Origin of the sequence: Butyrivibrio sp. WCD3002 (assembly GCF_000424265.1) — a bacterium.
In the GTDB taxonomy this organism is placed as follows: Bacteria; Bacillota; Clostridia; order Lachnospirales; family Lachnospiraceae; genus Butyrivibrio.
Genome location: NZ_AUJO01000003.1, coordinates 57672 through 173014 on the forward strand (window position 1 = coordinate 57672; position 115343 = coordinate 173014).

Below are 115343 nucleotides of genomic sequence, written 5' to 3' on the forward strand. Positions count from 1 at the left end.
GAAGCTCTCATCGGAGGAGGTTGCGATATAATATGCTTTTCCTCTGCCGAATTTATTGCTGGTGACAACAGGCATTCCGTGGTAGAAATCCTCCAGATATCCGTAGTCATCCTTCATCTTTGCGGTCTCAAGATGTAACAGATCGCACAGGATTCTTGCGGGATAACGCTGTCCGTGATAGCTGAAGCTGTTGCACTTATCAGGTCCAAAGGAATCAGTCTCCTCTACCCATATACCAAGAATATCACGAAGCTTTCCGGGATATCCGCCTGTTATAACAAGATCATTTTCCTGAACATAACCGCTGAAAAATCCGGTAACAAAGGTTCCGCCATTTTCCACAAAGTTTTTGATCCTCTCGTCAAGATCACCCTTAACCATATAAAGAACAGGTGCGATAACCACTTTATATTTGCTCAGATCTGTGTCCTGACCGATGATGTCCACGTTGACGTTCATATTTCTTAAGGACTCGTAGTAATCAGCGATCAACTCCCTGTAAGCAAGGTCTTTGCTTGGACCTGCGGAATACTCAACAGCCCACCAGTTATCCCAGTCAAACATGATAGCCACGTCCGAATGAGTCCTCATGCCGATGGTGGCATTGCCGATATCACGAAGCTCTTTTCCGAGAGCTGTTATTTCCCTGAACACTCTGGTGTTCCCGGTTCCAACGTGATCTATTACCGCGCCGTGATATTTCTCGCAAGCACCGATGCTTCTTCTCATCTGGAAAAAGAGAACGCTGTCAGCTCCGTGGGCCATAGCCTGATAGCTCCAAAGTCTCATGACACCGGGCCTCTTAAGGGCATTGTAGGGCTGCCAGTTTGTCACACTGGGAGTCTGCTCCATAAGTGCAAAGGGTGCTCCGTCTCCGCAGCCTCTCATAAGATCATGGCTCATGGCTATTCTTGCAGGTGAATCAGAAGGTCCCGGATAATTATCCCAGGATACAAAATCCATCTCCTTCGCCCACTTCTGATAATCAAGGGGCTTAAAGAATGCCATAAGATTAGTGGTCACATTGGCATCGGGAATGATTTCCTTGATGGCATCTCTCTCAAGCTTGTAGCAATCAAGGATAGCATCCGACATGAATCTCTTGTAGTCGATGGAGATTCCCTGGAAATCCGTGTGTGCTCTTCCCATGAACTCAAACTCCTCGGAGAGCTCATTAGGCGCAACAATCTCATCAAAATCATAGAAGGTATGTCCCCAGAAGGAGGTATTCCACGCCTTGTTCACATCATAGATAGTCTTATATCTGTCGGAAACCCAGTTTCTGAACGCATTCTCACAGTTCTCGCAGTAACACTCACCGCCAAACTCATTTGAGATATGCCACGCTATTATATTTCTCTGGTGCTTGTAATGCTCAGCAAGCTTCATTGCCAGCCTCTGCGCATACTTTTTATAGGTGGGACTTGAAGGGCACGAATTGTGGCGACCGCCGAATTTACGCTTTCTGCCCTTATAATCGACTCTAAGAATATCAGGATGTCTCTTGGCCATCCATGCGGGATGGGCTCCTGTAGACGTAGCCATGATAATATTCATCTCATTTTCAGTGACCAGCTTAACTATCTTATCCAGCCTGTCAAAGTTGTACTCATCCTCTGAAGGCTGCAATGCTGCCCATGAAAAAACGTTCAGCGTAACGGTATCAATCCCGGCCTGCCTGAACAGCTTCATGTCCTCTTCCCAAACATCCTCCGGCCACTGCTCCGGATTGTAGTCACCTCCATAAGGAATCTTCTTTAATTTTTCGTTCCAGCTCATGCCCCCTCCTTGTTTTTTGGTATAGCCTATTTTGTTATATTTTATCACAGCTGCATGGTATTGAGAGGGCATTAAATCCTTAATTTTCAATAAAAACCATTTATTTTGCAGGATTTAACTATTCAGACCTTTGTAGTGAGGAAGCCTTGTCAGTGCAAAGAAGGTTATTACAGTTCCTTTTCATAGCAAAGAAAATCCTGATCGTACATGAAGCATTCCCCCACCACGTTAAAGCCAAAGTGGGAATAGCACGAAATGGCTTTCTTGTTTTCCTTATTTACAAGAAAATGGATGCTTCTGTATCCGCGTTCCTTCAAAGTCTTCATGCCATGTGCTATAAGCTGTCTGCCGATACCCTTGCTCTGAAGTGATGGCGAAACCGCAACTCTCGCAAGCTCCCCACCGGGGAATATACTTTTATCCCAGCAATCAAGACTGTCCACTGCATCATCCTCTTCAAGAGATATTGCAGCTACGACCTTGTCGTTTTCTTTTACTACGAATAAAGCATCTCGGGACAGGTCGAAATCAATGGTCTCATCTGATGGATAATCCTCATCCCAAAAACAAAACTCCCTGCCCTTCTGCTCATTATATAAATCCATTACCTGTTTTCTGTCATTCTCAGTAGCTAATACTATTTCCAAAACTTTTCCCCATTTCAAATTTTTTCTTTTGTCAAAGGTGTATCTAATCAACAAACTTAAATTATCGTGCTCGCTATCATCACTTTTAGACCTTCCTAAATTCACATATGCTTCAATTATAGCCTATGCTTCGCAGTATTTCATAGAAGTTTCCCCAAAAACTACAAAAAAGGACAATCGATACATCGTCGATTGTCCTTTCTTATTCTAATTCTTATTTACCCTTCTTCATTTTGAAGGATGCCTTCTTGGCGCCTTTACTCTTGAACCTAGATACAACCTTGTTGTATTGGCTCTTTTTATTGATGGTGATTGTTATCTTGCACTTTGAGTCGATGCCGCTAAATGCATTTTTGCCGATGGTCTTCAGTGATTTTGCATTTACGTTTATCTTGTTCAGCTTCTTACAGCCCTTAAATGCGTTCTTTCCGATAGTCTTGACATTCGCTCCGATTGTTACGCTCTTAAGATTTTTCATGCTCTTGCAAGCACCGTCAGCGATTGATGTAACCTTGTAGGTTGAATCGCCGATTACTACTGTGTCAGCAATTTTCACTGAAGTAGCTTTCTTACTCTTAGGTGCAACAAACTCTACCGTGTCAGTTCCTGTTACCTTGTACTTGTTGCTCTTGCTGTCTGTAACTGAATCACCAACGTTAAGAGTATCAACAAATGCAAAAGTACTGAAGTTAGTTACTGTGAAAGAAATTGTTCCATCGCTATTAATTCTTGGATGGATCAGATCAAATCCGTCATCTGAGTGATGGAAATGAAGTATGTACATCATAGTAGGATTCATCCCTAAAGGTACAGGCATTGTGATAACTACAGGTACAGCCAGTTTACCATCAGCAGATACCCTTCCGGCATTTGAAATATTCAAATCGAGCTGAACAATGTTCTTGTACAGATTTGTGTTAATGGCCTTCTTGGAACTTTCATTTGTGTTTGAAATATTGAAGGACACATTCTCATTGGCATTGGCATTAAGACCTGCGCCGATGATCGATACTTTGCTGCTGTCTATACCCTTCACTGTGACATTGTTGGAAACAGTAACCTTTGCCTTCGATTTATAGGCATTCTCCATATCAGTAAGTTCATTTCTTGCATCGGAATTTGACTGCAAATTCAAAGCAAGAGCGTCCTTATCAACTGATTTTACAAAGCTGTCAAGAGCAGACTGAGCCTGTGTCGCAGTCTGCGCATTCTTAATATTATTTGTGGCAGATTTAGCATCAGAATTGCCTGCGCCGGGGAATTTTGATCCGGCCCAATATTCAGAAGGCTGGGAGTTTACTCCGTGTGCATATAATTCTATATTCGGGCTGTAGGCAGACACCACAAATCTATACTTTACATCAGCAGAGGTATCACCAATATGATTGGAAAAATCTACAGAACTGCTATTGCCACCGTCCACATACAGTCCAACTGAACCTTTCGGAGAAGATGCACCCGGTTCCAGTACTTGAAGCCAAACCATGTAGGCTGCTGCATTGTCTACTGGATTCCAAAGTGCAACTCCCGGCTTTGTGGTACTCCAACGAGGATTGGTCGGCGTTTCTATACTAATTAAAGGCTTGTTGTAAGTGTATTCTCCGCTTGTACTAATTTTTCCACTTTCAAATTCACTGTCATTATCGTTAACAGCTGCTTTTACTTTAAATGTATAGGTACCGGATTGTTTAAAATCATTAGCTGTATTGATAATAAAGCCATTACCTTTTTTCTTTATGATTGGAGTCTCATACTTCAACTCTCCCAAATTCCATCTGCCACATTGTTCGCCATTGCGATATAACTTGAGAAAATAGTATGCTTCTCCGGTGCCTTTCTCAAAATACGCCCACCCTTTGTTGACGTCATCCCACCTGAGATTCTGAGGATATGATGCATCCTGTCCTCCATCATTTAAAGTCACAGGCATGAGTCTTTTTGCCTCAGGTTTTACGACCTTCGCAGAACCATTCGCATCATACTCATAAACCAGATTATCTGCTGCTTCTACCTGCGGCGCAGGACTAACCCACGTGGTTGTAGCCGCTATGACAAACGCAGCTACTACCCCAAACACTTTTTTCACCTTCATTATTAACCTCCTTGCAATAATTTTCTCTGCGTAAAAACGTTCTTCATTGCCCACTAAAGCAACAATTATGCCAACATTTTAGCACTTGCGATATGTCTTACTTTTACATCAGCATACGCATTTGCTCCCAAGACAGCCATCAAAGTTCATGCAGCGGGAAGCATAACCAATCCTACTCCCATGCAGCCAACTACTGACTATTCGGGAAATTGGAATGAACTCAGAATGGGTCAGCACGATTGCTACAAGGTGACTCTTCCTTCAGATGGAAAATTCACTGTAACTCTTTTGGCACAGAACTCAACAGACATCGTATGCCGCATCAGAAAATCTCACTTTTTATAACTGATCTTTGCTTTTTTATTTGCTCGCTTTAAAGCCTTCTCTAGCTGCTTTGCAATCTTTGTGCCCTTTTTAGCCTTCTTAACTGTCATCTTGGAAAGCTTATTTGCGCCTTTGAAAGCATCTTTATGAACCTTAGTAAGGTTCCTTGCATCTACAGTAAGCTGCGCAACCTTTTTACCGGTAACTGCCTTTTTAGCAATCTCCGTCACGGGATATTCTTTACCTTCAACCTTAACTGTTGCGGGTATTGTAAGCTTCTTCTTGTTTTCTGCAGAAATAATTCGAACAGAAGAACCGTCAGCACTGGCCTGAACAGTTATACCACCTGAAATCTTCGCCTTTGCATTCGGTTTAAGACCTGTTTCTTCTGCCTGCTGTATGTTTACTTTTTCGGAAGCTGCCTGATCACCGTTTCCGGCATTTCCAGACTGAGAGCCATTGCCACTATTACCGGACTGAGAGCCACTCTCCGAACTACCTGACTGAGAACCTCCTTCAGTTTTCTCCGGAAGATCTCCTTCCACTCTGATAGCAGTACCCTTGCCAAGCTCTTTTATTTTACACGACTGATCATTTATGTCACACCAGGAATAGCCTTTGGGTGTCCAAAGTCTAATCAGAGCATCAGATTTATTTATTATCTTTTCAAGATTTTCAGTTCCGTAATTCAATGAAACACTTTTTATGTTTGGGCCTATAATAAGAGTATTTATAATTTCTGAATAGCCCCAATCAAGCTGATAAAACTTAAAATCATCGCCTCCTGTTACAGTCATGCTGCAATCAGCATTGATAACATAAGTACATTCGTCTATTTTTCCAATAAAAGGAGTCGTCTGCTCTACATACCATTTTGTATTGGCAAAAGATTGCTTTTTAGCTTTGTCAGTAAGACTACTAAAAAGTTTATCAGACATCTCAATATTACTTAAAGAGTAGCAATTTCTAAAGCAATTATTACCAAAATACTCAACACTGGCAGGGATAACTATTTCCTGAAGGCTTTGGCAGCCGAAAAATGCATTATCACTGATTTCATAAAGTTCCAGAGGCATCTCCACATCTTTAAGACTTATACAACCACCGAACGTATCATCTTTAATTTTTGAAATTTTCCTGGGAAGTCTGACTTTTTCAAGACTGGTGCATCCATGAAAAATACCACTCGGAACATCGCTTAATGAATATGGTAATATTGCGCTCTTAAGGCTTGTACAACCAGAAAAAGCATAATGCCAAAGAATATTTAAGGAGTCAGGAAAGTTTATTTTTTCAAGACTGGTGCATCCCAAAAATGCAGATATTCCAATATATTTAACAGTCTCCGGTAACTCAACTTCTTTAAGGCTACTACACCTTATAAAGGCACTATGCCCTATTCCCTCAAGGGTGCTTGGCAATTCAACCTCTTCCAAGGCAGTATAATCAGAAAAGCCCTCTATATCTGTAATGCCTTCCCCAATCACAATTTTCTTAATCTGGCTTTTATGAACATTATATTGCCTCTTTTCCTCTACCTTGCCAGTCCCATTTATAACAAGTGTTCCGTCATCATAAAGACTCCAGGTGATATTGTCTTCTGTCAATCCGCAAACAAACTCTGCAGCCTGCACATCCTTTTTTCCAAAGGTCAGTGCAAGCACCATCAAAAATAATGAAAGCCAAACAAATCTCTTCTTATTCATTGTGTAACCCCTTCCTAAAACCTCTTCTATTTCACACCGATGCATCTATTCTCTGTTTAAATCTGAACTGATGCACCAAATACAATTATAATTCATTTTACAACTCATTACTTAAAAATTTAATCGAAGTTAATTTTTCACTTTACATAATCTAACGTATTCTACAGCGATATATTTCACAATTTCATCACATTACTTTAGTCTGCTTTTTATCGATTTCTATAATCATTCCGGCATCATTTTTTCCAATATTATATATTTAAAAAATCTCTGCCATAAAACCTTTACTTAAAATCAATACAAATAGGATAGCCATTTTCACTTTGAACAAGGCAGGCATCGATGCCATAGATAGCATGAAGACATTCTGTAGTAATAACGTCAGCGGGTCTTCCCTGGCAGATTACGCTGCCCTTTTTAAGGCCTATTATGTTGTCCGCAAACTTACAGGCCAGATTCAGCTCATGCAAGACCATGACAATGGTAGTGCCCTTCTCCTCATTAAGCTTTCTAAGGAGTGTGAGGATTTCAAGCTGATATGCCATGTCCAGATATGTGGTTGGCTCATCAAGTAAGATTATATCTGTATCCTGCGCTAAGGTCATGGCGATCCAGGCTCTCTGGCGCTGACCTCCCGACAGGGTGCTGACTCCTCTGTTCTTGTAGTCAGTAAGTTCTGTTTTTTCGATGGCATCTTCAATAATGGAATTGTCTTCCTTGGACATTCCGCACATTGCAGACTGATAAGGATATCTTCCAAAGCCCACCAGCTCTTTTACAGTGATTGAGTCGGGACATTTGGGAGTCTGCGGAAGGATTGCCATTGTCTTTGCCAGATCCTTGTCCTTGTATTTTTTGATACCTTTATTGTTGATGTAGATTTCTCCATCAATCGGCTTAATCATTCTGCCCATGGATTTAAGAAGAGTGGATTTTCCGCATCCATTTGCGCCAATGATGATAGATATCTTCCCCTTGGGGATATCAAGATTCATATCGTTAATAATGAGATTGTTGTCATAACCAACATCCAGATTTTTTACGGATATTGCAATATTGTCTGTCATATATTACACCACTAACTTTCTTTATTTTTCCAAACCAGATACAGGAAATATGGAACACCGATTACTGATACCGTAATTCCGGCAGGCAGTTCTATTGGCGAGAACAAGTTTCTTGAAATGGCATCTGCAAAAATGAGAATTACCACTGCTATCATGGCTGATGCAGGAATAAATGCTTTGTGCCTGTTTCCTAAAAGCTTCTTTGCTATATGCGGAGCAACCAGCCCTAAGAAACCAATGTTTCCTGCAAACGCTGTAGCTGTTCCTGCCATTACTACTGATAAAATCAGAAGCCCTACTCTGGCCTTATCTACATTTAATCCAAGACCTGTACCAACTTCATCATTAAACTGCATCACATCCAGCTTTTTATTATTGTAGATTGCAATGATGAAAGTAATTACTATAATCGGAACAATAACCTTTACATAGGACCAGCCTGAGCCCCACAAAGAACCTGTGGTCCAGGTAAGGATTTTGTTGTATTCATTGTTTCCAAATCTAAATGTTCTAAAGCTGATAAAGGCGTTGATTCCGGCATTTACACCGATACCTGTAAGAAGCATCCTGGTGTTGGAAAAGCCTCCAAAGCATGACAACACATAGATAAAAACTGCTGAAATCACCGCACCTGTTATAGCAAACAGCGGAAGCATGTAAATGGAAAATTCTCCAAGCTCTGTGTAATAAGCTGCTGTCTGGTGCTCTACAAAAAGCACTGCTGCAAGTGCGGCGCCGGAATTGATTCCCATTACACCCGGGTCCGCCAGATCATTTTTAGTGATGGTCTGAAGGATTGCTCCCGATGTAGCAAGGCCCACAGCCACAAATATCGCCATGATGGTACGGGGCAATCTTATTGTCATTATGGCAATTCTTGCCATGTTTTCACCTTTGCCTAAAAACACAGCAAAGATTTCCGATACATTTATCCGATAACTGCCCCAGTACATGGATAGCAGAAACGCTTTAAGACACAACAGAGCCAGAATTATAAATGTCAGTTTCTTTTTCATCCTTTGCTCCTTCCTGCCATGTATAAGAAAAATGGCACGCCCAGCAAGGATGTAAATATTCCTACAGGTATTTCGTAGGGGTCGTAAAGAGTGCGAGCCAGGATATCGGAAAATACCACAAGCACTGAGCCAAGCAAAAAGCTGTAAGGGATGATCTTGCGATAATCTTCACCGATTGTAAGTCTTACTATCTGAGGAACAATAAGACCTACAAATCCAATAGTGCGCCCCACTGCAACTGTCATGGCGCAAAGAGGGATCATCAACAGTAATGTGGAAAATCTGACCTTTTTAGGATTAGCTCCAAGTCCTGTAGCAACATCATCTCCAAGGCTAACTATATTTATTTTGGGTGAAAAAAATATAGCGATCACAAGGGCAATGATGCCTACCACCATTGCAAGTACAGCTTCACTCCAGCCTGCATTTCTGAATCCTCCGCCTACCCAAAAACCAATCATCTGAGACTGATTTGATAAAAGGCCAATGATATTTGTAATGGAGATCAAAAATGTACTAAGAGCAGTTCCGGCTAAAAGTAATCTTGATACTGACATATTTGATGGATTATAAAGTGCAAAAATAATTACCACAAGACCTGTGACAAGTGCTCCTGCCAGGGATGCTCCAAGAGTTCCAAAGAGGGTGGCAGACTTTCCTAAGGCATAAAAAACAGCCACCACCAATGTAGCCCCCTGACTGATTCCAAGGAGGGATGGTTCTGCGATTGGATTTCTGGTAACACCCTGCATCAGGGCTCCGGAGAGTCCAAGGCTGCCTCCAACCATCACTGCTGCAATTGCTCTTGGCAAACGTACATCTCTTATTAACATATCTTCAAGGGAGCCTGAATATCTAAATAGCGCATTTACAATATCATCTATTCCTATATCCATGCTTCCTTTTAAAACAGCAATTAGCACCCCGACTACAAGAGCCGGGATGCCTGCTGATAGAATTACTATTTCTCCAGTAATTTTTTTCATTCTAAATTCCCTAACATATCAGAAATTTCATCAAGCAACAATTCTCTTCCAATGCAGCTATATCCCTGATTGAAGTATGGTGATGAAGGAAGGTCTACGACTTTTCCGTTTACAACCGGATCAAGGCTGTTATAGATAGCATTTGAATCCATGTCTGCCTTATCATCGTCTGTTGCGATAGCAAAGATTACATCTGCTTCGATTGATGCTAATCCTTCGTAGGTGACTACCGGAAGGCTGATGTCATCCTGCTCCGGAAGACCTGCCGGTCTTGCAAGTCCCAGATCCTCATAAAGAACTGAACCGAAGCCTGCACCTGTAAATACGAAGAACTGACCACCACTTGCAAGGAATGAAAGATATGATGTGTCATCGCCAAACTTTTCCTTGATCTGATTTCCTACTTCTGTAGCCTTTGCTTCATAGTTTGACAGCCATGCATCTGCAGCATCTGTCTTACCAAAGATTTCTGCAATTGTGTAAATATCGTCCTTCCAGTTAAGAGCCTCAAGCTGAATCATTACTGTAGGTGCGATCGCTGAAAGCTGATCATAAAGCTTTTCCTGAACTGTTGAAATAATGATCAGGTCAGGGTTAAGATTCATAACATTTTCGATATCCATTGTATCCTGCATGCTATATCCTAAAATCTCAGCACCGGAAAGCTCCTCTTCCAGGTACGCCGGGAACTTTGTGTAGTCGTAAGCATCACTGTTTGCTGTACCAACAACCTTATATCCAAGGATAGAAAGAATATCACTGTTTCCGCTTAAATCTACAATACGCTGCGGATTTGCAGGGATTTCCACCTCACCTCTTACATCTGTAACTGTAACAGTCTCAGCAGAGGCTGCTCTCTTATTGGGCTGTCCACATGCAGTAAGTGTAAGTGCCATAGCAGCTGTAAGCACAAGGCTAATTAACTTATTGATTTTCATATCTAATCTCCTGTAATGTCTATATTTTGTCTATTAAATTGAATAAGTTGCAACTTGCTTTGTTAGCCATATCTAACAAACATTTTCATATTATATATGCCAGCTTCGTTTTGTGCAACTATTTTTTATACAATTTTCAATTGTGTGATCAGATGGTTACATAGTATCCCGCATGCAAAATCCTCGCGCGCGAGCGGTAATATAAACATCCAAAATATTCACGTAAAACTCAGCCGGGATCAGGGCAACCCCTGTATCATCCCCGACAACAACAAGGCGATCCCCTGCTTTCACTTTTTATCTTTTAGACTTACCCGCTTTCTCTGTATTAACTATGATGATTCCAGCAACTACTAATAACAAAGAGATAAGCCCGGTTATGGAAAATGCTTCCCTGTTTTCTCCAAGGAAAATAGCCGAGAGAAGGACTCCCATCACCGGATTCATGAATCCCAGTATGGATATCCTGCTGACAGGGTTGTGCTTTAACAAAATCCCCCACAGAGTATAGGCTCCTGCGGAAATAAAGCCCATATAAATAAGATTCAACACGCAGGAAATGCTTCCAAAAATAAGATGTCCGCCCATGGTAAAACCGATTATGAAAAGAACAGAACCCCCAAGCATGAACTGATATCCGCTGAGCACAACAGGATTCTCTTTTCTTGAATAAATCTTGATGCAGCAGGATGAAAGGGCATAGAAAATCGCAGCAAGGAGCATTGCACCTTCACCGGATAAAGAAACCGACTCCGCTCCATTAAAAGCACTTAGTCCTCCAAGTATCAGGAATATCCCCGCAAACCCCGTGATACATCCCGCAAATTTTCTAAGTGTGAACTTTTCAAAATGAAAAAGATACGCAGCAAGGAGTATCGCAAAAAAGTTCCCAGCAGCGTTGATGATAGAGCCCCGGACACCTGTGATATGTGCCAGCGCCATGAAAAAGAAAAAGTACTGTCCCACTGTCTGAAAAAATGACAGCACAGCAATGCTTCCAAAGGAGTCCTGCCCTGGCAAAAGAAATCTCTTTGCAAGAAGCGATCCAAAGCCTATTGTCATTACACCTGCAAGAAAAAATCTGGCCCCCGCCAGCATAATCCTGGATGCGGTATCATCAGGGCTTATTCCAAAAAGCTGATATGCGATTTTGATAGCAGGCGTCGCACTCCCCCACAAAACGCAGCAAAAAAGTGCCGTCAAAAATGTTATGGGGAACCACGCCCACATGGATTTTTTCTCTTTTTTCATACCTTCCTATCTACCTCCGGATGGATTCAGAATTTCTTTTTAGAAAGTGTTTTGGCGCATATGGAATCCATCAAATATACAATCGCTATCACAGCCATAACAAGCCCTGCATATCCTATAAGATACCCCGGATTCCCCATGACTGATTCAAGAAAAGATAAGGGACTGTTTGCCACGGGATAATTTACAAAGAAAAAATTGCAGCCCGAAAGCTTATCAAAAACATATATGAAAGGTGTTACGCAGCATAGAAACAGCAACGGCCAGTGCATCCTTTTTATGGAAGGAATAACATATCCATTTAATCTTAGCGCCAAAGGATACACGATAAGCATTCCATGCCACGCGTAGCTGTACAGGTTCATGAAATTCAAAGCCGGATAATAGATCGTCCAGTCAGGAAAAATCAGCGCAGCCACAGAGCTTGGAAAAATCAAAATAAATGAAAGCTCCCCAAAGAAATCCTTTGCCCTCTGCCCCGGAAGATACTCCCTGAGAAGAAATATGAAAATCCCGATGCTGCAAATATGAAGCGGAAGATACCACAAGCTAAATCTGTGAACAGAAACAAGAAATAAATCCTTAAACAGTTCCATACCCAGCATCAGGACAGGAATCCCCTTAAGTACTCTTCGCTGCCTGTCAGACTTCATGCGGCATATGAAAAAGATAAGTGCTCCCGCAACAAGCAGAGTGACAGCTGCGCTTATTATATGTACCGTTCCAAACAGAGGATATCCCATCCCTGCAGGGATGTCATCCTGCTGCTTCCAAAAATATTCCAAGAAGATATGACCTCCTAAAATGTCTTAATTTCAAGTTTTCACAATTTCGTCATATTACTTTAAAGTTCAATTAAGGTTGGGGAATTATTATGAATACATCGAGAGGCACACAAAACCTCTTGGCAACCCCTTCTACGATCCGCTAGCGGACGTAGAAAAACATCCTCCCCCAGGATGAAAACCCCTCATGACACTTTTCTTCATAACACTGGCCGGTAGTCTGGTGATAGGACTACCGGTCCTCCTCATTAATCAGACTTTGTTATCTAAGTTCAGAAAAATAACTCCATATCATCTTCTTTTTCATCAACGGATTTTTTCTTTATAAAATGAACAATTATCGCACCAATGCAAATGAAAACAGCAAGGCCTATGGCATATACAATAGCAATGAAAGCACCTACAATCGGAGTTTCGAAATCGCTGCTGACGGTGTAATAATAACAGGTCGTGTTTATGATGACTCCGATTACCGATGATGCAAAAAGGATCAGTCCTGACAACAGGTAGTCTTTCATGCTCTCAGAAAGGAGAATATCCAAGAACAAAAATCCCAATACAATCACAGGCCTGACAGGATTTATGCCAATCCCAAGCACACAGTCCCACAGGTAAAATAATCCAAGAGGTATGAGGTTAATTAGCATGTAGATTTTTTTCATTGGTCAGAACCTTCTTCCAAATATTACACTTCCTTGTCGCTTATCTCTCCTCATAGAGCTTTAAGGAACCCGGCTGATTTTCCTATGAAGCCCATCTGATCCTTTGCATCAAAATGTTCTATGGCAAAGTATCCGTCATAGCCGGACTCTACCAGCCTTGTAACCACTTCCTTTATAGGTATTCTTCCATCACCAACGGGTATGGCTTCATCTGATCTGTCCTTACAGTGAACGTGCTTTATCCTTGGGAAAAACTTGTCGAATGCGAAAAGCACATCTTCATCGTGCATGATAAAGTTACCGCAGTCGAAGGTAAATCCAATGCCGGGACACCTATCGAGGAACCATGCAGCTCCGTTTATTCCTGACATCGGCGATGAGAAGTCGTCAAAGTCTTCGAAAAGGACTGTAATTCCCATATCCTTGCCCATGGCCACAGCCCTGTTCATACCTTCCGCCATGCGCTTTACTTCATCATGTGAATCAAAGAAGGAATAAAGCTTCGCCTCATCCTTCATATATTCTTTTAGTTTGTCTACGTCTCCGCCTTCCAAAAAGCCGGGAACGATCATGATATTTGGCGCTGAAAGCTCTTTTGCCATATCAAGATGAGCCTTTATTTTCTCTGTCTCATCTGTTTTTCCCATATCATAAAATTCAAAAATACAGCTGACAGAAAGCCCTGCATTTTTTATCCTGCCGGCTGCTTTTTCATCCTTCTGCAGGTGACTTAGTCTTATTTCGAGCGCATCTATACCGCATTCCTTCACATATTTAAGAATGCTGTCTATATCTTTTCCCGTCTGCTCCTGGGCCTCAACTATATGATCATAGAATACCGAAAGCTTCATCCTTTTATCTCCTCATTTTGCGGCAGTGACCTTACTATTCCATCCGGATTGCAATATCGAACTGCATTGACGATTATCCTTTGTATCTCAGGAATATAGTATGTTGGGCAAGTCTCATGCCCCGGCTGAAAATAAAAGATTTTTCCTTTTCCTCTGGTAAAAGTAGATCCGCTCCTGAATACATATCCATTTGAAAACCATCCTGTGAAGACAACCTCATCAGGCTTTGGAATATCAAAGGGCTCACCATACATCTCTTCTATAGGGATATCTATGCATTCCGGGATCTCCTTTGCTATAGGATGCGCAGGCGCCGTGCACCGGAGCTTTTCAGATTCATCATGTTTCCATTTAAGCGTCATGGTAGTGCCCATAAGGAGCCGCAGCATTTTAGAATAATGCGCAGAATGGAGAGCTATAAGTCCCATTCCGGATAAAACATGACGTTTAATCCTCTGTGCAACCTCATCTGAAAACTCATCCTGCAGGGCGTGACTCCAATAGATGAGTACATCTGTATTATCAAGCACTTCCTCTGTCAGTCCGTGCTCCTCATCAAAAAATGTCGCTGTCCTTACTTCAAAATCATCTTCCTTCGATAAGAAAGCTTTGATGCAGCCGTGTATTCCATCCGGATATACCTTCTTAACTACATCCAGCTCCTGTTCATGCTTATACTCATTCCATACCGTGATGCGTATCATTTATGTCTCCCTTAGTTCAATCCCTGATAACTTCCAATATCCGAAATGACATCTTTCGCATGCCTACTTTCACTTTCCTTACTCTTTAACAGGCTCAAGGTATTCAATCTTTTTCCCATGTTCTCTTGCGTACTCAATCTCAGATCTGGTGCTGTCTCCAATGTAACCGCCTACATTGATTACAAAAATACCGTCTGCCATATCAATCTTGCGCTTATGCATGTCATCCAGCATCTCCTTGGTCTTGGTAAGGGTGCCTTCGTCCATATTCTCCCAAACTTCCTGATCCCCTGAATGACCAAAGAGACCTACACTGATGACAATATTGCCCTCAAGAGTAAGTCTCTTCTGCGCTTCCATAAATTCGTCCTTAAAACGTGTGCTGCCGCATAATGTAATAACCGGATATTTGCCTGTCATCTTGTATGTCTCCTGCTGATAAAAAATATTCGTAATTACATCATATCACTACATAGCCTGCACGGTTAAGATTATTTAAAAATCATATTCAATTATCAAAAATCGGCTTACGCCTATTCTCCGTTTTTCATATTAAATAAATTTTTAGGCACCACCAGTTTCCATGTACTGTTGTAACTCCCGCCTTTAGACAAAGCAGTAAAATATCGTTTGCTCTTTCCAGCTTTGTTTCTACAAGTATCAAAAAAAGTCTCTGACAAACCATGCTTATCTACGGATGTTTCCAATAAGAAGCCAGTTTTCTGATAGAGAAATTGATTGTCATATCCTTTCAAATACATGAGTAGCCTTTTTTCTTGAAGTCGTCCTAGCGACTCAATATTAGAAATAACTTCCTCTGCTCCAGATATCTTGTCCATATCCTTTATGCAGTCAAGAGCTGTCCGTTCCCTGTCAGTAACGATGACACCGCCCGAAAATTCCTGCATTTGCACACCTTGCGAAATGTTAGGTTTCACATGATGATACCGATATCCTTCAAATTCAAAATCATTAAATGCTGTTTGCGAAGATATATATACATCGTAGATAACCTGATCTGTTATTCCGTAATACTCCATTGCTGAGTGATGTGAAATATATGCCCCTTCGTTAATTGCACAGCCTATTTGGAAACGATCAGCTATGATTGCACCATTTTCGCCACTGACGCATGTATATAGATCGTTCCGTATCTTTTTGACCATACCGGCATTTAATAGTCTTCGTATTGCTGAACGAGCACTGGTTATATTGTCATAATATTTATTTACATCATCCATCCTGAAAACAGGCTTATTTAATAATTTAAAATATAGATTCATGTTTATTTTCTCTTTATTATGAGTTGCATGTAACTTATTTTGATTAAATTTTAAACTCAACTATTGAGTTTTTCAACAAAAAAATTACCAAATCGCTTAATATAATGCGATTTGGTAATTTTCATATCCCAATCAACCAAAGCTCAATCTAATTTAAAAATCCTCAAAATCATCCGGATCAAGTCCTGCATCTTCCAGGGCATCCCAGCGCTCCTCAGGATCCATTAACTCCAGCTCATCTCTATCAAGTCCCACCATATCAAGCTCATCCTCAAGCTCATCTTCTTCATCTATATCAGTGTCCAGGTCATCAGAGAAAAGAGTGTCGTTAATAAATGCCCATTCTCCGCCATCAATGTGGCCGTCGCGGTTAAGGTCAAAGGGTGTGTTTCCAAAAATGTCGTCAAATGGTCCGTTCATGGGATTCTCCTTTCGTCCAGTCTCCCTTTATAATCCATGTTCCTTGCAATACTCATCAATTCGTTTATTACGAGCATCTAGGAACTCGAATTCTTTGTCTAAATAATTAAAATAATCATCAACTGTTTTTGGCAATCCATCTTCTGAAAAATCGCCTTGTCCATCCCAAATGTTTACCTTTGAATAATCATCTGTCACACAGTCCTGAAGAAAGAAAAAATCCACATATCCTCTGAAATCTACAAACAAATCAAAGAACGCTTTATCACTCATAAATATTGGCATAAGCGGATTGTCTTCACCATTGTAGTACTTTCTAATACATTCTAGCGTCAAGTCCCACCTATCAGCAATTAGCTTATTAGTTCCCCTGTTCTGATTGATACTGTTTTGGTGCTTTGGGAATATAACCATCCCCCCAATCGTATATGACTTCCTGATCAGATCCTCATAGTAAGCTTTATAATCACCAACCCTATTCATTACCTGCTCAATGATATGCCTGTATCGCTTATATCTGAAGCCTACGATTATAGAATCGCTACCAAATCTAAAACCACTCCACGTGAAGTATTCACTCCCAAAGCCTTTTTCAAGCATCATCCATTGACCATTAGGAAGTTCCTTACTCCATAACTGCTTATGATATTCTTGCAATGTTGGACTGGAACTATCCGGATCACAGTTACCAGCTCCTAATCCATCGTTGTTTTCCCAAAAATCCTTCCAATAATCGAAAGAATCTGTTGTAAAATCAAAAGTAATATCTATCATTGCAGTACCTCAATAAATCATCTTTTGTTCTCCTTCTCCTTTTCGTCGGTAGTCCAACTTAGCTTATATCATCTTTTTCCTCTACTACTGGAATATAAACTTTCTTCAACGGGATCATTCTCTGATATTTTTCATTCAATTTTTCATAGTACATTAAAATAAGATCTACCAGCTCAGTTCCGTTTATTCCGCGAATGATCGGCGTATTATCAAGGTACGCCTGTGCGTTCTTCGTATAATTGGAAAGAGTCACAAACAATCCATAATCGCCTTCTCGCATAGCACCTTTCAAGGATTGAATTGTAGCTTCTTTAATATCTCCATCAACACTCTTTACCTGCACAAGAATTCTTGGTGGCAATTCATCTTTATAAGCAATAATATCTATGCCACTGTCACCACCCTGTTTTGATACTTTGGTTCGATAACCCATGGCCTGTAAAAGATTTGCAACGAATCCCTCCAAACTATACCCTTTAAGCTGTCTGCTTAGTTCTTTTAGAATGAAATCCTTAGTGTTTTCTTGTATTTCTTCCGCCGTCGCAGCAACAGTATCGTCCTCTACTGGAACAGCTTCAGCCTTTTTCTTAAAATCACTATTTAATGCTGACAAGAATTCCTCAGCATAGTTTTTAATTTGAAATATCGTCAAAGCTGACCCTGCTTCGTATAGCGCCCCTTGTGAAAACATCTGCCTTGAAATATGCTTTAGCCATTTCACTTTTCGACGATTGAGATATTTAAATCCAGAATCCTTGGCTCCGATTTCATAATAGTAGTTTCCCTCAACAATACCTATATTAATCATTCGGTCAATTTTTGAAGGAAACACAATATAATCACCCACCTGTACTTCCTGCAGAAAGCGAAAAACCTGCCCGGTATTGGTTGCTATAGATTGTTTAGAAGAATCAGGATAGCACTCACCGATCTTCTTCCGGATATCCTCTCTGTCCTTCAACGGAGATAAATCACCCATTTCTTCCCAACCTATTGCAATAAGATTACCGTTAAGAAAAAGCATATCGTCTTTTGTGTGTATTCCCCATACACGGTTTTCTTTGTTCTCCATTTTAATCCTCATAATGTAAATCAATACTAATTAATCTAATGTTTGTAACCCATCTACTATTAAATTCATTAGTTTATTTTGCTTTGAAGCCTTCATTTTCCTGGAAATTCTAACAAGACATGTCCCTACGATAGCATCCTTTTCTCCACCGCCTATCTTTTTCTGCATTTCATGTATATATTTACATCTGTCCTCTGCATCCCTAACATTTGAATATATTTCTATGCTTCCCCCACCAGCGGTACCAGCATCTATTGGACTCATTCTATTTCCATCCCAATCTTCTAATGCTCTAGTCCCCTCTAGATATTTAGAAGAGAAGAATATATCCGCACTATATCCTCCTGGTTTATTAAGACTTTCATTACTATCATTTTCCTCTGTAACAGCTTCAATTTCTAGTATGTTATCAATGGATGCCAACATTTCAACAACATCTGCTTCTGATGGTGAGGCGGGTCCATCATATACATCATAATAAGCTTCAGCATCATCATATGATAAAGAGTTATCATCCTCAACCTCTGTAGAAAAGCTTTGTTTTACGCTGTTGTATCTGCTATTTACTCTTTTATAAAATTCTATTTGTTCAGGCAAATAGAATACCATCATACAAACCACAACCACGCCTAACAAGAATAACGTTCCTATAATGATAAATCCTGTATATTGACTAAGTTCATCCTGCCTTTTGGCATCATGCTCGGCTTCAATCTCTATTGCTCTTGAAATACCTTCTGCCAGTGTGCCAAACATACCTTTCTTTATATTCGTAACATTGTGTTGCACAGTATTTGCCATATCTATATGCACGTTTCCACCATTCACGCTCATATTATTTACGTTATTGATATTACCTTCATTGAGAGAAATATTTGCATTCTGAATATTGATATCAACATTTTTAATTGCTTTCTCAACTATGAATGGTGTTTTGCAGTACTCACATACTGCCGCATCTTTGGATGAATCAACATTAATTATTGCTCCACAGTTAGGGCATTTTCCTGCTACCAGATTCATATACATCTCCTTCCAATCACGTTAAAAATGCTAGATAGTAATCAATCAAAACATTCAACAAAGGCAACACATATATTGACATTCTAGATACCATTTAACAAACATTCACAATTTGAATATTTATAACTTGATATCTTCATTCACAAATTCTCTTTTGCATAAAGAAAACACTAAAATCACGCAAGCATTTCAGAGTTTTTCTTAATCTCTTCAACGACATCCATTATCTCTTGCGCGGTTCCCATATCATCCTTAAAAAGCGATACTATGCTGCCATAAGATCGGAACGGTTCGCCCATAAGGACTGACCTATCCTCGATGTTTCCGTTCACCACAATATAGTCAATGATTAGATTTACAAATCTGATCTGATTAACATTAAGATGTTCATCTGATAAAAACTTGCTGAACGCTTCGTTAACTGCTGCTCTGTCGACACCGACTATTTTACGTACAAGTCTTCCAATAGGAGTATCACCGTACTCTTTTTTGTAATCCTCTCTTGAGCCAAGATCATTCCAGAGAATTTTCTCAAGTTCCTTCATATCGGCTTCATTGAGCTTTTTGTTATTGCGAAGCTTATATACAGAAATATTGTCTTCATGTTCCTTAAGATAGAACTCTACTTTTTTCCTATAATTCTTAAGGTCGTTGCTTGTGTAAATCGGTCCACCCGATTCTAATTCTGTAATTGTGTCTTCAACGTCAGTGTAAATAGGCTTCTTGCTAATCTTATCTAAATACTGCAATAACCCACGCATTGCATCACGAACATGTTCCAATTCGATTATGGTAGCATTATCCCAGAATTCCTGAGTCTGAATTTTCTCAATCGTTTCTTTCTGCGCTGCAACCTGTGGAATAGAATACTTTGTTGATAGCATTTCAGCAGCACCTACAACAATATCTATAGGTGTCTGAACATTTTTACTTTGGAGCATGCCAAGGTCTATACTATATATCAAGTAATCAAATCTTCTCGCCAGTTCATTATCTTTCTTAGGTCTGACAAGCGGAGAAATATGTTCCTTTATGTCTGATATTTCTACAGTTTCAAGGTCATTCCATTTCAGAAGATTCCTATATGCTTCGACATACTTGTAATGACGCTTAACTATAAAACTATTATCATTCAAGTCTTCAACCTCTTTATGGCAATCCTCAACAAGCACTTTTCTGTAATTGATATACTTCTCATCACTTGTATAAGCTGCTGCCTGAAGTTCGCGACAGATCATTGCCTTAGTGTTATATATTTTTTCTGTAAGGCTTGCCTGAATTCCATTCTCGGTTCCATTTTTATTAACTCTAAAAAACTCAAAGTTATTACAAAAATCAAATATAAGGAACTTCTCCTTATCTATGCCTTCACCAAGAAGATCAGCGCACAATCTTGTTCCACGGCCAATCATCTGCCAGAACTTTGAATAACTTCTGACTTTCTTGAAAAAAACAAGATTAAGAATTTCAGGAATATCAATTCCTGTATCCAACATATCTACAGAAACAGCTATCTGTGGCATTTTTTCCTTGGTACTAAAATCATCAATTAGAGAATCAACATAATTTATGCTGTAATCAATCTGCTTTATGAAATTTCCACCATATTCTGGAAAGATATGTTCAAATCTTTTTACTATTTCAGCTGCATGCAAGGAGTTCTTAGCAAAAATGATAGTTTTGCCAAGCTTATCGCCGCCCTCTATTTTGAGTCCTTTTTCCATAAGTTCTTTAAGAACCTTATCTATGGTATCTTTGTTAAAAACCCAGGTGTTTATCTCTTCACTTGATATATCATACTTAAATGTTTCATCTGTTGAGAAAGACTCCTCATACGCTTCCTTTTCTTCATCAGATAAATCGTCATAATGAATTCCTGTCTCCATTATTTTTGATTTATATTCAAGCGTAGAATAATTTACAAGATAGCCTTCCTCGACTGCTTTATCCAATTCATATGCAAATGTCGGAACGCCTCTTTCAAGATCAAAAATCCCATAGGTATTCTTATCGATTTCATTTTTAGGAGTAGCAGTCATTCCAAGAAGCATTGCATCAAAGTATTCGAATATCTCCTGATACTTCTTATAAATTGATCTGTGCACCTCATCGCATATAATCAGATCAAAATGACCGGGACCAAACAAACGCTCACCGAATTTGTTTTTCTTCTCATCGATAGCGTTCATCATAGTAGGATATGTTGAAAAGATCATGCGGCAGCTCTCTGGATCATCCTTGCTATCAAGAAGATTGCAGCAAGATAAATCCGGAAGCAGATTGGTATAATTGTTTTTCGCCTGCTTTACAAGAGCTGTTCTGTCTGCAAGGAACAAAATATTTTTTACATAATTGTGCCTGCGCAATACATCAACAATACTGATACTAACTCTTGTCTTACCTGAGCCGGTTGCCTGAACTATCAGCATTTTTCTATGTTTTTTCATAATAGCTTCGCAAACGGCTGTAACCGCCTCTTTCTGATAGGGGCGGTTTGTTATCTCATCGCTTATGTCAATCTTATCCAGCGGAATTCGCTGCTTTCTTCTATCAATTTCAAGCTGGAGTTCTTCCTGAGTCAGGAATCCCGATACTTCTCTTTTGGGATAATTCATGTAATCATTTACATAGAAAAACTCAAAGCCATTCGTGGTAAAAATAAGTGGCCTTTGATTATATTTATTTTGCAGACAATCTGCATACAGTTTTGCCTGCTGACTCCCAACTATCGGATCAACAGAAGCCTTTTTCGCCTCAACTACCGCAAGGGGCAGACTATCCTTGCCCCACAGAACATAATCAACATAGCCCGTGCCTGTAGCATTTGGCATACCTTCAACAGGAACCTCTATAGTACAGTTCCTGTCAATGACCCATCCTGCTTCTTTCAGTGCAACATCGATATAGTGTTTTCTTGTCAGAGCTTCACTGAGCTTATCAGGAACAAAGCTTCTGCTCTTTCTGTTTTTCTTCCTCTCATCCGACATTTGCTTGCGGAGTTCTTCATTCTCTTTCAGAATATCCGCTAGCTTCTGATCCTTACTGCTTAGCTCATCATAAAGAGCCTTCAGTTCACCGGGATTAACTCTTTTCTCTTCTCCGGTTGGAAGTATGGATTCATCGAATGTCTTCTCCTCGTAATCTGAAGAATATGAATAATCAACCCAATCGCAGAATTCAAAAAGATCTCTAAGCGCAATTATAGCTTCATCACGCCTAATCTTACTGTTGGTATGAACAGCCACATTGCCCAGATGTATCGTATATTTAAGCATCGGAAACAGACTGGGTTCAATGATATTTCTGAAAGTATCCTCGTGTATAAGACTGGAAATATTATCTTGATAAGGCAGCCGCAAATCAGAATCAAATGAGTACACAAATCGCACCGCCAGCTCCAATGCTCTCCTTGTCAGGATTGCACAGGTTGCCGGTGAAATAGCTATACTTCTCTCTGCTTCAACAGCCTGAGTAGCAAAATCAGAATACTTCTTTTTGTTTAAAAGGTAATCAAAATTGGTTTCCAATTACTGCTCTCCTTCCTACAATTTTTTTGGGGTCTTGTTTATACTTAAAAATCTCACATACGATTTCTTACGCTACAACTTTTGATTTGTTGATAATCAGACAAGTATTTACGAATCCTCTCTGTGGTAACCTTTCTTACTGGATCCTCTATTTCCGATAACAACTTTTCAATTGTTACACCATAGTATTGTATGGTTCTATCTGAACATCCCTCTATTTTCTTAGCATCCAGGAACATATTAAGATATTCTTCATTGGTGATGTCTTTCTTCTCAAGAGTCCCTTCTGAAAAAGCCTCGAGCATAACCTCTTGCAATTTTTTCATCTGTAGCACGGATAAATAATCTGCCATTTCATTAAGAACAGTAACTATTTTCTCTTCCATACTGGTACTTTCCCCCATTGTACCAGCGTCCTTCAGCCATAGTTTTTATTCTTTCATTTTATCTTCAAGTTCAAGAAACCTATCAAAATCACTTTGAAACAATCTATCCTGAACTATTCTGTATTTTTCATATTCTGTCTCTGCATGCAGCTTAGCTTCTTCTGCGCTGATTTTTCCCGGACCCGTCAATATCTCATTTCCATTAAACTCCAAGAACCCATCCAAACGTTTTGCCCAGTCCTCCATGCTCATAGGAATATGTCTTTGAGCCTGAAGTTCTGCATAATCCAAGTATAATGTGACAATTCGTTCAAGATAATTCATCTCTTCCTCAGATAAATAGTTTTTAGCAATTGTCACATCCGCTTTTAGAATTTTTCCATCTGGAGCATTTTCCCATGTAGTTAAACCCATATGCTCTTTATTGGCATCAGCTCGTTCAACTATCAGCTCTGCTGCAGTATGCCTATGCACAGCATAATGCATTTTGTTTTGCACAGTCTTAAAAAATTTCTGCGTTGTTTTTGCATCTTTGTCATAGTCAAAGGCCGTGGCATATATATCAGTGACTTTCTGATAAAACCTTCTTTCAGAAAGTCTGATCTCACGGATCTGCTGTAGTTGTCTTTCAAAAAAATCTTCAGTAAACTTATGGCCTTTTTTGAGACGTTCCGGATCCATGGTCCAGCCTTGAATTGTGTAATCCTTTACTATCTGACCAGCCCATTTACGGAAACGAACAGCCCTGTCATTATTTACCTTAAATCCAACTGAAATAATCAGTTGAAGGCAGTAATGCATGACATTCCTTTGTACTTGTCTGCTTCCTTCTGTTTGAACTATCCGAAAATTTCGGATAGTTGACTCCTTAGTCAATTCTCCATCATCATATATTTTCTGAATATGATCATTTATTGTCCTTACATCCACTTCATACAGCGAAGCCATCATTTTTTGCGTAAGCCATATATTTTCATCTTCATAACGCATCTCAAAACTTTCTGACGAATCTCCAGTTGACGCTATATATGTAAGATATTCTGCGGCAGATGATGATATCTGTAGTTCTTTCTTTTTTGCCATTTATCCAAAATACTCCTGCATTAAACTATCAAATAGCTTCTGTGTCTCATCCAGTGACTTCTGTACTGCAACTTTTGATTTGTCGACTTGTTCAGCAAACATAGAAAACTCTTCCTGTAAATGGATATCCACTACCGGAAGCGGTAATTCACTTATAAATCCTTTTGATGCCATAGCAAATCCACCATCTCCTATATTCAAGAACTTCTGATATAGTCCTTGGGTATAGTAGAATATAAACTCTGGTAAATATCCGTTTTCTCTAATCTTTCTTATGCCTAATACGTTCTGATTTGTTGTTGTCTCAAACTTAAGCAACGCGGTTTTTCCTATAGTCGCTCCTACCAGTGCTACTAAAACAGTATCAACAGGGAACATACGCGCAGAAGAGTGCGCCATTCCCTCTTCAGTAATATAGTTGCCATCGTTTTCATAAATATATGCATTTTGACACATATTTGAACCTATCCAAGAAATAGTTCCACCATTCCAGTATTCAGGTTTCGCCTTTGATGGAGTTCCTCCTGCATTTAGTTCAAATAACTCGCCATATTTTCTGAGTTCAAAGCCCTTATTATTTATCATAGGATCACCAAAGAGCTCGACAAATCGGGCTTTGATGAGGTTGTCAAATTCCTCTAGTTCACTCTTCCGTAGCTTTATGATTTCACTAAGCTTTTCAAGGTTAACAACAGCCTTTTCCTGATCTGCTACATCAGGAACATTTATTTCAATATTGCCAACTATGCCTTTTGATATTTCCTTGAAAGTAGCGCCTCTTCCCAAAGAATTTAAAAAAGCTGTATTCCCTTTCAAGAACCAGTAAAGATACTTATTATTTATCTTGTCGGAACAAATAAGGTTCTTAAATCCTTGATTGCAATACATTTCGCAACCCGCAATTGCTACTTTTCCAATAGGGGCTCTGGACGACAAAATTACTGTCCCCGCCGGAAAAGGAGTAAGGCCAGTTTTTTTTACGCCTAATTCAGTCAATTTTCTAGCAGTATCATCAATAATGTATGAATCATCTGTAAGCTCTGCTGGAGTAATCCATTTAATATCTCCATCCCAATACTCTTCAACGCTTGTTTTGGGCGTGCTTCCAGATACAATTTCACAAATATCTCCAAGTTTATATTTCATCTATCATCCCTACAAATCTCAATTTATTTTATATCCAATAACTTCTTAAGTTCAGCAAATTCAGTCTGAATTTCAGCTTCGATTGCTTCTATCTTGCCCATTATTACATCAGTTGGTTCATACTCGACTTTTTCATAAACCACTTCTTTATATTTGTTAATGGACAGATCATAATCGTTGTCTACGATATCTTTTACCGGTACAAAGAAACTCTGCTCGGTTCTCTTTCTGCCATTCTCAGCATCAAGGTTGTTGAATCTGCTTATGATGTCCGGAATATCATTTTCCGAAATCTCCTGGCGCTTATCATCGAGACTATAACCGTCTGCCTTCATGTCATAGAACCAAACTTTATCTGTTCCACCACTTCCTGTTTTTGTGAAAATCAGAATAGCAGTAGACACGCCGGCATAAGGCTTGAACACTCCACTGGGCATAGAAATAACTGCATCCAGCTTGTTGTTATCGATTATCTCTTTTCTGATCTGCTTATGTGCATTACTTGACCCAAAGAGCACTCCGTCGGGAACGATAACTGCTGCGCGGCCACCTTTTTTCAAAATTCTAAGGAATAATGCCAGGAATAGAAGCTCTGTCTTCTTGGTCTTAGTAACTTTCAGCAAATCAGCTGACACTGCTTCATAATCAAGGCTTCCCTTAAAAGGCGGATTGGCAAGTACAAGTGAATATGTCTCTACATCCGTATTCTGCTCGGATAAGCTGTCTCTATAGGAAATATTCGGGTTATCAACTCCGTGAAGAAGCATATTCATGGCACCGATACGAAGCATAGTTCTGTCCATATCATTTCCATAGAACATGTCGTTGTTGAAGTGCTTTCTCTTTTTCTCATCCAGGAACATATCTGCATGATTTTCACGAAGATATGTCTGAGCCTCAATAAGGAATCCGGCAGATCCCATAGCAGGGTCAATGATAATATCATCAGGCTGAGGCTTTACAAGATTTACCATCATCTTAATGATATGTCTCGGAGTTCTGAACTGTCCGTTAGTACCTGCAGTTGCAACTTTTGAAAGAAGGTACTCGTAAAGATCTCCCTTGGTATCATCATCACCAAGCTCTAATCCATCTATACCATCAACAATCTTAGTCAGCATAGATGCTGTGGGTATCTTGAAGATGGCATCGCCCATATATTTTGAATAAGCAGAATCGCCATCCTGATGAAGATTCTTGATAAAGGGGAATACTCCGTTCATGACAACGTCGTACATCTCTTCTGCAGAACCAAGATTCTTGAACTTACTCCATCTGTATTTTTGACAATCTCCCGGAAACATTGGCTCATAAGGAACGCCAAGGAAATTTGATTCCTGCTCCTTTGTAGTCTCAACGTCATCTAACTGTTTTATAAAGAGTAAATATGTAAACTGTTCTATGACATCAAGGGGATTGGTTATTCCACCTGTCCAGAAAGTCTCCCATATTTTGTCAATTTTGTTTTTTAATTCTCCGGTAATCATGCATTCCTCCGCATAAATATATTTATTTAAATTCTATTCTACATTTGGTGTAGTTTCAATAAAGGTGGCATTAAATATTAATCCCAGCACAAAAATCTATACTCCTTAATTTTTCCGCCGCACTCGGGACAAATGATTTTTTCCTGTCTTAGTTCTTTTATAAATTCATCAATAATTTCAGCCTTGCTTCCGCATTTAGAACAGTGATGGTCATATTTCTCGTATAAGACACATCTTTTAATTTCTATGATCGACTTAACCCTATCTTCCGGCAGACTCGTGAATTTGGGATCTCCTCGATTAATCCCATCCATTAATGTTTGTCTTTTTTGTTCAATTTCGTGGTCTGGTATCATGAGGTTCAAATCATACACCGGTTCAAGATTCCCACACTTAGTGCACCGAGAAACTACACGCTCGCAGGAGATTGATCCGTCCGGATGCTCCTCGAAGAATTTTCTTCCCTGCTCGCCGTAGTGGCCTTTCTTCATGTTTTCTATTTCATCTTTTATTAACTGGGGATAGATCATTCCTGATCCAAGTGATGCATTTAATGTATATCCGCATTTTTCACATTTACAAATATATCCTCTGCCCATATTTATCCCTCCATCTGATACTCACATGATACATCCCGATGTGTACCATAAGTGGGCTGTATCCACGAACATGCGTGCACAAAAAATAACCGCCCATTGTCCTGCCAGACTGAGCGGTTATTTCATAATCGACTTATAAAACAGGGCTAACCGTCTATCGGCAGCACCTTTTGTTACTAATACTTTTTCTACATAACTCTATATCGTCAAACTTAAATTCATCTACATCGTTTCCAGTCATAGTGCCTTTTTCACCATAACAACTTCTGCATTCCGGCATTCAATTTCAAAGCCATTTTTCAGAAAGAGCTTATATGAAGGATTATCAGCAGCGATGTCGTCGTGTAATATCGAAATGTCATTTTATTTTACTGCCTGACATAGAAGCTTTATGCCCTCGGATCCGTACCCTCGATTTCTGTATTTTGCTAGGATGATCACATCACAAATATATATATCTCTTGGCTCATCATAGTGGTAGGCAATCTCGCCGACATATTCTTTTTCTTCATTTTGCAGATAACGATAAAAATCTATCTTTTCCGGGCTTTCTTACCCATGCATCATACCAGGAATTCCACTTGTCTTTTGGAAATGTAATGGTTCCACCCCACTTGGCGTTATAAGACATGGTTTCTTCATCAGCCATAAAGCTTTCTCTAGAAGACATTTCTTCTAATTCAGGTTTTATGAGTTCTAGCATATTGTCTCATCTCCAATATCCATATATAACTTTGTCCACTACAAAACCTCACATTCAACAATGTTATAATCAAGAAATTCCGGGATGGCTTTTTTCAGAGCCTTTTTATGTAAATCTTTTCCCAATAATTTTCCGGAAAGCTCAATATCTGCGGGATATAGTAGCTTCTCCAATTTATATTTCCTGATCTCATTATATTCTTCACATATAGGAAGATTATTTCGTCTACTCAAATAATCCAGCATGGCCAGAAGATAAAAAGCTTCCGTTTTCATAGCAAGTTTCCAATAATAGTCGATTTTCCTACTTTCCAAAAGCTCAATCACATAGTTCAATTCACCCATCCTCTTGACCAAATGGCACTGTTCTCCTCTGAACAGCTCAAACGTGCGATTCTTATCGCAAAGAGTAATCAGTTCATCAATTGTAAGTCCAAGAGCATCGGCTATTTTTTTCACAACGCCGAGAGCGCAATTTAAGATATCCACTTTCCCATTAACTATATTAAATACTGTGGGATATGCTACAGTTGCGCTGTTTGCTACTTTATAGATCGATATTCTATTATCTTCAAGATACTGTTTAATATACATACGATCACCACCTTGTAATCATATTATATACTATTACGTATATATACTCAAACGTATATATTTTATGTTTTTCATCATCCCACCGCGAGGTTCAGCTCGGAAAACAGATCACCCATTGAGAATGTAAGGCTTTCCGCTTCGGAATCGTTGTGGGCTGTATCCACGAACATGCGTATTCAAAAATAACCGCCGGGTCCCAGTCTTAAATACTGAAACCAAGCGGTTATCCTTAATTTTCCCTATTCATGGCTATTAGACACGCTCAAATACAACGCTTCCTCCCTCTGTGGGATGGTCCATGTAAACTACATCCTTTGCAGATGGTGCGTATGAAGCGATATTTTTTATTACCATAATATCCCCACAGGCAGAGGCTGATCCGATTATTCCAAAGAGCATTACCCAGAAATAACCTCCGGCAATTCCGACGATTATTGGAATTATGCCAAGAATAACAAGGGGCATCACTGCACCGAAAATGTAATTTCCTTTTGTCAGTGGTGTAGAGCATGTGCAGTAAGGATTCATAGTGCTGGCAGCATATCCGAATTCGATATCCTTGAACTTCTTTTTAGAAGCAATGCCCCAGCTAAGACCGTGAAGGGCCTCATGGACCAGTATAGATATTAAGTATGCTCCCATAGTGATGAACATTTCGGATATGTGAAGCTTCGGAATCGGATTTAGTACAAAATACAGAACAAATGAAATCACCGTAAGCGGAATGAGCAAAAGTACCATGTTTTTATTTGCCTCATTCAAATCTATGGTCAGATCTTTACGCGTATAGTTCTGCTGCGTCATCTCATTGGAAAGTATCTCGAATTTTTCCAGTCTCTTCTTTTCAGCGTCGGTGAGAACTCTTTCCTTTTTCTCTTTATTATCTTTTCCCATACCAAAATCCTCCAAGTAATGAACTGATATGTAATGACCTCCTGTCAAGAGAAACTTACAGGGAGTCACCACAAGTTTTATTTAATTGTTCTGAAGGCACCTTGAAAGAGCCTCGGGTTATCAGTTCCCGGCATTGGCCACTCTGATATACGTGGATTGGTTACCGACAGGTCAATGGTCCGCCGTGAGCTCTATTGTCTACCCGCGTGGATCACAGATTGCTCTGTGCCGACATAGTTCATTCATAGATAGCTCGAACCTTGAAATTGGCCGAAGCCCTTTCAAGATGCCTTCAGTTCTTACTTTTTGTTATGGCCAGATGTAAATGGCGTAAGCCATCTTACATCTGCTTGATTGCCTATCATAACAGCGGGATGATGATGTCAAGGCTGCGAAGCACCACCACAGGTGGCTTGGCCTTGATATTAGCAGCACGATGTTATTCCACAATTAGGCTATGTTGTCAGTCATCATGCCCCACATAAAACATGCAAGTTCTCTTGCTATTGCTGTTTTAGCAACATTATGCTGCTTACTTTTTCCGAGAACCATTTTGTAGAATCGTCTCCTTAAGCGTTCATTAGCTTTGTCAGCATATGCTATAACCTTAGGATCATTTCCTGCTTGCTTAGCTTTCAGGGCTTTAGATTTATGCCCAGCCGTCCCCCTACCATAACATTGAGCTGCCTCTGTCAATAGGAGCCGCACATGCCTGTTCCCTGCTTTTGTAATACCAAGTCGATTTCTATCATCACCACTGGTTTTCTCACCTGGCACAAGCCCCAAGTAGGAGGAAAATTTTTCAGCAGAAGCGAATCGTTTAAAATCACCTACCTCAACCAAAATTGATAATGCCGAATGAGTTTGAACGCCAATGAAGCAACAGAGCCTTTTAACTGAGTCTCTGTATTCTTCTTTTGAAGCAAGTTCTTCTATACGTTTATCAAGACGTTCTATCTTATCGATTAAAAAATCATATGTCAGCAGATATTCATCGAGTATTTCTTTATACAAAGCCTCCGTGCCAAGTGCCTTAAGCCATTTTAGATGTGCTACTGTCCAATTAGTTTTTCCTTCATAGTGATATCCATGGCGAAGACAAAATGAGAGGATCTGCTGCTTGATTTTTTTTAGAGCAATTTTATGATCATCTCTCATTCGTAAAAACTCTTTTGTTTGTTCATCCTCCGCGGTAGGTATGTGTACTGGACTATAATTATGCTGAGCAAGACATTTGGCAATTAATTCTGCGTCTCGTTTATCGGTCTTTATTCGTTTACCACTTCTCTGTTCAAGCATAGTAGTAGGTGCAAGGATTACACAGTTAACATTATGATCAGATAATTGATGATATAAAGTATAGCCAAGGCAACCGGCTTCATAACCGCATATAAAGCTAGTATCATTTCCATAGATAGTACGAAGGTATTCCAAAAACTTCATGACTTCCTTGTAATCAGCTGATGTACGGCGAGTATGAGAACTCTTTTCCGTATCAATTGTGTAATCAGCAAGAGTAAAACTTTCCTTGTGTACATCCATTCCTACGTAAACTGTGGTATTATTCATTTGATGACCTCCTTTTGTATGCGGTAATCCCTGTTACCATTGTCTTAGCAACTTTAGTATACAGGTAAATCCACGTTGCTACAAAATAGAGGTCATTACATATTGTCTACCCTCACCGACTCTGCGTCGGAAAGGGTTTCTGTTATGCCACTGTGCGGCATGAACCTTCAGTCTGCCTATGGCATCCTGAAGAACATGGCGTGTCCACTATGCCCCTATCCCATTGTGTTACCTTTGGGAATACTTTTCTCAATATATTTGCAGCCCCGTTTATGTCTGCATTTGTGAATGTTCCGTCGTAGTGTCTGTAGAGTCCTCTTTTTATCCTTCTTCCTGAAAAAGTGTATTCTTTATTCTTCCCTTTTTCATACATGGGGATAGGATCCATGGCAAGAAAATCCGCTTTTGATGTATAGCTCTCCTCGGTTAGGGCAAATCTTATCCCATATTCAGCAAGCTTATAGCGGAGCATATCTGCAAATATCAGCATTGGTATCTGCACAAAATTCTGGTTACTGATATGTCCCATATCTGCTTCCTGTTTCTGGAATACGTTATGTCCCATTACCACAACATCGACACGGTTATCCCTTGCATAGTCCGCAAGCTGTCTGCTTATCTTGTGGAACTGGTCCTTTATCCTCCTGTTCCTCTTTTCAGTAAGGATACTCATTTTTCTGGTACGGTATCTCTTATTGCATCTCATGGCACATGATGAGAGCCTGCCCATTTCCTTGTTGTAGAACTGGTTGATGGATTTGATGCTTCCACCTTTTATGACAAAGGGTCTCTCGCCAAAGTTGTTTACTACAGCCGCTATGTTATCTGTCCCGGGATCTAGTGCCATCACGCGGATGCCTGAAATGTCCTCCATATCTACAAGGCTCCTCAGTATTTCCTTATCATCAGCAGGAGCCATGCCCCTTGTTTCCACATCCATGACGACATCTATCACAAAGTCCTTGCCATGGGGCTTAATGCGCACTTCCTTTAGCTTTCCGCAAGGGAAGTCTTCACCAAGTCTTAGCATATCGTTTGTTCCGGGGAATCTGATAAGAGATTCATCCTTTATCCTGCATATCTGATTTGTGAGTATGGCTGTCTTGTACTTTCCCTCACCTACATATTGGGGCATACGGGGACGTCCTGTAAAAGCAGATGGAGTCTTTGCATATGCCTTCACTGCCTCAAAAAATGACTTGTAATCCCTGAGCAGGAGCTTCAGTATCTGCTGGTTTGCCTGTGATGGAAGCCCGTAGTATGCCTTATCTTTTGTGGCCTTTAAAAGATAGTCAAGGGCATTGTAAGAAAGCCAGGAACCTTTTACCTGATATTTTGTACCATCAAGGATGTCCTTAACAAGACTGAATACCTGCATCTGATTGGGATACAGGGGTCTGTAGGATGCCATGGCTTCCACGGCTGAAGAATACTGACGGATTATGAAATTAGCCCTGTTGTACAGAATGGCGCAGGCTCTGCAGATATCGCTGCAGTAACCATATAGTCTGTTGTTTTTACTGATTCTGAACTGCCTTGTTCTGTACACGGTTGTAATTCCTTTCATCAAGCCTTATACTGTGTATTATAGCACATTTTCAGTAATTATACAAACATTTGTTTGTTGTGGATTTAGAGATTTCAGGAGCTTTTATGGACAATTACAAAAGGAACAGGCACTCAGTCTACCTGCTTACGTACCACATCATTTTTGTTACCAAGTACAGAAAAAAGGTCATCACGGATGAAATGGGTGATTTCATGAAAAAACACGCCGCATATCTCTGTGGAAGGATGGACTGTGACCTACTCTCAGTTGAAACAGACAGAGATCACATGCACCTTCTGATCTCAATGGCTCCAGATATGGCACCGGTAAAGCTGATCAACACGTTAAAGACCGGGCTTTCACGAGAGGTTCACTTAAGATACAAAGAGCATATCGAAAAGTACCTATGGGGTGATTCACCATTCTGGAGTGCCAGCTATTTCTGCGCTACTACCGGTTCCGTATCCATGGAAACCGTCAAAAAATACATAGAAGAACAGCGCACTGATGACCATCGAAGAAAATATGAGAAATCTGGAAAATATGTTAAAGCAAAGCGTTGAAGACGGGCGATTCATCCCCGACCGACATCGTCGGAAGGGGTTTTTTCGCTAATTATACATAATCCGACACGGGATAGTGTATATTTTGATATTTTGTAATAAGGCAAAAAAGACCTGCGCAGGAAATCAATCCCGTGCAGGTCTTTGATTTATTTTTATTCTATTTAGCAGTTTTTCTTATGAATCAAAAAGCAATATCAATCCTTGAAGAACTTCATATCTTCATTGAGCTGATCTGCGATTTCCTTGAGGCTGTTAGCAGATCCTGCAAGAGTTGTAACTGTTGCTGAAAGCTCCTGCATGGAAGCACCTGTCTCCTCGGAGGATGCTGCATTCTCCTGTGAAATAGCGGAAAGTGCGCTCATGGTATCTACAACGGCATTCTTAGAAGTTTCGCAGGTATCTGCTCCCTGGGAAATAAGCTGAACACCGCCAACGGTACTTCCGATATCTCCCAGCATACCATTTACTGCATCAAGGGTTTCACCAAGAGCAATCTGCTGATCGCTGTTACCCTGCTTAACATCCTCTGCTGCCAGAACTGCTGCCTCACTCTGCTATAGTTTTTTTATATTCTCTTTAAGCTTTGCAACCAGAGCAAGTCTGTCGGCATTCTGCTTGGTAGTTTTGTTTTTATCTGAGGTGAATTTCGATATACTTGTAAGTATTCTTTTCTGGTTAAAAGAAAGAGAACCTGCATGAAGAGCTGATATTTTTTCTCTTGTCGAGGCTATCCTTGCTTCCATGGTTTCCTTTTCCATGTTGAGCTTGTTCTCTATGGAGCTTACCTCCGAGCGAAGCTTCTCACTGACAACGCTGGGAACTGCGGCTAATCTCTCATAGTTCTGCTGGGCCTGGATATTGAATTCCTGATGCATGTTCTCAACATCCTTAAGGAGAGCAGAAAGGCTTGCTTCCGTTAGAGCGAAGTCCGCGCCAAATCCGGCCGCAAAGATGATTGCACATACTTCATAGACAGCAGCAGGCACCACTGCATGCATTCCGTTTACAAAGGGCATAAGGTATTTCACCACAAGGATTCCGGCAAGGCCAAAGGCTGTGCTTACAGGGACACAGATTCTTCCCTGAATATTCAGTGGAATGTTGCTGTAGTCCCACCACCTTGCGTGGAATCTTTTTTCTAAAACCCAGGATGTACCAAACTCCGCAATAGCGCTGCCTATATAACACATAATGAATATGGCCCAAATGGGGAAGTTTGGATCAGCAAATGCAGGAATCAGGCTAAATACCATGGATGCCACAACAACGCAGGAACCGTAAATAGGGCACACAGGTCCAAACAGGAATCCTCTGTCAGCCCACTTTTTCTCTTTTGTGGTGCAATAGATTGACTCCCAGACCCATCCAAGAAAACTGTAAAAGATAAATTCAACGAAGTATTGTGATATGATCATGGCTCCTCCAACTGTGTTTTAGACATTACTCATCTTCCATATATTAACTCTATTGTATCAGGTTTTTAATTTCCTTTTACATTAGTGTTGTTGTGAAAAAGAAATGAATACTCTTTGCCTTTATAGGCTCTTGGCTGGGGATGGAGTATCCAGAAAAGTATCCACACTCATCCTATCCCTATGCAGTTCAACTGTAATAGCACCACTTTCATCAGTCCTGAAAATCTGTGTTCCAACGTTTTCCAGCCTCTCCACAAGTTCCTTGTGAGGATGTCCGTATCGATTATCAACTCCGCAACTAATTAGAGAGATTCTTGGCTTTACCATATCTAAGAACTCCTCATCAGTCGTGTAGCCACTTCCATGATGCGCAACCTTAAGAAGTGTCAGATTCCTGAACTCATCAGGATTTTGACGAATGTACTCCTTAAGATTGTCCTGACCTGTGCTCTCCACATCTCCGGTAAAAAGCCCACTAAAATCTCCGCACTTGATGAGAAGAATTGTGGAATAGGCGTTAGGCTCATCTGTCACCATCTTAGAAACAGGGCCGATGCACTTAATACTCAGGCCGGTATATTTCCACGTTTCCCCGGCGGCATGACTTTCGATACTAAATACATTTAAGTGCTTTCCAATCGCGGCCGGATTTATCTCATCTCCCTGCTTCACATAAAAAGTGCGAATTCCCAGCCCTGCTGCCTTGGTCTCTAGGAGTTTGTAGTTATCTCCTTTTGATGCGTCATCAATATCAGGCAAAATAAGATTCCTTATCCTGATATTGCTCTTTCGCTCTTCCATCATCTCCATCATCTGAACTATGCCGCTCATATGATCCTCATCCTCATGGGTCAGAATAACCGCATCCAGTGCGCCAATCCCTTCATAGGATAAAAACGGAACAAGCTGATATTTTGCCACATTCTTCTTTGACGTACTTCCGCCGTCAATCATTATGTTCATTCCCTTAGATTCAATTACAATTCCATCTCCCTGTCCTACATCTACGGCAGTAATCTTCAGATCCGGATGGCATCTAAAGCACAGGATTGCAAGTCCCAATATCAAAGTGCAAAATTGTATTATTGATACCAAATATTCGTTATAACGTTTATCACTATCACCCTTTTTACTTATCAATCCAATACTCTTGCACGTCCTTCCACTCACTATCCCTCTAAGACATCCTGTTTGTCCCTTTATTTCAATAACTACCCTTCTAAGATATCCACCCTCTCCCAGCATCACGAACAATACCAGAAGCACCTGATATACCGCTATCTGCAACTCCTCGGAGTGTCCTATATACCAAGTCCCGGCAGGAAGCATATCCCCTGCATTGCAGCAGATGAGAAACCATTTAAGAATAAAGTGGTCGATCATTCCAAGTATCTGCCCTGCCGGTACAAAAACTGCTCCCACAAAAATGCTAAGCATTGCACCAAGCATCAATACTCCCATAAGGGGAAGAATAAGCAGATTTAGGAAAACAGAAAAAACCGGGAAGGTGTAATAGTATGACGTATACACAGGAAGTGTGACAATGGAGATTGCAAGACTTGCAGAAACAGGCTTTAAACACCCCTTTCTAATAAACTCAGGAAACGCAGGAAGTACATATCCGATACCCATTATTGCTCCAAAGGATAAAAGGAATCCGCTGTTTGTAATGTATAGCGGCTGCTCTGCCAGTAAAAAGAGCGCAGAAAGGGATAGGGCCGAGAGCATATCGTAGGTCCTTCCTATTACGTCTGCAAGAAGTCTTACCGCAAACATCATGATTGCTCTGTAAGCAGATGTACTCATTCCGCACATGACACCATACAAATACATTACTGTCACGGAAATCATCGCAGATGGCAGAGTCCACAAGCTTGTCTTTCTAAGAAGCTTGTAGAGGCTAAGTCCGATCAGTGAAATATGAAGCCCCGATACAGCAATGATATGTATTATTCCATTCCGTTTATAAATATCTTTTATTTCGTCATCAATTTCATTTTTATCACCAAGTACAATAGCCTTCATTATTCCGGCATCTTCAGGCTCCATACAGGAATCCATCACACTCTCGATATTCATCTTAAGGTCATACATGCTTTCCTTTATGAAATCCTTTCTGCCTCCGACGCCAAGTACCTTGGCATTTTTCATTCTGTATGCAATTTTCAAAGTTCTGTAGTAGCTTCGGCTGTCAAATTCTCCCGGATTTCTGGCACTGTCAAAACACCTGCATTCTCCGCTAACCCTGATGATCTGACCGATGTCAGGCTCAAAATCAGAGCTTAGATATACAAGCGCATGGTAGTCCTTATCAAGGAGCTTTATTTTCACAATAAGCTCCTTTTCTCCACTGTAGCTATTTAGTTTTATTTCTTTTCCGATCACTTCTCCGGTTTGCGTAATATTTGCCTGATCAGGCAGATCAGAATAAAAATCCTGCGGAAAAACATTTATGAGAATCAGAACAGCCGCCGCTACCAGAATGGTAAATAAGCAAAGCGGTCTCTTCATAAAATATTACTCAACTATATCTAAATTTCTTTCAAATACGGTACCAAGTGAAACCGTCTCCATAAAAATAACATCAGAGCTTCCACCTACGGAAATCTGAACCTTATTGGTATCTGTAATTGCACAGAGTGTATTAACCAATGAATAGATTGCAACATCAGGAGTTACGGCATGGGGCTGAATCAGGAAATTGTTATCAAAATCCACATAGCAAACACCGTCTCTGACAGATACTGAATTAATCTTTGTCTGAGAATTCAAAGTAGGAAAAGCCACATCTGTGTTAGGTCCCTTAAGAATCTGCTCAACAGCCAGTCTCTGCATGGGAATATTACTGTTATAAACAACGCTTCTATAGACAGGTACAAGCTTTTTTCCATCCTCTGTTGCAAAATAAAGTACAAGCTCAACCTTCTCATATGTATTGATCTCGTTACCTGCATTATAGACAAAGCTATCCGCTGACATATTTCCTATAATGTTGCCGTTTACATCGGTAAGAGGATTGCCTGCTATCATGAATGCAACGTTCTCCACATCAGGAATCTGAGTCAGAGTACGCACCATGGCTGCTCTGTCCAAAATCTCTATTGTGGAATCCGTCTCAACGTAGCTGCTGTCAAAATTAAGAGTAAGAAGACCTGTGTTATAGGAATATGAAAGGAGCTTAATAGGTCCGTAAATAGGAGCTTCATACTCAAGCTTTTCAGGCATTGTCTGCATCCTGTCAAGAAGCTCCTCAATTACTGCTGTTGTGTCATCCATATCAGCTTTAACTTCATAATTTTCAAAAAGGATTCCGGTCTCATCATTGTTAATATAATAGACCTGTACAACCTTTTCGGAATCAGGGGCAGCACTTTCAGAGCATCCTAAAAGGGTACTCACGATAAGCAAAAGGCAGAATATTAAGTTTATAAGCCTTTTCGTTACTGATCTCATCTTCTCATTCCTGTGACTGCATGTATTTAAGCGGAATTGTTACTGTAAATATTGTTCCCTCGTCCTCAATGCTCTGCACGTCAATAGTTCCTCTGTGCATAAGTATTGCGCTGTGGGTTATGGAAAGTCCAAGTCCTGTTCCACCAATCTCTCTGGACCTTGACTTATCGACTCTGTAAAATCTCTGATAAATCTTATCAAGACTATCTTCCGGTATTCCTATTCCGGAATCACTGACCTCACAGGTAAAGGATTTGTGGTCAGCATCAAGTTTAACCTTGACCCAACCATCTTCCTTATTATACTTAACTGCATTTTCAACAAGGTTCATAAGAGCAAGTGAAAGCTTAACCTCATCAATCTCGGCACTTATCTCTCTTGTGGTCTCAAGTGTAAGCTCTATATTTCTCTTTCTGGCAATAGGCCTCATTCTCTTCATGATAACTTCCATCATCTGAACAACATCAACTGTAGTGATGTTGAGAGAGGTTGCCTTTTTATCCATTTTAACAAGCTCGAGAAGGTCGTTTATGATCTGATTCTCTCTGTCTACCTCTGCAGCTATATCCTCCATGAAGTCTCTGTAAACCTCATTTGGAACATCATCCTGCATGATAAGTGAATCTGCCAACACCTTCATTGAGGTTATCGGTGTCTTAAGCTCGTGGGATACGTTTGATACAAATTCCTGTCTTGATGCGTCAAGCGCATTCATCCTCTGCAGCAGCTGATTGAAGGCATTAATAATATGCTCTGTCTCGTAGTACTGTGAGCCCTCTATAGGTTCATTTGTAAAACCGGCCTTAACATCATTGATGGCAGAGGTGATTCTGTCGAAGGGACGAAGGAGCTTTCCTGATCCCCACCATGCTGACACAAGGATAAGAATAACCGCAATTAGCTCTATGGAAACAGCTCTTCTTGTGAGGATATTCATGGTGTTTCTGATATACTCTGTTGATACACTTATCAGCAAAACACCTCTTACAACATCCTGGGATTTCTCCCCTGCAGCCACGTCGCCGCTTTCAAAGGTAAGGGTCTCAGTAATAGGCGCCGTCATTTCAATATAGCCATTATTCCTGTCATAAACGGTGCTGGCACCTGCAGTGCCGTTCTTTAGACACTTTACAACCTCTTCCGAGATAATGATCTTGCCATCGCTGATTCCATAAGTATCCTTACGAATCTGAAGATTGTTATCTATGACCATAACACGTCCATCGTAGAGATTGGCAATAAGGTCAAGCTCTGCGTTGATTACGTCCGAAGTCGTATCGGAAAAATAATTGTAGTTAATAAGGTGATTTGCCAGGATCATAAGCTGCGTGGAAACCTCAGACTCTCTGACGCTCACAGCTCTGTTTTCATAGCTTTCGATTATTGCAAAATGAATCACGAGGCATGAAACAAGCCCCGTGAAAAAGACCATTAAAAATACTCTGAACCTAAGACTTTTAAAAGGATTAAATATCATACGTCGTCACAGCTTATCCTGATTATGCCTGAAAAAAGTATCCGGAACCCCACTTGGTACGAACATATCTGGGTTCACTGGGGCTCTTCTCAAGCTTCTCTCTAAGTCTTCTTACATGAACATCAACTGTTCTCTCATCGCCGGGGAAATCCTCTCCCCAAATAGCGTGTAAAAGCTCACTTCTGTTGTAAACCTTGCCCGGAGTTGATACAAGGAATTCGAGGACATCAAATTCTCTGCTGGTAAGATTGATTTCCTTATCACCAACATATACTCTTCTGTATTCCTCATTTATTACGAGCTCGCCAAATGTAAGAACGCTGGCCTGTGTGTCAGTCTTGGTTGTTCTTCTCATGATGGCTTTGATTCTGGCCTTAACCTCAAGAATGTTGAAGGGTTTTGTAATATAATCATCTGCGCCGTACTCAAGGCCGAGAATCTTATCCATATCATCGCCCTTGGCTGTTATCATTACGATCGGAACTGAAGAAAACTCACGAATCTGCTGACATACCTCAAATCCATCCATCTTAGGAAGCATTACATCAAGAAGTACCATATCATAAGCATTATTCTTAGCAAGCTCAAGTGCCTCTTCACCGTCATAAGCACTGTCAACCTTCATTCCGTCCTGCTCAAGGCTGTACTTGATTCCCTTTACAATTGTTCTCTCATCATCAACGACAAGAACCCTTTTAGCCATCTTTTCTTCACTCCATAAACTAGACTGTAATATAATCTTTTATTTTAGCAAAAAACTTATCTTTGATACCTGATACCTTCATGATATCTTCGATAGTTCCAAACTTTCCTTTTTCCTCTCGGTAAGCCAGGATATTTTTAGCTCTTCCCGGTCCGATACCCGGGATCGTGCAAAGCTCGGTCTCTGATGCGGTATTTATGTTCACCTTACCACCTTCAGAATTTGTAGCTGCATCAGCTGATTCGCTTTTGCCGCTTATACCTGCTGTATCAGCGCTATCTCCCGCTTCTGCTGACCCATTCTGACTAAGAGAACTGCTCTCTTCGATTGTCGGAATCCTTAGCTTAACGCCGTCTTCAAGGATCTGAGCCTGATTGACATAAGAGCTGTCGGCATCACCTGTAAACCCGCCTGCTGCCATAACGGCATCAACTACTCTGCTGCCTGCCGGAAGCTCATAGACTCCCTGACATAGTACAGCACCGCAGACATGCACCATAATGCTCTGCATCTCTTCAGGCTTTTCTTCCTCCACACTTTCAGGAGCGGACGAAAGGTCTGCCTTCTCAGTCTCCTGTTTCTCTCCCTGGGTTACTACTTTTTCATTTGAATCCTCGCTGACCTGATTCGGCTGCGCTAATATGATTTCCGTGCTTTTCTTACTGCATCCGCTGATTAAAAGAAGAGCGGATAAAATAATCAGTGTACTGATTTTCTTAATATAATTTTGCATGTTTCCTCCATAAATCCGGAGGTCCCCACCACGCTAATTATCATAATAGCCGAAACAAAATGCTCTTGCAAGATATATGTAATATTTTTGTAACAATTACAAATAAATGTCCGTTTTTACAGAAGTTTTTGTTAATTATGTCATTCCTCTTCCTGGCCGTCAGTTATAATAACTGTCGCATCCGGAAGCACTTCCTCATGAACCTCTTCTCCGGTTATCTGCAGCTTAACATTTTCGGAAAGTTCACGAAGTGTTTCGTTAACATCTGAACCATCCCAGATATTTGCAAATGCGATCTCAAGAAGCACCCAGAAATTACTTGTCTCCATGAGCTTTGGCATGGGAACCGAATTGCCGTAAACAGATACATAGGAAGCCAAAGATCCGTTACTGTAATTAACACGGGAATTGGCTGCCAGCTTACCGCTCATGGTATACATATCCTCTGTATCCTCACTGCAGAGGAACTTGGCAAAGGTATTAGCCTCTGAAATATGCTCCGAGAAGCTATTTATTACAAGACAGTCTGTTACGGACATGGTTCTTGTAGCATACTGCTCGTTCAAAGCGGGCATGGGTGTAACGCCATATTCAAATGAGCATTTACCCTCTTCCTTTGCTGCCTCGATTTTTGCAACCGCATCAGATGTTGCCACGGTAAATACAGTCTTGCCGTCTATGAAATCCTGCAAAACCTTATCATAGGAAACTGCGTCCTCATCAATAGCAAAGAACTGATTAAGCTGCTGATAGAAGCTCATACAGTTGATAGTGTTTTCATTGTAAACATCGATCTGGCTGGCATCATCACCTGCTGTGCCGCCAAGATTCAGATAATTACCCACAAAGAAAAAGTTGTAGAAAATATCTGTAACATCCCACTGGAAGACGGATTCTACCGTATCAGGTGCAGTGTATTCATTAGCGAAAGCAAGAATATCCTCGATTGTCTTAGGAAGAATATTCTCAAGCTCAGCCTGTACCTGAGCTTCGTCAAGCTCTATGACTTCGTTCTCTGCTGCCTCAGCATCGCCCTCTTCGATATCGCCTTCTGCCGCATCGATCTCTGCCTGGGCTGCCTCACCCTCTGCTGCATCAACAGCTGCCTGAAGTCTGCTCTTTACTTCATTTTCAAGATAAGTCTTATTATACAAAAGGGAGCTGGTCTCAAAGTAGTAGGGATAAGCTATGTAGTTCCCCTTATAGCTGACTGCATTAAGAGCAGCATCGCTGTAGCCGTTCTGCTCATCTGTCAAAAACTCAGGATTTTCAACCTCTGATGCAAGGCCGGCAAGATAAGCCTTCTCCAGAGAATCGTGAGTCATTATGAAAACATCCGGATAGTTTTCTTCCTCAATGGATGCTTTTCCAATTGCTTCAAGATACTCAAGTCCTGATACACATTCCAGCTCTACTCTTGATTTTCTGCTGGAATTATTGAACTCTACAGCTCTGCTCGTAAGATAATCCGTCAATGCCTCATCTGTGTACCAAAGCCTTATGGTGATCTTGTTATTCGCTCCGAAAATCGGTCTCTCCTCAGTTAGCTTCTGACCTGATTTCGCATAATAAAAAGCCGCCAGCAGCAGCGCTAAAATTAGAACTGCTCCAAGCAGCCTGTATCTTATCTTCATATCTACCTCTGTTTTTATAGACAGGGCTCAAGAATCTCCATCATGTCATCAACATCCTTGGTAGTAATGACAAGCGGCGGTATGAATCTAATGATATTGGTTCCTGCATTTATTAGAATAAGCCCGTTTTCAAGAGCTTTGGTGATAATCTCACCCACAGGATGATCAAATTCCAGTCCCTGCAATAGTCCGCTTCCGCGTCTGTCTATGATATCTGAGTGACGTCCCTTTAATTCATCGAGACGCTTTTCGAGGTATACCGAAACCTCTCTCACGTTATCTATTATATTGTTCACCTCGAATAAATCAAGGACTTTGTCTATTGCAGCGCAGGCCAGAGGATTGCCACCGTAAGTGGTTCCATGATCTCCGGAGGCCAGTGAATTCTGCCCAACCTTCTCTGTCATGAGAAAGGCTCCGACAGGTACGCCGCAGCCCAACGCCTTGGCGGTAGTCATGATATCGGGCTTAACTCCGAATTTCTGCCATGCATACATATATCCGGTTCTTCCCATGCCGCACTGTATCTCATCAAGAATCAGAAGGATATCCTTCTCATCGCAGATAGCCCTTACTTCCTTAAGGAAGTCCTCTGTGCCCGGATGAATTCCGCCCTCGCCCTGGACGGTTTCCATAATGATAGCACAGGTCTTGTCCGTAATACCTGCCTTCACACTGTCTATATTGTTGTAGTCCGCAAATTTGATGTTACCGATCATAGGCTCGAAGGCCTCACGGTAATGCGGATTTCCTGTAACAGAAAGCGCACCGAAGGTACGTCCGTGGAATGAATGATTCATAGCTATTATTTCATGATCAGTATTTCCATCTCTTAAGAAGGCATATTTCCTGGCCGCCTTAAGTGCTCCCTCAACTGCTTCAGCTCCGCTGTTTGTGAAAAATACGCGGTCCATTCCGGACACCTTCTTGAGCTTTCTTGCTGCCTCAATTGCAGGAATATTGTAGTAATAATTTGAAGTATGTATAACCTTGTCTATCTGATTTTTAAGGGCATCGTTGTATTCTTTGTTGCCATAGCCCAGCGCGAATACACCTATTCCCGATACAAAATCCAGATAGCTTTTTCCGTCTATATCATACAGATGCACTCCTTCGCCCTTATCAAGTACTATCTGATAACGATTATATGTATGAAGAAGATCCTGCTCTGCGTTTTCAATGTACTGCTTCATTTTTTCACTCATGCTATGGTCTCCTCTCCGTCAGGCATAAACATTGTTCCGACACCCTTGTTAGTAAATATCTCAAGAAGTAAGCAATGGGGTATTCTTCCATCAAGGATATGTACTGTATGAACTCCCTGCTTTACTGCATCAGTGCAGTTTGCAAGCTTAGGAAGCATTCCTCCGCCGATGTTGCCGCTTGAAATAAGAGCATCTGCTTCAGAGGTTGTAAGTCTTGATATGAAGGTTGAAGGATCATTGATATCCTTATAAACACCCTCGATATCAGTGAGGAATGCAAGCTTGTCAGCATGAACGGCCTTTGCGATAGCGCATGCCGCATCATCTGCATTTATATTGAAGGTTTCAAAATCCTCATTCATTCCGACAGGTGCCACGATAGGCAGGTAGTCGTTATCCAAAAGGTCAAAGAGAATCTTGGGATCAACCTCTGTGATCTCGCCCACATATCCGATATCCTTGCCATCAATGAGCTTTTTCTTTGCCTTTAAAAGTCCGGTATCTTTACCGCTTATTCCAATAGCCTTTACGCCTATCTCCTGGACCATTCTTACGAGGCACTTATTAACTCTGTTAAGGACCATCTCTGCGATTTCCATGGTCTCATCATCAGTTACGCGAAGTCCGTTTATGAACTGAGCCTCTTTGCCGACCTTGCCTACCCACTTGCTTATGGCCTTGCCGCCGCCGTGAACGATGATGGGCTTAAAACCTACCAGCTTAAGAAGTGTCACGTCCTTGATGACGTTCTTCTGGAACTCTTCATTTTCCATTGCACTTCCGCCGTACTTTACAACGATGATCTTCCTGTTGAATTTCTGAATATAAGGAAGGGCCTCAATCAGCACCTCCGCTTTTTTCATTACTTCCTGCATATCCTTGTCCACTTTTTATCCTCCTCGCTCTGCTCTTTTCATTTCAGCAAGCTTAGCTAAGTCAAAACACCTTGCTCAGTTCTATGTTCAAACAAATTGCAATATCAGCTTCTGTAATCAGCGTTAATCTTTACATAATCATAGGTAAGATCGCAGCCCCATGCGGTTGCTTCTTCGCTTCCCATGTTCATGTCTACCTGTGCGATAACCTCTTTCTCCGAAAGAATTCCGGTTGCATATTCTTCGTCAAAATCAAGAGGCTTTCCGTCCTTGAACAGAAGAACGCTTCCCTTGCTGCTCTCAATGCTGAGCTCTATTTTTTCCGGATCAAAGGTGACACCTGAATAGCCAAGTGCACATAAGATTCTTCCAAAGTTCGCATCATGACCATAGATCATGGCCTTAGTAAGTGATGAGCAGATAACTGATTTAGCCAGGGTTCTTGCATTTTCCTTGGTATCCGCATTCTTTACATGTGCAGTGAAAAGTGCGGTGGCACCTTCGCCGTCACCTGCAAGCATCCTTGCCATCTCATAGCAGATTTTGTAAAGAGCCTGTTCGAAACTGTCGTAGGCTGCGCCTTTTTCGATTATCTCCTCATTACCTGCTTCGCCGTTGGCAAGTACCATAAGTGAATCGTTGGTGGACATATCTCCGTCCACAGAGATCATATTGAAGGTATCAACTACAACTTTTTTCAGGGCTTCCTTTAAAAGCTCATGTGATATTGCGACATCGGTAGTTATAAAGGAAAGCATGGTGCACATATTGGGATGGATCATTCCGGAACCCTTGGCAAGAGCGCCTATGGTACAGGTCTTTCCGCCAACCTCAAACTCTACAGCCATCTGCTTATTATGTGTATCTGTAGTCATTATGGCCTTTGCAGCGCCGGTTCCTGCTTCTAATGAATCAGAGAGTTTTGGAACCATCTGCTCGATGCCCTTTTCAAGCTTTTCAATATTCATCTGCATTCCGATGACACCGGTTGATGCCACAAGCACGGAGTCCTTAGGGATATCCAAAAGATCAGCTGCACAGTTTGCTGTATCCTCACAGATCTTTTTCCCCTCTTCTCCGGTGCAGGCATTTGCTATTCCGGAATTAGCCACGATGGCGTGAACCGGATGAATATCGTCACATATCTTTTTATCCCAGACAACAGGTGCTGCCTTAACAACATTACTTGTGAAAACGCCTGCTGCCGTACAGGGTGATTCGCTGTAAATAAGCAGCATATCCTCACGGCCGCTGTACTTTATATTCGCTTCTGTGCTTGCTGCCTTAAAACCCTTAGCTGCTGTAACTCCGCCTTCTATAACTTTCATGATTGCCTCCATTACCAATGATATTTCAGAAATCTGCACTGGCTGCGGATTTCGTGAAAATATGATTACTTATGTATGAATTCCGTTAAATTGTTTTCATTAAGTGTGAAATCATAGTAGTTCATGTCATCTCTTAGTGTCCAGCCCATTCTCTGCCAGAAAGCATTTCCTACCTTATTGATTACAAAGGCGTTTAGCGCCACCTTGCAGATGTCCTCTTCCTTGAGCTTTTCGATGCAAAACTCCACCATCTTTTTCCCTATATGATGACGTCTGTAATCCTCTCTTACGCACACATGATAGAAGCAGGCTCTTCTGCCGTCATGGCCGCAGAGGATTGCTCCGACTATCTGTCCCTCCTCCACATCAACAACACAGGTATCGGGATTTCTCTTAAGGAATTTACTTATTCCCTTGAAGGAATCATCTATTGTGCGGATTCCAAAACCTTCTATTGAATTCCAAAGCTCGAAGACCTGCTCGTAGTCTTCGATTGTCATTGTACGAACCATTTCATAACACTCCTCTAAAACAGAAAACCTCTTATGAAGCAGAGCTCTTCATTACGGAAAAGCAGGTACCATATCCAGGCCCATCTTTTCATCAAGACCAAACAGTATGTTCATATTCTGAACTGCCTGTCCTGCCGCTCCCTTCACCAGATTGTCGATAGCGCCCATCATTATGATTCTGCCTGTGCGCTCATCGATCTTAAAGCCGATATCAACGTAGTTACTGGTCTCTACCCATCTTGTCTCGGGATATACTCCCTTGGGAAGCACTCTTATAAAGAATTCATCCTTATAATATTTCTCGTAAGCGCTTCTGATTTCCTCTTCTGTAGGAAGGCTTCCATCTGCCTTCTTTATAAGAGATGCATATTCAGTTGCAAGGATTCCTCTGTTCATGGGCGCAAGGTGAGGTGTGAAGTTTATGACTATCTCTTCACCTGCAGCATAGCCAAGCTGTTCCTCAATCTCAGGAGTATGTCTGTGATTTGCTACGCCGTAGGGCTTTGCACTTTCATTTACTTCGCAGTAGAGGTTAGCTGTTTTTGCACCTCTTCCAGCTCCCGAAACTCCGCTTAAGGCATCAACGATCAAAGTATTGGGATCGATAAGCTTTTCCTTAACCAGCGGATATGCTGTAAGAATGGAACAGGTGGTATAGCAGCCGGGATTGGCAACGATCCTTGCATTCTTAATGGATTCTCTGTTAATCTCACACAATCCGTAAACAGCTTCCTTTATATAAGGAACACCTTTGTGCTCGATGCCGTACCATTTTTCATATACGGCAACATCCTTAAGTCTGAAATCTGCGGACAGGTCAATGATCTTTACCTTTTTAAGTATCTCTTCATTAACAAGTCCTGCGCAAAGACCCTGGGGAGTAGCCGTAAAAATTACATCTACCTTGTCAGCAAGCTCCTCCATGTTGTCATCCAGGCATGTGCTGTCTACTATTTCAAAAAAGTTTCCATATATAGAACTGAATCTTTCATCTATATAGCTTCTTGATCCATACCATACAACCTCAGCCATTGGGTGGTTATACAGAATTCTTGCAATCTCTGCTCCGGCATATCCGGTAGCTCCGATAATTCCTACTTTAATCATAATAGTTTCCTCAGCTTCCTTTATAGCTTTACGTAAAAAATATTATAAACTTTATGCAGTAGTATAATCAATATTCCGTATTTATGCAAGCAAATTTTATATTTATGCATATAAAATGCATTTTTGTTTATTTTTATGCATAAAATTATTGCATTATCGATTTTTATGTTGTATATTGTTTTTGTTCATTGATTTTGAATTTGAGAGGAGAAAAGGAAAAATGGCTAAAGAAAAAGTAATACTTGCATATTCCGGCGGACTTGATACCACAGCGATCATTCCGTGGCTGAAAGAGAATTATGATTATGAAGTAATTTGTGTTTGTATCGACTGCGGTCAGGAGGAAGAGCTTGACGGTCTTAATGAAAGAGCGATAAGCTGCGGTGCCAGCAAGCTTTATATTCTTGATGTTATCGATGAGTTCTGTGACGAGTACGTTGTTCCCTGTGTTCAGGCTCATGCCGTATATGAGAACAAGTATCTGCTTGGAACATCTATGGCCCGTCCTCTCATTGCTAAAAAGCTGGTTGAGATTGCCCGCAAGGAAGGCGCTGTAGCAATCTGCCACGGTGCAACAGGTAAAGGTAACGATCAGATCCGTTTCGAGCTTGGAATCAAGGCACTTGCACCCGACATCAAGATTATTGCAGCATGGAGAAATGATAAGTGGACAATGGATTCCCGTGAATCTGAGATTGAGTACTGCAAGCAGCACGGAATCAATCTTCCCTTCTCAGCTGACAGCAGTTACAGCCGTGATCGTAACCTCTGGCACATCTCACACGAGGGTCTTGAGCTTGAGGATCCCGGACAGGCTCCTAACTACAAGCACCTTCTGGTTCTTGGCGTAACACCTGAGGATGCACCTGATACACCTACTCATGTAACCATGACCTTTGAGGGCGGCGTTCCCAAGTCAGTTAACGGAAAAGAGATGAAGGTTTCTGATATCATCCGCACACTTAACAAGCTTGGCGGCGAGAACGGTATCGGAATCGTAGATATTGTAGAGAACCGTGTAGTTGGTATGAAGTCACGTGGCGTTTATGAAACTCCCGGCGGAACAATCCTCTATGAAGCACATCAGCAGCTTGAGGAGCTCATTCTGGATCGTGACACCTACACAATGAAAAAGGATATGGGCAACAAGTTTGCCGATCTGGTATACGAAGGAAAATGGTTCACACCTCTTCGCGAAGCAGAGCAGGCATTCATAGAGTCCACTCAGAAGTATGTTACAGGTGAGGTAAAGTTTGCTCTTTATAAGGGTAACATCATCAAAGAAGGTACAACATCACCCTACTCACTTTATAACGAGTCAATCGCATCCTTCAAGACAGGTGATCTCTATGACCACCACGACGCAGAGGGCTTTATCAATCTCTTTGGTCTCTCCTGCAAGGTTCGTGCTATGAAGATGCAGGAAGTTGAAGGCAAGAAATAATTTTCATATAACTGCTTTTCCATAAAGCATCCAAAACATCAAAAACCCGCGGCAAAAAGCCGCGGGTAAATTTTTGTCTTTAATATAATTAGCAGGTTACAACAATACCGCCATCTCCGGCATAGGTTGTTGCAACGCCTGCACCATCCACAATGATAGCTCTTTTGAAATTAACCTTGGAAAGGATTAAATCCTTTACTACCTCTGCTCTCTCATAGCAGTTGATGTGAGTGATCATCAGCGTCTTATTCTCAGGATCAACAATTCTCTGAGCTGCAAGCTCGGCCATTTTGATAAGAGCCTTTCGCATTCCTATTCCCTGTCCCCACTGAGCAATTGTTCCTTCTACAGCGTAGCAAACAGGCTTTATGTTCAGAGTTGTTGCCACGATTGCCTTCATTCCTGTAAGGCGTCCGTTTTTACGGAGTGTATCAAGAGAATCAAGAACGAAATATGTGTCCATGTGATCTCTGTATTCCTCAACCTTCTCAACTACCTCTTCAAAAGGAAGTCCTGCATCGGCATATTCCATTATCTTAAGCATTACATTTGTCTGGCCGCAGCAGGCTGAAAGAGAATCAAATACGTGAATATTCTTTTCGCCCACATCCTCGAGATAGATGCTTCTGCCAAGAATTGCACTGTTGTAGCTGCCGCTAAGCTTGGATGAAAGTGTAACAACATAAACATCATCAGCATCGCACTCATAAGCCTTCATATATCTGTCAGGTGATGGACATGCAGATTTTGCACAGGTCTCACTCTCTGCAACTCTTCTTATATAATCGAGCTGATCAAAATTCTCATCATCGAGGACTGTATAATCACCAACATGAAGGATCAGAGGTATTACCTCGATTCTGGGATCCTTTTTTAATTCCTCAGGTAAATCTGTACAGCTGTCTACTACTAACTTATAACTCATGCCTAATCCATTCCTCTTGTAATTTTCTAAATGCGCTTAAATACAGTATTTGTACATAGTTTTACATACTACATATTCTAGCATGAAAAACAGCATGCGTAAACAAAATTAAGCATTATCCGGCGCGTAGAACTTTGCCTTATCACCACTGACTATCCTGAACATTTCTCCAAGGCAGGTTACTCCATCTGCCTGGCCCAAATTCTGTATTTCATTAAAGTCTTCATCAATAAGTTTTGCTTCGCCGTCAGTTATGATCAGGGCCTGTCCATTGGAAAACTCGGTTGCATCGTCATATTCATTTACCATTTTTCCATCATGGTCTATATATCCCCATTTATCGCCATCACCGATCAGCCAATATTTTTCTGCAGATAATTGGATGCAATCGTATGTGCATACTGCAGAAGAAGGGTCATAGCATCCAGGATTTGTAAAATCAACCAGGTAATCTTTTCCGCCCAGCATCACTACCGCTTTCTGGCCATAATTGATCAGATTATTTCCATCATAGTAATATTCACGAAACCAAGTTCCCTCTGCGCCGCGTCCACCATATCCTTCAACCTCAAAATCAGTAATCTTGCTAAGACCGGTATCATAAACACACATGTCATCTGTTGATGGCGGATACATTACTACAAAATATCCATCGACTATAGATGTCAGAGGACAACCTGAAAATCTTGGCGAAGATCCGCTATGTACAATTGCTTTCCATTCTCCCTGCGAATCACCGGTATCATATTCTCCACTATCAACAATACTTGGTCCCTCGTAGATATTTCCAATCCAGCTGACATTTCCTTCTGAATCAAGGTATCCTACCCTATCATACATATAATCATCATTGGCCTCGTTTTGAAATACAGTTATCTTCCCATCCGGGGCTGCACCATAAATAAAGCTGCAGGTCTCATTAGTTCTGATTGTAGACAAAACCTCATTACCACTGTAATCAAAATACTTCACATTGGTAGTATAATAATAATCGTCATCACTTACGTTTATTGGTTCTACAATCCCGTACAATGATCCTGAAGCAACTGCACTTTCACATTCTCCGGAATACAATGAATTGCCCTGAGAATCAAATATGTCAAATACAGGCGTACCATTATAGTTAGTTACATAACCGTTCTCGTCATAAATTAAATTATTAAATATGACTGTGCCGACAAGATTCGGCGCTGCATACAGGCCCCCAAACTGACAGGGAACAAGCTGATCACCCTCGTAATTTATTGCTCCCCACATTCCGTCCTTCCTGACAGGGATCACTCCACCATTTGCAATGCCGTATGACTCGTACCCGGAAAGATCCACGATTTCCTTAAGTGTATAAGAATTTTCAGCATTTCCCTGCCCTGTTTCTTCACTACTGTCTTCTGATAATTCTTTATTTGCAGTAGCTTCACCAGCTATATCATCCCCAGCTTCATTTGTTTGTAATTCTGCTCCATCATTTGATTCTTCCTTATCACTATCCATAGCCAAATCGGAGCCATTGTCTATGTTTTCCTCTAGAACAGTCTCCTGCCCGCTTGAAACATCCTTTGCAGAACTGTTTCCAAATATAATCGACGCTCCTATAACTCCGGAGACTCCCACTGCTGCTGTGCCAATTATAAGCGGCAGCTTACCTATCGCTTTTTTTCCTGCTACTGCTCCACCTTGTTTAATGGCATCTGTTACGCCATCTGCGCTGTTATCAAAGCTCTTACCACCTGCATTTCTGCATAAATTCTTAAGCGCTTCTGACATCGGAGCAACCTGGCAGGCCTTTGCATCTCTTGTAAAAAGCAGCAGCATGAACGGAGCAAGAGCGTATAGTCTTGTTCCCTTCTTATCCATATCCATTACCGCTTTCTTAATATTCGCTTTAGCTCTGCTAAGATGCGATTTTACCGTATTAAGAGGCATACCGAATTCAGCTGCAATATCCTCCTGCTTCATCTCATTAAAATAAAACGAAACCACGCAAAGTCTCTGGGCATCATTCAGATCGTCTATTATTTCCCTGATAAGACGCACACTTTCCTCGTCATCCAAAAGATTCTCAGGAATAAAAGCATCATCATCCTTAATGTTCTCAAAAAAGTCCGTGATATTGCCTTCATCATCTGTGGTTTCATCTACCAGAACATCTCTCTTCTTTTTTAGAGCCGCAAAGCATTTTCTGTTAACTATTGTAGCTGCCCAACTAAGAAAGCTCTCCGGCTCCTTAATTGAGGGAAGTCCCTTATAAATCTCTATAAAAGCATCCTGGACAACATCCTGGGCATCATCTTCGTCCTTAAGAATATGAATGGCACAGGTAAACAAATATCCATATGTCTTCTCATAGATTTTTTCAAAAAGCACACTGTCTCTCTTTTCGATAAAATCAGATATAATTTCCGTTAATTCAGTCGGTGTTTTCAATTGTCTCTCCTGCGAATTTACAAAAACTATTATTTTACTTTGACCGTTTTTACATTGGACCATTTGCCATTTACGGTCTTCCCGTTTATTTTAGCTGTCTGTCTTACACGGAACTGATACTTTATGTTTTTAGCAAGCTTCTTTACCTTTAATGAGGATGCTTTTTTCGCAGTAACTTTATCCCATTTTCCGGCACCCTTTACTCGATATTGGATTTCGAATTTTGCCCCGCTCACATAGCTGTTCTTTCTAAGCTTTAATTTTACTGATTTTTTTGAAGTCTTTGCTGACTGTATATAAGGCTTTGATGCAAGTACTTTCTTTGTGAGCGCATCATCCAGGGACTCAGCGTGGATTGTGCAGGTAAAATGAGTCTTGGGTATATATTCTTCAAGATCTGCAGCTGTCTGCGCATAAAAAGTATCCTGTTTTACTGCAATATAATATGTTCCTGGATTAACATCCACATATTCCTTAAATGTATAAAGGCCATTAGCTGCATTATATTCATATGAGGTATAGCTGCCTTTGCTTTCTGTCGTAAAATCATGAAAAGTAGAAAACATATACTGACCATGATCATCTATGCATGAATTGCCATTTGCATCATATACACCAAAGTTCATCGCAAAAGCCGCTTCACCAGTCCCAATAAAATGCGCCTTATCCTGAGATTGCTTGGTTATGGTCAGTGTACTTCTATATGGAAAACTTACCTTAAATATCTGAAACCAGTATTCTTCTGTCTCATTGCCATATTTGCTTGTCCTTGGTCCTGTTCCGTATGTCCAGTTATGAGCATCAGCTAATAAGGACGAAAGATCTGCATCCAGAGATACCTGCTGAATATGGTTCATCCAGCCGTCAAATGCCTTTGCTTCCATAGGAAGTGCCACAGATATAGCCGAAATCATAATAGCTATAGCAAGTAAAAGTGCGATTTTTTTGTTTGTTTTCATAAGTTTATCTCCTTTTCTTCACATTGAAGTTTTTATTTACATTTATATAGTGCGAGGCAGTTTGCAAAAGGTTGCAGAAAAATAAAAAAAATTTTAAATTATTTTTTTATTCGCCCAGCGCAGTTGTAATAAGCCATTTTATCAGCTACAATTAGACCCATGAACTCATTAGAACTTATCATATCTTATCTGTTATTTTTAAATATCGTCGCATTTCTAACCATGGGAAATGATAAAAGAAAATCCAAGAAGCACGGCTTCAGAACTCCGGAGTCTGTCTTCTTTATTTTGTCTGTCATTGGCGGGAGTATCGGAAGCATAGCCGGTATGTTCATATTCCGTCACAAGACAAAGCACTGGTACTTTTTGGTTTTCCTGCCTCTTATTCTACTTATTCAAATCGGGCTATGTGCATTTATCTACATGTCCGGAATGGAAATAGTATTTAGATAGAACCGATTAAATTAAGCCTCCCGCCAAGAAACATAATTGGCAGGAGGTCTCTATTATCTAAGCTTCTCTTCTTTTTTCTTTCTTTTTTCAATATACATCCTCTCATCAGCCTGATAAACAATTTCATCATAATCAAGATTATCGCTGAGAGTTACCTCGCAAAAACCGCAGCTGACAGATAAGGGATATTGATCACCGGATTTTTTATTTATCTCATCAAGGGTTCTGTTTGTTTCATTAACAATTAACGTAGCATCATACTTGCCGGGAATAATTATCAGCATCTCATCTCCGCCAAATCTCATACAAAGTGCATCTTCAGGGCTAGCCTTCTTAAGTGCTGATGCCACAGCAGAAATAGCCTTATCGCCTGCTTCGTGGCCATAATTGTCATTTATTATTTTAAGGTCATCAAGATCTGCCATTATGACAGTCATGGAACCCTTTTGACGGAATGCATCTCCCTTTGACCCTTCAAATGCCAGCATGAAACCGGTTCGGTTATACAGCCCCGTAAGAGAGTCATACTTATACATTTCGTCCACTTTTTCCGAAAGGTAGCGCTGATAATGCATATTTATGAAATTGCAGACACCGGTTGTGATGGAATTGGTTATAAGCGCTGTTTTGGAGTAGTCGATTATATTAAAACTGTCAAAACAATAGCATACATAACCCAGGGGCTTATCCAATGTATCAAGAGCATTAAAAATAAGCGGCTGCCCTGTAGCTACCAGCTTCTCTAGTCCCGGCAAAAGCTCACCCTCTTCCAAATCTCTGGTATATGCCTCCTTGCTGGTATGATCACAGATCACTACCCTCTTATCATAATCAGGCACTAGCCCCTCTTCATCGAAGATATTATGACTTCTGTCCAGACAGTACTTATACAAAACCACGCTGAAATCATGCATATCAAAGGTATCATTTAAAACATATTTATGAAGCATGCCCGACAGCTCATTTACATGCTTGCAAAGCTGCATCCTGGCTGTGATACCATATAAAACCCTGACATCATCGAAGTATCTGTAGAATCTGTCATTTAATGATGCAACATTTGACAGGTCCTGATTTTTTACATGAATACAACCGCAGGATTCCTTCAGTTCAAGCTCAGGGATAACGGCGATATTCCAGGTTCTGTATTCAGGCTCTTTATCTATATGCTCAATAACGTAATTTGCTACAGTTTTTGCAAAAACAGCGTTACTGCAATTAACGGTGGAAATTCTGGGCACAGAATAATTGGTCTCTTCAACTCCATCAAAACCTGTAACAATGACCTGCTCCGGCACTGATATTCCGGCGTCCATCAGAACATCACAGACATTTATGGCCATAATATCATTGGCACAGATGATGGCATCAGGCAGCTCGTCGCTGCATTTTATGAGCTTTCTTGTGGCAACTCTTGTGGGTACTGCCCAGAAATCGCCATAACTCACCATTGAATCACTGTACCTTATACCATATTCCTCGATAACCTTTCGAAAAACAGCAATTCTGTCATCAGAAAACTTATTGTTCCTATGCCCCGCCATCATATGCGGTCTTCGAACCCCATGGGTCTCCATTACATGTCTTACTATTTTCTCAAAGCCTGCAGGGTAATCAAAGCTTACACTTATGGTATCTTCATACTGACCATCCAAAACAAGAACAGGAATGTTGCGTTCTTTTGCCTTGGCGATTATGCTCTCGCCGATTCTGCGACACTTTACACGCTCATCCATGTATAGCAGACAATCGATCAGATCATAGGGAATAATCTTGAATACAGATGCCTCGGCATGGTATACATCTTCTTCCCAATATAGATCCGAATTAAGCGTAAAAATCAAAAGTCCAATGTTATGTGACTGGAGCTGTCTGCTCAGCAGCTTCACAAAACTGTGGACCGTTGAATCACTTATTCTGGTTGCGCATAATGCGACTACTTTTTTACCACCTATCATATCTATCTTCCAATCAGCGCTTCTCGTCTTCTTCAATGCGCTTTTTTACAGTTTTAATATTCACCTTGTAAAGAGGCGACACATTTACCTTGGCGCCGTTATCCATAACAACGCCGGTAAAGCTTTCTTTGACCACGTGCTTGACGTTGATCATTGAAGTCTGAGAAACAGGACAAATATATCTGAAAATCTCACACTGCTCATAGAGGTTATAAATATCCGATATCAGCGAGATGCTGCGTCCTTCTGTAAGAAAAACATCCACCTTAAAGGGGCCGTTGGCCTTGGCGTAGATGATGTCCATCTCCTCTGCATATATGGTATCAGTCTCGCCGCGAAGCTCAAGCTTGGGAACAGGATTGCCGATTCTGACTTCGCACTCGGAAAGCACCGCTTCCAGGTCACTTGGTCTGATATCCTTTTTCAGGTAGAGCATCTTATCATACATGCCCTCTTCCTTTGCCATGACCTCGTAGTCATATTTTGACGAACACATAACGATATTTTTTATTCCGCCTGCTTCAAAAAGAATCCTTGCAACATCCAGGCCGTTCCTGAAATGTGTATCCTCTGTCTCCAGCGTAGTCTTATCGATAAAAATAATGTCATACATCTGAGGAAATCTAAGAAGCGCCTCAATATTTCCATAAGAGTCAATATAAAAATGCTCCTTGCCTTCCTTCTGATATCTGTCAGACTGTCTGCCAAGTAGCCGTTCCAAATGTTTTCTGTCTGCTATGTTGTCGTCAAAAACCGCTATATGCATTCGTTTTTCCTCACTTTATTACTGACACTATTTTACCACAATGATAAAATATAGAGTATATTCTATCGAGACAAGGATTAACAATGATTGCAATCAAAATAAAAAGCACTAAAAATTTCATGGCAAAGCTGTTGGCATCAGAGGTATTTGATGCATTTCTGTTAGACAGCGCAGAGATAGCTGTAGCAAACACATACACAATTGACGGGCACATCAACAAAGAGTTTTACGGCGAAGATGAGGAAGGTGCTCCCACCGGAACCCTTACTCCATGGTCTGAAGTAAGGCAGAGATGCTTTGATCTCATAAAGGGAAAGCGCACTCCCTTGTCCTTTAAATTCCTGCTGTGTCTTAATAGCGACAAAAAAGACGAGCTCCTGTCTTCTGAAGAATACTCAGAAGTACGATCACTCGTCTCATCTCTTGTTATGATCATTAAATTCATGGATGGTGCTATAACCATCACTACGGGAGCTGCCCTGTCAGGCTTCTCCATGGATAAGTCCTACGAAAAGCTCTGGGACAATTACGTCACAGCTTTCCTTGATTCTTCAAATATAGAATTTGAAGAGCTTTAAGCATACTTTTTTAAAATTCCTATGAGTTCATCATAGGATTTTTTAATTCTTTCAAAAAGTTCCTCTGAGCCATCCAATGACTCTGCTCTAAGAATCTCTGTAAGAGTAAGTACGTCCGGCAGAAAGCCCTGAAGCCCAAGATTACCGCCAACACCCTTCAGTGAATGGCAGCCTTCGAATGCTTCATTAACATCCTTCTCCTCTAAGCCCTTTTGAAGCTGGGCAAAACTGGCATCATTAAGAAATTTCAGCATAAACTTCTCAATCAGTTCATCCTTACCCATGAAACGTTCACTGACTTCTTTCCAGTCAACGCCCCATTCAATGAGTTCCTGCTTCATCTGCTCGTTCATACAGTCAGCTCCTATATTTTCAAAACCGGTTTACTGTGCAAGACCCGCAAGCTTCTCAGCCTGACTGGCTGTAGTAAGTGCATCTATAAGCTCGTCCAAGTCTCCTTCCATTATAGCATCTATCTTGTACAAGGTTAAACCTATTCTGTGGTCTGTAACCCTGCCCTGATGGAAGTTATAGGTTCTGATTTTCTCTGAGCGGTCACCGGTTCCGACCTGGCTCTTTCTAAGAGCGGCCTCTGAATCATGCTGCTTCTGTCTCTCAAGGTCAAAGAGCTTTGCTCTGAGAACCTTAAGAGCCTTTGCCTTATTTTTAATCTGGCTCTTCTCATCCTGACAGGAAATAACGATTCCTGTAGGAAGATGCGTAAGTCTTACAGCTGAATCCGTAGTATTTACGCACTGTCCGCCATTTCCGGAAGCTCTGAAAACATCGAACTTACAGTCATTCATATCGATGTCGACTTCTACATCCTCTACCTCAGGCATAATAGCCACGGTAATTGTGGAGGTATGAATTCTTCCGCCTGACTCTGTGGCAGGTATTCTCTGAACTCTGTGAACTCCACTCTCGAATTTAAGTCTTGAGTATGCACCTGTACCTGACAGCATGAAGTTAACAGACTTCATTCCGCCGATTCCGGTATCCTCCACACTCATAGTCTCGATTCTCCAGCCCATGCGATCTGCATAGCGGGTATAGACTCTGTACATATCAGCCGCAAAAAGAGCGGCTTCATCTCCGCCTGCACCGGCACGGATCTCGACGATAACGTTTTTATCATCATTAGGGTCCTTGGGGAGCATTAAAATCTTAAGCTTCTCCTCAATTCCGGGAAGCTCATCCTTAGCTGCGGAAAGTTCTTCCCTAAGCATCTCCTTCATATCTTCATCTGATTCGGATGAAAGGAGCTCTTCACTGTCAGCTATGGTCTGCTTGCAGTTCTTATATCTGCGGTACTCCTCAAGAATCGGTAAAATATCGCTCTGTTCCTTCATGAGCGCTTTAAATCTGTTCTGGTCTGCAGCAACACCGGGTTCACCCAGTTCCATGGTGATATCCTCATATCTGCGAACCATTGCTTCTAATCTATCAAACATAATTGCCTCCTATAAATCGGTACTAAATAACACAGTTACAAAAATGAATTAAGCACCGCTAATAGAAGCAACCACTGACTACTCTGTCGTTGCCGCCAAGATCCTTTATAACCTGAACATCCTTGTATCCGTTTTCTTCCATAAGGCTCTTTACCGCTTCGCCCTGATCATATCCGATCTCAAGAAACAGATATCCGCTCTTATACAGATATTCCTTAGCCCCCGGCACAATCCTTCTGTAAAAGATAAGACCATCCTCACTTCCATCAAGAGCCATGTAAGGCTCATAGGTCTTAACCTCAGGCTCTAAGGTCTCAATCACTGCCGTAGGAATATAGGGCGGATTGGATACGATGATATCGTATTTAACATCTGAAGCTTCAGGGAAAATATCCGCCTTTACCGCACTGAATCTATCCTCAAAACCAAGCTTTTGAGCATTGTGAGCAGCGACTTCCAAGGCCTTGTCGGACATATCCGTGCCTGTAGCCTTGGTATCATTGCTGTATCTAAGAAGGCTCAGCGCAATGCAGCCAGACCCTGTGCAAAGATCAAGTATATTCATCCCATCGTGAAGATATCTGAGGGCCTCCTCTGCAAGAGTCTCCGTATCCTGATTGGGAATAAGAACATCTCCTGTCACATCAAATTCAATGCCCATAAACTCAGCATTCCCAAGAATGTAGGCAACAGGTATCCTCTTTTCACGCTTAGCTAAAAGTTCAAGATAAGCGCTCTCATTCTCGGCACTGACCTCAATATCTCCGTGGGATAAAAGGGTATTGTGGTCTGTCCCGCAAACGCTCTCAAGAAGAAGTCTCGCATCCAGGGAGGCATCCGCAATACCGGCATTATTCAGTTTTTCCTCTCCTTTTTTATAAAGTGATGCGTAATCCATCTTCTGTAAATCCTCTAAATTTTCTAGTTAAGCTTTTAATTCGTAGTATAGTTTTTGTTCGCGATAAATAGTTATTCTGCGATTTTCTCTTCATCCTCGAACTTATATCCAAAGGAATCCTCAAGGAATTCCTTCCAGTCAAATACAGCCTCAACAGACTTCATTCCAACCTCGATCATCTCATCATCGGGCTCTTTTGTAGTGAGCATCTGCATAAGCATTCCTGGCGCAGATAAAATGCGAATGATGATATTGTTGCTCCTGCCTGCGATTCTGATGAGCTCATAAGCGATACCTGCGATAACGGGTATAAGCGCTATTCTGATGACAATCCTTAAAGGCACGGAAGGTGTTCTTATAAAGAAGAACAATATAATACTTATCACCATTACAAACAGAATAAAGCTGCTGCCGCATCTCTTGTGAAGCCTGGAGCTCTCTCTTACATTCTCAAGTGTAAGGGGCTTACCTGCTTCAAGGCAGTTGATGCACTTGTGCTCAGCGCCGTGATAACGGAATAATCTTCTGATATCCTTCATAAGCGAAATCAAGAGAATATAGATCACAAAAATAGCTATTCTGAGAACGCCTTCAAGAAGCGCTGTCACTGAACTGTTTCTGATATAAGACTCCATAAGTGAACTCAGATAATATGGAAGTATCATGAAAAGTGCAATTGCAAAAACAAAAGCTATCACTGTGGTGAAGCCCATTATAGCCTTCTCTTTACCCTCTTCTGCTATAGGATCCTTGCTTGAAGCAATATCCTCTTCTCCAAATAAAGAAGCAGAGTAATTGAGAGCCTTCATTCCCAGTACCAGTGAATCCCAGAATACGAATACACCTCTAAGAAATGGGATATGTGTAAGTCCCATAGCTTCGCCTGCTCCCTTATAATGATCTGTCTCAACTGCGATCTCACCATTCTCCTTGCGAACAGCAACAGCATATACGTCCTTGTTGCGCATCATAACGCCTTCAAGAACTGCCTGTCCGCCTATTCCGGAATAATGATTTATCTTCTGCTTCGCCATAATAGCTCCTTTTTCTTAGAAAAAAGAGACCAAAGCATCTGCTTTGGCCTCTTCGTAATCACAAGTAAAATTAGTTGTTAGAAGTCATGCCATACTTGCGGTTGAACTTATCAATACGTCCGCGAGCAGCTGTTGCCTTCTGTGTACCTGTATAGAAAGGATGGCACTTAGAACAAATTTCTACGTGAATCTCCTTCTTAGTAGATCCTACTGTGAATGTGTTACCGCAGTTGCAAGTAACAGTTGCCTGATAGTACTCGGGCTGAATTTCCTGTCTCATATTCTCACCTCTTTTATATCAATGATTCTTAATATTTTTTTAAATATTATACTATAGTTACAATTGCTGTCATATCACAACAGCTTGTTAATTGTAGCATAATATGATTGCCTTCGCAAGAAGAAATTTATAAACCGCTGTTTCTCTGACAGAAATCAGGCTCATTATCATTTATCCGAATTTTTATTTATATATTTGCGTATCTTATTTTTTAATCTGAAAAGAGCATTATCTGTAGACTTTTCGTCTTTTCCCAAAACCCTGGCAATCTCTACGTAGCTCATACCCGTCATATGTAGTTCTAACACTGACTGCTCGAACTCGCTAAGTCCATTCTCAATGAACTCTTCGATGTCTCTGGTGTTTTCCTTATCTATCATCATGGACTCGGGATCCGTGTCCTTCATATCCTCAAGAATCTGGTCCAGAGAAAACTCCTTGTCCTCATCGGAATCTCCCTTCTTGGAATAGAGGGAAATATAACTGTTAAGGGGCGCATGCTTTTTCCTGTTGGACGCCTGAATGGCAGTGTACATCTGCCTTGATACGCAAAGGTCGGCAAAGGTACGAAAGCTTGCATCTCTTCCGGCATCATAGTCCCTGACCGCCTTGAAAAGGCCAATCATACCCTCCTGGATAAGATCGTCCTTGTCGGCCCCCAGAATATACATAGAAGCAGCCTTGGATCTGACCATATCCTTGTACTTATTCATTATGTAATCTGTAACATCGGACTCTCCGTCCCTGAGCCTTGTTATAAGCTCTTCGTCGGATTCATCCATTGATATTTTTGTCATCTGCACTCCTCTTAAAGTGAAGCTTAGTTACAGTAACATGTCATAGATAGTGTTAGCAGTTTTGTCTGATGATTACTTACTAAATCCTCGCTGTCTCACAATCTCATAAGCAAGAACGCCTGCTGCCACTGATGCATTAAGGGAATTTATCTGTCCCTTCATGGGAATTGATGCAACCATATCGCATTTTTCTCTGACAAGCTTGCTGACTCCCGAGCCCTCATTACCTATTACAAGGCCGATGGAGCCCTTAAGATCAAGATCATACATAAGGCTTCCATCCATATCAGCACATACAAACCACATGCCTCGGTCCTTAAGCTCATCAATTGTTCTGGCGATATTTGTAACCTTTACAACAGGTGTGTAATTAAGAGCACCGGCACTGGTCTTGGCAACTGTGGCGGTAAGTCCCACTGCTCTGTTCTTGGGAATGATAACCCCATGAGCTCCTGCAATATTGGCTGTTCTTACGATGGCCCCAAGATTATGGGGATCCTCAATGTTATCAAGAATCAGCACAAAGGGAGGCTCGCCTCTCTCCTCCGCAAGGTTAAAGATATCCTCCATATCGGAATAGTCATAAGCTGCCGCATAGGCAATAACACCCTGATGAGCACCTGTCTCAGATATCTGATCAAGTCTGTCTCTTGAAACAAACTTAAGCATTATCCCTGCTTTTTTTGCTTCCTTTCTGATGGTAGCCACAGGTCCGTCCTGGCATCCATCAAGTACAAGAATCTTATCAATGGATTTACCGCTGCGGATTGCTTCTATAACTGCATTTCTGCCTTCAATGGTAAGGCTGCCTACAGCTTCATCTGCAAAAAAGTCATCTCTGTTTGAACTCTCTCTTTTGCTGCCGCCCTTTTTGAAATTATCCTTATTGTGGTTATCCTTCTTAAAACCGTTCTTACGTTTTTCTTCTCTCATTTAAATCTCCTGAAAAAACATGCAGTGGTATCTTGCCATCTTGCAAACCACTTATCGTTCTATGACCTCTATTCCCTTTTTCAAAAGGGATATCAGCCTGTCCATTTCGCCCTTAAGATAAAGGTATCCGCACAGTGCCTCTAAACCGGTAGCCTTCCTGTAGTCATTTACGCTCTGGTTCTTGGCGCTGGTGGCTGACTTTGCATTTCGGCCTCTCTTATACACATCGCTCTCTTCATCTGTAAGCAAAGGCTCTATGTATTCTATTATTTTTGCCTGGGATGCGGCATTTACATATTTTACCTTAATCTTGTTTAGCTGCCCCGCAGGCCTGTTTGCTTCCTGAACAACGATGCTTCTTATAATGATCTCATACACGCTGTCCCCCATGAAAGCCAGTGCCAGAGGGCTGTATCTGTTCATGGGTTCACCGGAAACCTCGAATTCGTTTCTAACGACAGCTGCCAGATCAAGATTCATATTATTGATGTCTTCCATCCGATCCTATTCCTCATTCATTACTATCAGCGCCACCGCAGCAGCATCCACCCTTAGGAGCTTCTCCTGTCTGGAATGTGACATTTTTGGTGTAATACTCGATGGGACTTGCAAGAAGACAAACCGCCTGAGCTGCGATACCCTCGCCTGCCCCTGTAAAACCAAGGCCTTCTTCAGTGGTTGCTTTTACGCTTACCTGTTCAATATTGATTCCAAGGGCGTCTGCAATATTCTGACGCATGGTATCAATATAAGGTCTAAGCTTTGGAGCCTGACATAAAATAGTAGAATCAATATTCTCTATAAGATATCCATTCTCCTCAAGCATTTTGCCAACCTCTGACAAAAGCTTTATTGAATCTGCTCCCTTGTATTTGGGATCAGAATCCGGGAAATGTTTTCCAATATCTCCAAGTGCTGCTGCCCCAAGAAGAGCATCACTTATGGCATGCAAAAGTACGTCCGCATCTGAATGTCCAAGGAGCCCCTTTTCATAAGGGATATCAACTCCCCCAAGAATAAGCTTCCTGTCGGGGACCAGTCGGTGTACATCATAACCTGTTCCAATATGCATATTTAAACCTCCATGAAAAATGACAGGGGCCTGTTTTCAAAATAAAAACCCGGGAACCCTATTGTCAAATAAACCACTCAACTGCAAATACTACAATACAGCTAACTGACGCTACAGTGAGAAGACTCTTTTTCCTATAAGCCAGTACCAGGGCAACCGCAAAGCCTGCAATTGATCCTCTGATGTCATCGGAAGCATGAAGTATAGCAGGAAAAGTCATTGCTGCCAAAGTAGCGTAGGGCACGTAATACAAAAATGATTTCACGAAATTACTTTTTATCTCGCGCCTTATCAGTGTAAGCGGCAACATTCTGACAAGATATGTTACTACTGCCATTACCAAAATGTAAATATATGTATTATGCATCTGTTACCTCCTCATTGTTTACAGGAGATAACACTGCCGCAGCGGCCGCCACAACTATTGTGACAATTATAATGCGAAATCCTGATGAAATCTCTCTGAGCACAGGTGCATATGTGAAAACTGTGCTGAACACCATTGCGCAAACAACTACCATCAAAACTGCTAAAGACTCTCTGGCATCAGGAATTATAATCGCGATGAACATTCCGTAAATCGCAAGTCCAAGAGCACTTATAATCCTTTGTGGCATGATCTGTCCGGCAAAGGCTCCAAGGAAGGTACCCAGCACCCATCCAAAAACTGAACAGATTATAAGACCGTAGGAATATGCCGGATGGAGCTTTCCTTTTCTTGTAACGCTAAGACCGAATATCTCATCTGTTACGCCGTAAGCAATAAGACATCTTGAAACAGTCCCCACTTTTGATGAAAGCTTTTGCGAAAGCGCCGTACTCATCAGCATATATCTCATGTTAACCACAAGCTGTAAAAGTGCAATCTCTGCATATGTTCCGTTATTGCAAATAAGGTCAAGAGCAGAAAACTGTCCTGCACTTGTTACATTTGCAAGAGACATTATCGATGCCTGAAAAACTGTAAGTCCTGCTTCTGAAGCCTGTATGCCAAATGCAAAGGACACTGCCAGATAACCAAGGCATATAGGAATCGCATCTCTTAGCCCCATTCTAAATTCATGCCGTTTTTCCATAATCACTCCTCCATAGCGTTTACAGCAATCTACAAGGCAGCATGCTGCAAGTGTAGATTATATCGTCGCTGCCACGCTAAGAATATCCTCCTTGGAAGCACCGCTTATACTTCCCTGAACCATTGCAGGGGCTCCGCCTCCCCGAACCTGGAATTTCTCCTTAAGGATATTTAGAACATCATTACTGTTAAGACCGTTTCCACATCCTATTATGAAACGATAGCCATCAGTATCATCTCCGAAAAAGATACCAAGATAGCCCTCTCTGCCAGCAACAAGCTTTGTCACAACTCGTCTTATTACATTGGCATCAGAGTTTTTATCTGCAAACATGAAAACACATTTGCTATCTGCAGGTAGCTCCGCCGCCTCACTAAGCAGAATTTTTTCTCCTGCCTCCGATAATGATCTTTTAAGTGCGGCTATCTCTTCCTGCTGTTTATGGATCAGATCCGGAATGCTATCCACAGATGTAGTCAGTGAATTTGCAAGTTCCGTTATCATATCATGCATTCCTGCCAAATACAAAAGAGCTCTTTGTCCGCAAAGTATGCTGACTCTTGTTCCTCCCTTGTAATTCTGGGAGCTTACAATTTTCAAAATCCCAATCTCTCCGGTCCTTGCCACATGCGGTGCGCAGCAGGCGCAGATATCATATCCCTCGACCGTAACAATCCTCACATCTCCTGTAAGTTCTTTTTTACTTCTGTAATCAAGCTTTGCAAGTTCATCCGCTGAAGGATATCTGCAGGTAATAGGAACATTTTCATAGATCGCCCTGTTAACACGCAGCTCTACATCAGCCAGCTCCTCCTTTGAAAGCTGCCCGCTGTAATCCATGGTCACCACGGAATCGCTAAGATGAAAGCCCACGTTGTCATAGCCATATAGGCTGTTCACAATTCCTGAAAAAATATGCTCTCCTGAGTGCTGCTGCATATTGCTGAATCTGTGTGCAAAATCAATGGTTCCCTTTATCACAGTCCCGGGCTCAATTGACTTATCCGTAAAGTGGCTTATCACATCACCCTTTATCTGAACATCAAGGACATTCACCACATCTCCATCTGCTGTCCCTTCGCCGGTTTCCGATTTCACCTGAATTGTTCCTTTATCCGGTGTCTGTCCACCCTCCTCCGGGAAGAAAAGAGTCTTGTCCAGAATTATCTCAAAGCCGTCAAAATCACCGTTTGCAGGCCTGCAATCCATGACCCTTGCTTCGAATTCTTTATTGTATGCATTTTCGTCATATAGTTTTATTGTTTTTTCGCTCATAATTTTTAATTATACCACAAACAAGCCCCTTTAAATTTTATAAAAAATTGATAACTTTTATTCTAATTTAACATTCTAACAAAATATATGATGTAGAATATAAGTACCGATAAATCACGATTTTATTTGTGTTTATGTACGATCATTCAAAGGGGGATTTCAATGGAGGCAAAGGTTCGAAAAGGTAAACTGATACAGAAGCTTATCTTAGCAGCAATCGCTGCAATTATCGCAATTTCGGCTATTCTTACAATCATAAGTATTGTGGAACTGAAAAAGACTTATAACAACATGGTAGAAGAAGAGCTCAAGGTTGCTGCAGAGCATCTTCAAAGTGAAATGAATTCCGTATGGGATGGTGACTGGTCCTATGACGGAACAAATGTCTACAAGGGTGAAGAGAACATTATGGGTGAATACGAGGAATTAATGGATGAACTTCATTCCAAAACCGGTGTTCAGTACTCTCTTTTCTATATGGATGAGCGTGTCATTACAACTCTTCAGGAAAATGGTAAGAGACTTGTGGGCTTTAAGATTGGCGCTGCCACCAATGAGCATGTTTTACAGAATAAGCAGGAATACTATATTCCCGATTCAGCAGTAGCCGGTACAGAAACTAAATACTATTCATACTACGCACCACTGCTTCAGTCTGACGGCAGTGTTGCAGGTATGGTTTTTGCAGGAAGACTTGGGGATGACGTACAGACTGCAATTCAAAAAGCCATTATCACAATGGTTGTCATTGCTATTGTTCTCGTAGCTGCTCTTTCAATATTCGGATTCGTAGTTGCCAATACTGCTTCCGTTAAGATGAGAGCCATCGCTGATGAACTTGGACTCCTTGCACAGGGTAACCTTAACCTCACAATCGATGAAACTACAATTAAACGTAATGATGAAATCGGTCTTCTCGCCGACGGAGCAAAGGTGCTTAGCGACAAGCTTGGTGAAGTAATCAGGACCACAGTGGATATGTCCAATGAGCTTAAAAACTCCGGTATGGAACTGAGCGAATCCGCAACAAAAGCATCCGATGCTTCCAACCAGGTAAGCGAAGCTGTTGATGAAATCTCAAAAGGTGCTGTATCACAGGCTGAGAGCGTTGAAACCGCAGCAGGAAACACTCAGGAAATCGGCAACAATATTGAAATTGTTACTGATAACGTAAATCAGTTGCAGAGCTATGCTACAGAAATGAAGCAGTCCTGCGAAACTGCAATGGCAGCACTCAACAAGCTGATCACTCAGAGTGAAGAGGTTCAGGCATCTGTTCGTGAAATCGGTCAGACCATAGATTCCACCAATGAATCCGCAAAAGAGATTTCCAAGTTCTCAGAAGCCATCACCTCAATCGCTTCCCAGACTAACCTCCTGTCCCTCAATGCTTCCATCGAAGCTGCCAGAGCAGGCGAAGCAGGAAAAGGCTTTGCGGTTGTTGCTACAGAGATCGGACAGCTGGCTGAGCAGAGTTCTGACAGTGCAGATGAGATCAAGAAGATCGTTGATAAGCTTGTAGCAGATTCTGAAGCATCCGTTGCAGTAATGCAAAAGCTCAACAGCAACTTCGAACAGCAGGAAGCACAGCTTACAGATACCAAGGGTAACATGCAGAGCATGGCTGAGAACGTAGATAATGTATCAGAGAGTACAGATAACATCTCCGGCAGAATCGAAGAACTGAATCATGCCAAGGACGAGCTGCTTAATATCATCTCTGATCTGTCAGCTGTTTCAGAAGAGAATGCCGCATCCTCTCAGGAGACCAACGCCTCCATGCAGGAGCTCAATGCTACCTTCTCTATCATTACAGAAGCTGCAGGTAAACTGGAAGAGCTTGCAGAAAACATGACAGAAGCTATCAGTTACTTTAAACCGTAAATAGATAAAACTAAGGCTCCCGATTCTATGCGAATCGGGAGCCTTTTATATTTAAATGTTATATAAAATTATCGGTTAATCGTTTAAGTATTCATGCAAGAGTAAGCTGTGATAACTCATTTGTAACGCGCTCCTTGATTGCATCAAGCTTAGACTCCATGGAATAAGCCATCTCAGAATACAGGAGCTTCTCAGCAATACTAAGATACTTCTCATCCATAGAAGCGAACTTCTTGCCTTCAGCAGCTCTTTTAGCCTTGATGCCTCTAAGTGACTTAACAAGGCACATCATCTCAGGAGCCTTGTTGCGCTTAATAACGTCAACAATAACGGCCTCTGCCTTCTTACCTGCAGGGATGTCATAAACCTCGAGCTCATCAATCTCATTAATAAGCTCCTCAGCCTCATCTGCATCAATAGCTTCACGCATTTTATCTTCAGCCCCCTCAACGGGAACAAAAATTACTCCTTTAGTGTCTATGCTTGAGACCATGCTGTAATACAGTGTCTCATTGCCTCTCTCTAAAAATGCCGGAACAAGGATATCTTTTACCTCGCACAGTCCATGGTTACCAAAAACTACACAATCTCCTTTACTTAGCATATTTTTTCCTCCATTTTCAAACTACCAAAATCCAGAGCGACACTAAAATAATTCTAGCAATTTTTTACGATTAATGTAATATATTGGCTCTATTCTTAAGAAAAAATTAATATTCAAATCGTACCTGAACATTTGGTGTTTCCTGAGGTTTTACCACTATATTTTGTGGCAAAAAGAAGACCCGACGGAGGTATACTCACGTCGAGCCGTCTTCGTTCATAATAAAATACAAAAAGAAAAAGGAGGAATAAAAATACTAGCTATATTGCTTCACCAAGCTTTGTGTAGATAAAGCCGGTATCCTGACAAAACTTTTGAAGATCTTCACCAAACATCTTCATATAGGCGTCTTCCTTGTACTGCACTTCACTTCCAAGAAACAGCAGTACCTGTCCGCTCTTAAGATCCCACTCTATATCTGTGGTAGGCTCCAATGCATCTATATCCTTAAAGGATATGCCAAACTTCTCCAGACAATAAGCGTCGCGGTTGTCTACGCCGGATGTGGCATCGATTATGTCATTTTTCTTCTTTCTCATATCATCGAGCCAGTGGAGTACTATAAATTCTGCAACATTGAGAGATGTGATCTCATATCCGCCAAGTCTCATGTCGCCAATTACTCTTTCAAAATCTATTTTAGCTGCTGCAAATGGATCAATTTTCTGTTCGCCAACACAAAAAACTGCATTATACAAACTCTGATTCATGTTAAAGCCTCCTATATTACAAATATAGAAACACCCCGGTTGTATAGTAATTATTATACCACCGGGGTTCATTTATAAAAATTATTAATCCATAAAATATCGCTAAAAATCTAATGTTAAAACGCTACTAAATCAGCCGTGATAAAGCTTCTTGGTCTGATACTTAGCTTCACATGTAAGGTTAACACCAAGCTTGTGGAAGGTGTTCTCATCAACAGGTGAAAGGATAACTGTTGAATGAACCTCAAGTCCTCTGAGTTTGCCAAGCTGATCAATAGCTGCCTTAGCCTGCGGATCTGTAGCTGCGCAGATTGTAAGCGCGATAAGTATCTCTCCTACATGAAGGTGAGGGTTGTGTCCGCCAAGGTGCTGTACCTTCAGATCCTGGATAGGCTCAATGATTGAAGGAGCAATGAGCTGTACATCATCAGGAATTCCTGCCAGAGTCTTAAGGGCATTTAATACCATGGCACTGGTAGCGCCCATAAGAGCACTTGTTTTTCCTGTAATAACCTGTCCGTCAGGAAGCTCTATTGCAGCTGCGGGAGCGCCTGTAAGCTCAGCCTTAAGATTGGAAGCTGATACAACGGGTCTGTCCTGAACAGTGCAGCCTGCCTTCTGCATAATAAGCTCAAGCTGGTCGATTCTCTCCTGAGAGCTGTCACCCTTTCTCTTTTCACAGAGCTCCTTATAATATCTTCTAAGGATTTCCTGCTTACCTGCTGCCTGAGCTGCCTCATCATCGATGATACAGTTACCGGCCATATTTACACCCATATCTGTAGGTGACTTGTAGGGTGAATCACCGTAAATCTGCTTGAACATTGTATTAAGCACAGGGAAAACAGCAACGTCACGGTTGTAGTTTACTGTTGAAACTCCGTATGCTTCAAGATGATAAGGATCGATCATATTCATGTCTGCAAGATCTACAGTAGCTGCCTCGTAAGCAAGGTTTACAGGATGCTGAAGCGGAATATTCCAGATAGGGAAGGTCTCAAACTTTGCATAACCTGCCTTAACACCATGGATGTTTTCATGATAAAGCTGTGAAAGACATACAGCCATTTTTCCGCTTCCGGGACCGGGTGCAGTAACCACAACAAGTGAATGCTTGGTCTCGATATACTCGTTTTTACCATATCCCTCATCGCTGATGATAAGCGGAATATTTGAGGGATATCCGGGAATTGTATAGTGCTTGTACACCTTGATGCCAAGGCTCTCAAGCTTTTTCTGATATGCGATTACGGTGTCTGTTCCATCATATCTTGTAAGAACAACAGAACCTACATAGAGACCGTAATCATGGAAAGCATCAATAAGTCTCAGTACATCCATATCATAAGTGATACCAAGATCGCCTCTAACCTTATTCTTCTCAATATCGCCTGCGTTGATGGCAATTACCACCTCAACATCTTCCTTGATCTGAGTAAGCATACGGATCTTTGAATCCGGCTGAAATCCGGGAAGTACTCTTGATGCGTGATAATCATCAAACAGCTTTCCTCCGAATTCCATATAGAGCTTTCCGCCGAACTGACCGATTCTCTCACGAATCTTCTCAGACTGCATGGAAATGTACTTGTCATTATCAAATGCCTTTTTCATTGTTTTTCCTTTCGTTTATAGCTTAGTTCTTATGAAAATATGCACATGCGATAGCTCCGGGACCTGCGTATGTTCCTATCGTAGCACCTACGTGCTCGATGGGGATATCATCCACATAGCCTTCGTATAGATGTTTACTGTCTTCCTTATATTTCAAAAGAAGATCATCTGATAATCCGGAGTATGCTAAGCACATCGGTTTATCATAATCTATTCCGCCGTGTTTATCAATATACTGAATTAACATATTGCTGCCATTTTTTGATCCTCTGGCTTTTCCAACGACTGCGACTACGCCATCCTCTATGGTTACAACCGGCTTTATTGATAAAATTCCGCCGGCCATAGCTGCGGCAGATGAAATTCGTCCGCCCATTTTCAGATATTCCAAAGTATCAAAAACAGAAATGACTCTGGCGAACTTCTTTTCCTTTTCTATGATCTCAGTTATCTCATCAGCACTTTTGCCTTCGTCACGGAGCTGAACTGCCCTCTGCACGATGATGTACTCGGATATGCAAAACTGCTTGGTATCTATAACTCTTACCTTTCCATCAAACTCCTGGGCAGCTATACAGGCACTCTGATAGCAGCCTGAAACTCCGGAAGAAAGAGTCAGACAAATAACGTCATCCCCTGCTTCCACTGCCTTTTCAAACTCCTCTTCAAATTCGTAGGGTGGAATCTGACTGGTCTTTGGAAGCTCATCCGACTCAACCAGCCTTGAATAAAACATGTCGCTTGTAAGGGTAACTCCGTCCAAAAACTCCTCTTCACCAAAACGGACTTTAAGAGGTATAACAGTGATCCCCCACTCCTTTGCTTTATCCTGTGGTATGTCACTTGCTGAATCGGTAATAATTCTAATAGCCATAATAATCTCCTTAAGTAAACTGTTTAAATAATCACCTGGTAAAAACCCAAGTAACAGTTTACTTTAGGAAAACTCTTTTATCAAACCAGTTCCCTGACTTAATTCTGCTCCTCTAAATGTCTCCTTCTCAGCTGTCCGCAGGCACCGTCAATATCACGGCCCATTTCGCGGCGAACGGTTGCATTTATATGGCGCTTTTCAAGACGTTTTTGGAAATCCAAAACACGCTTTCTTGTACTCTCCACGAAATCTCTTTCTTTTATTGGATTAACAGGAATCAGGTTTACCACACAGTTTAAGTCTGACAGTAAAGCTGCCAGCTCATCTGCATCATCATCGGTATCGTTGACTCCGCCCACAAGGGAATACTCAAAGGTCAGCTGTCTTCCTGTTTTTTCGAAATAGCTTCTGCAGGCCTCCATGAGTTCATCAATTGAATATTTGTTGGCTATAGGCATAAGCTCCTGTCTCTTTGCCTGATTGGAAGCATGAAGTGAAATAGCCAGATTTATCTGAAGCTTCTCATCTGCAAGCCTGTACATGTTTGGAACTATTCCGCAGGTTGAAACCGTAATATTTCTCTGGCCCATATTCAGACCGTTCTCATCGGATAAAAGCTGAATAAATCTAAGAATATTGTCATAGTTATCTAGAGGCTCACCGCTTCCCATGACAACCACGCGGGATATTTTCTCTCCCGTATCCTTCATAATGGAATATATCTGATCAAGAATCTCAGAGGCCGTAAGATTTCTCTCAACGCCGTCCAGAGTCGATGCACAGAACCTGCAGCCCATTCTGCAGCCCACCTGAGAAGATACGCATACGCTGTTTCCAAATTTATACTTCATGAAAACACTCTCGATAAGGTTTCCGTCAGAGAGGGCAAAGAGATATTTTCTGGTGCCGTCGATGGCAGATTCCTGCACTCTCTCGATACGAAGGGATACAAAATCACATTCAGCTGCAAGCTTATCCCTCAGAGCTTTTGAGAGGTTTGTCATCTCATCAAAGCTCCTTGCCTGCTTTTTATGCATCCAATCATAGATTTGTCCGGCTCTAAAGCCGGACTCACCCATTTCCTTAATTTTGTTTGTCAGTTCCTCTTTTGTAAGAGATTTAATATCAATTCTATCCAAAATATTTCCTTAAAATAGTAAGTACTGCCAAAACAGTATTTCCGTTATTGGCAAAGGTTAATATCCTTCAACAAAGCCCATCATGCTTTGCGTCTTAGCTTTGCAATGAAAAATCCGTCTGTTTCAAATTCTCCCGGTAAAATCTGAATATATCCATCCTTTGCTGTTTCTATACTCTTCATTTTCTCAGGAAGCTTCTCCGTAAGATCCACCGGCTCAAAGGGAAGATTCTCAAGTATCCACTTTACGTTTTCTTCATTCTCTTCCTTCGTGACCGTGCAGGTGCTATACATCATGATTCCGCCGGGCTTTACGTAATTCCATACCGCATTCAGGATACTTCGTTGTTTCTCCTGAAGGTTCTGTATAGATTCTTCGTCCGTATTCATCTTAATATCGGGCTTTCTGCCAATTACGCCAAGTCCCGAGCATGGAAGATCACAAATAAGAACATCTGCCTTTGACTCCATGCTCTCATCATGCTTCTCAGCATCATACTGCTCAACCGTCACATTCGCCGCACGCATTCTGTTGACGTTTTCACGTATAATCATACACTTATTTGCGGATAAATCTCTCGCTATAACCTGACCGGTTCCCTTAAGCTTATCCGCTGCATGAAGACTCTTTCCTCCGGGCGCCGAGCACACATCCACAACTGTGTTATCTGTTTTTATACCGGCCACCTCGCATACAAGCATTGAGCTTATATCCTGCACAAGAAATGCTCCCTCGTCGTATCCGGGCAAGTATCTGATATTATCTGTATGATAAAGGTCCATGGCATAGGGCAATATCTCATTCATCTTAAGAACTATATTGCCATTATTTGCCTTTTTCATTTCAGCTATAAGTGCCTTTAATTCCTCGGACTCAAGTCTTCTGCTGAATCTGATGGAGACAGGTCTTGTCTTTAAGAAAAATCTGAAAATTTTCTCTGTCTGTTCAAGTCCGTAGTCACCTATCCATCTGTCTGAGAGCCACTCAGGCTGCGAATATTTTATAGACAGATAATAGGCCTTGCTCTCTCTTGTAATTCCGGGTTCCGGCCAGTCGATCTTATCCTTTTTCCTTGAGATATTTCTAAGGACACCGTTGACAAAGCCCTTAAGTCCCACGAAATGCCTCTTGGCGGTAAGCTTTACCGCTTCGTTTACAGCGGCTGAATCAGGCACAGAATCCATAAAAAGAATCTGATATACACTCATTCTGAGAATCAGCAGTATCGGAAGCGCCATCTTTTCCGTAGGTGTCTTTGAAAACTGATTTATGACATAGTCAAGAGTAAGCTTCCTCTCCACAGTTCCGCCTGCCAGATACTTGATAAAAGCCTTGCTCTTGGTATCAAGATAATCGTAGCGATCCAGAACTCTTTTGATAGTAGAAAACTCATGATTAGCGGCATCCTCCATCTCTAAGAGAATGTCCAATGCTATTTTTCTCTCATTTACATTATCTGCCATAAATTAGTCACGCCTTCTTCCGGTTCCGGTGATCATAATAAGTCTAAGAAGCTGTAAAACTGATGAAGCTGCTGCCGCAACATAGGTAAGTGCCGCTGCGCCTAAAACCTTTTTGGTATGAACCAGTTCATCATCTCCGAGAATTCCATACTCGCCAAGCATAACAAGCGCTCTGTGAGATGCATCGAACTCTACAGGAAGAGTAACAATCTGGAAAAGAACAGCCAGGGCAAATACCCATACACCTATTTTTGCAAGAGGTGAAATTCCAATAATAAGTCCCAGCATAATGATCGGGATTCCAAGCTTTGAGCCGATATTCGCAGCAGGCACAAGAGCTGAGCGAATGCTTATGGGTAAATATCCTGTATGGTGCTGCAAAACATGGCCGCACTCATGGGCCGCAACTCCTATTGCAGCCACACTTGTTGAACCATAAGTAGCATCTGAAAGATTCACTGTTTTGGTTCTGGGATCATAGTGATCAGTAAGATTACCGGACACATGTTGTATCTGCACATCCATTATTCCGTTTCTTCTAAGAATCTCATGTGCTGCCTGTGCTCCGGTCATTCCGCTCATGCTGCGGATCTTCGCATATTTATTGTAGGTAGTCTTTACCCTTGCGCTGGCAATCATACATAAAAGCGCACCGATAAGAACTAAAATATAGGTGTTATCCCAATACATTCCCCTGCTCATATATCCATAGGTTTCATACATATCCGTATCCTCCGTTTTTTAGCCAAGCTTATCCCCGGCTATTACGCTGTAGCCAAGAAGAAAATCCTTAACGCTCATACGCTTTTTTCCTTCAAGCTGAAGCTCTGATATCTCAAGAAGGCCTTCACCTGTGTTTACTATAAAGTAATCCTTTTTTACATCGTAAACAGTTCCGGGAGCGCCGTCAGTAGCGCCTTCTACAGGCTTAACCTTCCATATTTTCAGCATCTTGCCATTAAGCTTAGTATATGCACTTGGCCAGGGGCTCATGCCTCTTACAAGATTAAATATCTCACGGGCTGACTTATTAAAGTCTATCTGTCCCATTTCTTTACTGATCTTGCCGCACTTTGTGCTTAAAGAATCATCCTGAGGAATGGACGTAATCTCACCCTTCTCTATCTTAGGCAGAGTCTCGACTATCAGATCTGCGCCAAGGAACATAAGCTTGTCGAAAAGAGTTCCTGCCGTATCCTCATCCTCAATGGGAAGAGTTTTTGTCACGATGATATCACCGGTGTCCATCCCTGCATTCATCTGCATGATGGTAACTCCGGTTTCTTTATCTCCGTTTAAGATTGCCATCTGAATAGGCGCAGCACCTCTGTACTTAGGAAGGAGTGATGCATGGATATTCACACAGCCGTACTTTGGAATATCCAAAACCTCCTGGGACAAAATCTGTCCAAAGGCAGCAACTACAAATATGTCAGCATCAAGAGCCTTAAGCTCAGCGACTACAGATGCTTCCCTTACTTTCTCGGGCTGCATGATCTTAAGATTATTTTTAAGGGCACATTCCTTTACGGGAGATATAGCAAGCTCCTTGCCTCTTCCCTTGGGTCTGTCGGGCTGTGTAACAACAGCCACCACTTCATGCCCTGCTTCAATTATTTTTTCAAGCGCCGCAACCGCAAAGTCCGGCGTTCCCATATAAACAACTTTCATTTATTCTCCTCTGTTCCCTCTTACTGAGCCGGTTCTTCCGCAGGTGCAGGCGCAGCTGATGCATCACCGGCAGGTGCAGCTTCTGCCGCAGGTGCTCCCTCTGTAGCAGGTACTTCTGCGGGAGTCTCAGGTACAGGGTCCGGTATAATTGTATAGCCCTGCTCTGCTGCTATACTTGCAGGCATACGTTTTGTAGTAACCGCTCCTGTATCGGGATCAACAATCTGTGCAGTAACGACTGCTTCTGGCTCAGTTTTACCGCCGTAAACAAATACAGCTTCGCCCTTCTCAACAATTTCAAATATTTCTGCCGCTTTATCTGTTGGCAAATTTATACATCCGTGAGATCCGTCGGTGATATATAGCCATCCGCCAAACTCTGATCTCCAGCTGGCATCATGCATACCCACGTTACCGTTAAAGGGCATCCAATACTTAACAGCCGATGAATAGTTCTCACCTACAAGAGTGGCATCTCTTTCCTTATAAGTAATGCCATAGGTACCTCTGGGAGTTGATCTTCCTTTATTTACACAGCCGGAAACAAAGTCAGAATCAATGACTTCCTGACCATCCTTATAAACCCACAGATGCTGACTTGTGAGATCAATCTCTACATATGAATCGCCATAATCGGTAGCCCCGTAAGTCTTGGCTGTTCCGAAATAAACTGGTGTCCTTGTGCCTCTGTAGCCTGTTTTTATGGCTTCCAAAAGTTCACCCGCTTCCGTTGTTCTGTCCATCCACCAGCCATAATCACCGCCCTGAACGGTCACTTCTTCACCGCTGTGGGAAATGATGGTTCTGTCTCTTCCAAAGGTGTCATACTGTCTTGAAAGGCTCTTTACGAATTCCTTTACCTGTTCTTCATCAAAAGTTACACTCTGTCCGTCAATGCTGCACCAGTCCTTAATGACCGTGCCATCGACCACCACTGTCTCATCACCGAACTCATAGGTAATCGAAGCCTTGCAGTAGACATTAAGATTATTACAAAGCTCATTAAGCTCCTGATTTTCAGCTGTAATTGCAGGCTTTTCATAGCAATCATCACTGAGTATAACCTGGCTTTCAAGTACATCAAGCGCAGCACATATCTCTGAAATAACTGTCTCCTTAACAGGTGTCTGTCCCTGCTCCTCAGGCACAATATAAAAGCCCTCTTCATCGGTATCCTCCGATAAATGAGCATCCACAGGTGCGATAACGTTATCCGCACTGAAAATATCAAGACTGCTTATTTTTTCGGCAGCAATTTCTCTTGAATATACGACAATATCATCAGTTGTGAGATATGTTTCTTTAAAAAGATATGCCGGCCAAAGGAAAGGCTTCTGCTCCTTTAAGGCCTTATCAAATTGTCCGTCTACCTGCAGGGATAAGCTGATATCGTCAGAGGTAAGTGTCTGCGAAATGCCACCCCTGGCGTCTATAGTCAGCACATATTTTCTTAGTCCGCCTGCAATCTCTTCCTCGATATCATCTGCTGTCAGATTATATGCCGGAAGATCATTTACGAAGGTATTAAAAAGATAATGCTTCGTAAAATATATTGAAATTCCAATATATACCACAGCCAGAATTCCCAACATTATTGCAAGGACTGTTCCAGCCTTACCGCTTTTTTTCTGTCTTTTTTTCATACTTCTCTCACACTGATAATAGTACTAAGCCGGTGAAATGCTCCCGAGGTTTACTCCTCTTCAGGCTGCTGAAGCTCCTCGTTATCAACAAGATCTCCTTCAACCTTCTCTACATACATGTGTCCGTCAAGGTGATCACACTCATGACAGATAGCTCTTGCAAGAAGCTCTGTTCCTTCAAGCTCGAAGGGCTTCATATCGATATCAAAGGCCCTAACCTTTACGTAATTAGGTCTTGTAACAACGCCGGATTTTCCGGGAAGTGAAAGACATCCTTCATAGCCTGTCTGCTCTCCGCTGGTCTCTATAATAACGGGATTGATGAGAAGATGGGGATCCTCTCCCTCAGGTGAGCAGTCAATAACAACTATTCTCTTTAAAACTCCAACCTGCGGAGCTGCAAGACCAACGCCGTTTGCGTCATACATTGTCTCAAACATATCGTCTATAAGCTCACGTATTCTTGGAGTAACCTCTTTTACTTCCTTACAGGGACGTGCCAAAACGTCATCACCATATTCTCTAATTTCTCTAAGTGCCATATCTATTACCTTTCTTTAAAACATTATCATTAACTTTTACGCACAAATCCTTGTAAAACGCTACAGTAAGCGCCAAAGGCTTTTGAAACTTACTATAGTATAACACAGGCAATCAAGTCATGTTGCCTGCATGGGATCAAAGTCGTACTGCACCTGAATTCCGCGCAGTTCTCCTCTCTTTTCAAAATAATCCAGAAGAGCTGTTGCCGCATCCTTCATGGATACAAGGCTGTCCATGTTCTCGTGCTTAACGTATATGACCATTCTGTATATATCATTTATCTTGCTGATAGCTGCTGCCGCAGGGCCTATTATTATGGCATCCCTTATTCCAAGGCGCTCTATCTCTGCCCGGAGTCTTGCCGCAAGCCTTTTTCCGTATTCTTCATTTGAAGCAAAAATCTGAATCGCCATCATGTGGGCTACAGGTGGATATCTTAAAAGCCTTCTGTAGTCAATTTCTTCCTCGTAAAAAGCCTTGTAATCCTGGTCTCCTGCATGAACCACAGCATAGTTATCAGGCTGATAGGACTGGATGACAACGCTGCCCGGAAATGTTCCTCGTCCCGCTCTTCCTGCAGCCTGGGTCAGAAGCTGGAAGGTTCGCTCACCGGCTCTGTAATCGCCTGCATTAAGTGACATATCTGCTGCCAGAATTCCAACAACAGTAACGTTCGGGAAATCATGCCCCTTTACTATCATCTGCGTTCCCACAAGCACATCGGCTTCCTCTGCCGCAAATGAGGACAATATTTTTTCATAACTTCCCTTGGTCTTGGTGGTATCCGCATCCATCCTTAGGACTCGAGCCTTAGGAAAGATTTTATTTACTTCCTTTTCTATCTGCTGGGTTCCTGCCCTAAAGGCTGTGACATATTTGGAGCCGCACTCAGGGCAAATCCTGGCTATGGGCTGCGTATGTCCGCAGTAATGGCACACCAGCATTCCTCCCCTGTGCTCTGACATAGAAACGTCACAGTGAGGACATTTGAAAACATAACCACAGGATCTGCAGGAGATAAAGCCTGCAAGACCACGCCTGTTTATAAAAAGCATTGCCTGGTGTCCGTTTTCAAGAGCATCATTCATCTTTTCCTGAAGGGCTCTGCTGAATATGGATCTGTTTCCGCTTCTAAGCTCTTCTCTGAGATCGGCAATCGTTACCTCAGGGAGCGTGCCTCCCGTAAGCCTTCTGTTAAGCTCAAAGAGTTTATATTCTCCCGTCTGAGCTCTGTAGTAGGATTCAAGTGATGGTGTGGCAGAACCAAGCACCACACTGGCTCCGCCGGGAACCAGCTTTGAGAGCTCTATGGCTGTCTCTCTTGCATGATATTTGGGCATGGTCTCACTTTTATATGAGCTTTCATGCTCCTCATCAATTATGATAAGTCCCACTGAGGGAAAAGGCGTAAACAGCGCAGACCTTGGGCCTATGATTATATCTATGTCACCTTCTCTTGCCCTCTTTGCCTGATCATACTTCTCACCCGGGGACAGAGTTGAATTCATAACAGATACCCTGTCACCAAAATGTCTGTAGAACCTCATAAGGGTCTGATAGGTAAGCGCTATCTCCGGAATAAGCACAATTGCCTGTTTTCCTCTCTCCAGCATCTTATCTATCATATCGATATAGACTTCCGTCTTGCCGCTTCCGGTTATGCCATGAATAAGGTAGGTTTTCCTCTCACCCTTATCAAAATCAGAAATAACCTCGTCCGATATAGCCTGCTGCTCGCTGCTTAGTGTAATCCTTTTTTCTGCAGCACTGATATCACCAACGGGATTTCGGTAATACTCCTCAGTTTCAATTTTGATCACACCCTTTTCAGCAAGAGCTCTTAATACAGCTGTAGAAACATTGAGCTTTGATACCACCAGCTCCTGAGGAATTCTCTCAGAAGGGTTTTCCAAAAGTGCTTCTAACAGACGCGCCCTTGCTACCTGATGCTTTTTTACGCAGTTCATGTATAGATCTCTTGCTTCTCGCTCAGGCTGAAGGAGTCTTACATATTTATGCTGAAGCGTTCCGACCTTTTTCCTGACAGGAAGCACGGTTCTAAGGGCATTTATCATGGTTGAGCCATAGTATCTGTGCATCCATGCTGCAAGCTTCACCATGATATCATCCACAGAAACCTCATCTCCAGACAAACCGGATATCTCTTTGATTTTTTCGGGAGCACACCGGGGCTCGTTCATCAGCTCAACCACATAGCCAACTCTACCGGTATTGCCTTTTCCGAAGGGGATTTTGACACAGCTTCCGATATCAATCCTGCCACGAAGTGCTTCAGGTATTTTGTATTGAAAAGGTCTGTCAACCTTCTCATGTGAAATATCTACTATTAAATTTGCATAGAGAAAGTCGTTATTCTGCATTTATCTCTCTTCAAGTATTTCCTTAATAAGATCGCGTTCATCCATGGGATATTTAACGCCCTTTATCTCCTGGTAATCCTCATGTCCCTTACCTGCAAGGACAATGATATCACCGTTTTCGCCATGCTCGATGGCATATCTGATGGCTTCCTTTCTGTCCTCTATCATGATATATTCGCCATCGGTTTTCTTCATGCCTGTTTCGATATCCTTCATGATATCCATAGGCTCTTCAAATCTCGGATTATCTGATGTGATGATTGTGAAGTCCGCATATTTACCGCTAACCTCACCCATCTCAAATCTGCGGAGCTTTGATCTGTTTCCGCCGCAGCCAAAGACACTTATCAGTCTGTTTGGATGATAATCTCTGAGGGTGCTGAGAAGGCTCTTAAGGGCCATTGCATTGTGAGCGTAATCTATCATAAGAGTAAAGTCATCAGAAACCTTTACCATCTCAATTCTGCCCTTAACATGAGCTTTCTTAAGGGCTGCAGCGATTTCATCAACACCTGTGCCAAGAATTCTTGCTACATCGATAGCACAGAGTGCATTGTAAACACTGAATCTTCCGGGTGTAGGAACTGTTGCATGCATCTCAAGAACTCCCGTTGTGTCGAACATAACACCAAGTTCGCCGGGCTTATGAAGATATGCAAGATTAATGGCACGAAGATCAGCATCCTCAGCAAATCCATAGGTTGTAAGCTCGCAGGTATGGCCCTCTAATACGTCAGTCATTCTTGGATCATCGGCATTTGCGATACCAACCTTACACTGCTTAAAGAGCATTCCCTTGCAGTGCATATAATCATCAAAATCCTCGTGCTCATTAGGTCCTATATGGTCAGGCTCAATGTTTGTAAATACACCGATATCATATATGAAGCCCTGACTTCTGTGGAGCATAAGTCCCTGGGATGATACCTCCATTACTACGCTGTCACAGCCCGCATCCACCATTCTTCTCATATATTCCTGAAGCTCATAGGATTCGGGAGTCGTATTCTCTGCATGGATATGCTCATCACCGATGATAACCTCGATAGTACCGATAAGTCCGCACTTATGTCCTGCATTCTCAAGCATATTTTTAATAAGGTAAGTAGTTGTGGTCTTACCCTTTGTACCTGTGATTCCGATGGTCTTAAGACTCTCTGCCGGGTGTCCAAACCATGCTGCAGATATGAATGCCATAGCATATCTTGTGTTTTCTACCTTAATAACAATTGCCTTGCTGTCAGCAGGAAGCTCAACATCCTTCTGAACAACAATCGCAGCAGCACCCTTTTCACAAACATCCTTCGCTGCACTGTGACCATCAAAATTTGCACCTTCAATACACAGGAAAAGACATCCATCAGTTGCTTTTCTGTTGTCGTTTATTACGGCAGATATCTCTACATCCAGATTTTCTGCCTCTTTTCCGCTGTTTCCCTCATAAGCTTTGTAGTCGAGATTTTCCAATAAATCTACTAATTTCATACTCTCACTCTCCTTTTCTACAAAAAATCTTAAGAATCTTTCGTTTTCCTTAAGGTTTTAAACATATTCTATTCACATTTGTACTGTATATTATGTATCAAGATAGTTGATGAACTAACTATCTCCCCCTCATAAGAAACCGCTGACACACGCTTTATGCGTGTGTTTTGTGGTTTATGAAGACTTTTTTTCAGTACATTTCATGTAATCCTTAAGTATTATCTGCAAAGATTCCACTCCCCTATAGTCATTGATCTGCGGTTTGTATGCCATGTTTATATACATTTTATCATTTAATGAACCATTATAAAGCTTTTTGACATTTTCTTCTCCGAATGTTTCATTCAGAAATTCATCCCACTTATCAAGCCCGTTAAATACCATCATATCGTAGCATCTGCCTGTAGTATCCATTATCTGGAACTTTCCTACATTTGCATTTTTACCGATAACTCTGCCTCTTAAAAGCTCTATGTTTCTTGCAGCAAAAAGAGGCTCCTCGTTACCTGTTCCATAGGGGCCTATTTCCTCAAATTCTCTAAGAAGCGGAATATTGAGATATTCCGGCGGAAGCTCCATATCTATATGAAGAACTTCCTGAAAATCATCCTCTGCAAGATTACAGTTGTCATTGAGTGCCTTATTAAAGGCTTCAAGATTCTCTTTTTCCAAAGAAAAGCCTGCAGCCATTTTATGTCCGCCAAACTTAAGTAAAAGCTCCCTGCATTCACTAAGTGCATCATGCATATGATATGCCTCGATAGATCTGCCCGAACCTTTAAGCATTCCATCCCTTGTGTCAGTAAGTATGTAGGTGGGTCTGTGGGTCGCCTCTCTCACACGACCAGCGATTATTCCGGCAAGAGATTCATGAAGCTCAGGAAGATATATTACAAGCACCTTGGGAAGCTGTCCATTATACTCCTCAAGCTTTACCATAGCCGCATCCTGGCCTTCTTTAGTCATATCCTTACGGCTGTCATTGAGCTCCTTCAGCTCCCTGGCTATACCTGCTGCAGCATCGGGATTCTGCTCAAGCAATAGCTCAAGACCTCTCATTGCTGTATCAAGTCTTCCTGTAGCATTAAGGCACGGTCCCAAAACAAAGCCATAGATGTAGCAGTTCACACTGTCCGCCTCTATACCGCATTCTCTGATAAGTGCATTAAGTCCCACATTATGAGATAAAGGTATATTCTTGAAGGAATCCTTTACGATTATTCTGTTTTCATCCTTTAATGGCATTACGTCACAGACTGTCGCCCATCCGGCGAATATTCTCAGATCTCTGAAAAATTCATCATTTTGCTCTGCCGGGATTCCCATAAGCTCTGTAAGTACGCAGACGAATTTATATGCAACCATTGCACCGCATATCTCACGGAAATGACTGTCATCATCTTTTCTCTTAGGATCAACAACAGCATCTGCATCAGGCAGAAGCATTCTGTCCTTATCTTCACTGTCGCATAATACCTCATGATGATCAGTGACTATCACAGTCATACCAAGCTCTTTCGCATGAGCAACCTGCGCGATGGCAGCAATTCCATTGTCACAGGTTATGATGGTTGCAATACCTTCTTCGTGGGCTTTATCAATCAGAGAATCACTAAGACCATATCCATCCTCTACTCTGTGAGGAAGTCTTACATCAACATGTCCTTCGCATTTTTTTATTCCTTCATAGAGGATGTATGAAGAACAAATACCATCAACATCGTAATCACCTATGATTCGAATATTGTCGCCTCGTTCGATACATTCCTTCATTATGGCTGCGGCTTTGTCTATATCAAATAAATCATGAGGGTTATGAAGCGATCTGATATCTGAGTGCAGAAAAGCTTCCACATCTTCAAATTCATATACATCTCTGTTTCGAAGGAGTCTTGCTGTAATTGGTGATATACCATGCTCCTGTCCGATCTTATTAAAGTCTGCCCCTTTTCGGGTTACGAACCACTTTGCCATAGTTACCTCAGGTTGTTGTTATTTTTTATTATAAAAACGGCAAAAGCCAGGAAAATCCACGATTTCCCTGACCTATGCTCATTCGTTATAGCAGTTTTAAAATGCTATATTATTTCTTATTTTCACCCTTAAAGCGTGTCTTCAGATCCATCCATACAGGTGATGCGATGAAGATTGAAGAATATGTACCTGCTACTACGCCGACCATAAGAGGAATTGCGAAGAAGCGGATATCCGGCACACCAAAGATGGCAAGAGCCAATACCATGATGAAGGTTGTGATAGATGTGAACAAGCTTCGTGATATTGTCTGGCTTACACTCTTGTTAACAAGTGAAGCATAGTCATCTTTGTGGCTCATGCCAAACTGGTTCTCACGGATACGGTCAAAGGTAACGATTGTATCGTTGATTGAGTAACCGATAATTGTAAGGATGGCAGCAATGAAGGTACCACCAACCTGAATTCTTGTAAGTGCATAGCATGTGATAACGATAAGTGCATCATGTGCAAGAGCGATGATAGCTGCAGCACCAAACTTGATATCTCTGAATCTGATCCAGATATATGCAAGCATAAGTATAAGAGCAATGATCATAGCAGATGTTGCATCTGCACGCATCTCGTTACTGATTGTAGAACTGATACTCTCAGCAGCTATGTTCTCCTGAGGAACATTGTAATCTGTCTCAAACATGTTTGAGATTGCTTCACGCTGTGCTACTTCAAGAGTAACTGTCTTGAAGATAACCTGATTTGATCCTGATACTGTCTGAACCTGTACAGAATCAACACCTGTAAGCTCCTTGATCTTCGGAACTACTTCGCTGTCAAGCTTCTCTGTAGTCCAGTTCTCATTGAATGTAACGCTTGTGGATGTACCACCTACGAAATCAAGGCTGTAGTTGAATGCGCCAACTCCGCGTCCGCCGTTTACACCCATGGTTACGAAACCAACAAGGATAATTGCAAGAGAGATGCCATAGAACATCTTTCTCTTTGATGTGAAGTCGATGAGCTTAAGATCCTTAGCCTTGCCATACCACTTCTTATCCTGGATACCAAGATTGAAGAGGATGTTTGACATAATTCTTGTAATAACAAGAGCTGTGAACATAGATACGATAATACCAAGAGCAAGTGTTGAAGCGAAGCCCTTAACTGTACCTGTACCTCTAAGTCCAAGGATAGCAGCTGCAATAAGTGTTGTGATGTTACCATCAAGAATAGCTGAAAGCGCCTTGCTGTAACCTGTCTTGATAGCAGCCTTTACATCCTTACCGCCTGCGATCTCCTCTCTGATACGTGCAAATACAAGAACGTTTGCATCTACAGCCATACCTACTGAAAGGATGATACCTGCGATACCGGGAAGTGTAAGTGTAATCTCGAATGCTGAAAGGAGAAGTATCTCAAGTCCTACATAGAAGCTAAGAGCAATACTTGCTGCAAAACCAAGCACTCTGTAAACAATAATCATGAAAAGAATGATTGCTATGAAACCAACGATAGCAGCGATCAAACTTGTATGAATTGCATCGGAACCAAGCTGAGCACCAACAACGTTGGAACGGAGCTCTGTAAGCTGAAGCTTAAGTCCACCGATACGGATCATTGAAGCAAGGTTAGATGCTGATTCGAATGTAGGCTCACCTGTGATGATGGCACGTCCGTCAGTGATCTCAGCCTGTACGTTGGGAACTGAAATGAACTCACCGTCATAATAAATTGCAATTGACTCGCCGTTTGCGAAAGCCTTCTTTGTAGCCTCTGCAAACTTTGTCTTACCATTGTCTGTGAACTCAAGCTCTACTACTACTTCCTGAGTGTTAGCTGTACCGGAATTCTGGTAACCTGCCTGAGCATTAGCTACATCCTCACCCTTAAGTACGATAGAGCCTTCTGCTTCGAGTTCTTCAATAGTCTTATTTAATACATAACCGACCTGGGCATTCTCATCCATTACGAGGTTGCCTTCTTCATCGGTTGAGTAACCCATGTTGTACTCGTAGTTCTTGTTACCTTCACTGTCTGTCTCAGCGATGAAGTACAGATTACCGGGCTGTCCCAGCTCCTCAAGGATCTTATTAGCATCTGTAACACCGGGAATCTCGATGTTGATACGGTTTGATCCTTCCTGATAAACCTGTGACTCTGTGCTGTACTGATCTACACGCTGCTGGAGCTTGTAAATAGTATCTGACATATCCTCGGCATTAGGTGTCTCTTCTCCACCTACCTCATAAGTGATGCTGACACCACCTGCAAGGTCAAGTCCGAGGTTGATACTCTTAAGTGAACCGGACTTGTCACTGCCAAGACCATACACTGAAGAATAAGCGAGGCCGCCCAGTAGTAACAACATTACTAACAGAGCTAAAAATGGTTTTACCTTTTTCATTGTTCCTAATCCTCCATCTAAATCATTCGGCAAGGGCTGCCTTGATCATAATCGCGCACTCGATACGCTTTCTCTGCAGCTCGCATCCCGTTTGATAGGTTGTATTTATATCGCCGTTAAAGTTGTAGGCGTTTGCAGCGCAACCACCACTGCAATAATATCTTGCAAAGCACTTCTGACACTCAGGTCTGGAGTACACATTGCTCTCTTTGAACATCTTCCTGATATCAGGTCTTGTAATACCGTCATAGACATTACCCATGATGAAATCTTCATTACCAACAAACTGATGGCAGGGATAAAGATCTCCCCAGGGAGTAACACCAAGATATTCGCATCCCGATCCGCATCCTGAAAGTCTCTTGGCAACACAGGGGCCACCCTCGAGATCGATATTGAAATGGAAGAAATTAAATCCGTTACCTTCCTTCTGTCTCTGAAGGTAGAATTTTGCAAGCTCATCATACTGCTCACAAAGATAAGGGATATCCTCTTCCTTGATGGCATACCAGTCTTCCGGCTTAGCCACCACAGGCTCTACGGAAATTTGCTTAAATCCAAGGTCTGCAAGATGCTTAACATCCTCACAGAAATCCAGATTGTTGTGAGTGAAGGTACCTCTTACAAAGTATCTGAGCTGATGCCTTGACTCAGCCACCTTCTGGAACTTGGGAACTATCTGATCGTAAGTACCCTGTCCGCCACGCATGGGACGCATCTTATCATTAACTTCCTTACGTCCGTCAATTGATAATACGATGTTGCCCATCTCCTTATTGGCAAATTCAAGGATCTCATCATTTAACAAGGTGCCGTTCGTAGTAAGAGTGAAGCGGAAATTCTTATCATGCTCCTTCTCAATACTGCGACCATACTCAACTATCTTCTTAACGACATCCCAGTTCAAAAGGGGTTCGCCGCCAAAGAAATCAACTTCAAGGTTCTTCCTGCCACCTGAGTTCTTAATAAGGAAATCAAGGGCTGCCTTACCAACCTCTTCAGTCATAAGTGCACGTCTTCCGTGATACTCACCCTCATCGGCAAAGCAATATTTGCATCTGAGGTTACAATCATGTGCGATATTGAGGCAGAGAGCCTTAACAACTGTATCTCTCTCCTTGAACTCCTCTACGTAATTCTCATATACATCATCTGTGTAGAGAACCTCGCCTCTGCGAAGCTCAAGAATGTCTGAAATCGCATCCTTCAGATCGTCACTACCATATTTATTTGCTAATTCCGGATTCTTACCGGATATTTCTGATACGAGCTCTGTGCATAATACAGAATCATCATATCCTTCGGCATTCGGAGCAGTAATATCTCCGGAACCGAATCTGGCTGTCAGAGCTTCCTCGACAGGACCTGTCAGGTCAAAAACAATGTCGTCCACCACGTGAACGGATCCACTGTTTACATCCAGAACAATGTTATAACCGTTGTTCCTGTATGCATGAATCATAAAAAATTATCACTACCTTACTATTTTAAATTTATAAAAAGATCACCGAAAAGTGATACTTAATATACTCCAATCGAGTTGTTACATAAGATAGGCAGCGGCTAGGCCGCTGCCTGACATTAAATAATTATTCAGTTAAGAACCAAATTATTTTGTAGCCTGCTCGCAGCTCTGGTTACCTACAGTGCAAGATGTCTTGCAAGCTGACTGGCAAGAAGTCTGGCACTCACCGCAGCCACCCTTTTTCATTGACTCTTTAAGATTTCTTGTTGCAAGTGTTTTTACATGCTTCATAATATTTCTCCTTTTTCCGCTTGGGAATATTACCGAAAACAATAGTTTTCCACATTTCAGTAGTATAGCATACTTTAAGACAAGCGAAAAGCACTTTTTATTATATGTAAAAAGGAATCGCAGCCTGTGCGATTTCTTTCTTACATGGCCCTTTGTGGGCCGTTTATCCGTTTATTATACTGTCTCTACATTTCTTGTAGCGATAACATCAACACCTGTTCCGGCAACATCCTTTACAAGAACATCGCCAATGTGGGCAGGAGCAGGTACTACAGCTGCGTCGATATCCTTCATAACATCAAATATCTTGTCCTTGGGAATATCGCTTGCTGTCTTTACTGATACTCTTTCCTTGTCACCACCTGTGATCCTGATGGTGCTTGTCACAATTCTGGTGGGGTTAACTACTTCTTTTCTTGCGTAGATATCACCTTTCTGGCATGTATTTCCTGTAACCTCTGTTACTTCACCGTTCTCCATGGTAACTGTAAGCTGGCATCCCATGGGGCATCCGATGCATGTGAGTTCTCTCTTTTCCATTTTGGTCACTCCTTCTCAATCTTTACAGTTATCTTCTTCAGTCCCTTGTGCTCCTGAAGCTGAGTCTTTCTGAGAATAATCTGCTCCATTTCACCGGGAGCCATGATTCTCTTCTGGTTGTGCATGATTCTCTCATCGTCAAAGTAAACACTTACGAAAGAATTCTTATAAACATCACCGACTCTGAATCTTACTGTAAGAAGATCGCTCATGCGCTCAGTATCGATAGTGCTGGGTACTGTATATCTGGCACCCTCTGTAGCTACGATCTCGATAACATCTGAGCTGTCCGCAGCCTTGCAGCCATCATTAATATACTTAACTGCATTTTCTCCGGCTCTCTTAGCTTCCTCAGATACATAGTCAACGAGATCATGTACGTGAAGAACGTTACCGCAGGCAAATACACCGGGTATGTTGGTCTCAAGGGACTCATTAACAACAGGGCCTGATGTAACAGGGCTCATCTTTACGCCTGCTGATCTTGAAAGCTCGTTCTCTGGAATAAGTCCGCAGGATAAAAGAAGTGTATCGCAGGTATATCTTATTTCTGTTCCGGGGATAGGCTTTCTGTCAGGACCAACCTCAGCAATTGTAACTGCTGTTACATGATCTTTTCCTTCGATATCAACGACAGTGTGTGAGAGCTTAAGCGGAATACCATAGTCATCAAGACACTGTACGATATTTCTCTTAAGGCCGCCGGAGTAAGGCATAAGCTCAGCCACAACCTTAACCTTAGCGCCTTCAAGAGTCATTCTGCGGGCCATGATAAGTCCGATATCACCTGAACCAAGGATTACTACCTCACGTCCGGGCATGTAACCTTCGATATTAACAAGTCTCTGAGCAGTACCTGCTGAGAAAATACCTGCAGGTCTGTATCCGGGAATGTTGAGAGCTCCTCTGGGTCTCTCCCTGCATCCCATTGCAAGGATTACAGCTTTTGCCGGAATCTGGAACATTCCATCTTCTCTGTTCATAGCTGTAACCGTCTTATCAGCCGCAATATCCATTACCATGGTATTGAGCTTATATTCTATGCCAAGGTCAATAACCTGCTTGATAAATCTGTAAGCATATTCAGGACCTGTAAGCTCTTCCTTAAATGTGTGAAGACCAAATCCGTTGTGAATACACTGATTCAGGATACCACCAAGCTCATGGTCTCTCTCAAGGATGAGAATGCTGTCATTTCCGGCTTCTTTTGCAGCAACTGCAGCTGCCAGGCCTGCCGGGCCGCCTCCTACAATTACGATATCATATGTCTTCATGAGTGGCTTTCCTCCCCTTTGGTTCTTTCAAGAATAATATTGGATTTTCCGCCGCTCTTAGTGATCTTTTCATAAGAAAGGCCTAATTCTCTGTTGATGATCTCCATTGTTCTGGGGCTGCAGAAACCTGCCTGACATCTTCCCATTCCTGCTCTTGTTCTGCGCTTTACGCCGTCAAGGGAACGTGCGCCGAGAGGTCTGTGGATAGCATCAAGTATCTCACCTTCTGTAATTGATTCACACCTGCATACGATTGTTCCATAAGCAGGATTTTCTTTGATGAGCGCATTCATCTCGTCGATTGAGAGGCCTTCTGTGCTCTTAATACCTTTGCGGGTAGCGATCCAGTCTGACTTCTCTGTAAGTCCCATCATATCCTTAAGCATATCTCCTACCATCTTTCCGATTGCGGGAGATGCTGTAAGTCCGGGAGACTCGATGCCTGCTACATCGATAAAGCCTTTAGCATCTTTTACTTCTTCGATAACGAACTCATGTCTTTCAAGATGAGCACGAAGTCCTGCGAATGATGTAATTACATTTCTGAGAGGAAGGTTCTTTACATTCTCGCTGGCCTTAGCGGTAACTTCGTTAAGACCTGCTGCTGTTGTATTGTTTCCTTCCTTATTCTCAAGATCAATTGCTGTAGGGCCTACAAGAAGGTTTCCGTGTACTGTGGGTGTCACAAGTACTCCCTTACCGTATTTTGTAGGCTGCGGGAAAATTGTATGTGATACATAATTACCAACTTCCTTATCAAGAAGCAGGTAATCTCCTCTTCTCTCGATGATGTGCATCTTGTCAGCACTTACCATGTTATGGATTTTATCAGCATATACGCCTGCAGCGTTAACAACTACTTTGCTGATATACTCACCGTTGTTTGTACGAATATGGAAAAGACCATCCTCACCCTTTTTGATATCCTCAACTTCAGTATTGAATCTGAATTCAACGCCGTTCATGTTGGCATTTTCTGCCATTGCTATATTGAGTTCAAAGGGACAAACAATGCCGCCTGTAGGAGCATAGAGCGCTCCTTCAACATCATCAGAGAGGTTGGGCTCCATCTCAAGAGCTTCTTCTCTTGTAAGAATCTTAAGTCCCTTAACTCCGTTCTTAACACCTCTGTCATAGAGAGTCTTAAGACCATCTATCTCTTCCTTGTGCACGCATACAACAAGTGATCCGTTTCTCTTAAAAGGTATATCCAGATCCCTTGAAAGCTGATCCATCATCTCATTGCCCTCAACGTTAAGCTTTGCCATGAGTGATCCTTCCTCAGCATCAAAGCCTGCGTGAACAATGGCTGAATTAGCCTTTGAGGTTCCTTCGCAAACATCCTCACATTTTTCAAGTACACATGCTGATACATTGTATCTGGAAACTTCTCTTGCCACAGCGCTTCCGGAAACACCTGCACCAATAATTATGACATCATACATTACTTTTTCTCCTCAGCTTTCCCTCGCCCAGCCTCTTGTTGAAGCAACTGCCTGCTTCCAGCCAGCGAGCTCTTTTTCTCTCTTTTCACTGTCCATTGTGCTGGTAAACTCTCTGTCTACAGACCAGTTACTAATGACATCTTCCTTATTTTTCCAGTAGTCAACCGCCAGGCCTGCAAGATAAGCAGCACCCATTGCTGTTGTTTCTACACAGCTGGGTCTTACAACATTGGTATCAATGATGTCTGACTGGAACTGAAGAAGGAAGTTATTCTTGGAAGCTCCGCCGTCTACTCTGAGACTTGTAAGCTTCTTACCTGTATCAAGCTCCATAGCCTTAAGCACATCTGCTGTCTGGAAAGCCAGAGACTCAACTGTTGCTCTGATAATGTGATATTTATTTACGCCTCGTGTGAGACCAACTATTGCTCCACGAGCGTAGGGATCCCAATAAGGAGCACCAAGCCCTGTGAAAGCAGGTACTACGTAACATCCGTTTGTATCCTTGACTCTTGTTGCAAAATATTCTGAATCCGGTGCTGAATCTATGGCTCTGAGCTCATCTCTAAGCCACTGGATCGCTGCACCCGCAACATACACAGAACCTTCTATTGCATAGGTCACCTTACCGTCAATTCCCCATGCGATTGTTGTAAGAAGATCATTTTTGGAATAAACAGGCTTATCACCTGTGTTCATCAACATGAAGCATCCTGTTCCATAAGTATTCTTGGCGTCGCCCTCCTCAAAACAGGTCTGTCCGAAAAGCGCTGCCTGCTGATCACCGGCTGCTCCCGCAATCTTTATCTCGCCGCCAAAGAACTCAGGATCTGTCTCTCCGTAAATGCAGCTTGAAGGCTTAACCTCTGGAAGCATGCTCATGGGAATATCAAGGATATCGCAAAGCTCCTTATCCCATTCGAGAGTGTTTATATTAAAGAGAAGTGTTCTGGATGCATTGGAATAATCCGTTACATGAACCTTACCCTTTGTAAGCTTGTAAATAAGCCATGAATCAACAGTTCCAAAACACAGCTCTCCATTCTCAGCTCTTTTTCTTGCTCCGTCAACATTATCAAGTATCCATCTGATCTTTGTTCCTGAGAAATAAGGATCGAATTTAAGTCCGGTCTTGCACTGGAATTTCTCAACAATTCCGGGAACCTCTTCCTTCATTTTCTCAGCAAAGTCCGCTGTTCTGCGGCACTGCCACACGATTGCGTGTGATATAGGCTGTCCTGTTTTTCTGTCCCATACGATAACTGTTTCACGCTGGTTAGTGATACCGATTGCAGCTATATCTTCAAAGCTTGCATCTATCTTGCTCATTGCTTCACGAGCTACAGACAGCTGTGTCTGCCAGATTTCACTGGCATCATGTTCTACCCAACCCGGCTGCGGGAAAAACTGGGTAAATTCTTTCTGGGCGCAGGAGCAGATCTCGCCTTTTTGGTTAAAAAGGATACATCTGTTACTGGTAGTTCCTGAATCCAGCGCCATTACATATTTTGCCATTTCTTTCAAATCCCCTTCGTATTTTGCTATAAATTTAATCTGATTCATTATGTGATATCAGGTTTTATCTCGTTTATGTTTTAAGCGGTAAGAAATACTTCGTTTAAAAATACCGCAAGTCCCTCAGTATGTTCCCTGTTTACATGAAGATCGCTCTTTACAAAGAAATCATCCGAAACAAGCGGATCGTATTCCTTGTAGGCCTTTATAAAACGCTCCATGTAGCCGGGAATCTCAAACATATATCCGATAAGCACTACATTCTTGGAATCAAGAATGCTTATGCTGTTTTTGAGATTGAAGGCCAGCATATCTATCTTATTGTCAATAATCCTCTCAATATTGGCATCGCTTTCGAGCTTGTCCTCAGTATCTTCGGTTCTGTCAAGCTCAGCCTGCACGTCATCGGCTATTGCCTTGGTTGAAACATAAGCCTCAAGACAGCCCTTACGTCCGCAATTACAGCTGCGGCCATTCTTTACTGCAGTCATGTGACCGATCTCGCCGGCCATCTTGTTTGAACCCTGATAGATTTTGCCATCAATGATAATGGAAGCACCGACACCGGGACCCCATTTCAATATGAAAAGATTACTGACAGTTCGTCCAAGTCCAAAATAAACTTCTGTCTGCGCATACGCTTTAAGGTTGTTCTCAACAACCACCTGAAGCCCAAGATCCTTCTTAATAAGATCAGCAACTGGTATGCTATCAGTCCAGATGCTATATGTATTGAGACTTATTCCTCTTTTCCTGTCCACACTGCCGGGAATTGTTACCGCTGCTCCAATGAGCTTCTCTCTTACAATGTTGTTTTTCCAGAAAAGCCTCTGACATTCATCTGTAACATTTCTAAAGAACTGTTCCGGTTTGGCATGCTTGTCTGTGGGAAGGCTGCAATTGCAAAGCATGTTACCCTTCATATCAGTAACTGCAATGTAGGTTGTATCTGATTCTACAGCGATGCACAGTACATTCCTGTATTCCGGATTGATGTCCACCAGAATCTTTTTCCTGCCCGCTCTTTTTTCTTCAGCAGCCTCACCAAGTTCTACGATTATGCCCTCCTCCATCAGCTCAGAACATATTAAAGTAACAGAGGCGGCTGTTAGGCCAACCGTCTCTGCTATATCTTTTCTTGACATTGCTCCATTATTGTTTAGCAAAAGAAGAATGGAAGAACGGTTACTAAGTTTTACGTTTTCTAAATTTATCCCCTGATATTTCATAATTAAATTATATCCAACTCTTTTAGTAACGTACAACCTCTAAATCGAGCATATTACCAAGTTTTTCAAGCTCCTCTGCTATATTTTTGTAGATAACCACATAGTGGGGTTCCCAACCATTCTTAATGGTTTCTTTAACAATTTTTTCTGCTGACTCCTTAGTCTGAACAACGATTGATGCACCGTTGAACTGCTTGGGCTTATCCATTACATTTCCTTCTGCAATGAAGAATCTGAATTTTCCCTCTGCTGTGCGGCCAACTCTGAAGATTGTAGCCTCCTCTGAAGCCTTGCAGCCAAAGTCCATAACAGGTCCGATCTTTCTGTTGGGATGAACACCTACCTGAGCACCGGTGTCGCAACGTGCAAGGTTACATGCTGCCATTCCACAGTGCCAGAAAGTGATTGAGCTTTCTTTTTCATCCATTGATACAGGATCACCGAAGAAGGTGGACTGACCTGTGAATGCAGTTCCGATGTACATTGAAAGTGCACCATATACGTCTGCCTCACAGCTTGCAGGGATATTAACCGCATTAAGAAGTGATAATACCATGCATACAGGTGTGCCGAATTCTGTGAAGAAATCAGGCCAGCAACGTGAAGAGATAGCACCGATACGGTTGTCTTCAACATAAGCCTTGTATGCTTTGTAAAGTCTTGCAAAATCCTTGATGTTGTTCTCAGGCATTTTCTCAAGACCAACCACCTTTTCTTTTGCCTCAGCCAGATCAGAAGCACACTCCTCATCTGTATATGCCTTAGCCTTGTTGATAAGCTCTCTTGCTTCGATGGCCTCAAGTGTTACACCGAATTTGCTAAGAAGCTCAGCATCCAATGCTCTTCCAAAACCAAAACCCTGAGGTGTGTGACCTATTGCAGACATTTTAAGACCTGTAAGATCCTTCTTTACTCTTGCTGCAAAAATAGTTGCTTCAATTTCTCTCTTAACATTTTCCTCTGAAGGAGCGCCAAATACATGCTCGAATTTTCCCTGTCCTCTGAATGCGCATATAGCATTGGCTGCCGAGTATGCTCCTGTAAGAGAGTTGCTGCGAAGTCTTGTTCCGTCTATGACAGGCTCCCTAAGTGTCCAAAGAAGAATAGGACAATTAAATCTTCTAAGAACCTCACTTGCATAAGCTGCATTGGCAAATGTAATATTCTGTAAAATAACAAGATCGGGATTCTTATCGCCTAAAAAATCAGCTACAGCATCTACTGTAAGCAGGATGTCTTCAGGAACAACTATGTCCTTGTCAATTTTCTTTAAAAGCTCTGCTGAGTTATCAAACTGCTCATGTGCAGTTACCATCTCGTAAGTTCCTACTCCGATAGGAACATATACCACCTGAAAATTCATATCAAAACCTCTTTATTTGTTCCCCAAAAATCAATGTCTGCTGTAGTTAATACTTAAGTTCCTTGTTCTCACCGATGAGCCCCGGGAACGCACCCTGCTTAATGAGTGGTTCTCTCTCAGGATGAGAAATTACCCATTTATTTCTCTGGAGCAGAAGTCTCTCTTCTCCTGTTTCCTTCGAAGACTTTCTGTCAAGAGGTGTGTTTGTTCCTCTTGGAAGAATTATTATTCCCTTAAAGCCTTCATCACATACCCTTACCGGTGAAAGATGCAGTGTCGTCTGGAACATTTCTATTGCTGTTCCCTTAGGTACAAAGAACACTCTTGCGTCCTCTACCTTATAGGTGTTATCAGCTGCAATCTCCCAGGTATGTCCAAGAACTAACATAAAATCTGTTACCGCAACATTTATCTCGCTTCCCTTGTGATATTCGAAGCCATTGTATGTAGTATTTCTACCGTTGCAGTAGCCGACCTGGATCGGCATGTCCCCATAAAAGAATCCCTGAACATCTGCTACAACACCAAGTTTTTCCATCTCCGGAACGGAAGCTACATATACATTCCCATTCTCCGGGATATCTGTGTTGTCCTCCATGTATCTGATCATCTCGGAAAAATCGTAACCCTCAACGATGTTTCCGTAGGTTTTAAACTCTTCATCAAAAACGGAAGTGATCTTTACGTCATTTACTTCATTAAGTCTGTCTATCATCATTGTCTCCCGTTTATTATCTGTCTCTTACAACCTTGATTGTTGCTCTGAAGTCTTCCTTTGCCATGCCTCTGTCAAGAGCTGTCTGATATACATTCAGCGCATTCTCTTCACCGGGCATCTTAACTCCGCACTCCTTTGCAAGGTTCACGCAGATGTTTACATCCTTAGCCATATTCTCGATTGAGAATGCTGTTGTGTAATCCTCCGCTTCAAGCTTCTTAGCCTGTCCATCAAGGTACCAGTTAGCAGCTCCGCCGTATGAAACAGCTGTTGTGAAATCAGGAATTGAAATTCCGTTTGCCTTTGCAAGTGTGATTGTCTCGTTAACACCGTTCTGAATCTGTGAAACAAGTGCATTGTGGCAGATCTTCATTACAAGACCCTTGCCGTTATCACCCATGCGGATTACGTTGCAGCCCATGTATAAAAGGATGGGCTTCATAGCTTCGTAAGTCTTCTCATCGCCGCCTACGTAGATACCAAGTGTACCTTCAATAGCTGCGGGCTTTGACTTAACTACAGGTGCATCGATGAAGCCTGCACCTGTCTTTTTAACCATCTCTGAGATCTCAACTGAAACGCTGGGATCGATTGTGCTCATATCTATGCAAGTCTTAGACGAATCAAGAACATCAACGATTGCCTCGTATACTGATCTTGAGTGCTCACTCTTTGGAACCATTGAAATGATGACATCTGACTGCTTTGCAAGCTCTACTGAATTCTCGCAGGGAACTGCGCCCTTAGATGCAAGAAGGTCAACCTTCTCTTTGATGAAGTCGAAGCAGTAAACAGTGTCGTCATGCTTTTTTACTATGTTCTCGCACATGGACTCTCCCATGATGCCAAGTCCGATAAAACCGATTTTCATATCTCTCTATCTCCCTTTAATATTTTTAAGGTTTCGATCACTCGGTAACTGTGTTATCCCAAGCTTCACAGAATGTGTTAAGCCCCTGGTTTGTGTATGCATGCTTCATGCAATCCTGGAATACTGCAAGTCCGCATGTAACGATGTCAGCACCTGCTACAGCGCAATCAGCGATCTGCTTAGGTGTACGGATTGCTGCACAGATGATCTGTGTCTTGCCATAGAAACCGTAGTTCTTGTAGATCTCTACGATGTTCTTGATATATTCCTTGCAATCCTCACCGTTCTGCTCTTTCCAACCGATGAAAGGTGAAACGAAAAGTGAACCGTTCTTTGCAGGAAGAATAGCCTGTGAAGGTGAGAAGATCAGAGTTACGTTTGTTCTGATGCCTTCCTTCTCAAGGATTCTTGCAGCTGTGATACCGGGCTCGATTGCAGGAATCTTGATTACGAAGTTAGGGCTGATCTTAGCAACCTTTCTTGCCATCTCTACCATATCCTCTGCCTTATCGAAGTGAGGATTGATCTCAACTGATACAGGGAACTTATCAACTCCCTCAAGACCCTCTTCCTTGATCCAGTTTGCAATATCGGTAATAGCTGTCATGAAAGGCTTACCACTTAACATGATGTGACGGGGATTTGTTGTTACACCGTCAATACCGAATGTATTGTAAGCTAATTTGATTTCATCGAGTTTCGCACTGTCTAAGAAAAATTTCATTATATTGCCTCCTAAAACTATATTAGTTAATCGCTTTAAGCAATTATAATAATAACACCTCACATTTTACAGTCAACAGCTAATATATGGGTTTTATTAACTTTGGCGTTTTGTTTAATTTGTTTAATCTATTTTGTTAATTAGTCACATAAAAGAAAAAGTGATTTTGATTAACTTTTTTAATTTACAGTGTACCAAACCCAGGCCATACAAGCATTGTCACGTATCCAACCGCTACCGCTATGAGCATTCTCACCAAAGCTACCACAAGACCATTCTTAAGAAGTTTGTCAGGATCAAGACCGTATGATACGGAAATAGCTCTTACACTTACAGGAAGAATTGATTCAAAGTTCATGCCCATTGCTGTTGTGAAGACATAAGGAATGGGATTAAGTCCCATCTTCTGCGTTACACCAATTACTATAGGCAGTGTAACAGCTGCAGATACTGTACTGTTTGTCATCTCGGATATAATGCAGGCAAAAAGTGTAAATACCAGTATTGTTACAAATCCGCCATTTAAGTTGGCAGATGAGATCACACCGGCGATAGCATCATTAGCACCTGAGCCTGTAAGGATCTGTCCAAGAGCAAGGCCGCCTGCAAAAAGAAGAAGCATTCCCCACATAACTTCCTTCTGGGCCTTTTCCCAGGTAAGAAGCAGTTCCTTTTTCTCGAAAGATACGATAACAAAGTTAGCAAAACCAAGAAGCAGGAAAAGATATGCAGGAACAAGTCCCGGAATCAGATCCGCATATAAGGGTCTTACAAATGAACCGAGCATAGCTACAATAAAGAGAACAAGACTTACTTTCTCATCCTTTTTCATGGGGCCAAGGTCCTTGTAGCATTTTTCAAAATATTCCTTTGTTCCCTCAAGAGAGTTTGTCTTCATGGGTTTAAGAAGCATTGTAAGAAGCACTGCTACTGTAGCGATAATTGTGTAAGGAAGCATTCTGGTAATCCAATCAATGTACATAAATTCCTTACCTGTAAACTCTTCAATAAAGGCTATGGCTGTGATGTTCATTGCACCGCCAAGAGGTGTGCCGGCACCGCCGACCTGAGAACCCCAGGCAATGGCGCAAAGGATAGGTGTTGCAGCTTCGCAGTTTTTGATATCCTTATAACCTGCTGCCGCCAGCATTGATACAGCGATAGGTGTGAAAATAGCAACTACAACTACGTTGGGCATCATGTTTGAAAGCACAATGGCTGCAATGAGCCATACGGTAATCTGAGATTTCATGGAAGGTCCGATAAGCGAAAGAGCCTTAAGTGATATTCTCTTATCAAGTCCTATCTCACTCCAGGGAGCTGTCAAAAGGCATGAGCCGAAGATCAGAATAATACTGCTTGATGCATACTGGCTTATAACATTCTCCATGGGAACGATAGCAAAAATCGCATTTATAACTCCGGGAAGAAGCGCCGTTACAGTTATGTCAACCGGTCTTGTAACCCACCAGTAGATCATCCAGACCGCAGTTCCTATACCCTTTGCAGCGGTATAATCGATAAGACCTGTTTTGCCAAGACAAAGACTTATCAGCAGGAACAGCACAGGTCCCAGTATCAGGTGCATTCCTCGTTTTGTGTTACTCATTTCTTTTCCCCTTTAATTAACAATTTTAATCAATTGTCTTATTTTTTAAGCAGATCTAACTACCACAAGCCTGCGGAATTAAATCTGCTTTTATTAGCTTAGAACTTCAGAGCATTGTCCTCATTCCAGAGTTTATCATATTTGAATCCTGTAACCTTTTCACATACAGCGATCTCCTGAGAAGTGATCTTTGAATCATCCTCTCCTCTTCTTCGCATAATTTCTTTTTTAATGATATCGTACTCAGGCTTATTCATCGGGAACAGAACCGCGAACACAATCGCCAGAGCCATCAGAGCAACGGGAATCCAAACATAGAGCTGTGTAATACCCATCTGCGTTCCTGCTGCCTGTCTCAGCTTCTGAGAAGCAAGGTTCTCATCATATCCGATCATTGCGAGACAAATACCTATTATAGTCGAACTAAGTCCGGTTGCAATCTTTCTGATGAAGGTCGCCATTCCGGATACTGTTCCGGGACGTCTTATTGAGGTAATAAGCTCATCCACATCCGCCATGTCGGACAATATAGCGTAGATACTTACTGATGAAGCAGCCATACCAAGTCCTATTATGAATGAAAGCACAAGGATTATAACAAAAGGTGCTCCCTCATAGGAGAGGAACAGCAGTGCAACAGTAGCGATCATTCTCACAGGGAAGCCGATAAGTATCGGGAACTTCTTGGATGTCTTTGGCATGATTATCGAGAACAGTATCGTGCCTGTAAACTGAGCAAGAAGCAATACTCCCATCATGATTGTGAAACGGCCGCCGGAGTATGCATTAAGCACGTCATCAACATAGTAAACCGCAAGGCCTGTAACAAAATCAGCAGCACCCTGTCCTGCAAGGAAGATGCAGATAAAAAGCTTAAAGGAAAAGCTCTTATATACTGTAAAGGACTGCACAAGGCTCTTTCTTAACGGAACCTTTACGGGTTCCTTCTGCTTTTCCCAGGTTCCGAAGAAGGTAAGTAAAACCACCACAAGGAAGATCACTGAGAAAATGATCGCAACTGTAAAATACAGGCCCTCATTGGTGTTATCTGTGATAATGATGGTAGGTACAAGGCCTGCCAGAATTGCACCAAAGCTTGAAAATACAGTTCTTATTCCGGAAAAGCTGCCTCGCTTATTGTAGTCATCAACCATATCCGGAAGAAGTCCGTTATAAGGTACCATTACGATAGTGAAGCCCGTTGAAAACAGCATATACATAAGTGCATAAAAGGCATACTGTCCGCCCACGCTCTCAATGCCTGCATTCATCCAAAGCATCAGAAACGTAATAGCAGATATGATACTTCCGATAAGAATGTAAAAACGTTTTGCTCCGAATTTCGAGCTGGTTCTGTCAACTATATTGCCCATTATAGGGTCTGTAATTGCATCCCATACTTTTCCTATAAGCGGGATTGTACCTACAAGTGCAGGCGACATTCCAAGCGCCTTTGTAAGAAATACCGTGAAAAATGTGCTGATTACAACAAATGCACCGCCGCCGTAAATGTCAGCAAGGCCGTAAGCACATTTTGAAAGAAACTTATCTTCTCTATTATTACCCATCTCATTAAACCCCATTTAATTATTCTCTTATTGTGATAAGCTCATCGAATTTCTCAGAGCTTTTTCTGACAAATACACATGGCTTCCCAACAGGCGCATCCACAGTACAAACCCCCTTCTTGTACTCCTTACCTGTATAAAGATGTACCCATGTATCATCAGGTAGTGTAACCGTCCTTTTGTCGGTACCTGCTTCAAGAACAGGTGCAACCAGAATATCTCTTCCCAAAAGATACTCTGTCATCTCGCTGTAAGCCCAGGATTCATCATAGTGATAGAACACAGGCCTGATGACGGGAGTCCCTTTCTCTGCCGCCTCATTAACGAGTTCTTTAATATAAAATCCAAGCCTTGCATGAATCCTTGTGCACATTGCTGTGTGCTTCAAAAGCTCTTCATCTGAGTCAAACTGCACATTGTTCCCGGGCTGATTGCCCTCATGAGTTCTGAAAAGAGGCGAAAATGCATTCATCTCTTCCCATCTCATAAGAAGTTCCTTAGTTCTTCTCATGTGCATTATGGTGGTATATCCGCCTGCATCCGAATGAGTTATGCCGTATCCTGACATGGCAAGTGACAGAGTTGCAGGTATTACAGATGGAATTCCATCATCCACCGACCAGTCTACATGCTGATCCCCTGTCCACATCATGGCCGCACTGCCAAGACTCTGCGTATAGCCTGCTCTTGTGAAAAAGAAGACTTCATCCTCTACGCCGCACTCTTCTATGGCCTCTCTGTTCATCTGTGCCCAGATACCCGGCCACTTATTGTGAAGGGCCTTAGGATCCCCGTCATAGAGCACAGCATCCACCGGCAGGTACTCACCAAAATCAGCCATCCAGCCGCCCATGCCGATCCCTATCATATTTTCCTTGATGATATTCTTATACCAGTTGTAGGCTTCAGGATTAGTGAAATCCACCATTGCAGCCGGAAATGTTGTTATCGTAACAAGATAATCGTCTCCGTTTCTATCCTTTACGCAGTATCCCTTTTCTTTTGCTGTCTCGTAAATATCCTTCTCAAGAGCGATAAAAGGATTGATGTAACCAAGGAATCTGACGCCTTTCTCCTTCCATTCTTTTATCTTGGATGGGAGATTGGGATATTGCTGCTCATTATATCTCCAGTTCCACATAACCTGATAGCCAAAGCCTGTACAGCGACAACCACACCAGTCCTGGCACCAGACACCGACAACTTTGCTATTTTCCCCGGAAAGCTCTTCAAGCTTCCTGTCGATATTGCCGCATCCGTCAAAGCCTTCTTTTACCTTATCACCATCCCTGATCCAGTCCTGCATGGCAATGATGCCACCATCATAGATCCAGTCAGGAAGCCTTCTTTGACGTCCAAGAAGCGCTGTAAGCTTGTCGGATAGTTCTGTAAAAGAAGCAGCTCTCTCACTTTTTATAACCGGAAATTCCTGCGTATAAAGTGTAATCCTGTCAGGCTTCGAAAAATCAAATTCACCGTAAGCGTTCATATCCACGTGAACATAGTACTTATCCGAAGATGTGAATGTGGGCTGCACATAATAGGACTCGTACTTATCAAAGGACAGCTTTTTCTTTGGACGAGGTCCCCTCAGTTTTTCCTTTATAAGCTTTTTGGAAATTCTGGATGCATTCTGATGCTCCGCAACCCATATCCTTACCTTCTGCCCTTTAAGATCAAACTCTGAATAAGTCTCCCCGCATCCGTAGATATGTTCACCCGGATTTGTAGGAAAGCTCAGCCAAAATCGGTTTATCTTAGAAGCACTGCCGGCTTCGGATGACAACCTGATCTCAGTCCTGTCCCCGCTCTTTGTAACCCTAAGTGTCAGAATCTCTCCGGCTTTTTTGCACTCATATTTATAATCTGTCCCATCCGGAGTATTTTCCGTTTCCTTCAAAACACACTGTTCTTTCCAGTCAAAACTCTGTTTATACTTAAAGCTTCCCCTTTTCATGGAGAAGTTATTCTGCCCTGCCCCCACGCAAAGGGCCATATTTTCAAAGACTATTGTAATTCCCTCCCTGATGTCATATTATTAAAACAAATAATTGATTAAATGTTTTAATTAACCCTAAATCATTCTATATTAACTTTTACGTTTTCTCAATTGTGAATAAATAAAGAAAAATAGACATTCCAATTGTGCATATATACAGAATCGCATATACAGAAATTGTTTATAAAAAGCTTCCAAAATAAGGTATAATATCTCTATAAACAAGCCAGGCCAGAAAGGTTTATTTATCGAATGCTTAGATTTTATTACGTAATAATAGTCTCTTTACCTCTGATTATCTATTACATCATACGGGCAAGGATCATCATGAGAAAGCCCGGAAAATACAGTGATGAGTATTGCTACAAAATCGCAAGAAACATGGTCCGCAAGGTTATGCAAAACTGTTTTATCAAAACTAACTGCTACGGATTAGATAACCTTCCAAAGGAAGGTGGATATATAATGATTCCCAATCATCAGGGCAAATTTGATGCTCTTGGCATCATCAATTCTCATGATGAACCCTGTAGTGTTGTTATAGATCTTGATCGTTCAAAGATGATACTTACAAATGAATTCATAGGACTACTGCGCGGAATTCGTCTTGATAAAAATGATATGCGTGCTCAGATTAAGAGCATGCGCCAGATGGCAGATGAGGTAAAAGACGGAAGAAGGTACATTCTCTTTCCTGAAGGAGGATACGATCACAATCAGAATACTTTGCAGGAATTTATGCCGGGAGCCTTCAAGACGGCTCTCTGGTCAAAACAGCCAATAGTTCCGGTGGCGCTTGTTGATTCCTATAAGCCCTTTGAACTCAATTCTTTAAAGCCTGTGACTACACAGGTGCATTTCCTTAAGCCCATCTACTACGATGAATATAAGGACATGAACACCACTGAAATAGCTGGTATGGTTAAAAAGCTTATTGAATCTAAGATTGCCGAAGCCTTAGACTCAGCAAATAAGTAAGAGCATCATTATACCGGAGAAAATGCTCGAAAAATAACGCAGGCTACAAATTTAATTGCAGCCTGCGTTTTTTATTCTTCCGTATCCTGTTCTGTCTCGGTCTGACTTTCCTTTGTATCAAAAGTGCCCTCAGGTATGTAAACCAGCACCGCAGTAATACGGTTTCTCTTTATGGCACTTGCGGTAAGCTCCACTCCGTTATCCAGCTTTGTGGTCTCGCCGCCTCTTGGCAATCTGTCGAGATTCTCTATCATCAGTCCGCCGATTGAATCATAATCGTCAGATTCAAACTGAGTTCCAAGAGCATCATTGATATCATCCAGCTTCATATTTCCTTCTACAAGGAACCTTCCATCGCCAAGCTCTCTAATCTGCTCCTCTTCGTCCGTATCATATTCATCTCTGATCTCACCAACGATTTCTTCAAGGAGGTCTTCCAGCGTGATCATACCAACCGTTGCGCCGTATTCACTAAGGACAAAGGCAACGTTCTGGGCATTTTTCCTCATCTCCACAAGAAGGTCCGCCGTCTTTTTATATTCGTAGGTGTAATAAGCTTCTCTTAAATAATCACTTATCTTGAAATTGTCCTTATCGGATACCAGCACTATATCCTTGATATTTATAAGTCCGATTATATTATCCTGATTGTCCTCATAAACAGGAATTCTGGTATACATCTCCTGCTTAAAGACTCTCATGACCTCGTGATATTCAGCATCAGCGCTGACGCAGCTCATATCAATTCTGGGGATCATGACATCCTTGGCAACAGCGTCACTGAATTCAAAAATGTTGTAAATGATCTCCTTCTCACCGCTCTCGATTACACCGTCCTCATGGCTTACATCAACGTAGGTCTTAAGCTCGTTCTCAGTCATGACAGTTTTGCTGTTTTTATCGATCCGAAGGATTCCAAGTACCACATCGGCTATGGTATTAACGATCCAGATAAAGGGCGTAAGCACCCACATGATCGCAAGGATAATTCTTGCATAATAAAGCGAAAGATTCTCAGCATAGGTTGTAGCTATTGTCTTAGGAATAATCTCACCGATTATGAGAACAGCTATTGTAAGGACTCCTGTTCCTATACTTACAGCCCAGTCACCCCACAGCCTTTGTACAAACATGGTAGCAAGAGCAGATGCTGACAGATTGACTATGTTATTACCGATAAGCACCGCTGAGAGCATCTTCTGATAATTATCAAGAATCTGAGAAACAGCTATTGCTCTCTTATTATTTTCATCAACAAGCGTCTTTATTCTCACTCTGCTGACACAACTCATGGCTGTCTCTGCCGATGAAAAGAACGCCGATAAAAAGACCAGTAAAACAAGTATTACGAACTGTATTATGTTTTGCTGCAAATTAGTTCCCCCTGTAATTAGCAAAATTCTTCTTCAAGTAATTTTATTATATCATCCGGTACATCTGCAAATATCTTACCGCCGGCTTCGAGTTGCTCTTCCCTGGTACGAAACCCCCATGCAACACTTATGCAGGGCATACCCGAATTAGCTGCCGTTTTTATATCCACATCAGAATCACCTACATACACGCAATCAGATGCTGTGACACCTAAAATCTTCATGGCTTCTATAACGGTATCGGGTTCCGGCTTTTTACGAATGCCGGCGCTCTCGCCTATGGCAACATCTATTGTATCCTTAAAATACAGCTCCGCCAGCTCCTTTGTGGCATCCATAAATTTATTTGATACAATTGCAAGCTTATAACCCATCTCTTTAAGAGCCGTAAGAAGCTCAGGAATTCCCTTGTAGGGGCCACTGTTATCGTTGCAATGAAGCTTGTAATGCTCCTTAAAGTCTGCAAATGCTGCTTCAAAATCCGGATTTGAAAGACCTCCGGGAACACAGCGTTCCATCAGCTTCTGCACTCCGTTTCCCACTCTGTATTGTATATCATGCAGTGAACAGGTTTCCATACCATGCTTTTCAAGTGCATAATTGACACTCAGCATAAGGTCCTCGAGTGTATATAAAAGTGTTCCGTCAAGATCAAATATTACTGCCTTAATATTACTCATTTACGCAATTTCTGCCTTTCCCGGTCCCATCTTGGAAATGACCTTTTTCTTTATGATGAAATAACTAATAAGATGAGCGGATGCGGTTATAAACCAGGTCACAGGATATGAAATATAAAGAACCGTCAGCGAATGATATATTCTAAATATCGTCAAAATCCAAACAATTCTAAGGCCACAAGCACCTACTATAGATACTATCATAGGTACGGTAGAATATCCCATTCCTCGAAGGCTTCCGCATATTACATCCATACATCCGCACAGAAAATACAATGTGCAGATGATAGCCATACGCTCAACACCAAACTTTATGGTATCCGGCTCAGCAGTATATATTGCCACAAGCTTTGGTCCAAAGAGATAGAACAGATTACCCATAGCAAGTCCCACAACCGCTACTATAGCAAGGCAGTTACGAAGAACCTTCCCTATTCTGTCAGCCTTACCTGCACCTACATTCTGGCTGGTAAAGGATACGCAGGCCTGATAAATGGAGTTCATAGCCATATATACAAAGCCCTCAAGGTTGGCACCTGCTGCGCTTCCCGCCATTGCTGTTGCACCAAACTCATTTATAGATGACTGAATAAGTACATTTGAAAATGAAAAGATTGTCCCCTGAAGTCCTGCAGGAAGTCCGACTCTTATGATCCTTCTTGCCTTATCCATGTTCACCCGGATTTTTCTAAGATCAAGCTTATAGCTTTCTTCCGTATTCATAAGAGCTCTTACTATAAGAGCTGCGGATACTGCCTGTGCAATTATGGTAGCCAGCGCAACGCCTGCCACATTCATCTGAAGAAGAATGACGAAAATAAGATTCAGGATAACATTTATGACACCTGCTCCCATAAGGTAATACAGAGGTCTTCTGGTATCCCCTGTTGCCCTTAGAACAGCTGCACCGAAATTGTAAAGAAGCGTCACAGGCATTCCTATAAAATAGATTCTCATATAAAGAGCAGAAAGATCGATTACTTCCTCAGGTGATCCCATAAGCTCCAGGATAGGTTTAGATGCAAGAAAACCGATGACTGCAATGATAACACCGCCGATAAGCGCAAGTGCTACAGTTGTGTGAACCGTCTCACTCATCTCTCTTTTCTGCTTACCTGCAAAATATCTTGCCGCCAGAACATTTACACCTACGGATAGTCCCATGAAAACACTAAGGAGCAAGTTTATTACTGCTCCCGTTGATCCTATGGCTGCAACGCAGTTGGCACCCATGGTCTCATCGCCGGAAAACTGTCCCACAACCACAATATCTGCAGCATTAAACAAAAGCTGTAAAACGCTCGAGATCATCAGTGGTATAGAAAAAAGGAGAATCTTCGGCAGAAGAGCCCCCTCCGTCATGTCTATTTCATATTTCTTATTACCAGCACTCATTTTAATACCCTGTGCGTTTATACGCACGAAAAACTAAAAAACAACCTCTTGAAGGTTAATATTATCCGTCCTCTCTCCGATACATACTGTAAGAACGTTTCCAATGAGGGGGAGAGGTTCTATTATATAACCGGCAGTTGCTTCGGGACTTCCTTTGCGAATTTCCATATCATCAAAGGATATATGGAAACCGCTCAGGTCTTCCTGAAGTCCATAGCCGGTCATTTTTATGTAAGCTTCTTTTGCGGACCAGATTCTGAAAAACATGTGTGAACGCTCTTCATCATCTTCTATCTTCCTCAGAATCTCATTTTCTTTATCAGAGTAAAATCTCTCGGCAAGCTTATCGGGATCTGATACCCGCTCTTCCTGCACATCAATTCCAACAGGAATATCTGCTGTGACAAGGGCCACGTAGTTGCCCGAATGAGATAATGAAAAATGGAAACTCGGATAATTTTTAACGTACGGTTTACCATTTTCTACCAAGACGTAGCTTATGTCAAGTACATCTTCCGGAGAAAACTTTTGCGTTTTGCTCTCTTGGATATAATCCTTTAGAGCAGTCTGAATTAGAGCTCCTCCCACAAGGCTGCTCACCTTATCGGGGAGTCTTTTAAATCGTACAGCCTTCTCAATGCGCTCCTTATCCACTTTTTTCATAAGGTCTTCTAAAATCGCATCATCGGCCCCGGCCTGCTCTATTAGATTATGAACGTTACTATAATAGATTTTCAAATCAGCCTCTTAAAATCAGTGCTTAAGTTCTGTCTTGTAGAAATCCTTAAATTCTTCGTAGCCCTGAGCTGTAAGCTGCTCCTTCTGGAACTTCTTGTTCTTGTTCATACGAACAACAAGAATCTGCTTACCTGCTGCTCTTTCCTTCTGAGCCTCTGCGATGATATCAGATAACTGCTCACCGCCGATACCCTTCTCCACAAGGAATGCTACCTTATCCTTTTCATCGGGAATCTTGAAGCCCTCATCCATCATGATCATGATGATGCGCTCAAAGCCGATAGAAAATCCGCAGGCAGGTGTATCCTGACCTGTAAACTTGCCAACCATCTTGTCATAGCGTCCGCCACCGCCGCAGCTTCCGCCGTACTGAGGCATTGCTACTTCAAAGATAGTACCTGTGTAATATGACATTCCGCGAACAAGAGTGGGATCGAAAACAAGCTCGAACTCAGCACTCTTTGTGGTATCAACACTTGAAATGATCTCTTCAAGATTGTTCTTTACTTCTTCTTCAAGGAACTCACCGAGCTCATCGGCAAGGAATCTGATTCCGTCGATAGCACCCTTATCCTCTACGTTCTTGAACAGGTTGAGGTATTTATCTATGCTTGCCTTGTCAAAGCCGTCCTTCTCAAGCTCTTCCGCAACACCCTCAAGACCAATCTTATCCATCTTATCAAGAGTTATGAAAACAGAATCATAGCTCTCTTCCGGGAATCCACTGTAAGCAGCCATAGCTTTAAGCATACGTCTGTCATTTATTCTGATCTGGAAGCCCTTAAAACCAAGTCTTCCGAGAGTTGTGGTTGTAGCAAGAATAAGCTCTATTTCTGCAAGGTTAGTTGCTTCACCAAGAATATCAATATCGCACTGCATAAACTGGCGATAACGTCCCTTCTGAGGTCTGTCCGCTCTCCATACATATCCCATCTGAAGCGCTTTAAAGGGTGAAGGAAGCTCATTCTGGTGATTTGAATAATATCTTACAAGAGGAACAGTAAGGTCATAGCGAAGTCCTGAATCTGTAAGATCATTCTCTTCCTTTGCTGTCTCTAAGTTAAGCTTCTCTCCTCTTTTCATTACCTTGAAGATAAGCTTCTCGTTCTCACCACCCTGCTTACTGTTAAGGTTCGCAAGAGATTCAACGCTGGGAGTATCAATAGATGTAAAACCAAATCCTGCATAGGTCTCCTTAATGATACCTATTACATAATCTCTCAGCTTCATCTCCTCAGGGAGAATATCCTTCATACCTGTTACAGGCTTTTTTATCAGTGCCATTTTTAGTCCTCTACTTTCTTTAATTATTCAAAAGGAAGTTCATACCATGGTCTCGAAAAATCCCGACCGGTATTCACTTAAACCAATACCAGGGATTGCTTAGTTTTTTCGCGCGAAGCACTATGTCCTCGCGGTTCTGTTTGATGTAAAACTCAAGAGCTGCAATCTCGTCAGGCTCAAAGCCCTCCGACTTCATGATCTTGTAGCCCGGTATTATTCCTTCCGCGCTGGCTTCCTCACCGCCAGGTCCTTTCCTTATAAAGTATATCCTTATAAAGGTCTTTCCCGACTTAGACGTTAAAAGTCCTGTCTGAGTCATTTCCAGTTCCTGGCCAAAATTTTTTGCCATACTATCCCCCACATAGAATTAAAAAATATTCTCAAACCATAATAAAGGGGCGGAACAAAAATTACAAGTCCGCCCACAGTTGCCATTATTCTATTCCCGTCACGCTGACATTCTCAAGTCTTGTGAGTGCAGGGATAAGGCAGAAGTCATACTGGCGTTGTTCCTTGGACATGTACATCTCATTTACAAAATTGAACATACTGCCTGAAACCGAACCGCCGCTTACAGGTGTAACCTTATCTCCGTCGTGATAGTAAGCAAGTCTTATCTCGCCTGCGATATCTCCGGATATTGAATCAACCTCAAAGCTTGAGAACTCAACTACCTCAAGATACTTTCCGCTTCTGATCTCATCTATGGTCTTCGTGCCACCGCATACCTCGTAGTTGTACGCCATGGAGGATCCCTCTATTCCAAGATAGCAGCGATATCTTCTGCCGCCACAGAAGGTCTTTGGAACATTGTTTTCAAGAAGAACCGCATCCTTAATAACTGCACCTTCCTCGTCAACATCGAAGTTTTTGGATGAATTGGGAAGATTCTTAAGAACCTTAAGTGTCACCTTGTCACCCTTTGCCTTAGGAGCGATATCCTTTCCGATTTCCCAATCTGAATAATGATTGTAAATAAAGCCTGCATCACTTTTGCCTGCGAAATAGCTGTAAAGCTGAACTGCATCAATTGTAGGAAATACAACTGCCGCCTTGCCAAGCTGAGGTGTGGGACCTGCTATGAGCTTATCCTTACCATATTTTAAAACTTCAGTGATGTCCTTCTTAAGGCCTTCCTTATCACAGGTTCCGCCATTATACATGCGGTAAAGCTCAATCTCGTGAGCCTCGTCCTTTGCATTAACAACAACCTCTACCATTGAAGAGGGATACTCATATGAAACATCAATGCCTTCAGAATTTACGAAACGGCACTTATTCTTTTTTACAAAAATTTCATAGGAGTTAAGGTACTCTGTATCTGTCTCCGGAATTTCCTTCATGGCATTTACAAAGTCTTCCGCAATCCTTGACACATCAATATCACTGTTTTTTGAAGCCTCAAATTCTGCGGGCTTGTTGAGCTCATAAAAAGGATTCTGAACGTTCTCTGCTCTTGAAATAAGCTTATCTATCTCACTTTTGATTTCATCCTCTGTAAGTGTGGGATAAATCTCACCGGATGCGCTTCCGATTACCTTGCCGTCCTCGAGCTTCTTAAATACCTTTACATTAATGTGCTCAACGTCTCTTACTCTGTTCTGGTCAAGCTTGTGCTTGATAAAATAAAATTCATATCCAAGTGTAACTGTATCTGTAACCTCAAAAGCATCAGCACCCGATGCCTTGAGGATCTCTACTATCTTATCTGTCATTTTGAATATCCTCTTATTATGTATATAATTTTTTCCTTTTTCACAAGGAAGTTCCGCTCTCACTTCGTTAGCCTAATCTGGCAATAGCCTTAAGGCACGGGCCGCCATCTGAAACCTTGACCCATTCCTTGTGGCCTTTACCACAGCCGCCGGTACCAAAGGATACTCTGTCCTTACTTACCATTGAAATGGAACCAAGAAGGTCCGGAACATAACCTGTCATAACAACAGGAGATACAACCTTACCGGTGAACTTACCATCTATTATCTCTTTTCCTCTTGCAACGATACACTGGATTCCCCAATGCTTGGGATCCTCCATTCCTGAGAACATTCCCTCAAGATAATAGCCCTTCTTAACTGAAGCAATCATATCTTCTTTAGTGGATTCGCCGCTGTCAAAAATTGTGTTTGTCATTCTGGTGTAAACCTTGTGCTCAAAGTTCTCACGCTTACCGTTACCTGTGGGCTTTGTTCCAAGTCTGAGTGCTGCCAGAGCATCGCATATACCGGTTTTCAAAATACCGTGATCAATCTCTGTAACATCACCTGCAAGAGTACCTTCATCATCAAAAGCATAGCTTGCAACATCCACAACAACGTTTGCACCTTCATGCATGGAAACAAGATCTGAGCCAACTCTCTTGTCGATATACTCTGCTCCGAGGGCTCTGTTTTTCACAAACATATCCATCTCAACGCCGTGGCCAAAGGCCTCATGAGCGATAAGACCTGTTACTTCAGGGCTTGTAACGATCTCGTATTCACCGGGTACAATAGGAGAAGCATCAAGCATCTCTCCAACCTCTATTGCAGCAAGCTCTGCCTTCTCTTCAAGACCATCGATTATGCCTACGCCGCTTCTGTCAGATACGCCTTGGATTGCCATTGAATTCTTGCCATTCTTTACACCGATGGCAACAACGGAGCCTTCAGTGAAAACATAGCTCTGACGCATATCTCTGTTTTTTGTAAGAAACATCTTACATACATGGGTGGATCTGGCTGAAACAACGGCATCAACCATGTAGTCCTTAAGGCCTGCTGCCTTGTCACTATAGCCCTTTATCTTCTGCATAAGAGCACCAAGATCGGCATCCTCCGGCATTATATCCGTCTCCATTTCCACGAAAAGCTCGCAGGGTTCATCCTCAAGCTTTGCTGTATCAAAAACCTCCGTAGCTGTTCTTTTTATAATGGAAATCTGATCATCAAGTATTCCCTTAAGTTTTGCAGCCATAGCACTGATATCTGCTTCCGGTCTGTTAAATGCATATTCACTGTAAAGGCCATCCTTGTATACTCTTACAACGCAGCCCCTTTCAGTCATCATTGTCTCTCCAGTAAGAGACTTATTTCTCTGTGAAGCCTGCATGGAAAATCCCTTGGAATCCGTTGCAAGCGCGCTCACATAATCATAATCCGATGAGAGCTCATCTATAAGCTTTTTAAGGCTCGGAGCAAGCTCATTCAGATAGCTTGAAAAAATAGCTTTCATATATTAAAACCCCTTTCTTTTTCACCCCTCTGATCATTTATTTATCTTCTGATCTTATCAGAATTATTAAAAAGCCTTTGCATGGCTTCTTCTAACTTGTGTCTCGGACATGCGATGTTAAATCTTTCAAAGCCCTTGCCTGCATCACCGAAAAGGTATCCCTCGTCAGTAAACAGCAGAGCCTCCTTAGTATTAAACTCCTCAAGCTCGCTGCAGCTAAGTCCGTATGCACCAAAATCGCACCACAAAAGGTAGGTGCCCTCCAAAGGATAGACCTTTACCTCAGGGAAATGCTCATTTAAAAATTCACGCATGTATTTTGCATTTCCATCAATGACCTCGATACATTCATCGAGCCATTTTTCACATTGGGAATAAGCAACTCTGCAGGCCTCTATTCCAAGTGCGTTAACTACACCGCGGTGGCCCTGAGCTCTGCTTTTTATAAAGGCTTTTCTTATATCCTCATCCTCAATTATGATGCATGAAGTCTGAAGTCCAGCCAGGTTAAAGCTCTTACTTGGCGCGGTGCAGACTGCCATATGTTTTCCTGCATCCTCTGCAACATTGGCCATTACCGTATGCTCGTAGCCGGGCATTATCAGGTCGTTATGAATCTCGTCACTGATTATGAAAACATCATTTGAAACGCAGATATCATATACCTGCTTAAGCTCTTCCTTTGTCCACACTCTTCCAACCGGATTGTGTGGATTGCAGAAAATAATAAGCTTGTTGTTTTCATCCTCGGCAGCCTTCTTTAGGCCGTCAAAATCTATGGTGTATGAGGTATCATCGTGCAAAAGATCCACATTCACCACTTTTCTGTTGTTCTTTTCAATTGAACTCTTAAAGGGATAATACACGGGAGTAAGGATGATAACTCCATCCCCCTCCTCTGTTGTAGACCTGATGATATCGCTAAGTGCAGGTACAACACCATCAGATAAGACTATCCATTCCTTTTGAATATCGTAGTCGTGGCGCCTTTTCATCCATCCAATTACCGCTTCAATGAAGCCATCGGATGGAGCTGTGTAGCCAAGAACCGTATTCTCAATATATTTCTTTAGTCCCTCTATTATCTCCGGCGCATTTTTAAATTCCATATCCGCAACGGAAAAAGGAATCACCCCTTCCGGAACATCCGGGTTTCTGTCAAACATATCCTTATACTTGTAGGAAAAAGATTTTGTTCTGTCAGGACATGTTATAAAATCGTACATTTCATTTACCTCTGTTATTTATTTTCTCTCTATAATTCCGGAATCCTTTTCCCTGGCAATTCTGGCCAGATCCTCGTACTCCTTCTTCTGACGGCTTACACCATAGCCGCTTACTTCCTTAACACGAATGTCACCGTCAGGTGTTGTGATAGTTTTCTCGACACGGTCAAGGACATAGCGTCTGCATATACTCTCTCTTATGCCTATAGTTGTGGTGTATTTAAAAATCAGCTTTACGAATTCATCCTTTGCATTATCCCTGCAAAGTACCGTGAGCATTACGCCGGGGCGATTCTTTTTCATTCCAATGGATGTGGTAAAAACATCCAGCGCTCCCTCTTCCATAAGGCGCTCTGTGGCAAAGCCTATCTCCTCGGGAGTCATGTCATCAAGATTGCAGATAAGCTCAGTAACGCTGTCCATCATATCTGTATCTTCACCAAGCATAACTCTTACAGTATTCGCCTGGGGGAAGTCCTTTTTGCCCATACCATATCCGATTTTGGATATGCTCATAACGGGCTGATTTCCAAAGCTTGACGCGAAATATTTTACCAGCGCTGCACCTGTGGGAGTACATAACTCACCCTTAATATCACCGCTGTAGCTGGGAATTCCCCTGAGAAGATATGCCGTTGCAGGTGCGGGAACAGGAAGAATTCCGTGTGCACACTTAACCTGACCGCTTCCAACATGTATGGGAGATACCACTATATTATCTACATTAAGACGACTCATGACAAGACACACAGCGGAAATATCAGCGATAGCATCCATATTTCCAACTTCATGAAAATGAATCTCATTTACATTTACGCCATGAACGCTGCTCTCAGCTTCGGCAATCAGCTTGTAAACATTTATGACATCCTGCTTTACGGCATCATCCATTTTGAGGGAATTAACGATTTCTTCGATATCCTTAAGGTGTGTGTGGTGATGACCATGGTGATGCTCATGTTCATGGCTATGCTCATGCTCAACATCTTCACTTACCTCTTCTTCACCATTTACCTTTACTTCCAGATGGCTACCCATAATTCCGCACTTTTCATTTTTTGTAAGCTCAAAAGTAACTCCCGGAATTCCCAGCTCTGAAAGCTCTTTTAATATCTCATCTCTATCATCGCACAGCTCTAAAAGTGCCGCTGATAACATATCACCTGCAACGCCCATTTTGCATTCAACATATAAAGTCTTCATCATCCT

The 115343-nt window shown here is 41.8% G+C and carries 105 protein-coding genes and 1 pseudogene (1 of these 106 only partly in view); 7 read left to right on the forward strand and 99 right to left on the reverse strand.

Annotation, left to right across the window (positions count from 1 at the left end; all coding sequences use genetic code 11):
- The 3 genes from G608_RS0105615 to G608_RS0105625 all read right to left on the reverse strand — a co-directional run.
- A protein-coding gene (locus G608_RS0105615) for a beta-galactosidase (RefSeq protein ID WP_026495210.1) crosses the window boundary here: on the reverse strand, positions 1–1779 show its 5' portion. It extends 252 nt beyond the left edge of the window; only the first 1779 of its 2031 coding nucleotides appear in the window; its start codon is at positions 1777–1779; its stop codon lies off the left edge, out of view.
- 167 nt (positions 1780–1946) lie between these two features.
- Positions 1947–2426 carry a GNAT family N-acetyltransferase gene (locus G608_RS0105620; RefSeq protein ID WP_026495211.1) on the reverse strand — a complete coding sequence of 160 codons (480 nt, stop codon included), beginning with the start codon at positions 2424–2426 and terminating at the stop codon, positions 1947–1949.
- A gap of 214 nt (positions 2427–2640) precedes the next feature.
- The gene (locus G608_RS0105625) at positions 2641–4518 is read right to left on the reverse strand and encodes a leucine-rich repeat domain-containing protein (RefSeq protein WP_026495212.1); all 1878 of its coding nucleotides are present in this window, start codon (positions 4516–4518) and stop codon (positions 2641–2643) included.
- Positions 4519–4698: 180 nt separating this feature from the next.
- Here G608_RS0105625 and G608_RS23545 point away from each other — a divergent pair, with 180 nt between their 5' ends.
- Positions 4699–4863 (forward strand): hypothetical protein, encoded by a 165-nt coding sequence (locus tag G608_RS23545; protein ID WP_196810143.1) that lies wholly within the window; start codon positions 4699–4701, stop codon positions 4861–4863.
- Here G608_RS23545 and G608_RS22260 read toward each other — a convergent pair.
- The 28 genes and pseudogenes from G608_RS22260 to G608_RS0105760 form a co-directional block, all read right to left on the reverse strand.
- Positions 4851–6548, reverse strand: a complete 1698-nt coding sequence (locus G608_RS22260; protein WP_026495213.1) for a leucine-rich repeat protein — start codon at positions 6546–6548, stop codon at positions 4851–4853. The two genes, G608_RS23545 and G608_RS22260, sit on opposite strands and share 13 nt — an antisense overlap.
- Before the next feature lie 284 nt (positions 6549–6832).
- Complete coding sequence (locus G608_RS0105635) at positions 6833–7615, reverse strand: ABC transporter ATP-binding protein (protein ID WP_026495214.1); 783 nt, start codon at positions 7613–7615, stop codon at positions 6833–6835.
- A gap of 11 nt (positions 7616–7626) precedes the next feature.
- Entirely contained in the window at positions 7627–8631 is a 1005-nt protein-coding gene (locus G608_RS0105640; protein ID WP_026495215.1) for a FecCD family ABC transporter permease, read from the reverse strand.
- Positions 8628–9617 (reverse strand): FecCD family ABC transporter permease, encoded by a 990-nt coding sequence (locus G608_RS0105645; RefSeq protein ID WP_026495216.1) that lies wholly within the window; start codon positions 9615–9617, stop codon positions 8628–8630. The genes G608_RS0105640 and G608_RS0105645 overlap by 4 nt, the downstream gene beginning before the upstream one ends.
- Positions 9614–10555 carry an ABC transporter substrate-binding protein gene (locus tag G608_RS0105650; RefSeq protein WP_026495217.1) on the reverse strand — a complete coding sequence of 314 codons (942 nt, stop codon included), beginning with the start codon at positions 10553–10555 and terminating at the stop codon, positions 9614–9616. The genes G608_RS0105645 and G608_RS0105650 overlap by 4 nt, the downstream gene beginning before the upstream one ends.
- A 297-nt stretch (positions 10556–10852) precedes the next feature.
- Positions 10853–11806: a DMT family transporter gene (locus tag G608_RS0105655; RefSeq protein ID WP_051208891.1), complete on the reverse strand. Its 954-nt coding sequence runs from the start codon at positions 11804–11806 to the stop codon at positions 10853–10855.
- Positions 11807–11832: 26 nt separating this feature from the next.
- Positions 11833–12591, reverse strand: a complete 759-nt coding sequence (locus G608_RS0105660) for a YwaF family protein (RefSeq protein ID WP_026495219.1) — start codon at positions 12589–12591, stop codon at positions 11833–11835.
- A gap of 272 nt (positions 12592–12863) precedes the next feature.
- On the reverse strand, positions 12864–13253 hold the full coding sequence (locus tag G608_RS20055) for a hypothetical protein (protein ID WP_051208893.1): 390 nt from the start codon (positions 13251–13253) through the stop codon (positions 12864–12866).
- Between the two features lie 50 nt (positions 13254–13303).
- Positions 13304–14104: a sugar phosphate isomerase/epimerase family protein gene (locus G608_RS0105670; protein WP_026495220.1), complete on the reverse strand. Its 801-nt coding sequence runs from the start codon at positions 14102–14104 to the stop codon at positions 13304–13306.
- Complete coding sequence (locus G608_RS0105675; RefSeq protein WP_026495221.1) at positions 14101–14808, reverse strand: ThuA domain-containing protein; 708 nt, start codon at positions 14806–14808, stop codon at positions 14101–14103. The genes G608_RS0105670 and G608_RS0105675 overlap by 4 nt, the downstream gene beginning before the upstream one ends.
- A gap of 78 nt (positions 14809–14886) precedes the next feature.
- On the reverse strand, positions 14887–15228 hold the full coding sequence (locus G608_RS0105680) for a hypothetical protein (protein WP_026495222.1): 342 nt from the start codon (positions 15226–15228) through the stop codon (positions 14887–14889).
- A gap of 113 nt (positions 15229–15341) precedes the next feature.
- Positions 15342–16151, reverse strand: a complete 810-nt coding sequence (locus G608_RS0105685) for a type IV toxin-antitoxin system AbiEi family antitoxin domain-containing protein (RefSeq protein ID WP_442852213.1) — start codon at positions 16149–16151, stop codon at positions 15342–15344.
- Positions 16152–16244: 93 nt separating this feature from the next.
- Entirely contained in the window at positions 16245–16511 is a 267-nt protein-coding gene (locus G608_RS0105690; protein WP_026495224.1) for a hypothetical protein, read from the reverse strand.
- A 27-nt stretch (positions 16512–16538) separates the two neighbouring features.
- Positions 16539–17285 carry a DUF6994 family protein gene (locus G608_RS20060; RefSeq protein WP_035794826.1) on the reverse strand — a complete coding sequence of 249 codons (747 nt, stop codon included), beginning with the start codon at positions 17283–17285 and terminating at the stop codon, positions 16539–16541.
- Positions 17286–17343: 58 nt separating this feature from the next.
- Positions 17344–18357 carry a restriction endonuclease gene (locus tag G608_RS0105700; protein WP_026495225.1) on the reverse strand — a complete coding sequence of 338 codons (1014 nt, stop codon included), beginning with the start codon at positions 18355–18357 and terminating at the stop codon, positions 17344–17346.
- 30 nt (positions 18358–18387) lie between these two features.
- On the reverse strand, positions 18388–19380 hold the full coding sequence (locus G608_RS22265; protein ID WP_051208895.1) for a zinc ribbon domain-containing protein: 993 nt from the start codon (positions 19378–19380) through the stop codon (positions 18388–18390).
- 176 nt (positions 19381–19556) lie between these two features.
- Positions 19557–22907: a DEAD/DEAH box helicase family protein gene (locus G608_RS0105710; protein ID WP_026495226.1), complete on the reverse strand. Its 3351-nt coding sequence runs from the start codon at positions 22905–22907 to the stop codon at positions 19557–19559.
- A gap of 71 nt (positions 22908–22978) precedes the next feature.
- Positions 22979–23293: pseudogene (locus tag G608_RS0105715) on the reverse strand (phage integrase N-terminal SAM-like domain-containing protein); the annotation flags it as partial.
- 45 nt (positions 23294–23338) lie between these two features.
- The gene (locus tag G608_RS0105720) at positions 23339–24376 is read right to left on the reverse strand and encodes a virulence RhuM family protein (RefSeq protein ID WP_026495228.1); all 1038 of its coding nucleotides are present in this window, start codon (positions 24374–24376) and stop codon (positions 23339–23341) included.
- A complete protein-coding gene (locus G608_RS22270) occupies positions 24377–25522 on the reverse strand; it encodes a restriction endonuclease subunit S (RefSeq protein WP_051208897.1) in 1146 nt (381 codons plus the stop codon).
- Between the two features lie 23 nt (positions 25523–25545).
- Positions 25546–27009 carry a type I restriction-modification system subunit M gene (locus tag G608_RS0105730; RefSeq protein WP_026495229.1) on the reverse strand — a complete coding sequence of 488 codons (1464 nt, stop codon included), beginning with the start codon at positions 27007–27009 and terminating at the stop codon, positions 25546–25548.
- 77 nt (positions 27010–27086) lie between these two features.
- On the reverse strand, positions 27087–27608 hold the full coding sequence (locus G608_RS0105735) for a hypothetical protein (protein WP_026495230.1): 522 nt from the start codon (positions 27606–27608) through the stop codon (positions 27087–27089).
- 363 nt (positions 27609–27971) lie between these two features.
- Positions 27972–28145 (reverse strand): GNAT family N-acetyltransferase, encoded by a 174-nt coding sequence (locus G608_RS24540; protein ID WP_155833232.1) that lies wholly within the window; start codon positions 28143–28145, stop codon positions 27972–27974.
- Positions 28117–28311 (reverse strand): hypothetical protein, encoded by a 195-nt coding sequence (locus tag G608_RS22275; protein WP_051208899.1) that lies wholly within the window; start codon positions 28309–28311, stop codon positions 28117–28119. The genes G608_RS24540 and G608_RS22275 overlap by 29 nt, the downstream gene beginning before the upstream one ends.
- A gap of 38 nt (positions 28312–28349) precedes the next feature.
- Positions 28350–28904: a helix-turn-helix domain-containing protein gene (locus G608_RS20080; RefSeq protein ID WP_026495231.1), complete on the reverse strand. Its 555-nt coding sequence runs from the start codon at positions 28902–28904 to the stop codon at positions 28350–28352.
- 252 nt (positions 28905–29156) lie between these two features.
- A complete protein-coding gene (locus G608_RS0105750) occupies positions 29157–29798 on the reverse strand; it encodes a DUF3267 domain-containing protein (RefSeq protein WP_026495232.1) in 642 nt (213 codons plus the stop codon).
- Between the two features lie 450 nt (positions 29799–30248).
- Positions 30249–31367: an IS110 family transposase gene (locus tag G608_RS0105755; RefSeq protein WP_026495233.1), complete on the reverse strand. Its 1119-nt coding sequence runs from the start codon at positions 31365–31367 to the stop codon at positions 30249–30251.
- 142 nt (positions 31368–31509) lie between these two features.
- Positions 31510–32934 (reverse strand): RNA-guided endonuclease InsQ/TnpB family protein, encoded by a 1425-nt coding sequence (locus tag G608_RS0105760; protein ID WP_026495234.1) that lies wholly within the window; start codon positions 32932–32934, stop codon positions 31510–31512.
- Between the two features lie 86 nt (positions 32935–33020).
- Between G608_RS0105760 and tnpA the strand changes: the two genes are divergently transcribed.
- Positions 33021–33479, forward strand: a complete 459-nt coding sequence (gene tnpA, locus G608_RS20085) for an IS200/IS605 family transposase (RefSeq protein ID WP_051208900.1) — start codon at positions 33021–33023, stop codon at positions 33477–33479.
- Positions 33480–33676: 197 nt separating this feature from the next.
- On the opposite strand, the gene G608_RS23170 is transcribed toward tnpA, so the two are convergent.
- From G608_RS23170 to argC, 13 genes are all read right to left on the reverse strand, one after another.
- Positions 33677–33940 carry a hypothetical protein gene (locus G608_RS23170; RefSeq protein ID WP_026495235.1) on the reverse strand — a complete coding sequence of 88 codons (264 nt, stop codon included), beginning with the start codon at positions 33938–33940 and terminating at the stop codon, positions 33677–33679.
- Positions 33941–34036: 96 nt separating this feature from the next.
- Positions 34037–34897 (reverse strand): putative ABC transporter permease, encoded by an 861-nt coding sequence (locus tag G608_RS22280; protein WP_051208902.1) that lies wholly within the window; start codon positions 34895–34897, stop codon positions 34037–34039.
- A gap of 120 nt (positions 34898–35017) precedes the next feature.
- Positions 35018–37408, reverse strand: a complete 2391-nt coding sequence (locus G608_RS0105780; RefSeq protein ID WP_026495236.1) for a ComEC/Rec2 family competence protein — start codon at positions 37406–37408, stop codon at positions 35018–35020.
- Between the two features lie 6 nt (positions 37409–37414).
- Positions 37415–38296, reverse strand: coding sequence for a GerMN domain-containing protein (locus G608_RS0105785; protein ID WP_196810144.1), 882 nt, complete (start codon positions 38294–38296; stop codon positions 37415–37417).
- A gap of 58 nt (positions 38297–38354) precedes the next feature.
- Positions 38355–39827, reverse strand: coding sequence for a sensor histidine kinase (locus G608_RS0105790; protein ID WP_026495238.1), 1473 nt, complete (start codon positions 39825–39827; stop codon positions 38355–38357).
- Between the two features lie 22 nt (positions 39828–39849).
- Complete coding sequence (locus tag G608_RS0105795) at positions 39850–40530, reverse strand: response regulator transcription factor (RefSeq protein WP_026495239.1); 681 nt, start codon at positions 40528–40530, stop codon at positions 39850–39852.
- Positions 40531–40549: 19 nt separating this feature from the next.
- Positions 40550–41263: a helix-hairpin-helix domain-containing protein gene (locus tag G608_RS0105800; protein ID WP_051208904.1), complete on the reverse strand. Its 714-nt coding sequence runs from the start codon at positions 41261–41263 to the stop codon at positions 40550–40552.
- 140 nt (positions 41264–41403) lie between these two features.
- Positions 41404–42897: a sugar ABC transporter substrate-binding protein gene (locus G608_RS20095; protein ID WP_051208906.1), complete on the reverse strand. Its 1494-nt coding sequence runs from the start codon at positions 42895–42897 to the stop codon at positions 41404–41406.
- Between the two features lie 14 nt (positions 42898–42911).
- Complete coding sequence (locus G608_RS0105810; protein WP_026495241.1) at positions 42912–44102, reverse strand: aspartate aminotransferase family protein; 1191 nt, start codon at positions 44100–44102, stop codon at positions 42912–42914.
- Positions 44099–44977: an acetylglutamate kinase gene (gene argB / locus G608_RS0105815; protein WP_035794888.1), complete on the reverse strand. Its 879-nt coding sequence runs from the start codon at positions 44975–44977 to the stop codon at positions 44099–44101. Before argB ends, G608_RS0105810 begins: the two co-directional genes overlap by 4 nt.
- A 104-nt stretch (positions 44978–45081) precedes the next feature.
- A complete protein-coding gene (gene argJ / locus G608_RS0105820) occupies positions 45082–46305 on the reverse strand; it encodes a bifunctional ornithine acetyltransferase/N-acetylglutamate synthase (RefSeq protein ID WP_155833226.1) in 1224 nt (407 codons plus the stop codon).
- A gap of 65 nt (positions 46306–46370) precedes the next feature.
- On the reverse strand, positions 46371–46817 hold the full coding sequence (locus tag G608_RS0105825) for a GNAT family N-acetyltransferase (RefSeq protein ID WP_026495244.1): 447 nt from the start codon (positions 46815–46817) through the stop codon (positions 46371–46373).
- A 51-nt stretch (positions 46818–46868) separates the two neighbouring features.
- A complete protein-coding gene (argC, locus tag G608_RS0105830) occupies positions 46869–47924 on the reverse strand; it encodes an N-acetyl-gamma-glutamyl-phosphate reductase (RefSeq protein ID WP_026495245.1) in 1056 nt (351 codons plus the stop codon).
- Positions 47925–48144: 220 nt separating this feature from the next.
- On the opposite strand from argC, the gene G608_RS0105835 reads away from it, so the two are divergent.
- On the forward strand, positions 48145–49368 hold the full coding sequence (locus G608_RS0105835; protein ID WP_026495246.1) for an argininosuccinate synthase: 1224 nt from the start codon (positions 48145–48147) through the stop codon (positions 49366–49368).
- A gap of 88 nt (positions 49369–49456) precedes the next feature.
- Here G608_RS0105835 and G608_RS0105840 read toward each other — a convergent pair whose 3' ends face one another.
- The 3 genes from G608_RS0105840 to G608_RS0105850 all read right to left on the reverse strand — a co-directional run bounded on the left by G608_RS0105840 (position 49457) and on the right by G608_RS0105850 (position 53676).
- Positions 49457–50293 (reverse strand): DegV family protein, encoded by an 837-nt coding sequence (locus G608_RS0105840; protein WP_026495247.1) that lies wholly within the window; start codon positions 50291–50293, stop codon positions 49457–49459.
- 108 nt (positions 50294–50401) lie between these two features.
- Complete coding sequence (locus G608_RS0105845; RefSeq protein WP_026495248.1) at positions 50402–52717, reverse strand: sigma-70 family RNA polymerase sigma factor; 2316 nt, start codon at positions 52715–52717, stop codon at positions 50402–50404.
- Positions 52718–52746: 29 nt separating this feature from the next.
- The gene (locus G608_RS0105850; RefSeq protein WP_026495249.1) at positions 52747–53676 is read right to left on the reverse strand and encodes a fibronectin type III domain-containing protein; all 930 of its coding nucleotides are present in this window, start codon (positions 53674–53676) and stop codon (positions 52747–52749) included.
- A 159-nt stretch (positions 53677–53835) separates the two neighbouring features.
- Between G608_RS0105850 and G608_RS22815 the strand changes: the two genes are divergently transcribed.
- The gene (locus tag G608_RS22815; RefSeq protein ID WP_081667104.1) at positions 53836–54129 is read left to right on the forward strand and encodes a DUF1294 domain-containing protein; all 294 of its coding nucleotides are present in this window, start codon (positions 53836–53838) and stop codon (positions 54127–54129) included.
- Between the two features lie 53 nt (positions 54130–54182).
- On the opposite strand, the gene G608_RS0105855 is transcribed toward G608_RS22815, so the two are convergent.
- Both G608_RS0105855 and G608_RS0105860 read right to left on the reverse strand, forming a co-directional pair.
- Positions 54183–56123 (reverse strand): GGDEF domain-containing protein, encoded by a 1941-nt coding sequence (locus G608_RS0105855; protein ID WP_196810145.1) that lies wholly within the window; start codon positions 56121–56123, stop codon positions 54183–54185.
- Positions 56101–56853: a response regulator gene (locus tag G608_RS0105860; protein WP_026495251.1), complete on the reverse strand. Its 753-nt coding sequence runs from the start codon at positions 56851–56853 to the stop codon at positions 56101–56103. The genes G608_RS0105855 and G608_RS0105860 overlap by 23 nt, the downstream gene beginning before the upstream one ends.
- A gap of 83 nt (positions 56854–56936) precedes the next feature.
- Between G608_RS0105860 and G608_RS0105865 the strand changes: the two genes are divergently transcribed.
- Positions 56937–57431 (forward strand): DUF5721 family protein, encoded by a 495-nt coding sequence (locus G608_RS0105865; protein ID WP_026495252.1) that lies wholly within the window; start codon positions 56937–56939, stop codon positions 57429–57431.
- On the opposite strand, the gene G608_RS0105870 is transcribed toward G608_RS0105865, so the two are convergent.
- From G608_RS0105870 to G608_RS0105925, 12 genes are all read right to left on the reverse strand, one after another.
- Complete coding sequence (locus G608_RS0105870; protein ID WP_051208908.1) at positions 57428–57784, reverse strand: Hpt domain-containing protein; 357 nt, start codon at positions 57782–57784, stop codon at positions 57428–57430. The genes G608_RS0105865 and G608_RS0105870 overlap by 4 nt on opposite strands.
- Positions 57785–57814: 30 nt before the next feature.
- Entirely contained in the window at positions 57815–58885 is a 1071-nt protein-coding gene (gene prfA, locus G608_RS0105875; protein ID WP_026495254.1) for a peptide chain release factor 1, read from the reverse strand.
- A gap of 58 nt (positions 58886–58943) precedes the next feature.
- Positions 58944–59783, reverse strand: a complete 840-nt coding sequence (gene prmC, locus G608_RS0105880; RefSeq protein WP_026495255.1) for a peptide chain release factor N(5)-glutamine methyltransferase — start codon at positions 59781–59783, stop codon at positions 58944–58946.
- A 71-nt stretch (positions 59784–59854) separates the two neighbouring features.
- The gene (locus G608_RS0105885; RefSeq protein ID WP_026495256.1) at positions 59855–60817 is read right to left on the reverse strand and encodes a DUF1385 domain-containing protein; all 963 of its coding nucleotides are present in this window, start codon (positions 60815–60817) and stop codon (positions 59855–59857) included.
- 70 nt (positions 60818–60887) lie between these two features.
- On the reverse strand, positions 60888–61097 hold the full coding sequence (rpmE, locus tag G608_RS0105890) for a 50S ribosomal protein L31 (protein ID WP_026495257.1): 210 nt from the start codon (positions 61095–61097) through the stop codon (positions 60888–60890).
- A gap of 167 nt (positions 61098–61264) precedes the next feature.
- Positions 61265–61894 carry an RNA polymerase sporulation sigma factor SigH gene (gene sigH / locus G608_RS0105895; protein ID WP_026495258.1) on the reverse strand — a complete coding sequence of 210 codons (630 nt, stop codon included), beginning with the start codon at positions 61892–61894 and terminating at the stop codon, positions 61265–61267.
- A 72-nt stretch (positions 61895–61966) separates the two neighbouring features.
- Positions 61967–62827, reverse strand: coding sequence for a 23S rRNA (guanosine(2251)-2'-O)-methyltransferase RlmB (rlmB, locus tag G608_RS0105900; protein WP_081667102.1), 861 nt, complete (start codon positions 62825–62827; stop codon positions 61967–61969).
- Between the two features lie 51 nt (positions 62828–62878).
- Positions 62879–63325 (reverse strand): Mini-ribonuclease 3, encoded by a 447-nt coding sequence (locus G608_RS0105905; protein WP_051208909.1) that lies wholly within the window; start codon positions 63323–63325, stop codon positions 62879–62881.
- Between the two features lie 13 nt (positions 63326–63338).
- The gene (gene ispF / locus G608_RS0105910; protein ID WP_026495261.1) at positions 63339–63899 is read right to left on the reverse strand and encodes a 2-C-methyl-D-erythritol 2,4-cyclodiphosphate synthase; all 561 of its coding nucleotides are present in this window, start codon (positions 63897–63899) and stop codon (positions 63339–63341) included.
- A 64-nt stretch (positions 63900–63963) separates the two neighbouring features.
- Positions 63964–64266: an AzlD domain-containing protein gene (locus G608_RS0105915; RefSeq protein WP_026495262.1), complete on the reverse strand. Its 303-nt coding sequence runs from the start codon at positions 64264–64266 to the stop codon at positions 63964–63966.
- Positions 64259–64975 carry an AzlC family ABC transporter permease gene (locus G608_RS0105920; protein ID WP_026495263.1) on the reverse strand — a complete coding sequence of 239 codons (717 nt, stop codon included), beginning with the start codon at positions 64973–64975 and terminating at the stop codon, positions 64259–64261. Before G608_RS0105920 ends, G608_RS0105915 begins: the two co-directional genes overlap by 8 nt.
- Before the next feature lie 57 nt (positions 64976–65032).
- Positions 65033–66250 (reverse strand): alanyl-tRNA editing protein, encoded by a 1218-nt coding sequence (locus G608_RS0105925; RefSeq protein ID WP_035794829.1) that lies wholly within the window; start codon positions 66248–66250, stop codon positions 65033–65035.
- A gap of 162 nt (positions 66251–66412) precedes the next feature.
- Here G608_RS0105925 and G608_RS0105930 point away from each other — a divergent pair, with 162 nt between their 5' ends.
- The gene (locus tag G608_RS0105930; protein ID WP_035794831.1) at positions 66413–68134 is read left to right on the forward strand and encodes a methyl-accepting chemotaxis protein; all 1722 of its coding nucleotides are present in this window, start codon (positions 66413–66415) and stop codon (positions 68132–68134) included.
- Between the two features lie 91 nt (positions 68135–68225).
- On the opposite strand, the gene G608_RS0105935 is transcribed toward G608_RS0105930, so the two are convergent.
- The 28 genes from G608_RS0105935 to G608_RS20115 all read right to left on the reverse strand — a co-directional run bounded on the left by G608_RS0105935 (position 68226) and on the right by G608_RS20115 (position 103244).
- Positions 68226–68738: a CarD family transcriptional regulator gene (locus G608_RS0105935; protein WP_026495266.1), complete on the reverse strand. Its 513-nt coding sequence runs from the start codon at positions 68736–68738 to the stop codon at positions 68226–68228.
- Between the two features lie 260 nt (positions 68739–68998).
- Positions 68999–69448 (reverse strand): hypothetical protein, encoded by a 450-nt coding sequence (locus G608_RS0105940; protein WP_026495267.1) that lies wholly within the window; start codon positions 69446–69448, stop codon positions 68999–69001.
- 132 nt (positions 69449–69580) lie between these two features.
- On the reverse strand, positions 69581–71062 hold the full coding sequence (locus tag G608_RS0105945; protein WP_026495268.1) for a DUF1846 domain-containing protein: 1482 nt from the start codon (positions 71060–71062) through the stop codon (positions 69581–69583).
- Positions 71063–71084: 22 nt separating this feature from the next.
- Positions 71085–71936 carry a DegV family protein gene (locus G608_RS0105950; protein ID WP_026495269.1) on the reverse strand — a complete coding sequence of 284 codons (852 nt, stop codon included), beginning with the start codon at positions 71934–71936 and terminating at the stop codon, positions 71085–71087.
- A gap of 98 nt (positions 71937–72034) precedes the next feature.
- Positions 72035–73075, reverse strand: coding sequence for a 23S rRNA (adenine(2503)-C(2))-methyltransferase RlmN (gene rlmN, locus G608_RS0105955; RefSeq protein ID WP_026495270.1), 1041 nt, complete (start codon positions 73073–73075; stop codon positions 72035–72037).
- Positions 73076–73155: 80 nt separating this feature from the next.
- The gene (gene rsmB, locus G608_RS0105960) at positions 73156–74538 is read right to left on the reverse strand and encodes a 16S rRNA (cytosine(967)-C(5))-methyltransferase RsmB (protein ID WP_026495271.1); all 1383 of its coding nucleotides are present in this window, start codon (positions 74536–74538) and stop codon (positions 73156–73158) included.
- A 3-nt stretch (positions 74539–74541) separates the two neighbouring features.
- On the reverse strand, positions 74542–75261 hold the full coding sequence (locus tag G608_RS0105965) for a zinc metallopeptidase (RefSeq protein ID WP_081677318.1): 720 nt from the start codon (positions 75259–75261) through the stop codon (positions 74542–74544).
- Between the two features lie 18 nt (positions 75262–75279).
- A complete protein-coding gene (gene fmt / locus G608_RS0105970; RefSeq protein ID WP_026495273.1) occupies positions 75280–76209 on the reverse strand; it encodes a methionyl-tRNA formyltransferase in 930 nt (309 codons plus the stop codon).
- A 20-nt stretch (positions 76210–76229) separates the two neighbouring features.
- Complete coding sequence (locus G608_RS20100) at positions 76230–77852, reverse strand: L,D-transpeptidase family protein (RefSeq protein ID WP_051208911.1); 1623 nt, start codon at positions 77850–77852, stop codon at positions 76230–76232.
- A 50-nt stretch (positions 77853–77902) separates the two neighbouring features.
- Positions 77903–78394 carry a peptide deformylase gene (gene def / locus G608_RS0105980; protein ID WP_026495274.1) on the reverse strand — a complete coding sequence of 164 codons (492 nt, stop codon included), beginning with the start codon at positions 78392–78394 and terminating at the stop codon, positions 77903–77905.
- Positions 78395–78511: 117 nt separating this feature from the next.
- The gene (priA, locus tag G608_RS0105985; protein WP_026495275.1) at positions 78512–80776 is read right to left on the reverse strand and encodes a replication restart helicase PriA; all 2265 of its coding nucleotides are present in this window, start codon (positions 80774–80776) and stop codon (positions 78512–78514) included.
- Positions 80777–82261, reverse strand: a complete 1485-nt coding sequence (locus tag G608_RS0105990; protein ID WP_026495276.1) for a UDP-N-acetylmuramoyl-L-alanyl-D-glutamate--2,6-diaminopimelate ligase — start codon at positions 82259–82261, stop codon at positions 80777–80779.
- Positions 82262–82435: 174 nt separating this feature from the next.
- Positions 82436–84235 (reverse strand): single-stranded-DNA-specific exonuclease RecJ, encoded by a 1800-nt coding sequence (gene recJ, locus G608_RS0105995; protein ID WP_026495277.1) that lies wholly within the window; start codon positions 84233–84235, stop codon positions 82436–82438.
- A gap of 109 nt (positions 84236–84344) precedes the next feature.
- Positions 84345–86636: a protein translocase subunit SecD gene (gene secD, locus G608_RS0106000; protein WP_026495278.1), complete on the reverse strand. Its 2292-nt coding sequence runs from the start codon at positions 86634–86636 to the stop codon at positions 84345–84347.
- A gap of 22 nt (positions 86637–86658) precedes the next feature.
- Positions 86659–88098, reverse strand: a complete 1440-nt coding sequence (gene scfB / locus G608_RS0106005) for a thioether cross-link-forming SCIFF peptide maturase (RefSeq protein WP_026495279.1) — start codon at positions 88096–88098, stop codon at positions 86659–86661.
- A 147-nt stretch (positions 88099–88245) separates the two neighbouring features.
- Positions 88246–88392: a six-cysteine ranthipeptide SCIFF gene (gene scfA, locus G608_RS20105; RefSeq protein WP_035791893.1), complete on the reverse strand. Its 147-nt coding sequence runs from the start codon at positions 88390–88392 to the stop codon at positions 88246–88248.
- A 174-nt stretch (positions 88393–88566) separates the two neighbouring features.
- A complete protein-coding gene (locus G608_RS0106015) occupies positions 88567–88932 on the reverse strand; it encodes a DUF1667 domain-containing protein (RefSeq protein ID WP_026495280.1) in 366 nt (121 codons plus the stop codon).
- Positions 88933–88937: 5 nt separating this feature from the next.
- The gene (locus G608_RS0106020) at positions 88938–90206 is read right to left on the reverse strand and encodes an NAD(P)/FAD-dependent oxidoreductase (protein WP_026495281.1); all 1269 of its coding nucleotides are present in this window, start codon (positions 90204–90206) and stop codon (positions 88938–88940) included.
- Positions 90203–91651 (reverse strand): NAD(P)/FAD-dependent oxidoreductase, encoded by a 1449-nt coding sequence (locus G608_RS0106025; protein ID WP_026495282.1) that lies wholly within the window; start codon positions 91649–91651, stop codon positions 90203–90205. The genes G608_RS0106020 and G608_RS0106025 overlap by 4 nt, the downstream gene beginning before the upstream one ends.
- 12 nt (positions 91652–91663) lie before the next feature.
- Positions 91664–93166 (reverse strand): glycerol kinase GlpK, encoded by a 1503-nt coding sequence (gene glpK / locus G608_RS0106030; protein ID WP_026495283.1) that lies wholly within the window; start codon positions 93164–93166, stop codon positions 91664–91666.
- An 80-nt stretch (positions 93167–93246) separates the two neighbouring features.
- Complete coding sequence (locus tag G608_RS0106035) at positions 93247–94395, reverse strand: ROK family transcriptional regulator (RefSeq protein ID WP_026495284.1); 1149 nt, start codon at positions 94393–94395, stop codon at positions 93247–93249.
- 22 nt (positions 94396–94417) lie between these two features.
- Positions 94418–95758 (reverse strand): fucose isomerase, encoded by a 1341-nt coding sequence (locus tag G608_RS0106040; RefSeq protein ID WP_026495285.1) that lies wholly within the window; start codon positions 95756–95758, stop codon positions 94418–94420.
- A 46-nt stretch (positions 95759–95804) separates the two neighbouring features.
- The gene (locus G608_RS0106045; RefSeq protein ID WP_026495286.1) at positions 95805–96473 is read right to left on the reverse strand and encodes a DUF4867 family protein; all 669 of its coding nucleotides are present in this window, start codon (positions 96471–96473) and stop codon (positions 95805–95807) included.
- A gap of 16 nt (positions 96474–96489) precedes the next feature.
- Positions 96490–97347: an NAD(P)-dependent oxidoreductase gene (locus G608_RS0106050; RefSeq protein ID WP_026495287.1), complete on the reverse strand. Its 858-nt coding sequence runs from the start codon at positions 97345–97347 to the stop codon at positions 96490–96492.
- A gap of 37 nt (positions 97348–97384) precedes the next feature.
- Positions 97385–98071, reverse strand: coding sequence for a transaldolase family protein (locus G608_RS0106055; RefSeq protein WP_026495288.1), 687 nt, complete (start codon positions 98069–98071; stop codon positions 97385–97387).
- A 184-nt stretch (positions 98072–98255) separates the two neighbouring features.
- Complete coding sequence (locus G608_RS0106060) at positions 98256–99680, reverse strand: SLC13 family permease (protein ID WP_026495289.1); 1425 nt, start codon at positions 99678–99680, stop codon at positions 98256–98258.
- Positions 99681–99778: 98 nt separating this feature from the next.
- The gene (locus G608_RS20110) at positions 99779–101263 is read right to left on the reverse strand and encodes an MFS transporter (protein ID WP_051208913.1); all 1485 of its coding nucleotides are present in this window, start codon (positions 101261–101263) and stop codon (positions 99779–99781) included.
- A 4-nt stretch (positions 101264–101267) separates the two neighbouring features.
- Positions 101268–103244 carry an alpha-glucosidase gene (locus G608_RS20115; RefSeq protein WP_051208914.1) on the reverse strand — a complete coding sequence of 659 codons (1977 nt, stop codon included), beginning with the start codon at positions 103242–103244 and terminating at the stop codon, positions 101268–101270.
- A gap of 255 nt (positions 103245–103499) precedes the next feature.
- Between G608_RS20115 and G608_RS0106075 the strand changes: the two genes are divergently transcribed.
- Positions 103500–104225: a lysophospholipid acyltransferase family protein gene (locus tag G608_RS0106075; RefSeq protein ID WP_026495290.1), complete on the forward strand. Its 726-nt coding sequence runs from the start codon at positions 103500–103502 to the stop codon at positions 104223–104225.
- 71 nt (positions 104226–104296) lie between these two features.
- Here the strand turns inward: G608_RS0106075 and G608_RS20120 are convergent, their stop codons facing one another.
- The 10 genes from G608_RS20120 to larC form a co-directional block, all read right to left on the reverse strand.
- The gene (locus tag G608_RS20120; RefSeq protein WP_035794834.1) at positions 104297–105598 is read right to left on the reverse strand and encodes an HlyC/CorC family transporter; all 1302 of its coding nucleotides are present in this window, start codon (positions 105596–105598) and stop codon (positions 104297–104299) included.
- Between the two features lie 17 nt (positions 105599–105615).
- Positions 105616–106278 carry an HAD family hydrolase gene (locus G608_RS0106085; RefSeq protein WP_026495291.1) on the reverse strand — a complete coding sequence of 221 codons (663 nt, stop codon included), beginning with the start codon at positions 106276–106278 and terminating at the stop codon, positions 105616–105618.
- Positions 106279–107673, reverse strand: a complete 1395-nt coding sequence (locus G608_RS0106090) for an MATE family efflux transporter (RefSeq protein ID WP_035794836.1) — start codon at positions 107671–107673, stop codon at positions 106279–106281.
- A 33-nt stretch (positions 107674–107706) separates the two neighbouring features.
- Positions 107707–108411 carry a 4'-phosphopantetheinyl transferase family protein gene (locus G608_RS0106095; protein WP_026495293.1) on the reverse strand — a complete coding sequence of 235 codons (705 nt, stop codon included), beginning with the start codon at positions 108409–108411 and terminating at the stop codon, positions 107707–107709.
- Between the two features lie 15 nt (positions 108412–108426).
- Positions 108427–109695: a histidine--tRNA ligase gene (gene hisS, locus G608_RS0106100; RefSeq protein WP_026495294.1), complete on the reverse strand. Its 1269-nt coding sequence runs from the start codon at positions 109693–109695 to the stop codon at positions 108427–108429.
- A gap of 73 nt (positions 109696–109768) precedes the next feature.
- Positions 109769–110044 (reverse strand): hypothetical protein, encoded by a 276-nt coding sequence (locus tag G608_RS0106105; protein WP_035794838.1) that lies wholly within the window; start codon positions 110042–110044, stop codon positions 109769–109771.
- An 85-nt stretch (positions 110045–110129) separates the two neighbouring features.
- Positions 110130–111410: a metallopeptidase TldD-related protein gene (locus tag G608_RS0106110; RefSeq protein WP_026495296.1), complete on the reverse strand. Its 1281-nt coding sequence runs from the start codon at positions 111408–111410 to the stop codon at positions 110130–110132.
- A gap of 67 nt (positions 111411–111477) precedes the next feature.
- Positions 111478–112908 (reverse strand): TldD/PmbA family protein, encoded by a 1431-nt coding sequence (locus G608_RS0106115; protein WP_026495297.1) that lies wholly within the window; start codon positions 112906–112908, stop codon positions 111478–111480.
- 41 nt (positions 112909–112949) lie between these two features.
- Positions 112950–114134, reverse strand: coding sequence for a MalY/PatB family protein (locus G608_RS0106120; RefSeq protein ID WP_035794845.1), 1185 nt, complete (start codon positions 114132–114134; stop codon positions 112950–112952).
- Between the two features lie 18 nt (positions 114135–114152).
- Complete coding sequence (gene larC / locus G608_RS0106125; RefSeq protein WP_330366899.1) at positions 114153–115340, reverse strand: nickel pincer cofactor biosynthesis protein LarC; 1188 nt, start codon at positions 115338–115340, stop codon at positions 114153–114155.
- Positions 115341–115343: the final 3 nt, after the last annotated feature.

What these genes read in the sequence shown, in the direction of transcription:
- G608_RS0105625 (WP_026495212.1), bottom strand. Translation starts at nt 4,518, where the DNA reads ATGAAGGTGAAAAAAGTGTTTGGGGTAGTAGCTGCGTTTGTCATAGCG.
- G608_RS23545 (WP_196810143.1), top strand. Translation starts at nt 4,699, where the DNA reads ATGCAGCCAACTACTGACTATTCGGGAAATTGGAATGAACTCAGAATG.
- G608_RS22260 (WP_026495213.1), bottom strand. Translation starts at nt 6,548, where the DNA reads ATGAATAAGAAGAGATTTGTTTGGCTTTCATTATTTTTGATGGTGCTT.
- G608_RS0105635 (WP_026495214.1), bottom strand. Translation starts at nt 7,615, where the DNA reads ATGACAGACAATATTGCAATATCCGTAAAAAATCTGGATGTTGGTTAT.
- G608_RS0105640 (WP_026495215.1), bottom strand. Translation starts at nt 8,631, where the DNA reads ATGAAAAAGAAACTGACATTTATAATTCTGGCTCTGTTGTGTCTTAAA.
- G608_RS0105645 (WP_026495216.1), bottom strand. Translation starts at nt 9,617, where the DNA reads ATGAAAAAAATTACTGGAGAAATAGTAATTCTATCAGCAGGCATCCCG.
- G608_RS0105650 (WP_026495217.1), bottom strand. Translation starts at nt 10,555, where the DNA reads ATGAAAATCAATAAGTTAATTAGCCTTGTGCTTACAGCTGCTATGGCA.
- G608_RS0105655 (WP_051208891.1), bottom strand. Translation starts at nt 11,806, where the DNA reads ATGAAAAAAGAGAAAAAATCCATGTGGGCGTGGTTCCCCATAACATTT.
- G608_RS20055 (WP_051208893.1), bottom strand. Translation starts at nt 13,253, where the DNA reads ATGAAAAAAATCTACATGCTAATTAACCTCATACCTCTTGGATTATTT.
- G608_RS0105670 (WP_026495220.1), bottom strand. Translation starts at nt 14,104, where the DNA reads ATGAAGCTTTCGGTATTCTATGATCATATAGTTGAGGCCCAGGAGCAG.
- G608_RS0105675 (WP_026495221.1), bottom strand. Translation starts at nt 14,808, where the DNA reads ATGATACGCATCACGGTATGGAATGAGTATAAGCATGAACAGGAGCTG.
- G608_RS0105680 (WP_026495222.1), bottom strand. Translation starts at nt 15,228, where the DNA reads ATGACAGGCAAATATCCGGTTATTACATTATGCGGCAGCACACGTTTT.
- G608_RS0105690 (WP_026495224.1), bottom strand. Translation starts at nt 16,511, where the DNA reads ATGAACGGACCATTTGACGACATTTTTGGAAACACACCCTTTGACCTT.
- G608_RS20060 (WP_035794826.1), bottom strand. Translation starts at nt 17,285, where the DNA reads ATGATAGATATTACTTTTGATTTTACAACAGATTCTTTCGATTATTGG.
- G608_RS0105700 (WP_026495225.1), bottom strand. Translation starts at nt 18,357, where the DNA reads ATGGAGAACAAAGAAAACCGTGTATGGGGAATACACACAAAAGACGAT.
- G608_RS22265 (WP_051208895.1), bottom strand. Translation starts at nt 19,380, where the DNA reads ATGAATCTGGTAGCAGGAAAATGCCCTAACTGTGGAGCAATAATTAAT.
- G608_RS0105720 (WP_026495228.1), bottom strand. Translation starts at nt 24,376, where the DNA reads ATGGCAAAAAAGAAAGAACTACAGATATCATCATCTGCCGCAGAATAT.
- G608_RS22270 (WP_051208897.1), bottom strand. Translation starts at nt 25,522, where the DNA reads ATGAAATATAAACTTGGAGATATTTGTGAAATTGTATCTGGAAGCACG.
- G608_RS0105730 (WP_026495229.1), bottom strand. Translation starts at nt 27,009, where the DNA reads ATGATTACCGGAGAATTAAAAAACAAAATTGACAAAATATGGGAGACT.
- G608_RS0105735 (WP_026495230.1), bottom strand. Translation starts at nt 27,608, where the DNA reads ATGGGCAGAGGATATATTTGTAAATGTGAAAAATGCGGATATACATTA.
- G608_RS22275 (WP_051208899.1), bottom strand. Translation starts at nt 28,311, where the DNA reads ATGCTAGAACTCATAAAACCTGAATTAGAAGAAATGTCTTCTAGAGAA.
- G608_RS20080 (WP_026495231.1), bottom strand. Translation starts at nt 28,904, where the DNA reads ATGTATATTAAACAGTATCTTGAAGATAATAGAATATCGATCTATAAA.
- G608_RS0105750 (WP_026495232.1), bottom strand. Translation starts at nt 29,798, where the DNA reads ATGGGAAAAGATAATAAAGAGAAAAAGGAAAGAGTTCTCACCGACGCT.
- G608_RS0105755 (WP_026495233.1), bottom strand. Translation starts at nt 31,367, where the DNA reads ATGAATAATACCACAGTTTACGTAGGAATGGATGTACACAAGGAAAGT.
- G608_RS0105760 (WP_026495234.1), bottom strand. Translation starts at nt 32,934, where the DNA reads ATGAAAGGAATTACAACCGTGTACAGAACAAGGCAGTTCAGAATCAGT.
- tnpA (WP_051208900.1), top strand. Translation starts at nt 33,021, where the DNA reads ATGGACAATTACAAAAGGAACAGGCACTCAGTCTACCTGCTTACGTAC.
- G608_RS23170 (WP_026495235.1), bottom strand. Translation starts at nt 33,940, where the DNA reads ATGCTGGGAGATATCGGAAGTACCGTTGGCGGTGTTCAGCTTATTTCC.
- G608_RS22280 (WP_051208902.1), bottom strand. Translation starts at nt 34,897, where the DNA reads ATGATCATATCACAATACTTCGTTGAATTTATCTTTTACAGTTTTCTT.
- G608_RS0105780 (WP_026495236.1), bottom strand. Translation starts at nt 37,408, where the DNA reads ATGAAGAGACCGCTTTGCTTATTTACCATTCTGGTAGCGGCGGCTGTT.
- G608_RS0105790 (WP_026495238.1), bottom strand. Translation starts at nt 39,827, where the DNA reads ATGATATTTAATCCTTTTAAAAGTCTTAGGTTCAGAGTATTTTTAATG.
- G608_RS0105795 (WP_026495239.1), bottom strand. Translation starts at nt 40,530, where the DNA reads ATGGCTAAAAGGGTTCTTGTCGTTGATGATGAGAGAACAATTGTAAAG.
- G608_RS0105800 (WP_051208904.1), bottom strand. Translation starts at nt 41,263, where the DNA reads ATGCAAAATTATATTAAGAAAATCAGTACACTGATTATTTTATCCGCT.
- G608_RS20095 (WP_051208906.1), bottom strand. Translation starts at nt 42,897, where the DNA reads ATGAAGATAAGATACAGGCTGCTTGGAGCAGTTCTAATTTTAGCGCTG.
- G608_RS0105810 (WP_026495241.1), bottom strand. Translation starts at nt 44,102, where the DNA reads ATGAGTGAAAAAATGAAGCAGTACATTGAAAACGCAGAGCAGGATCTT.
- argB (WP_035794888.1), bottom strand. Translation starts at nt 44,977, where the DNA reads ATGCAGGAAGTAATGAAAAAAGCGGAGGTGCTGATTGAGGCCCTTCCT.
- argJ (WP_155833226.1), bottom strand. Translation starts at nt 46,305, where the DNA reads ATGAAAGTTATAGAAGGCGGAGTTACAGCAGCTAAGGGTTTTAAGGCA.
- G608_RS0105825 (WP_026495244.1), bottom strand. Translation starts at nt 46,817, where the DNA reads ATGGTTCGTACAATGACAATCGAAGACTACGAGCAGGTCTTCGAGCTT.
- argC (WP_026495245.1), bottom strand. Translation starts at nt 47,924, where the DNA reads ATGATTAAAGTAGGAATTATCGGAGCTACCGGATATGCCGGAGCAGAG.
- G608_RS0105835 (WP_026495246.1), top strand. Translation starts at nt 48,145, where the DNA reads ATGGCTAAAGAAAAAGTAATACTTGCATATTCCGGCGGACTTGATACC.
- G608_RS0105840 (WP_026495247.1), bottom strand. Translation starts at nt 50,293, where the DNA reads ATGAGTTATAAGTTAGTAGTAGACAGCTGTACAGATTTACCTGAGGAA.
- G608_RS0105850 (WP_026495249.1), bottom strand. Translation starts at nt 53,676, where the DNA reads ATGAAAACAAACAAAAAAATCGCACTTTTACTTGCTATAGCTATTATG.
- G608_RS22815 (WP_081667104.1), top strand. Translation starts at nt 53,836, where the DNA reads ATGAACTCATTAGAACTTATCATATCTTATCTGTTATTTTTAAATATC.
- G608_RS0105860 (WP_026495251.1), bottom strand. Translation starts at nt 56,853, where the DNA reads ATGCATATAGCGGTTTTTGACGACAACATAGCAGACAGAAAACATTTG.
- G608_RS0105865 (WP_026495252.1), top strand. Translation starts at nt 56,937, where the DNA reads ATGATTGCAATCAAAATAAAAAGCACTAAAAATTTCATGGCAAAGCTG.
- G608_RS0105870 (WP_051208908.1), bottom strand. Translation starts at nt 57,784, where the DNA reads ATGAACGAGCAGATGAAGCAGGAACTCATTGAATGGGGCGTTGACTGG.
- prfA (WP_026495254.1), bottom strand. Translation starts at nt 58,885, where the DNA reads ATGTTTGATAGATTAGAAGCAATGGTTCGCAGATATGAGGATATCACC.
- prmC (WP_026495255.1), bottom strand. Translation starts at nt 59,783, where the DNA reads ATGGATTACGCATCACTTTATAAAAAAGGAGAGGAAAAACTGAATAAT.
- G608_RS0105885 (WP_026495256.1), bottom strand. Translation starts at nt 60,817, where the DNA reads ATGGCGAAGCAGAAGATAAATCATTATTCCGGAATAGGCGGACAGGCA.
- rpmE (WP_026495257.1), bottom strand. Translation starts at nt 61,097, where the DNA reads ATGAGACAGGAAATTCAGCCCGAGTACTATCAGGCAACTGTTACTTGC.
- sigH (WP_026495258.1), bottom strand. Translation starts at nt 61,894, where the DNA reads ATGACAAAAATATCAATGGATGAATCCGACGAAGAGCTTATAACAAGG.
- rlmB (WP_081667102.1), bottom strand. Translation starts at nt 62,827, where the DNA reads ATGAGAGAAGAAAAACGTAAGAACGGTTTTAAGAAGGATAACCACAAT.
- G608_RS0105905 (WP_051208909.1), bottom strand. Translation starts at nt 63,325, where the DNA reads ATGGAAGACATCAATAATATGAATCTTGATCTGGCAGCTGTCGTTAGA.
- ispF (WP_026495261.1), bottom strand. Translation starts at nt 63,899, where the DNA reads ATGCATATTGGAACAGGTTATGATGTACACCGACTGGTCCCCGACAGG.
- G608_RS0105915 (WP_026495262.1), bottom strand. Translation starts at nt 64,266, where the DNA reads ATGCATAATACATATATTTACATTTTGGTAATGGCAGTAGTAACATAT.
- G608_RS0105920 (WP_026495263.1), bottom strand. Translation starts at nt 64,975, where the DNA reads ATGGAAAAACGGCATGAATTTAGAATGGGGCTAAGAGATGCGATTCCT.
- G608_RS0105925 (WP_035794829.1), bottom strand. Translation starts at nt 66,250, where the DNA reads ATGAGCGAAAAAACAATAAAACTATATGACGAAAATGCATACAATAAA.
- G608_RS0105930 (WP_035794831.1), top strand. Translation starts at nt 66,413, where the DNA reads ATGGAGGCAAAGGTTCGAAAAGGTAAACTGATACAGAAGCTTATCTTA.
- G608_RS0105935 (WP_026495266.1), bottom strand. Translation starts at nt 68,738, where the DNA reads ATGCTAAGTAAAGGAGATTGTGTAGTTTTTGGTAACCATGGACTGTGC.
- G608_RS0105940 (WP_026495267.1), bottom strand. Translation starts at nt 69,448, where the DNA reads ATGAATCAGAGTTTGTATAATGCAGTTTTTTGTGTTGGCGAACAGAAA.
- G608_RS0105945 (WP_026495268.1), bottom strand. Translation starts at nt 71,062, where the DNA reads ATGAAAAAGGCATTTGATAATGACAAGTACATTTCCATGCAGTCTGAG.
- G608_RS0105950 (WP_026495269.1), bottom strand. Translation starts at nt 71,936, where the DNA reads ATGGCTATTAGAATTATTACCGATTCAGCAAGTGACATACCACAGGAT.
- rsmB (WP_026495271.1), bottom strand. Translation starts at nt 74,538, where the DNA reads ATGGCAGATAATGTAAATGAGAGAAAAATAGCATTGGACATTCTCTTA.
- G608_RS0105965 (WP_081677318.1), bottom strand. Translation starts at nt 75,261, where the DNA reads ATGTATGAAACCTATGGATATATGAGCAGGGGAATGTATTGGGATAAC.
- fmt (WP_026495273.1), bottom strand. Translation starts at nt 76,209, where the DNA reads ATGAAAGTTGTTTATATGGGAACGCCGGACTTTGCGGTTGCGGCGCTT.
- G608_RS20100 (WP_051208911.1), bottom strand. Translation starts at nt 77,852, where the DNA reads ATGAAAAAAAGACAGAAAAAAAGCGGTAAGGCTGGAACAGTCCTTGCA.
- def (WP_026495274.1), bottom strand. Translation starts at nt 78,394, where the DNA reads ATGGCACTTAGAGAAATTAGAGAATATGGTGATGACGTTTTGGCACGT.
- priA (WP_026495275.1), bottom strand. Translation starts at nt 80,776, where the DNA reads ATGCAGAATAACGACTTTCTCTATGCAAATTTAATAGTAGATATTTCA.
- G608_RS0105990 (WP_026495276.1), bottom strand. Translation starts at nt 82,261, where the DNA reads ATGAAATTAGTAGATTTATTGGAAAATCTCGACTACAAAGCTTATGAG.
- recJ (WP_026495277.1), bottom strand. Translation starts at nt 84,235, where the DNA reads ATGGCAAAGTGGTTCGTAACCCGAAAAGGGGCAGACTTTAATAAGATC.
- secD (WP_026495278.1), bottom strand. Translation starts at nt 86,636, where the DNA reads ATGAAAAAGGTAAAACCATTTTTAGCTCTGTTAGTAATGTTGTTACTA.
- scfB (WP_026495279.1), bottom strand. Translation starts at nt 88,098, where the DNA reads ATGATTCATGCATACAGGAACAACGGTTATAACATTGTTCTGGATGTA.
- scfA (WP_035791893.1), bottom strand. Translation starts at nt 88,392, where the DNA reads ATGAAGCATGTAAAAACACTTGCAACAAGAAATCTTAAAGAGTCAATG.
- G608_RS0106015 (WP_026495280.1), bottom strand. Translation starts at nt 88,932, where the DNA reads ATGGAAAAGAGAGAACTCACATGCATCGGATGCCCCATGGGATGCCAG.
- G608_RS0106020 (WP_026495281.1), bottom strand. Translation starts at nt 90,206, where the DNA reads ATGAAGACATATGATATCGTAATTGTAGGAGGCGGCCCGGCAGGCCTG.
- G608_RS0106025 (WP_026495282.1), bottom strand. Translation starts at nt 91,651, where the DNA reads ATGTATGATGTCATAATTATTGGTGCAGGTGTTTCCGGAAGCGCTGTG.
- glpK (WP_026495283.1), bottom strand. Translation starts at nt 93,166, where the DNA reads ATGGCAAAATATGTAATGGCGCTGGATTCAGGAACTACCAGTAACAGA.
- G608_RS0106035 (WP_026495284.1), bottom strand. Translation starts at nt 94,395, where the DNA reads ATGAAATATCAGGGGATAAATTTAGAAAACGTAAAACTTAGTAACCGT.
- G608_RS0106040 (WP_026495285.1), bottom strand. Translation starts at nt 95,758, where the DNA reads ATGAATTTTCAGGTGGTATATGTTCCTATCGGAGTAGGAACTTACGAG.
- G608_RS0106045 (WP_026495286.1), bottom strand. Translation starts at nt 96,473, where the DNA reads ATGATAGACAGACTTAATGAAGTAAATGACGTAAAGATCACTTCCGTT.
- G608_RS0106050 (WP_026495287.1), bottom strand. Translation starts at nt 97,347, where the DNA reads ATGAAAATCGGTTTTATCGGACTTGGCATCATGGGAGAGTCCATGTGC.
- G608_RS0106055 (WP_026495288.1), bottom strand. Translation starts at nt 98,071, where the DNA reads ATGAAATTTTTCTTAGACAGTGCGAAACTCGATGAAATCAAATTAGCT.
- G608_RS0106060 (WP_026495289.1), bottom strand. Translation starts at nt 99,680, where the DNA reads ATGAGTAACACAAAACGAGGAATGCACCTGATACTGGGACCTGTGCTG.
- G608_RS20110 (WP_051208913.1), bottom strand. Translation starts at nt 101,263, where the DNA reads ATGGGGTTTAATGAGATGGGTAATAATAGAGAAGATAAGTTTCTTTCA.
- G608_RS20115 (WP_051208914.1), bottom strand. Translation starts at nt 103,244, where the DNA reads ATGGCCCTTTGCGTGGGGGCAGGGCAGAATAACTTCTCCATGAAAAGG.
- G608_RS0106075 (WP_026495290.1), top strand. Translation starts at nt 103,500, where the DNA reads ATGCTTAGATTTTATTACGTAATAATAGTCTCTTTACCTCTGATTATC.
- G608_RS0106085 (WP_026495291.1), bottom strand. Translation starts at nt 106,278, where the DNA reads ATGAGTAATATTAAGGCAGTAATATTTGATCTTGACGGAACACTTTTA.
- G608_RS0106090 (WP_035794836.1), bottom strand. Translation starts at nt 107,673, where the DNA reads ATGAGTGCTGGTAATAAGAAATATGAAATAGACATGACGGAGGGGGCT.
- hisS (WP_026495294.1), bottom strand. Translation starts at nt 109,695, where the DNA reads ATGGCACTGATAAAAAAGCCTGTAACAGGTATGAAGGATATTCTCCCT.
- G608_RS0106105 (WP_035794838.1), bottom strand. Translation starts at nt 110,044, where the DNA reads ATGGCAAAAAATTTTGGCCAGGAACTGGAAATGACTCAGACAGGACTT.
- G608_RS0106110 (WP_026495296.1), bottom strand. Translation starts at nt 111,410, where the DNA reads ATGACAGATAAGATAGTAGAGATCCTCAAGGCATCGGGTGCTGATGCT.
- G608_RS0106115 (WP_026495297.1), bottom strand. Translation starts at nt 112,908, where the DNA reads ATGAAAGCTATTTTTTCAAGCTATCTGAATGAGCTTGCTCCGAGCCTT.
- G608_RS0106120 (WP_035794845.1), bottom strand. Translation starts at nt 114,134, where the DNA reads ATGTACGATTTTATAACATGTCCTGACAGAACAAAATCTTTTTCCTAC.
- larC (WP_330366899.1), bottom strand. Translation starts at nt 115,340, where the DNA reads ATGATGAAGACTTTATATGTTGAATGCAAAATGGGCGTTGCAGGTGAT.